The sequence below is a fragment of the Pseudomonas sp. SWRI111 genome, assembly GCF_014268555.1.
GTDB lineage: Bacteria > Pseudomonadota > Gammaproteobacteria > Pseudomonadales > Pseudomonadaceae > Aquipseudomonas > Aquipseudomonas hamedanensis.
Genome location: NZ_JABWQQ010000012.1, coordinates 1 through 113,731, shown reverse-complemented (window position 1 = coordinate 113,731; position 113,731 = coordinate 1). Strand labels below are relative to the sequence as shown.

The following is a 113,731-nucleotide window of genomic DNA, read 5'->3' as shown; positions in this document are numbered from 1 at the left end:
CCGTCGCAGTGTGGTCGGGCTGATTGTGGGTTGTGTGTCGTGCATCGCCTTGTTGTCCAGTGACATGCGCTCGAAGGTGCTCACCTGGCTGGGCGGTTATTCTTATGCGATTTTTCTATTTCACGTGCTGTTCGCCGCGACGTCGCGGTTTGTGCTCGGGCGCCTGGGCGTGAAGGATGAAAGCCTGTTGGTGCTGGGCGGCTGGAGTTGTGGCTTGCTCGGGCCGGTGGTGTTGGCGATGGCGTTCAGTCGGTTCAATTTCACCTCCGTGTTGTTCCTCGGAGAGCGCGCGGCGAAGCAGAAACCGCCAACAATCGTGACACCTGTTGTGCAGACGCAAAACAGCTGAACACTGTTCCATGCTGTACACAGACCCCCTGTAGGAGTGAGCCTGCTCGCGATAGCGGTGGATCAGTCAATAAATTTTTATCTGACAGACCGCTATCGCGAGCAGGCTCACTCCTACAGTTGATTTGTGTACGACAGTCCCGACAGAGGCCACCCCAGACAAAGGAAATATCGAATGTTGCCAGTAGACGCCCCTCAACCAGTCGCTGCCTCGGTCATCGAGGTGGGCGATGCCCGCGAGCGGTTTGCGCAGTGGCGCGAGGGCAATGCCGGCAAGGTCTTGTCGGTCTCGGTGATCGGCGACAGCTACACCGCCGGGCAGGATTTCTACCTGAACAAACTGGTGCAGCGAGTGGCCGGCGAAGTGGGGTTCGCGGGCCCCGGTTATGTCGGTTTCAACCACGGCGCAGCGCTGGGCGGCACGCACTTCAAATACACCCGCAGCAGCGACAAATACTTCGGTGGTGGCTGGAAAGTTTCCGACCTCGGCCAGGCCAGTCCTGACAGTCGCACGGTGACGGGTAAGCCCGGTGCATGGCTGCAGATTGATGCCAGTCCGACCCCCGCCATCGATACCTCAGTCACCCAGGCGAAATTGCTCTATCTGGGCAACGGCCAAAGCAACGAAGTCTGTTATCGCTGGACGCCCGCGCAAGATTGGCGGCCGCTGAAGCTCGAAGGTTCGGGCGTTCAGGAAGTCGCGCTGCCCGACGCACCGTCGGCGGCAGACTGGTCGTTCAAAATGGAAGTGGTGCAGGGCGCACCGACGTTGTTCGGCCTGTGGATGAGTAACGATCAGCAGGGTGTACGGGTGTCGAAACTGGCAGCGTCCGGGGCGGCGTCAGCTGACTTCTATCATCAGGATCCAGCGTGGCAAGCGCAGTGGAAATCCGTCGTGTCGAAGATCCCGGCCGACGTCTATCTGATCATGCTTGGCGGCAATGACCAGGGTTTTGGCGTCAAGCCAGCGCAGTATCTGCAGAACGTTCAGGGGCTGGTCGCGATGCTGCGCGAGATCCAGCCGGCGGCGAGCATTAACCTGATCATGCGTCAGGACACCACGCGCTCCAGCGCCTATCCAATGTCGGCGTATGCGCAGGTACTCGAACCCTGGGCGCGCGAGCAGCATCTGGGTTACGCCAACCTGCAATGTGCGTTTGGTCCCGACGTCAAACGCTACGCAGCCGCGATGATCGGCCCGGACAAGATTCATCCGCTGCCGGCCACGGGCGGCAAGGTGATTGCCGATTATTTTTATGGCTGGATCATGGGTCACGATCCTGAGTGCGGTGCTGCCGTGAAGATCTGAATGTGGGAGCCACACCACAAATCCTTGGTATGACCTGAATCCCTGTGGGAGCGGGCTTGCTCGCGAAGGCATTGGCATCTCCAACATCTCCATTGCCTGACCCACCACTTTCGCGAGCAGGCTCGCTCCCACAATGGATTGGCGTGAAGCCAAAGTGATCAGGCGTCGTGCTTGAAGGCGTCGATAACACCCAGCAACTCCGCGAGCTTCTGCGGCATTAACCGCGTATCGCAACGGGTTTCCACGTTGATGATAATCGCCGGGTCGTTGCAGCACAGGCGCACGCGGAAGCGCCAGTCGCTGAAAATCACTTTCAGCCCATCGAGGTCATCCATTTCCAGCGCCTGCTCGCCATACAGTTGCTTCAAGTGAGCGAGCAGGGGATAGGGATCGCGCATCGGCCGGCGGATATCGCCGGACGCGGGAAACACGCCGATGCGCTCGACCAGCAGAATCGTGCCCAGCCAGGATTCATTGGCGCTGGGCAACGGTTGATGGCGGGACAACCAGCTCATCACCCCGAGGTTGTCTACCTCACGTTCAATCTCTGTCGAATGTTGTGCAATGTTCATGGTTGTCCGCCTGTTGTGAGTGAAAGCCGTCTCAGCGGCCCTTGAGGTACACGTTCTCGTAGCAGAAATTGGTCGCTTGCAGATAACCCTCGGCGTCGCCGCAGTCGAAGCGCAGGCCCTTGAATTTGTAGGCCAGCACGCAACCGTTCTGCGCCTGTTTCATCAGCGCGTCGGTGATCTGGATCTCGCCGCCCTTGCCCGGTTGGGTGTCGGCGATCAGGTCGAAAATGTCTGGCGTCAGGATGTAGCGACCGATGATCGCCAGGTTCGACGGGGCGTCTTGCGGCGCCGGTTTTTCCACCATGTTGTTGACCCGGTAAATACCCTCGGAAATCAGCTCGCCGGCGATCACCCCGTACTTGTGGGTCTGGTCCGCCGGGACTTCCTGGATGGCAACGATCGAGCAGCGGAATTTCTTGTACAGCTGGATCATCTGGGTCAGCACGCCATCGCCTTCCAGGTTCAGGCACAGGTCATCGGCCAGCACCACGGCGAAGGGTTCGTCACCGATCAACGGGCGACCGCTGAGAATGGCGTGGCCCAGGCCCTTCATTTCCACTTGGCGGGTATACGAAAAGGTGCAGGTATCGATCAACTCACGGGTGCCGGCGAGAAATTTCTCTTTTTCGGTGCCGCGGATCTGGTGTTCGAGTTCGTAGCTGATGTCGAAATGGTCTTCCAGCGCACGCTTGCCGCGACCGGTGACGATGGCCATGTGTTGCAGGCCGGCGTCCCGCGCTTCTTCAACGGCGTATTCGATCAATGGCTTATTGACGATCGGCAGCATCTCTTTCGGCATGGCTTTGGTGGCCGGCAGAAAACGCGTGCCATAACCGGCAGCGGGGAACAAACATTTACGAATCATAAAAACATCCTGGACAGTCATGGAACACAGGCGACGGTTGCAAGCCGAAAGAACCGGCTGCAAGTTATCAATGATGATTGAAGGGCTACTTTAATACAGTAGCCAGGTTGTTAATGGCAATGCGCAGTCGCGGTTAAATACTGCAATGTTATGCGATGTCGGTCAGAGCATTATTAGTTATTTTTAGTCGGCATCTGCTAATAGTGGTAAGTGCGCAGGGAATGCTAATAAGTATCCGCCAACAGAGTTTGACCCGGAAAAATATTTATTACCAGTGGTTGAACTAATTTTGTTAAAGGTTGTTGTCGCCTTGTTTATGTGGACTGCCACACACATTCACTGCATGAGGCTTGACACGCTACCGGGTACTTACCAATGACGGACCGCGCTATGAAAATTCTGGTCACCGGGGGCGCCGGCTATATCGGCTCGCACACCACACTTGCACTGCTCGAAGCAGGTTATGAAGTTGTTGTTCTGGATAATCTTTGCAACAGCAGCGATGCGGCATTGCACGCCATCGAAGCCATCTGCGGCAAGAGCGCGTGGATGATCCGCGGCGATGTCTGCGACCGTGCGCTGCTTGACCGGATTTTTCGCGAGCACCGGATTGACGCGGTGCTGCATTTCGCCGGGCTCAAGGCGGTCGGCGAGAGCGTGCGCAAGCCGCTCGACTACTACGAAACCAACGTCGGCGGCAGTATCACGCTGTGCCAGGCGATGGCGGCGGCGGGGGTGTTTCGCCTGGTCTTCAGTTCATCGGCGACGGTATACGGTGAGCCTGCGCAAATGCCGATCCGCGAGGATTTCCCCACGGGCAATCCGACCAATCCCTACGGTCAGTCCAAGCTGATCGTCGAGAACGTGCTGCGCGACCTGAGCCTGGCCGAGCCGCGCTGGAGCATTGCGCTGCTGCGCTACTTCAATCCGATTGGCGCCCACGCCAGCGGACACATGGGTGAAGACCCCAACGGCATTCCGAATAACCTCGTGCCGTATATCAGCCAGGTCGCGGTCGGCAGCCTGCGCGAACTGTCGATCTTCGGCAACGACTACCCGACGGTCGATGGCACCGGCGTGCGCGATTACATCCACGTCGTCGATTTGGCCGACGGGCATTTGAAAGCCCTGCAATCGATCAGCGAGCGCAGCGGTATCCACACCTGGAATCTCGGCACGGGCGATGGCTATAGCGTGTTGCAAGTGCTGCATGCCTTCGAACAGGCCTGCGGCCGGCCGGTGCCGTATCGCATGATGCCGCGCCGTGCCGGTGACATTGCCGAGAGCTTTGCCGACGCCTCGAAAGCGGCGAAAGAACTTGGCTGGAAAGCCACGCGCAGTTTGCAGGACATGGTCACTGATACCTGGCGATGGCAGTCGAACCATCCCAACGGTTACGCGCAATGATGGCCAATTAGCCCAATGTTATTTTCAGTCAGGTTGTTAGATAACGTCGGGAAATTACACTGGCAATGCCTTTTACAAGTCCGTAGATATAAACCTGCCGTTCGACTTTTATCAGTTGGGTAAGACTGTGAGAGAACAACGGATCTTGTTCGCGCTTGTGGCGGACTTGAACGCTACCAACTCTAACTCAGGCCGGTTTTTTAACAGGTCGAATGTTAGAAAGGAGTTGTTATGAAAAAAGTGATGGCAGTTGCCCTGTTGACGATGTTGAGCAACTGGGCTGCCGCCGCTGAAGCGCCGCTGACAGCGGTAACCAATGTAGGTGGCAGTGTGGCGGCTTCTCAAGCGCCCGCTGCCAGTACTGCAATGGTTGCCAGTGCTGTAGCGGCGTCCAACAGCGGTGGCAGTGCCAATGGCGGTACCACCGGTACGACGGGTACCACCGGTACAACCGGCACGCATAACTAACAGGAATATTTGTTAGTGCAGTACAGGGTCGCCCGACGCAAGTCGGGTGACTTTGTTTTTGGATTCGCCCTTGAATAGCGTAGTGCCATTATGACTCGTAGTGTTTATCTTTTAATGTTGGCAAGTCTCGCTTTGCAAGGTTGCATGTTTTCCCCCGGTCAATACCTGAGCACTGGCAGCATCACCCGCCAGGGCGCCAGTGAAAGCAGCCGGGTCGAGCTGATTCCGATCACGCCCAAGCTGATTTCCATGAACCGCGCCACGCAAAAGCGTGAGACGTTGCCGCCGGAATTGCTGGCGACCCCGGCCGAATACCGCATCGGCAACAACGATGTGTTGTACATCACGGTCTGGGACCACCCCGAGCTGACCGCCCCGTCCGGCGCGCAGCAACAGATCGATGCCAACGGCCGCCTGGTGCGCTCCGATGGCACGCTCTACTACCCGTTCATCAAGGAAGTCCAGGCCGCTGGCCGGACCATCCAGCAACTGCGTTCGGACATCGAGCAACGGCTGTCGGCGTTCATCGCCGAGCCGCAGGTGGATGTCGCGGTGTTGCGTTTTGCCAGCCAGAAAGTCGTGGTCACCGGAGCGGTCACCAAGGCCGGACCGCAGGCGATCTCGACCAACCCGCTGAGCGTGGTCGAGGCGCTTGGTTCCGCCGGAATCGACACCAACAATGCCGACTTGTCCGGGTTGCTGCTGACGCGTAACGGGCGTGTCTATCCGCTGAATCTGGACTCGCTCAACCAGCAGGATTCCGAGTTGCAGAACGTCTTCCTCAAGGGCGGCGATCAGCTGTATCTGCCGTACAACGACAACAAACGCATCTACGTCATGGGCGAGGTCAACCAGCCACGTGCCCTGAGTTTCAAGACGGCGACGATGAACCTTTCCGATGTGCTCGGTTCGGTCGGCGGTTTGAGCCAGACCACCTCCAACGGCAACGCGGTGTACGTCATTCGCGGGGTGGAAAACCTTGATGTTGAACCGGCGAAGATCTACCAGCTCGAAGCCGAATCGCCGACCGCCATGGCACTCGCCTCGCACTTCCAGGTTCGCCCGCAGGACGTTGTATATGTCGGCCCGGCCAACGTGACGCGCTGGAACCGCTTCATCAGCCAGTTGGTGCCGTCGGCGTCGATTGTCGGTACCGGGGCTTCCGCTGCGAAGAACTGGAGCGAATACAGTAACAACAGCAAATAAGGCCGCCCGACTGTGAAGACTTTGAAAGCGGGCGTCTGCCTGATGGCGGCCTTATTGCTGTGCGGCTGTAATCCGTTGATGAGCGCGTCCTTGAACAACCTCAAGGCAGCGGCCGTCGGTCCCGACGAAGTAGAGGTGAGCCCCGCCGAAGTGGCCGGGGTCAACTATCCGCAATTGAAACTGACCACGCCGTCCGGCTCCGGGGTACTGGCGCTGGTACGCGAACGTGAGGACCTGCAGTTCTGGGTCGCGTCCGGCAAACAGGTGTTGCTACTGCGTAACGGCCTCGCCGTACGCAGTATCGGCCTGGGCCTGGAAGGCGATCTGGACGGCACGCGGCTGGCCGATGACGCGCCGTTCAAACACGGCCTGCACCACGTCGCCGATGGTTTTGCCACACGGCGCTGGATCGATCTGTACAAGGGCCAGGAAGTCGGCGTCATCGTCAACAGCCGCTTCTCCCGCCGCGCCAGCGAAACCCTGGAGATCCTCGACAAGGCCTATACCGTGCTGCGTATCGACGAGCAGATTGACGCCCCGGCCATCGGCCTGCGCGCGACCAATCGTTACTGGGTCGATCCGCGTGACGGTTTCATCGTGCAGAGCGAGCAGCAACTGACCTCGCAACTGCGCGTGAAAATCGTACAGCTGACGCCTGATCGCAGGCACCTGCCGTGAAGCGCCTCGGTTATTTAGCGTTGTGCCTGATGCTGCTGAGCGGCACGGGTCACGCAGCCGTCACCGTTTCCGGCGATGTCGCCAACCCCGGGGCGATCGAGTTGCCACCCGGCGGGCGCTTGCTCGATGTGATCAGCGAGGCTGTGCCCAATGCCGAAGGGTACTGGCTGGCAGGCGTGTTGCTGCGCAAATCGCTGGTGGAACAGCAGACGCGGCTCAAGGTCGGCGTGTTGTTTGATCTCGACGTGTTGCAGCGCATGGCCACGCTGTTCGACCGGCCGAGCAGGGCGGCGCTGGCGCAGCGGATGGCCGAGCAAGTGCGGCAAATGCCGGTCACCGGGCGGCAGATCGCCGACCTTGACCCGGTGGCGCTGGAAGTCGGTTTCGCCCGCAACATTCGTCTCGACGACGGCGATCGCCTGATCTACCCCAAACGCGTTGACGAAGTTCAAGTGCTGGGCGCGGTCGCCGAGCCGTGCCACTTGCCCTACCAGCCGTTGCTGGAGGCCCGTGAATACCTGCAAGGCTGCACGATTCTGGCCGACGCCGAAGCCGACTACCTGTGGTTGATTCAGCCCAACGGTGTTTCACGGCGCGTAGGCATTGCGCACTGGAATCGCGAGAGTGGGCAGTTTCCGGTGGCCGGCAGCAAGATTCTTGTACCGCTTAAAAATGATGATCTAGATCCGCCTCTTCCTGAACTGAATCAGCAGTTGGCCGAATTCATTGCCACGCAGCTGGCCGAGGTGGTTCGTTGAAGTTACGTTTTGCAGCTGTGTTGTTATTGCCTTGCGGTCTGGCTCATGCCGAGCCGCGCATTACCCAGAATGACTTCGGTGGCGCCGGTCTGCTGCAGACGCCGACCGCACGCATGGCCCCGGCCGGCGAGTTGAGCGTCAATGCCAACCGCACCGACCCCTACAGTCGCTACAGCGTGTCGTTGCAGCCGCTGGACTGGCTCGAAGGCTCGTTTCGCTACACCGCGATCACCAACCGGCCCTACGGCTCGGAGGCCCTGAGCGGCAGCCAAAGCTATAAGGACAAGGCGGTCGATGCCAAAGTCCGGCTGTGGGAAGAAAGTCACTGGGCGCCGGAAGTGGCGCTGGGCTTCCGAGATATCGGTGGTACCGGTTTGTTCTCCAGTGAGTTTTTCGTCGCCAACAAGCGCTACGACAATTTCGATTTCAGCGCGGGCATCGCCTGGGGCTACATCGGCAACCGTGGCGACTTCGATAACCCGTTGGGCTTTGCCAGCGAGCGCTTCAAGACCCGCCCGGAAACCGAAGGCACCGGTGACGTCAATGCCGGTTCGTATTTTCGTGGCCGGCCGTCGTTCTTCGGCGGCGTGAGTTACCAGACGCCCTGGGATCGCCTGAGCCTGAAGCTGGAATTCGACGGCAACGATTACAAAAACGAACCGAAGGACAACGAGATCAAGCAGGACTCGCCGATCAACCTCGGCGCGGTGTTCAAGGTGACCGATTCGATCGATCTCAGTGCGGCGTGGGAACGTGGCAACACCGCGATGTTCGGTGTGACTTTCCACACCAACTTCGTCAGCCGCAAGGCGCCCGCCAAAACCTACGACCCCACGCCGGAACCGTTGCCGGCAAAAGCGCCGACGAAGACAATGGAGCAGGTCGACTGGGCTGACGTGTCCAAACGCTTGCAGCAGAATGCCGGTTACAAGGTCGAGCGCATCAGCCAGCGCGATTCCGAGCTGATCGTCTATGGCGAGCAGCAGCGTTATTTCCATTCGCCCAAGGCCGTCGGGCGGGCGAGCCGGATTCTTGATAACAGCGTCAACGACGACATCGACTGGTTCACCGTGGTCAACAAGCGCTACGACCTGCCGCTGGAAGAAACCAGCGTGCCGCGCCAGACCTTTCGCGAGGTGATCAACAACGAAGAGCCGTTGCTGTCGCTGCACCGCACCACCGAGATCAACCCGGCGATGCCGCACAACGAAAAAACCCTCTACACCGAAGCGCCGCAGCATTTCAGCTATGGCGTGGGGCTGGGCTTCAAACAGAACGTCGGCGGCCCGGACGGCTTGCTCTATCAATTCAGTGCCGATGCCGATGCCGAGTATCGCTTCAATCGCAACACCTGGTGGAGCGGCTTGCTCAGCGCGAACCTGGCGAACAACTTCGACAAATTCAGCTATGACGCGCCGAGCGGTTTGCCCCGTGTGCGCACGGACTTGCGTCAGTACCTGACCACCTCCAATACCACCATGCCGTTATTTCAGGTCAGCCACGCCGAGCAGTTGGATAAAGACCTGTACGGCATGGTCTACGGCGGTTACCTGGAGTCGATGTTTGCCGGTGTCGGCGGTGAAGTGTTGTTCCGTCCGACCGGCGAACGCTGGTCGCTGGGGGCGGACATCAACTGGGTGCGTCAGCGCGATTTCGATCAGGGATTCGCCTTGCGCGACTACTCGGTGGTGACCGGGCACATCACTGGCTACACCGACCTGCCGTTCGACACGCTGGCCGCGGTCAGCGTTGGCCGCTACCTGGCCGGCGACTGGGGCACGACCGTGGACATTTCGCGGGAGTTCTTCAACGGCGTGCGTGTGGGGGCGTGGGCGACGATCACCACGGCCAGCAGCGCTGAGTACGGTGAAGGTAGCTTCGACAAAGGTCTCTACCTGTCGATCCCGTTCGACGAGATGATGAGCATGTCGACCATGCGCCGCGCCAACCTGGTCTGGGCCCCGCTGACCCGTGACGGCGGCGCGAGGCTCAATCGCAGCTATCAACTGCACTCGATGACCGATAGCCGGGAAGGGGACATGTTCTATCGCAACTTCGAGAAAATCACTGAGTAAGCGCTGGCCTCCCAAGCCCGACACAAAACCATTGCAGGAGTGAGCCTGCTAGCGATAGCGTCCGGTCAGTTGACATCTTGATGCCCTGACACACCGCTTTCGCTGGCAAGCCAGCTCCCACAGGGTCTGCGTCACGCCGCAACTCTGGATCCAGCCCCAAAACCTGTGGGAGTGGGCTTGCTCACGAAGGCGCCGGCACATCCAACATCTCCATCGCCTGACCCACCGCTTTCGTGAGCAAGCTCACTCCCACATTGGCTATCTGCCTCAGCGAAAATCCCTGCTCAACCCCAAACCTGTGGGAGCGGGCTTGCTCGCGAAGGCATTGGCACATCCAACATCTCCATTGCCTGACCCACCGCTTTCGTGAGCAAGCTCACTCCCACATTGGCTATCTGTCTCAGCGAAAATTACTGCTCAACCCCAAAACCCTGTGGGAGCGGGCTTGCTCGCGAAGGCATTGGCACATCCAACATCGCCATTGCCTGGCCCACCGCTTTCGCTGGCAAGCCAGCTCCCACAGGGTCTTGCGTCACGCCGCAGATCCTGGCTATGACCTGAATCCCTGTGGGAGCGGGCTTGCCCGCGAAGGCATTGGCACATTTAACACCTCCATCGCCTGACCTACCGCTTCCGTGAGCAGGGTTCGTACCTGTACTCGGTACCGGTTTACCCAAATCCCGCCCACAAAAAAGGGGACTTTCGTCCCCTTGCGACCCGAAGCACTGTGCCTCAGTAAATATCCTTCGACAGCAAGGTAAATGGCGTCTTCACCAGAATCTTCAGATCCAGCCACAACGACCAGCTGTTGATGTACTGCAGGTCAATCTCGACGCGCTTCTGCATCTTGTCCAGCGTGTCAGTCTCACCACGGCAACCGCTGATTTGCGCAAGCCCGGTGATGCCCGGTTTAATCCGGTGACGCGCCATGTACGCGAGGATTTTCCCCGAGTAGTAGTTGTTGTGCGCAACCGCGTGAGGGCGTGGGCCGACCAAAGCCATGTGCCCTTGCAGCACGTTGAACAGTTGCGGCAACTCGTCCAGCGACGTGCGGCGGATGAAGCGGCCGACAGCGGTGATACGCGAGTCATTACGGCTGGCCTGTTTCACTTCGCGGTCATCGTGAACACGCATCGAGCGAAACTTCCAGACCTTGATCACCTTGCCATTCCAGCCATGCCGATCCTGCTTGAAGAACACCGGGCCGGGGGAATTGATCTTCACCGCCAGGGCAATCAGCAGCAGTATCGGACTCAGCGCGATGATCGCCAGGAACGCCACGGTCTTTTCCACGAGGCTTTTGCTCAACGCCGCGGTCGGACGGCTGGTCAGCGGACTTTCATTGAGGTAGATCGCCGGCAGACCATCCACTACTTTCACCGAGTGATTGAGCAGGGTCAGGCTGTTCAAGTCCGGGACCCACACCACATCGACGTTAGCACCCAGCAAATCGACATACATCGCTTCGATTTTCGCCGCTTCGCACAGCGGCAGGGTGATGTACAAACGACGGATGTCGTGCGCTTCGATCAGTTCCAGCAACTCGTCCTGCGCACCCACGACACGCGGTGCATCCGATGCGAGAACCGGTGTGTCACCGTTGCTGACCAAACCGATCAGCGGCAGGTTTTCCAACTGGCTGAGTTTCCTCGCCAAGCCCAGTGCCAGTTCGCCGGTACCGACGATCAGGGTCCTGTGCTCGCTTTTCCGCGAACGCTGGTAGTACTTGGAAAACGCATGCAGCGGAGCGTACAGAAACGCCTGACCGAGGAAGCCGTAGACCGCCCAGCTCAGGATCACCTGGCGGGAAAACAACTCATCGGCCTGGCAGACAAAGGCGATGCACGCGAGTGCCGCCATGGTCATCGACCACCCCATGAACAGCCGACCCAGCCCGGTCAGGTAATTATCACGTTTACGATAAACGCCGCTAAACGTGTAAGCCGGCACCGATGCCAGAACGGCCAGCGTTGCGCACATACGGTAGTAGAACGCGACCGTCCCGGTGTGCTGCTCGGCGAGTATGAACAACAGCGTTACCACAAAGCCCTGTGCCAGCGCCCATTGGCCCCAAAAGGTCAGTCCCTTGAGGCCCGTGCTTCGATTGATACTGAGAGAAAGATCCATACGATATCCCCAAAAGACGTCCATTCAGGTTTCAACAGTTGAAAACCGACTTGTTATGCAGACTTATTGTTTTTGTTCTAGCGAGTGTCCTGAGGTAACAACGTCGATATGTCGAACTGTCGTCAGTCAATAGACTAAGTTATTGACGGGAAGGGTGTCTGACGAGTTCTAACAAGATGGCACAGTGCCAACTTTTTAATAGTTAAATAGCTGAGCTGTTAGAAAAGGTCGTGGAGCGGGGGGTGAATAAAGGCAGTTGTATTTGTTACTGTTGGAGGGGTGGAGGCAGGTGGCTGGGTAATCAGGGGAGGTGAAGCCAACAGAGTGCTCTTCTTGTTGTTGTAGTCGCACTTTATATCTGTTTGCTTTATTCGGAGTGTCGAAGGTGATTACGCGACGATATCCTGGATGAGGCAATACCCGCGGTTTCTTACAGCACGAAACAGCCGTTCGCCGTTACTGGCGCTCTTAAACTTGTCCTGCAATCGGCTCAAGCACATCTCAAGCCCGCGGTATTGCTCTGGTTCGCGACCGATACTCAGAATCAGGTCGTCGCGACTGACAACGCGATCTTCGTGAGTCAGCATCTTTCTGACCAGTGCTGTCTCCAGGCCAGTCAGGCTGATCTCGACACTGTCTTTGACCAATGCACCCTGAGCGTTGTCGAGATGCCAGGTTTCGCTGCCGGATACATCACTTTCAATGGCGGTTGGCATTGGATTGTTATGTCCAGTCAATGCCGGGATGTTGTGAAAGGGATTGCCTGTTTGCGCGGCTCGCCATTCGGATTCAAGCGTGGCCAGTATGCGCTGGGTATCATGTTCGATGCTGCGTGCAACATTTTTTCGACTGAGGCTTGGGTAACTGAACTCCATGACCGTTGGGGCGGAAGAGGGCGAAGCAACACCTTCAACAAACATTTGTGCCTGCGATGTGCCAAACGAGTTGAAACGTTCACTGGACAAGATGCTCTCCAGTTCACGCTGCGACGTTGAGCTGTGCGCCACGACAACAAAATATTTTCTTGGGAGGGTTGTACTCGTTTCCATGTCTCTCTCCTAAATACATACCAAAATTGGCTAAAAGATAAATCGGCAGGCGAGCAATGACTTCCTCGGAAGTAATCGATAGGCAGGGTTGGGCCGAATGATGGCCCTCGATAAATTCCACTCGAACTGCTGCTATGTTATGGATTTATTGTTATGGGTCGTGTAGTCGCGCTCATTCAAAAGCATGATTTCTGACAGGCGTGGAGCAGAACTGGAGCTATAGAGTTGCATCAGACGATCCTTCGTTCGTATGCAAAAGGGATTGGCTGCCCGTGAATCAGGCAGTCGATATCAGGCCCCGCATCAGGCGATAGCCGTAGCCGCGGATGCTCTGAATCGCGTTTGTACCATACATCTCCTTGATTTTTCCACGCAAGCGACTGATTGATTTTTCCAGCGCTCGAGGATCGTAGAAATTGGTGTTGAGGCCCATGATGCCGGCGATTTCATCGTGGCTCAGTATGTGATTACCCGTTTGCGCAAAGGCTTCGAGGATCTTCATTTCGGCAAACGAGATGTCAAGTTTCTTGCTGGTGCTCATCAGGCAGATACGCGTCGGGTCGAGCGTCAAGTTGATGTCACGTTGCCATTCTTCACTATTGAAGAACTCTGCCAGCAAGTCGGCAGTGTCGTCTGAAAGGGTATTGAGCTTGATACAGGCATCCGCGCCGGCCAGATAATATTTGATCTTGTTGAAGGCGCCACGGCCCGTTATGACGGCGCAGATCAGCGGTTTCAAGTTGTCGCTACGCAGGCTTTCGACCAGGGCGAGATTGTCTTCAAGGGCCTGCGGGCTATCGATGACAAGGAAGATGGCGCGATACGAACCCAGGTATTCATTCTGGTTGAAGTTGCCTGTGTATTCGCTGGCTTCAAGCGGTATATCGATTCGCACGTGCGGGGCGACCAGCGCTCTAAAATGTTCAGCCACGCCACGGGTACGACCCAAAGTGAGAACACCAGGTTCGTCATTTGTCGGGCGCGGGCTTCTAGTCGCTAAGTTCCCTGAGAGCATCATGCTTTGACTCGAATTAGTGCTGACATCGGGATGTTAAAGCACCGGTTCTCATCTGTGACTGACAATTGGTAACATTTACGCGGAAATTAGACGTGGCTCGCGAGTTTTCTAACAATAATTAAGCTTTTCAAGCTTTTAGTTGATTTCCGCGAAGCTGTGAACTACTGCCTAGATGATGGCGATATGCAATGGTGCCACTATTCTGAGTCTATTGCGATGGCTTTGTTTATGTCCTTTTGCCACTGAATGGCCATCCAGGAAGAATGTGAGCCAAGTCACACTTTATATCTTTGCTGAAATATTTTTACTACATAGACATAAATTTTTTCTGAGTAGTTCGTCGGCCGACGATTATTAACATGGCTTGAGTGTGGCATTTCATAAGACCTATCCTTCCGGGCCAAAAGAACTACTTGCATGACTTTAGATACTCAACCCCTGAGTGTTATTGCCCGGTCGCTCGCCCTGAGCGCTCTGACGGAGGATTAATGGATTTCTGGACCCTTTTCCAGGTGTTGATATTAGGTGCGGTAGAAGGCCTGACCGAGTTCTTGCCCATCTCAAGCACCGGTCACCAGATTATTGTCGCTGACTTGCTTGAGTTCGGCGGCGAACGCGCCATGGCGTTCAACATCATTATTCAGTTGGGGGCCATTCTTGCGGTTGTCTGGGAGTTTCGTCCGAAGATCTTCGAGATCGTCAAAGGCTTGCCGACGGAGCGCAACGCACAACGGTTCACGATTAACTTGCTGATCGCCTTTTTTCCGGCGGTTATCCTGGGCGTGTTGTTCGCTGACACGATCCACGAATACCTGTTCAACCCGATCACCGTTGCCGTGGCATTGGTCGTGGGCGGCATCGTCATGCTGTGGGCCGAGCAGCGCAACCATGTCGTAAGCGTTGAGCACGTCGACGACATGCGTTGGTCCGACGCGCTGAAGATCGGTTTCGTACAATGCCTGGCGATGATTCCCGGCACATCGCGCTCCGGCTCAACCATTATTGGCGGCCTGCTTTTCGGTCTGTCGCGCAAAGCCGCTACCGAGTTCTCGTTCTTCCTCGCCATGCCAACCATGGTCGGCGCCGCCGTGTACTCCGGCTACAAATACCGCGACCTGTTCCAGCCCAACGACCTCCCGGTTTTCGCTCTGGGCTTCGTCACCGCGTTTATCTTCGCGATGATTGCCGTGCGCGGCCTGCTCAAGTTCATTGCCAACCACAGCTACGCCGCGTTCGCGTGGTATCGCATCGGGTTTGGCTTGCTGATATTGGCAACGTGGCTGTTTGGCTGGGTGAACTGGACCGCGGCTGCGGCGGCTTGAGGTGCAAGCCAGGCGGCCCAAGCCGCCTGACTGAATGACAGGAGGGCATCAACGCCCTTCGAGCAACGCCGCCGCCTGATCCAGCAGCGCCAGCGGATCCTTGGCCTTGTGAATGTCCACCGACAACAACTGGCGGAATTTACGCGCGCCCGGGAATCCGGTGCCCAGGCCCAGCACATGCCGGGTGATGTGATGCATCGCACCACCCGCCAGCAAATGCTCGGCTATATAAGGACGCAGCTGCGCCAACGCCTCGGCGCGGCTGATCACCGGCGCCGGACTGCCGAACAACTGCTGATCGACCTCCGCCAGCAAATACGGATTGTGATAAGCCTCACGCCCCAGCATCACACCGTCGAACGTCTGTAAATGCTCATGGCAGGCTTCCAGCGTCTTGATCCCACCATTCAACACAATCTCCAGCTGCGGAAAATCAGCCTTCAATTGCGCCGCCACGTCATAGCGCAATGGCGGAATGTCGCGGTTCTCCTTCGGCGACAAGCCCTCCAGAATCGCGATCCGCGCATGCACGGTAAAACTTGTACACCCGGCATCCTGCACCGTACCGACGAAATCGCACAGCTCGGCATAACTGTCGCGCCCATTGATACCGATCCGATGCTTCACCGTCACCGGAATCGACACCGCATCGCGCATCGCCTTCACACAATCAGCCACCAACTCCGGATGCCCCATCAGACACGCGCCGATCATGTTGTTCTGCACGCGATCGCTTGGGCAGCCGACGTTCAGGTTGACCTCGTCGTAGCCGTGCTCTTGCGCCATGCGGGCGCAGGCAGCGAGATCCAGCGGGACGCTACCGCCCAGTTGCAAAGCGAGCGGGTGCTCGGCGTCGTTGTGGCGAAGGAAGCGTTCGTGATCGCCGTTAAGGAGCGCGCCGGTGGTGACCATTTCGGTGTAGAGCAGAGCATTTTTCGACAGGAGACGCAGGAAGTACCGGCAATGGCGGTCGGTCCAATCCATCATCGGAGCAACAGAAAAACGGCGGGACAGTGGCGCGGGTGTGGCGGGAATAGGGGACATTGGGGGAACTACATCGGTGTGGCTGGGAGGTGGGGAGTTTATCAGGAATGGGAGGAGTGGGCTTGGGGCGGGAATGGCAGAGTGGGTTTACAGCGTCCGATTTCTGGATCTGCTGACCTTGCTCAACGTGCATTGGATTGAGCGAGACAAAACCGCGAGAGGATTGATAGCATGTGGCTATCAATATCCACATCCTTGTAGGAACGGAATCCATGTCGAAAAAAATCCATGCGTTAGTGCTTTGCCTGGGCGGTCTCGTGGGCGCTATGCAGAGTGCCGTTGCAGCTGACAACCTGTTCAAGAGCTACGGCTACGACACGCCAATCGCGAAATACACAGAGGCTGGCGGTTACTATGATTGCTCGTCAGAGGTGGGCGGGCCCGCCCGGTGTATTGATGACGTGGATTTCATTGATCAGAAATTCACCGCTGCCTTGGTATTCAGCGATGACAAGCTGATTATGGTTTCCCTATTCGCGCCCTATGAGCGTGAACTGTTCGGGCGTGCCATCGGTGCGCTGGCCAAGTCGTTCGGCCTGGTCGCACTGGCTGACGGCAAGTCCCTGCTGGATCTCGTCGATCTGGCGGCAAAAGCTAAAAACAAGGATGAGTACACCGCTAAACTCACCAACTACGAAAGTGTCGCTCTAAACGCCAATAATCTAACCTACTCGTTCATTGAGGGTGCCGCCTCGATCAAAGGGACACCTAGCGTTTCTGGTTTGATGGCAGCCGCGCCTGCGAATGTCAGGGGGGCTGATCTGATTGTCACGGGTGAGGGCGAGGAATCGGTCATCATGATCAAGTTTTCTTTCCCGAAACTTGACGAAAACAAGCTTGTTGAGCAGACCAAAAAACCGGTCGAGTCTTTCTAAGCTCGGTGCGCTGGCGTTTAACACGCTTCGCCAGCAATAGAAAGGGACAGATTTGTTGCTCATATTAGGAGATAAATGAATCTGTCCCCATTGCTTTCTCAATCAGGTAGTTACTGCAACGAATCACTTGGCCACCGTGGACCCTGGGCCTAATAGGGCACCGCTGTTTATCCTGCGCTGGACCTGAAACTCATCGATCAACTTCTGAACGCTCTCATGTCTGGGTACCCGTATTCCTTTACTACCTGACCCGGTTTTCTGAAGGTATCGGTCCGACAAATCATCGAGGCTTGAGCCTAAGGTGTAATCCTCAGCTTCTATCATGTCCTGGAGGCAGTATTCGATCGACCTCATCGCTTGGGAGAAAAGAATAATCCGAGTTTCAGCCAGGCCGGCTTTATACGGTTCCATCAACTGTCCTATCTCGGTACCTTTGTGATCACGACCTCCCCAATTTGAAATTTGAGCCGTGCCTTTGTCGACGTAACTTTCAATGCTTTCTTGCGAGAAGAACGCTCCTCCGCTTTTTTGAAAATACTCGTAGTGCTCGCGCTGAAGCCTATCCATAATCTTCTCAGGACCAAGGTTTATTTCCTTTGGGAGAATGCTAGTGCCCGCGCACAACGCGATACAAACTTCATTAAGCTTCTTCAGAACCTTGCGGTCAGGGTGTTCACCTAAAATTTCTTGCATGATGCTCACGAACTTAGGGCTGAGACCAAGATTATTATAATGAGCCGCAACAGTATCGATCTGACCAGTAGATTGCCTATTCAAAATATCGATAGCTTTTGCATCAAACCTCCTATTGGATGATCCGGTGTCACTCCCATCATCCCCTTTATAATACTTTGCATCATAGGATCCCTTGCCAACCTGATGTGTTGCCGTTTTTTGAATTGCATTATCCAACGTCAGAGAGCTGGCCTTAGTTTTGTCAATTTCAGATAGGTAGTCGCAAGTGATCTGAACATATTTGGTGAATAAAAAGTAGTGCCTGGCCTTTTCTTTCACATGATGCTTGCAATACATCTCGCAAGAGGCCGCTGAAAATGGCATTGCTGCTGGTTCCAATCTTTATGCGGCTAAATTTTTTTGCCTCTCGGGCAGTTGTGGATAATATTTTTTGTCCTTTAACATAAAATCCGCTCATAGCGCTCCCATCGATCAGATTTAGTAAAGTTAGCATGATTAAATATCAAGTAATGTAATCCATGCCACCTGATGTTCTACATTAAAGATTTAGGATTATAGACTTGGCTCGAAGTTATTCCAGTTTGTAGTCAAATTTAGCCTTTCACTTGGCATGGTTTCGACTCCTTTCGAGAAAAAACACAAGCAAAGTACCGGTAATTCCTCTGTCAGGCAGTCATTACGGCTTGCTGGAAATCGCTAAAAAACGAAGAAGTTACCGTGAATCAGGCCATCCGGCTGGGACGCTATTTCTGCGTTCGGTATGGCGCTGTCGCCCTCAGCTCAGAAGATGCTGAACCGGTGCTGTCGACCAAGCAAATTTCATGTTGGCGCGCCCGGTACGGGCGCAGGATGCTCGGACAAGACCGTCGCTTTTCATCCAGAGGGGAATCGTGCGATGAACGTTCATGTCGTCAGGGTGCTGTTGATTGCTGCAGCGGTATCGGTGCTGAGTGCTTGTTCAGGCGGGGCAGGCCTGACCACGACCAGTTGCTTCTCCGGCGACTGCCTGTCGCCGCAGAGCCGTAATGCCAATACGTTGAACTTCGGCGGCAACAATATCGGCAGCAGCCTGAATCAATACAGCTCCGGCATGCTGCACGACGATTAGCCTTTACTGCGCCGCAGGCACGGCGATCCACTCACTCAAAGCCTTCTGGTACTTACCGGTGACTTTGCTCAAATGCAGCCACTGATCGACATACAGTTTCCAGCTGATGTCATCGCGCGGCAGCAAGTAAGCCTTTTCGCCGTATTGCATGTACTGATGCGGATTGACCGCGCACAAGCCGGGTTTTAGCTTCTGCTGATACAGCGCTTCCGAGGCGTCGGTGATCATGACGTCGGCCTTGTTGTCGAGCAGTTGCTGGAAGATCGTTACGTTGTCGTGCAGGGCCAGTTGTGCCTTGGGCAGGAAGGCGTGGACGAAGGCTTCGTTGGTGCCGCCGGCGGGTTCGACCAGGCGTACGTCCGGCTGGTTGATCTGGTCGATGGTCTGGTACTTGGATTGGTCGGCGCAGCGCACCAGCGGGATTTTGCCGTCGGTGTCGAGGGTGTTGCTGAAGTAGGCTTTTTTCTGCCGTTCCAGCGTGACCGAGATGCCGCCCATGCCGATGTCGCATTTGCCGGCCTGCATGTCGGGCATCAGGGTTTTCCAGGTGGTTTGCACCCATTGGACTTTGACGCCGAGGCTGTCGGCCAATGAGCGGGCCATGCTGATGTCGATGCCTTCGAAATCACCGTCGGTGCGCTTGAAGGTGTAGGGCTTGTAGTCGCCCGTGGTGCAGACGCGCAGTTGGCCTTGTTGCTGGATGCGGTCGAGGTGGCTGGCGCTTGGCTCGGCGTGGACGCCGGTGGCCAGGGTCAGCAGAGCGCAGGCGATCATCGTGCTTTTTGGTGTTGTCATGGAGATCGGACTTCTGAGAGGGAAGGTGGCCCAGTGTAGTGAAAGCCCTTCCCGGGTGTCATCCCGGCTCCGGACTCAATGTACCCAGCCACGCCACCAATGCCACGACCAGCAGGGCCGTGACCAGCTCCACCACCAGACTGCGCCTCAACGCGGTCGCTGCGATGAGGTGTTGACCGTCGCGTAACGAGCGCTCCAGCAACGGTCCAAGGTGAAAGCGATTCAACGCGGCGAGCATCAGCATTGCCATAAACAGCAGAACCTTGATCGCCAGCAGCAGCCCATAACTGCCAGGCAACAGCCGCGGGCCGACGATGAACAAGTAGTTCACCACGCCGCTGATCGTCAGGGTCAGCACGATCACTGCGCCCATCCATTCGAAGCGCTTGACCGCCTCGGCCAGCCGCCGAATATGGGTGTCACCGACCCGCCGCGCCATCAGCAGCAACGCCAGCATCGCGCCCAGCCACGCTCCGGCCGCGAGCAGGTGCAGAATGTCGCTGAGGAAATGCCAGAATCGCACCGCCCCTTCATCCATCGCGCCGTGTCCGCTCCAGGCCAGAGAGGCGAGGGCGACTGCACTGGCGATCGAGGCACTCCACCCACGCGGCCGGAACAGCACGATGATCAGCGCCGTCATCCGCAGCGCCCACGCCAGCCCGACATCCGTCTCCAGGAGCATCATTTGCAGATGCGGCCAGAGCGCCGCGAGCTGCGTTTCGCCGCTCATGGTGCGGGTCATCATCACCAGCCCTGCGACTGACAGCAGTGCCCCGATCAACGCCATCCTGCGCAACAGCGGTTGAAACCGCAGCGCCGCATTAACGTTGTACAGCCCGAACAAGGGCAGGCCGAACAACAGCAGCAAATCTACATACAGCGCGAACCGCAGGACGATGTTGGCCAGTTCATCCATCGCTCACTTCACTTTGAACGTGACGTTGCCGGTGATTGGGTGCGTGTCGGATGACACCGCGCGCCACTGCACCTGGTAGGTCCCAGCAGGCAATGGCGCGAGCGGGGTGATCAGCATGGTTTTCGGGTCGCTGCCGGCACTGACTTTGGCTTTCATCGGCATCGGCGGGTGGGCCATGCCGGGCATCTCGGTCATGACCAGTTTGGCGCCGGAAAACTGTGTGACGAGGTTTTCCGAGAAGCGCAGCTCGATCTTGCCGGGGGCGGCGCCATCCGCGCCTTCGGCAGGGGTCGATGACAGCAGTTTCGGGTGGGCCTGGGCGAGGCTGCTCAGGAGCAATCCGCTGGCAAGCAGGAGGTGGGTGATCAAGGTGCGCATGCAAGTCTCCGGTTTGTTTTTAGAGGGAAATCAGAACCACATCCGCACGCCCAGGACGAGGCGCGCTTCACTGCGATCCTCGCCTTCGTCGCGGGCGTAGTCGGCGGTGTTGCCGTAGGTGCGGTTCCACGTCACGCCGATATAAGGCGCAAATTCGCGGCGGATTTCATAGCGCAAACGCAGGCCCGCCTCGGTGTTGGACAGCCCGGAGCCAATGCCTCGCTGCGGATCGTTTTTGCCGTAGACGTTGAGTTCGGCGGTCGGTTGCAGGATCAGCCGGTTGGTCAGCAAGATGTCGTAATCGCCTTCCAGGCGCACCGCACTCTGGCCGCCCTCACCGAGAAATGCCGTGGCTTCGGCCTCGAAGTTGTACAACGCCATGCCCTGCACGCCGAACGCGGCCCAGGTTTGCGGGGCTCCGGGTTTGAAGTCCTGACGCACGCCGCTGACCACGTCCCACCACGGCGAGATCGCATGGCCCCAGAGCGCCTGAATTTCCGCGTCTTCGGTCTTGCCGTTGCTGCGCTCGCCTTCGGAACGCAGCCACAGCCGGTCGATGTCACCGCCGATCCAGCCGGACAGATCCCAGGCCAGAGCACTGCCGTCGTCGGCGTCCTGCCATTCGAGTTTGTCGGCGAGGAAATAGCTGTTGATGACGCGGTCATGTACCTGATGGCCGCCGGGACTGGTGAACACGGCAGCGCGGTCGGCGTCGGTCAGTGGCGGGATCGGCGTGCGGCTTTCGGCGGGCGCGGCGGGCTGCATCATGCCGTCGTCCATGCTTTGCATGGCCGAATGGTCCATGCCGGGCATCTGGCTGTGGTCCACGCCATGCATGTCGCTGGCGGCCAGGGCTGGGGCGCCGATGAGCAGCAGGGAAAACGCGCTGAATCGAGTCATGGTCGGTCCCCTCATTCTTCCACCCGCACTTCGCGAAACATGCCCGTTTCCATGTGATACAGCAGATGGCAGTGATAGGCCCAGCGGCCGAGGGCATCGGCGGTGACGCGGTAGCTGCGGCGGCTGCCGGGCGGCATGTCGATAGTGTGTTTGCGCACCTGGAAATTACCGTTTTCGTCTTCCAGGTCGCTCCACATGCCATGCAAGTGAATGGGATGGGTCATCATTGTGTCGTTGACCAGCACCAGACGGATACGCTCGCCGTACTTGAGCAGCAACGGTTCGGCGTCGGAGAACTTGATGCCGTTGAACGACCAGGCGAATTTCTCCATGTGCCCGGTCAGGTGCAACTCGAGGGTGCGGCCCGGGTCGCGGCCGTCCGGGTCTTCGAAGGTGCTGCGCAGGTCGGCGTACGTCAGCACGCGACGGCCGTTGTTGCGCAGGCCAAGGCCGGGATCGTCGAGTTTTGGCGCGGTGGTCATGGCCTGCATGTCCACCAGCGGATTGTCTGTCTCGCTGGCCGGATGCGATTGCATCGGCCCCATGGCCGAGTGGTCCATGGCGCTCATGTCCATGCCGCTGTGGTCCATGCCGGCCATGCCCATGTCGTCCATGCTGACCAGGGGACGCGGGTCGAGCGCGGGCACCGGCGCGGATAATCCGCCGCGTGTGGCGAGGGTGCCGCGCGCATAACCGCTGCGGTCCATGGCTTGGGCGAACACGGTGTGGGCGTCACCATCAGGCTCGACGATCACGTCGTAAGTTTCGGCTACCGCGATGCGCAATTCGTCGACGCTGACCGGTTTGACGTGCAAGCCATCGGCGGCCACCACAGTCATTTTCAGCCCCGGAATGCGCACGTCGAAGTAGGTCATCGCCGAGCCGTTGATCAGGCGCAGGCGCAGTTTTTCGCCAGGGCGGAACAGGCAGGTAAAGTTGTCATCGGGCGCCTGGCCGTTCATCAGAAAGGTGTACGTGGCGCCACTGACGTCGGCGATGTCGGTGGGGTTCATGTTCATTTGCGCCCACATTTTGCGATCGGCGACGGTGGCGCCCCAGCCTTTTTCCCCGACATCATTGATGAAGTCGCCGACGGTGCGTTTGTGGAAGTTGTAGTAGTCGGACTGTTTTTTCAGGGTCTTCATCAGGCTGGCCGGGTCTTCGTCGGTCCAGTCACTGAGCATCACCACGCAGTCGCGGTCGTACTGGAAGGGCTCCGGCTCCTTGGCCTCGATCACCAGCGGTCCGTAGACACCGGCCTGTTCCTGAAGCCCGGAATGGCTGTGGTACCAGTAGGTGCCGTGTTGCCGAACCTTGAATTGATAGACGTACACGCCGCCCGGTTCGATGCCATGGAAACTCAGGCCCGGCACACCGTCCATGTTTGCCGGCAACAAAATGCCGTGCCAGTGAATCGAGGTGCTGGCCGAGAGCCGATTGCGCACCCGCAGCGTGACGGTGTCACCTTCGCGCCAGCGCAGCAGCGGGCCGGGCAGGCTACCGTTGATGGTCATGGCGGTACGCGGGGAACCGCTGAAGTTGACCGCGGTTTCGCCGATAAACAGCTCGAACTGATTACCGCTCAGCTCGTTGAGCGGCCCGGCGCCGTTCAGCGCCCAGACTGGCGTGCGCCACAGGCCGAGGCCGCCGAGCAGGCTGCCGGCAGCAAGGCCTTTGACGAAGGTGCGGCGAGACGTGGTGGAAGACATGCGCTGGAAGTCCTTGTTTGACCCATGACGGGGAGGCTAACCAGTGCCAGCTTTCAGTTGGCTGAGGGGGGGATTACAGTTTTGTCAGTTTCGCGATGGCCTTTACAGACCCAGACCTTGCTGTACTACCTGCAGCAAGTTGTTTTCCGTCAGGGCAATCGCATCCAGCTCCTGCCCGGTTTCAACGGTCTGCAACCACCAGTGACTTTCGCCATGTTCATCCACCGTGCGCAGCAACGACTGATCGCGCTCTGGCACCTTGATCTGCACGCGGCCGCAGCCGTCCTCGGTAAACCGCGCGATCGGATCAAAGGTCAGGCTATGGTGGTTGGCTTCGATCACCAACTGATCGATGGCGTAATCATGGGATTCGCCATCCGGTGAAGTCTCGCAAACGTGCGTAGGAATTCGCCGAATCTTCAGTCCTACCTCGGTGACTGGCTGTAGCCAGGCCTCGATGCGGTGGTACAAGGCGTACACCTGAGCAGGCCAGCAATCTACCTCAAGCGCAGCGCAGGTACGGTCGTCGGCCTGGGTGTGCCGGGTTTGTTTGAGTTTGGCGGCGAGTTCGTCTGCTTTACTCATTTCGGTTCCCTTGTTGGATGTCTGCCTGTTCAGCGTAGACCTTTGCACGGCGCAGAGCCTTGCCTTGCGTCATGCGCTTGCAATACAAGCGTGTCGAAATCAGCACTGGCCAAGTCTGGCCGGCAACGACAACCACGGACGCTGGCGTCCCAAGGAACGGGTACATGAAAAAGCTGTTTACAATTTTGACAGTGATCGCACTGACGATCGGTAGCATCGGCATCAGTTCGGCGCGTCAATCGCAATCCAGAGTGCAGGCGGAATCGGTGGCGGGGGTGTTCGACTACTACCTGTTGGCGCTGTCCTGGTCGCCGACTTTCTGCCTCACTCACAAAGACGATGCGCAGTGCACCGGCAAAGGCTACGGCTTCGTCCTGCACGGCCTGTGGCCACAATATGCCGGCGGCGGCTGGCCGCAATCCTGCCCGCCGCTGACCCGATTGTCGGCCGCCGAGACCAACAAGGGGCTGACGCTGTTTCCAACGAAAAAACTCCTTGATCACGAGTGGTCCAAGCACGGCACCTGCAGTGGCCTCGGCGCGATGGGCTATCTGGACAAATCCGACCAGGCCGTTGCGGCGGTGAACGTGCCGGCAGAACTGCAACCGTTCAGTTCTTCGTACTACTTCGAGGCGCAAGAAATTGCCGAGCTGTTCCGCAAGGCCAACCCGGGCATCCCGGCAGACGGCATTGCGGTGATTTGCAGCGGCCCGCAGCTGTCGGAAGTGCGGGTGTGCATGGACAAGGATTTGCAGTTCGGCGCGTGCGGCAAAGGCGTGAAGAATCAGTGCCGGGCGGGGGACATCCGGGTGCCCCCGGCGCGGTGAGCCATGGGTAACGGCCAATCAAAACAGGCGCTCATCTGAGCGCCTGTTTTTTTGCGTGCGCCAGGCATGGCGCGTTGCGCGTAAGCGCAACCAGCTTGGCTGTGGTGGCCTCGCTGGTGACTTGGAGGTGCAAGTCCTCTACACACCCGGCAAGGGGAAGTGTTAGCCAGAGGCAAGGGTGTCGCGGGTGACCGCGAATCTGAAGGAAGCCCGAGGCAAAATGCTGGCCTGACGAACAGGAAGCGGATTAGGCGGCGTAGCGGGGTAAGACGGCGCATATCGTCAAAGCCCAATACTTGCACGGAACGCTACGACGTAGATCCGACAGGCATAAGCAGGAAGGTCGCGCGAATTACCCTGGGAGATCTGTACGTTTGCCATTGTGCTACCGGGCGTCGAGAGGCGACGGGATGAGCGTGCAGAAGTCAGCCGAAGCCGTAGTAAGTGACGAATAACCCCGTCACCAAGGGCCGAACAGGTTATGCCGCCAGTAGGCGTCAGAGTCTCGTTGAATACCGAAATGCAGAAATTTCTCCCAGAGAAGACTGTTACTCCGAGTCCCGGACAGAATCCGAGGATGACGGCTGACAGCGCACAGGTATCGGCGGCGTCTGTGACGTGGACGAACGCGGAGCCGGACACGTTGATGGCGCGGGTGCTTGCACCCGCCAACCTCAGGCGTGCGTATCAACGCGTAGTCAGCAACAAGGGCGCGCCGGGTGCCGACGGCATGACGGTCGACCAGTTGGCAGGCTACGTGAAACAGTATTGGCCGACTCTCAAGACTCGGTTGCTGGCCGGCGAGTATCACCCACAAGGTGTACGTGCCGTTGACATCCCCAAGCCCAAAGGCGGGACAAGACGGCTGGGTATCCCCGGCGTCGTGGATCGTCTGATCCAACAGGCTCTGCTGCAACAGCTCACGCCGATCTTCGACCCTCTGTTCTCGGATTACAGTTACGGCTTTCGTCCGGGTAAAAGCGCTCATCAAGCCATCGAAACCGCTCGTACCCATGTGGCGGCAGGTTACCGTTGGTGCGTGGAGCTCGATCTGGAGAAATTCTTTGATCGGGTCAATCACGACATATTGATGGCCTACATCGAGCGTCAAATCGAAGACAAGCGTGTGCTCACGCTGATCCGTCGTTACCTCGAAGCGGGAACGATGTTGGGCGGACTCGTCAGCCGACGGCAGGAGGGGACGCCGCAAGGCGGCCCACTCTCGCCGTTGCTGTCGAACATCCTGCTCAACGAACTCGACCGCGAACTGGAACGGCGGGGCCATCGTTTCGTGCGCTATGCCGATGATGCGAACATTTACGTGCGTAGTCGTCGTGCTGGCGAACGAGTGTTGGCAGGCGTTGAGCGTTTCCTGAGTCAGCGCCTGAAACTGGTGCTGAATCGGGAAAAGAGCCGCGTGGCAAGGCCTTGGTTCTGCGATTTTCTGGGCTATGGGATGAGCTTGCATCGGCAGCCGAGGTTAAGAGTGGCGACGATGAGTCTGGGTCGCTTGCGAGACCGACTCAGAGATTTGCTGCGTGGAGCGCGGGGTCGAAAGTTGTCGGATGTCATCGAGCAACTAAACCCTGTACTGCGCGGCTGGGCCGGTTACTTCAGGCTCAGTCAAAGCAAAGGCGCCCTTGAAAACCTTGATGGATGGATACGTCGAAAACTTCGTTGTGTCGTGTGGCGCCACTGGAAGCTGCCCTCTACGAGGGCTCGCAACTTGATGCGTCTTGGGCTCAACGAAGCCCGGGCCTGTCACTCGGCCTCCAATGGCCGAGGCCCTTGGTGGAACTCGGGAGCATCCCATATGAATCGGGCGCTGCCCAAGAAACAATGGGATGCGCTGGGCCTTATCTCAATACTGGATACGATCAATCGGCTTAGCCGCATAACCTGAACCGCCGTATACGGAACCGTACGTACGGTGGTGTGAGAGGACGGCGGATGTAAATCCGCCTCCTACTCGATCTGAAGGTTTGAAGCGCCTGCAAATTCACGCATGCTGCGCGCCCTAAAGGATCTTCACGTCACACCGCAAGGAGCTGTTCATGAGCGGAAAACCCGCTGCCCGCGTCACCGACCCCACCGTCTGCCCGTTGCCGGGACACGGCACCAACCCGATCGTCAGCGGCTCGCCAAATGTCAATTTCGATGGTCTGGCGGCCGCGCGAATAGGAAGGCATGATTTCAGGGATGCTCAAGTGCGCTTTGGCTGAAGACCAAGATTTCTCGGTCGGCAAAGGCATTCGATTCTCTGCATTCGGCTTGATCAGATCCGACAAAACTGAAGCCAATAGCGCGAAATTCTCCTACTTCACCCGGGCGTTCATTAGCGAAACTTCCAGCGACCGAAGTTCAGAAAGAAACCTGACAAATGTGGAGATGAACAACCTTCTCTCCAACAAAACCCAAGTCCCCTGCAAAGTCGTCATCACCGCCTACGGCTACAAACCCTACTACTCAAACACCATGAACATCCCCACCGCCGACCTGCTGCGGGAAATCAACAAACCCGAATAACCCACCGGGGGATCTCAGGCAAATCCCCCCGCATCCACCCCCAACTCCCCGCGCAAAAACTCCACCAGCCCACGCTGCAACGCACTCAACACTCCCTCGCGGCTGACCAACGCCAGTTCCGTCGGCGCCAACTCAGGCAAGTCCGTACACAGCTGATGCTCCGGCAGCACCGCCGAGACCGGCAGCACTGAAATCCCCAATCCCGATGCCACCGCCGCTTGAATCCCGGTCAGGCTATGGCTGCCGAACGCTACCCGCCAGGGTCGCTGGGCTATATCCAGCAGGCGAATCGCTCGCTGCCGATACAGGCAGCCTTGGGGAAACAGCGCCAACGGCAGTACACCGCTCGACGTATCGAACTCGGCGCCTTTGACCCACACCAGCCGTTCCGGCCAGGTCGCCCACGCCGGGCCGCTGTCGGGTTCGCGTTTGATCAGGGCGATGTCGATATCGCCGGCATCGAGGCGTTGGCGCAAGTCGAGGCTCATGCCGCTGAGGGTTTCCAGGCGTGCCTGCGGATGGCTGCGGGTGAAACCGGCGAGGATCAGCGCCATGCGCCGGGCGTCGAAGTCCTCCGGCATGCCAATGCGCAGCACCTCCAGGTCGACCTCGCTGGCCAGCGCTTGCGTGGCTTCGGCGGACAGCGCGAGCAAGCGGCGGGCGTAGTGGATTAGCAGTTCGCCATGTTCGGTGACGGCGACGTTCAGCCCGGTGCGGTCGCGCAGCAGCAAAGCATGGCCGACCAGATCCTCCAGTTTTCGCACCTGCTGGCTGACCGTCGATTGGGTGCGGTGTACCCGTTCGGCGGCTCGGGTGAAGCTGCCTTCGTCGACCACGCAAACGAAGGTTTTCAGCAATTCCAGATCCAGCATGGCGGTGTTCTCGATATTGGTTTTGCAACTGACAGTCGTCTGTTTATTTAATTTCACGCTATCACCGGTCGCTCATAAGCTGAAACCCTCACCACCGAGGAACCGACCAATGACCCTGACCAACACGCCACGCCCCGAATGGCTGACCTTCGATTGTTACGGCACGCTGATCCAGTGGGATGAGGGCCTGAAGGCCGTCGTCGGGGAAATCCTCAGCGAGAAGGGCGAGCACCACGTCGACGCGAACCAATTGATTGAAGTGTACGACCGTCACGAACACCGTCTCGAACAAACCCCGCCGCATCGTTCGTTTCGCGAGCTGAGCAGTCTCGGTCTGCAATTGGCCCTGGAAGAACTGGGTTTGCCGAGCCTGGCCGAAGACAGTCAGCGTCTGGCCGCCGCAATCCCGAAGATGCCGCCGTTTGCCGAAGTGATCGAGACTCTCGCGCAGCTCAAAGCCATGGGCTTCAAACTGTGTATCGTCTCCAACACGGATGACGCGATTATTGCCGGTAACGTCGCGCAACTCGGCGGCCATATCGACCGTGTGATCACTGCGCAACAGGCCGGCGCCTACAAGCCCGCGGCCCGGCTGTTCGACTACGCTCATGAGCAATTGGGCGTGACGCGCGATGAAACAGTGCACATCTGCGCCAGTCCCATGCTCGATCACACGGCAGCGCGGGACATGGGCTTTCGCTGCGTCTGGATCGATCGCGGCACCGGTCGTCAGTTGTTGCCGGACTATCGCCCCGACGCAACGCTGAGCGCGCTTGATCACGTACTGCCCCTGTTCAAATCCCTCGGCTGGATGTAAGGAGAATTGCCATGGCGCACACCTTGAGCGACAGCGTTCGGCCCCGGTCGACATCGACACTCAACCTTGAGACCGAGGCAATCGTCACCGCCCGTCACGAACTCGCCGCGTGCTTTCAATTGGCGGCGTTGCATGGACTGGAGGAGGGCATTTGCAATCATTTTTCGGCGATGCTGCCGGGGCATGACGAGCTGTTTCTGATCAACCCGTACGGCTACGCATTTGCCGAAGTGACCGCACAGAATCTGCTGGTCTGCGACTTCGATGGCCACGTGGTCGACGGCGCGGGCGAACCCGAGGCGACAGCGTTCTATATCCATGCGCGTCTGCATAAACAGCTGCCTCGGGTGAAAGTCGCCTTCCACACGCACATGCCGCACGCCACCGCGTTGTGCCTGCTGCAAGGACCGCCGCTGTTGTGGTTGGGGCAAACCGCGCTGAAGTTTTATGGGCGCACAGCGGTGGATGAAGATTACAACGGCCTGGCGCTGGATGAGTCCGAGGGCGACCGCATCGCCGGGGTCATGGGCGATGCCGATATCCTGTTCCTGAAAAACCACGGTGTGATCGTCGCCGCGCCCACTATCGCCCAGGCTTGGGATGATCTCTATTACCTGGAACGCGCCGCGCAGGTGCAACTGCTGGCCATGGCCACGCAGCGCGAATTGAAACCGGTGCCCCACACGATCGCGCAACGTGCCTGCGAGCAAATGCGCGCGAGCGATGCGCAGAGTGCCCAGGCACATCTACGCAGCGCGATGCGTCGACTGTGGCACAACTGACTGGCGTTGAAGCAGCCACAAATAAATTGGCAAACAGCGATCATCCAAACGGACAACGCGCCGATATAACTGGGCGGGAGGCGGGCGTTTGCCCCGTACACCCCGGTGGGCTACGCTCACAAACATAAGGGTTTCGGGCTCGCGCCCCTGTCGTACCTGCCCAGGACATGCTTTTGCCTATCTCCCCTCAAGATCCGCATCAGGCCCCCGGCGCGCTCAAGCGCCTGCCCCTGCGCAAAGCGGCGGTGCTGTTTATCGTTGCCGTGAGCCTGTGCCTGTGCGGTCTGTTGTATCTGCAACTGGAGCAGTCGCGGCGTCAGGACCTGGCGGTGGCGCAAGTGGCATCGAGCAACCTGACGCGGGCGATGGCGCAGCAGGCCGAGGACACGATCATGGCGGCGGACCTGGTGCTGACCAGTCTGGTCGACTGGATTCAGGACGATGGTTACGGCGCCGCGCAGAGACCGCGTCTGCAGAGGGTTTTCGCCCGCCGCGCGCAGCAGCTGGAGCAACTGCACGGCCTGTTTCTTTTCGATCGCGAGGGGCAATGGGTCCTTACGTCCTTCGCCGATCTGCCCCGTGGCAACGGCGTGGCCGATCGCGAATATTTCAAGTTCCATCAGCAGAATGTCTCGACCGTGGCCCACATCGGTCCAGCGATTCGCAGTCGCGAGAACGGCGAGTGGATCATCCCGGTGTCCAGGCGCATCAACGACCGCGTCGGCAATTTTCAGGGCGTGCTGCTGGCCGGTATCCGGATGTCCTACTTCGACCGGTTTTTCAAAAGTTTCAGCCTGGACGACAGCGGCATCATGTTTCTCGCCTTGACCGACGGCACTTTGCTTGCCCGAAGGCCTTTCGACGAATCACTGATCGGCACCTCGGTGGCCCACGGCGAGATCTATCAGAGCCTGCTACCGAACGCGACGGCGGGCACGGCAATGCTCGAGTCGGTGGTCGACGGCGTTACCCGGTTGTATGGCTATCGGCAACTGGCTTCGTATCCGCTGGTGGTGTCCGCGGCGACTTCGCGCGAGACGATTCTGCAGGGCTGGTCGGAGCGCGCGTTTCAGTCCAGCGTGATCGTTGCGTTGGTGATCCTTGGGGTGGGGCTGTTCGGTTGGGTGTTCATCCATCAAGTGCGCAACGGTGAGCGCATTGAAAAAAACCTGCGCAAGGCGCAACGGGCGCTGGAGCAGATCGCGACCCATGACAGCCTCACTGGCCTGGCCAATCGGCGCTTGTTCGAGCGCTCGCTGGAAATCGAATTTGCCCGCTGTGCACGGCAGGTCAGTCCGGTCAGCCTGATCATGCTCGATATCGATTTTTTCAAGCGCTACAACGATGCCTACGGGCATGTCGCCGGCGATCAATGCCTGGCGCAAGTGGCGCAGGTGGTCAAGACGTGTTGCCAGCGCAAGTCGGACCTGGCGGTGCGTTACGGCGGTGAAGAGTTTGCCGTGCTGTTACCGGACACCGACATCAACGGCGCGCTGGCGATTGCCGGGCAGATTCGGCGCAGTGTGATCGACAAACACATCGTCCACAGTGGTTCGCCCACCGGATATCTCACCGTGAGCCTGGGCTGTTATTCATTTATCCCGAACGGTAACGACAGCCTGGAGATGTTTATCCGGCGCGCGGATGCGGCGTTGTATGAGGCAAAAAATGCCGGCCGCAACAGGGCGGCGGTGTTCTCGCCGGAGGAAGGTTTTGCCGCGCTGATGCGCTCGGATCGCTGATCTTTGAAACAACACATTCCAACTGTGGGAGCGGGCCTGCTCGCGAATGCGGTGTGTCAGCTTGCATCATTATTGACTGACAAATCGCTTTCGCGAGCAGGCTCGCTCCCACAGTAGATTTTCTTCGTTTACAGGCTACTTGGGATGGCTCTTGTTCGTTCAGCCGCCCGTGCCGCCACCCGCACCGCCTGTGCCACCGCCGGCCGAACCGGTGCCGCCGCCCGCGCCCGAGCCGGAACTGCTGGCGCCGCCATTGGTGCCTGTCCCGGTGCCCATCCCAGTGCCTGAGCCGGTACCCGATTTGCTGCCGTTGTTCGAGCCGCCAGACCCGCTGCCACCGGAAGGCGAGCCCGGCGTATTGTCCGGCGGCATGGTCGAGCCGCTGGTGGCGCCGGACTTGGTGCCGGTGGCGTCGGTGCTGTCATTGGCGGCGAAGGTTGCTGCCGAACCCGCAGCGAGCAGACCGGCGAGCAATACCGAAGTGAGTGTGCGCATAGTCATGGTGCATCTCCTGATAAAGGGATTACCTGATGTTGGTCTGGCGTGCTGAACCCTTGGTGCCGGGTGAGTGACGAGTGGTCGATGGCGATGCCGGTGGCCTACTGTTCTTGCGCACAATTGGCTATTTGCCGAACCACGGCCCGGGGCTAACGTAGCCGCACATTCATTCGCAACCCCGGAGCCACAGATGCAGCCTCGTACCGATTTCTACACCGCGTCCCCTGATGCCCTGAAAGCGATGATGGCGCTGGAAACCGCTGTCTCGAAATTGCCATTGGAAAAAAGCCTGATCGAGCTGGTCAAGCTGCGCGCCTCGCAAGTCAACGGCTGCGCATTCTGCATCGACATGCACACCAGCGATGCGATCAAGGACGGCGAAACCCCGCGTCGCCTGTTCGCAGTGACGGCATGGCGCGAAGCGCCGTTCTTCAGCGATCGCGAACGCGCGGCGTTGCTGTGGACCGAATCGCTGACGCAACTGAGCCTGACCCATGCCCCGGACGAAGATTACGACATCGTCGCCGCGCAATTCACGCCCAGGGAAATGGTCGATCTGACCGTTGCGATCAACACCATCAATGGCTGGAATCGTCTGGCGGTGGGCTTCCGAAAACTGCCCCAGGCCTGAAGCCGGAACGCTGGTGTCCCTTGTGGGAGCGGGGTTGCTCCCACAAAACGGGGCAACTGCTCATCCTTGTAATCGGTGCTGGACGAGGGCGACCCAATAGGCCACGCCCATGGGCATGATCTCGTCGTTGAAGTCATAGCGCGGATTGTGCAATGAGCAGCCGCGTTCGGCCGAGCCGTTGCCGATCCAGATGTAGGCGCCGGGTTTGCGTTCGAGCATGAAGGCAAAGTCTTCCCCGGTCATGCTCGGTGCCACTGCGGTGCCGACGTTTTCCCGACCGGCCACGGCACTGGCGGCGACCACACAGTGTTCTGCATGCTCGGTGTTGTTGATCACCGGTGGCGATCCGAACTGGAAAAATTCCAGCGATGCACGCACACCCATTGCGGCCGCCAGTTGTTCGACCAGCTCGGCCATTCGACGCGACGCAATGTCGCCAGCGGCAGGGCGGAAGTAACGCAGGGTGCCGGTAAGGCGGGCCGTGTCGGGAATGATGTTGTGGGTATGCCCGGCGTGAAACTGGGTGATGCTGAGGACCAGTGCGTCGGCCGGGTCGATATTGCGCGAAACGATGCTTTGCAATGCCGTGACCAAGTGTGCCGCCGCCAGCAACGGGTCAGCACCTTGATGGGGAATCGCCGCATGGCAGCCGCAGCCGCTGACGACAATTTCGAAGGGCTTGGCACCGGCCATTGCCGCACCGTGATGCACCACGAAGCGGCCGGTTTCCAGACCTGGCCAGTTATGCAGGCCGTACACGCATTCGGTGCGGAATCTGTCGAACAGGCCAGCGTTCATCATTGCCTTGGCCCCTGTACCGATTTCCTCCGCCGGTTGAAACACCAAGTGGACTTTGCCTGCGAAGCGGCGATCTGCCGACAAGCGGCTGGCGGCGCCCAACAGCATCGTGATGTGGCCGTCATGACCACAGGCATGCATCCAGCCGTCATGGCGTGAGCGGTGGGCAAACGTGTTTTCCTCCTGGATGGGCAGTGCATCCATGTCGGCGCGCAGGGCGATCTCGATGCCGGGCTGCTCGCCTTCGATAGTCGCGACTACACCGGTCCCGCCAATGCCCATATGAGGCTGAAGGCCGAAACTGCGTAGTGTTTCGGCGATGAAAGCGCTGGTCTTGTTCTCGGCGAAACCCGCCTCTGGATGCTGATGCAACCAGCGACGCCAGCCGACCATACGTTCTTGCAGCGCTGAATCCGTTGCGATTGCCATGTTGCTGTTCCTGTCCGCAGTGATCTGAATCGGTAGCGCATCCGCCAGATCGCCGGTGGACGCAGTTGTGCACGCTTGACCTGGCGCGGACCTAATGGCCCGTCAGCCCCGCCTTGAGGCGCAGCAGGGCATCACGCATGACAGATGGCTGATGCACCAGGGCAAGGCGTACGAAGCCATTTCCGGGGTTGCTGACGTTGCTGTCGGCGTGACACAAATAGCGTCCGGGCATTACCTGCAAACCCTGCTCGGTCCATAATCGGCGCGCTGTCGCCTCACCATCGGCGACGGCCAGCCAGAGGAAAAAACCGGCGGCGGCGCGCTGATAACCAGGCACCTGGGCGAGGCAATCATCGGCCATGTCCCAGTTGCGTTGCAGCGCTTGCTGTTGCTGCTGCACGTGGACGTCGTCCTGCCACAGAGCGGCCGAGGCCGCACACGTCGGCCAAGCCAGCGACACCCCACAGGCGCGATTGAAACCGGCGTAGGCGGCAACACTCTGTGGGTCGCCGGCAATGAAACCACTACGCAAACCTGGCGCGGCGGAGCGCTTCGACAGACTGTGCAGCACCACGTACGGACAAGGCGCGACCGTGCCGGCCTCGACCAGACTCAGATAGCCGGGCGGCGCGCAATGCCAGGCCAGATCCGTGTAGCACTCATCGACCAGTAAACTGGCCTGGGCCTGGTGGGCCCGTCGGCTGATTGCCGCCAGCGTATCGGCGGCGAGGATGTTGCCCAGCGGATTGCCGGGATTGCACAACACCAGAGCGGCGGCGCTGTCGCCGGCCAATGCCAGTTGGGCAGCAAGATTCGCCTCCAGTTGCCCATCGCTCAGATCGTAGAACAGGGCCTGCGCGCCTGCGGCTTCGGTGGCCGCGACATACGTGGGATAGAACGGATTGGGCAACACCACTACCGGCGCCGCGACGCCCCGTGCCCGCGCACGGCTGACCGCGAGGGCGATGCACGTGGCGATCGCCTGCTTGGTTCCCGGGGTGGGTTCGATGGCAATCGAGCTGCCGAGGCTGGCGGCGATGCCAAAGCGGCGCTGCAACCAGTGACTGTAGGCCTCGCGCAGTTGCGTCGTCGCGGCCAGCGGCGGATAACGGGTCCACTCCTTGAGTTCAGACAACGGTGCCAGCAGTGGTGTCGGGTCGCCCAATCTGCTTTCGCCCAGGTGCAGGGCGATGACCGGCAAGCCAGGCGCTGGCGGCAGGCCATCCAGCAGGCCGTGCAGCCTGGCGAAAGCATTGCCTGCGGCGTTCATCGGCTGAGCTCTCGGACCAGGTCGTTGAGCGCAGTTTTCGAGCGCGTGCGCTCGTCGACGTATTTCACGATTACCGCACAGGCCAGCGATACGCCGGGCAGTTTCGGGTCGGCGCGATTACCGGCAATCACTACCGCGTTGGCCGGCACCTCGCCGAAGCGCACTTCGCCACTCGCGCGGTCGACGATTGGCGTCGAAGCACCAAGGTAGACGCCCATGCCGATCACCGCTCCGCTGCGCACGATGACACCTTCGGCGACCTCGCTGCGGGCACCGATGAAAACGTTGTCTTCAATGACCACGGGGTTATCGCCGATGGGTTCAAGCACGCCGCCCAGGCCCACGCCACCTGAGATATGGCAGCGTGCGCCGACCTGGGCGCAGGAACCGACCGTCGACCAGGTATCGATCATCGTGCCTTCGCCGACGTATGCGCCAATGTTGATGAAGCACGGCATTAGCACGGCGCCCGGGGCAATGTACGCCCCGGCCCGGACGACCGCTCCGGGGACCACGCGGATGCGTGCGTCACGAAACGCTGCGTCGTCCCACTGTTCGAATTTGAGCGGCAGTTTGTCGTAGCTTTTCGGCCGTCCGGGGTTGGTTTCGCCCACGGCATTTTCGCGGGTCAGGAAGGACAGCAGAATCAGCTTCTTGACAAAGGTATCGCAGATCCACTGGCCGTCCTGCGCACGTGCTGCGCGCAGTTCGCCACGCTCCAGCGCGGCAAGGCCGGCTTCGATGGTCGGCACCAGCGCCGAGAGTTCTTCCGGCGTCAGCTGCGTACGCCGCTCGAACGCTTCTTCAATCAATACACGGTTACTCATTTAACGCACCTTGTGGGAGTTGAAGACGTTAACGGGATGCCATTGAACCGGGCCGGTGTGGTCCTCAAAAGTCTCGGCCCGACGTATTTCGACGACATCGCCAGCGTCGGTCAGCATCAGTTCTGCCGGACGCAACCGACCGTTGTAGGTAAAGCCCATGGCATGACCATGAGCGCCGGTGTCATGGATCAGTGCGAGGTCGCCGATGCGCGGTGTCGGCAGCGGGCGATCCTCGGCGAACTTGTCGAAGTTCTCGCACAGTGCGCCGACCACATCGAACACGCCTTCGGCGCGTTGACCGGCGAAGGGCAGCGTCAGGTGGTGGTAGGCGCCATACAGCCCAGGGCGCATCAGCGCCGACATCGAGGCATCAAGGCCGACAATCTCCCGCCCTTTGCTGCAGCGGTTGATGACCCGAGACACCAGCACCCCGTGGGGACCGCTGATGTAACGGCCCAACTCCATCAGCAGCTTGGGTGTGTGGCGCGGGAATGCCTGTTTCAAACTGCGTTTCAGCGCCTCGGCATAGGCGGTGAGGTCGAGGGCCTGGTCGTCGATCCGGTAGGGAATGCCCAGGCCACCGCCGATATTGATGTATTCGAGTTCGATGCCTGCCTCGCGGGCCACGCGCGCGCCGACCTCGATGACCTGCACGCCGGCCTGCACGGCGGCCTCAAGCGACAGCTCGTTGGCACACATCATGCCGTGGATACCAAAACGTCGGGCACCGCGATCGCGTGCCTGGCGATAGCTCTGAATCAGTTCGGCCTCGGGAACGCCGAATTTCGATTGCCGGGCATTGCCCATTTGTGACGACCGGGCGATGACGCCATGGGGCGACACGCGAAAGGCAACGATATCCGGCAAGGTTGCCACTCGCTCGAGCATGCTGCGGTCGTCAAAGGTAATCAGGGCGCCGGCCTGCAGCGCCATCTGGTATTCGCTGAGTGAAGTGTTGTTGGAGGTGAACACAACGTCGTCACCCCGCGCGCCCAGTCGTTCGGCCAGCATCAGTTCGACCGGTGACGAGCAGTCCAGCCCGCTGCCCTCCTTGAGCAGCAAAGACAGGATGGCCGGAGTGGGAAGCGCCTTGACCGCGAAGTACTGACGAAACGCGCTGTCGGCGAAGGCTTGCGCCACGTTTCGATGAGTCTGGACGATGGCGCGCTCGTCATAGAGATGAAAGGGCGTCGGGTAGGTCTTCGTCAGCTCATCGAGTAGCGGTAACAAACGTCGGGCGAAGCTTTCGGATATTGGCACGGCGGTTTCTCCTCGCGGCGCAGGCGTGATCGACTCAGGGCACCAGTGCGACGCACAGGGTGCGATTGCGCAGGCCGCTGATCGGGCGCGTATAGGGGAAGTAATAGGATTCCTCGATCTTGAACCCTGCCTCGATCAGCGCATCGCGCAGGTAATCCCTGGAGATGAACCAGAAACCGTCGACCTTATCGTGGGCCGCGAACAACGCATCGGGATCGCGGGGCGAGTCGTTGGAAAACACCAGGGTCGTGCCGGATTCCAGGTTCAGTTCCTTGAGCTTGTCGAAGGTCGGCTTGAGCTTCAGCTCGGGGTGGAACAAATGGCCGAGCAAGCCGTCGGCATAGACCGATTTGACGCCGGCGAGGGCGCCGGGCTCCAGCTTGAAGAAGTCGGCGGTGTAGGCATCGACGCCTTTTTTCCGGCTCAGGGCCACCGCTTCATCGTTGAAGTCGATAGCCAGTACGCGGCGTTTGGCTTCCACCAGATCACCCTCGACAAAACCATTACCGCAGCCAATGGAGAAAATCGTCGCGCCTTCCTGGGTGAGGGACTTGAGCTTGAGTCCAAGATGCGAACGATATTCCGGGCTGTAGGTGGACGGCGTGATGGAATCGTTGAACGCGCCACCCTGTTCCCAGATCTCGTAGATGGTGGCATTGCTGTCGCCAAACTGGCGGGAGGTGCCGTAGTAATCTTCAACCTGTTTGAGGTCCTGCATCGGCTTCGTCATCTCTGTCTCTCCTTGTCTAGAGGCGGGCTTGCGCGCAGGTTGCGTCGCAGTCCGTGGGTACACGCACAGGCTCTTGCACGTATTCGATGGACTGCGCGGGCGCGTTGGCCAGCGCAGTGAGCAGTGGCTGCAACGGCTGCAGCCGTGCCGGTCCGTAAAACTGGTAGAAGGCAACAGCCGCCTGCGGATCGCCCGCAAGCAGGGCGTCGGCGAGCACTCGGGCCAGCGAACGCAAGCCGGCGAGCAAGGCGCCGTGATCGACCCGCAATTGCACGGGTTGCTCTCCCCCATGCTGCAGCGTCAGGGCGCCCAGCTGGACGAAATAAGACAGTTGCAGGTACATCCCGTCGCAGTCGGGGAAAAGCCCGAGCCCGCGGTTCAGGTAACGCAGGCACTCACCCAGGTAATATTCGAGCACCTGCTCGAGCGGGATCTGCAGCGCGGGCGCCCACACCTGGGCAAGGATCAGGATGCCGAAGACATCCGCCGCGACTTCCTGCAGCACCACCGAGGCCCAGCGATTGGCGCTGTTCAGGGGCGCGTAGGCGGTTTCCTGACGATGGACGAAATGGCCGAGTTCATGACTGAGCACGCCCAGAGTCGGGATGCGGCGCAGAGGTTCGGCCGTCACGTCATAGTGCGCGCCGGTCGAGAGGAACTGTCGGGCCAGCGGCGCCGCCAGGTACTCGACCATCGCTGCGTGGGTGTTGGCAAAGTAATAGGTTTTCTTGAATGGCGAGCGTTTGACGCCTTCGTCTTCCGGGAGGAAGTAGGCGACGTGCTTGGGATGAAGGTTGCCCTCGCCGGCCATGAAGAACAGATCGGTGGCGGCGAAGGCGGGCAGCTCACCCAGCCGCAAGTGGGTGTGCAGACTCTTGAGATACGCCGGCACTTGATCCACCAGCGCCATGGCCAGCTCCACGTCCCGCTGCCGGGCCTGGTTGAGCTGGCACCCAAAGGCGCTTGGCAAGCCTCCCGTTTGCTTGCCATACCAGGTTGCCAACTGCCCGGCGACCAGCGCGACCTCTTCTTGCAGGCCGGCCAGGGTCTTGAGTATTTCGTCGTCATAGCCGTGCTCAATGGCCTTGGCCCTGAGCAGCAGGGCTTGGCGATCCTGTGGCCGCTGCAGATTGTCACCCAGTGCGCGCAAAGCCTGAGCCACGGCCCGCGGATCGCTGAAACGGGTCCGTTCTGGCACTCCGTGCAGCTTGGCGTCGCGCCATTGTTCATCAATCGCGGTCTTGAGCGCGTCCAGACGTTCTTGCCAGGCATCGCCCAGGCAAGGATTGGCCGGCGTCAGGTCGAGCAGCGTCAGGTTATAACTGTCAGCCGGGGGCCAGAAGGCGTGGCGATAACCACGGTAAGTAGTGGCCTTGGCAAGGTTTGCCGAATAATCAAACCGATTCACGCTCATAATTCCCTCTACGTGCTGAAGTACGGCAGCGCACACTTCGCCAACAGCCAGGCGCGGGTATGCACGGATATTTAAATAGGCAGAATTACGGACCTGCGATTAATACTGGCGACGACGCCATTGATGGCGATCGAAATACGCAGATTAAGTCGGCAGGGCCTTGGCTGATTGGCTGACGGCAGCCACGCTGGCACTAACGCCCAAACACAATCAAGTCGGGGCGGCGCAGCATTAATGACGGATAGATGATGTGCAGATGAATATCCATATACATTCCTTTACTCACATTCCATGTGAAGGTGTGGCACACAGGGCACCACGCTGCTTGCCGTGGAGCATAACAGCGATTTTTTTTTGACGACAAGTAGGGCAACTAAAAAAATTCAACGGATCGCACAAGGTTTTGCAATGTTTGACCTAAAACTCTTTGAAGATTATCGAGTTACACGCCTGATAATATTTTCTTCGGTATGTTTTGATATCCCGGTCTGCACTGTGTTACGCGCATCCGTTGTATAAGCCGACATTGTTTGTACAAGTTAGCGCCCTGTTTTAGTGCGTTTCGAAGGTGGCGTATTTCGGTGTGTGCCATGTTGGTGCGCGACAGGAAAATTGTTTTTTTGCGCAAATGCCTTTAAGTAATAACTTCCTTTGATTTGGTTATTTAGACTTTCCAAAAAGACACTTGTCATGAACGTATGGCTTGAAGTAGTTTGTGCCCGACTGAACAAATAGATTAAAAAAGAGACGATCTATTTCGGTCTGTATGCCACCAGCATTGATCTACATGGAAACGGTCGCGCCAATAAAGGCGTTGCCGGTAGGTAATTCGACAAGGAGCGTTATATGAGCGGCATGGCCGGTTGGGTCGACCTGCGTCACGGTGTTGGGCAACAAGTGAACCTGCCTCGTTCAAAGGTCGCCAGGATTGTCTCGCAAATGATCGCGGCAATGGCCGGGCGCGGTCCTGACGGGCAAGCGGTATGGCTCGGTCCGGAGCTTGCACTGGGACATTGCCGCACAGTGACTTCACGCTACGACTTCGATGAGCAGCCGTGGATCGGCGAGATTCGCGGCGCCACCGTCGCCATCATGTACACCGGGCAGATCTACAACGCCGGACAATTGCAGCAGCAACTCGCCGGCCTCGGCCCGGAACCGGACCGCTGGTCCTACGCCGAGATCATTCGCCGCGCCTATGCGCAATGGGGCCCCGGCTTCGTCGAGCGCCTCGAAGGCATGTTCGCCATTGCCCTTTGGGACAGCCAGAAACGCGAACTGTTGCTGGCCCGTGACCGTCTCGGCCTGCAACCGCTTTATTACACCGTGACCGACGGCGGAATCCTTTTCGCCAGCGTGCCCGCGGCCATTGCGGCTCATCCTCAATTTACCGCCCGACTGGACACAAGTGCGTTGGCAATTGTGCTGCAGCCGCGCATGGCACTGCCCGGCGAAACCCCGTTGCAAGGTTTGCACGAATTGCCACCGGCCAGTGTGTTGAGCTTCAGCGAACGCGGCCAGGCACTCGTGCGCTATTGGCAGCTCGAAAGTACCGCGCATACGGACGACTTCGAACAAACCGCAGGCCGTGTCCGCGAGCTGTTGGAGGGAGTAGTGGCGCGTCAGTACGAGCCGTCAGTGCCCTGCGCGGCGATGCTGTCCGGCGGCATCGACTCCACGTCGGTCGCCGCGTTGGTGATGAAGCAATTGGCGACTCGAGGCACAGGCTCGGCACTCGATACCTTTTGCCTGAAATTCGACTCCGACGAAGATGCCTTCACCTCAACCGAGCTGCGGCCGGACATCGACGCACCCTTCGCTGCGCTGGCCGCTGAGTACATGGGCACCCGCCATACCACGCTCAGCGCGACCATGCAGGATTTGCTCAATGTCATTCCGGCGACGCGCACGGCCCGTGGATTACCCGGCTGGGGCCAGTTCGATGCCTCGATGTACCTGCTGTTCGAACGCATGCGTGGCAATTGCTCGGTGGCCTTGACCGGTGAGGCCGCCGACGAGATCTTCGGCGGCTACCCCTACTATTTCAAACCGCAGTTACTGGCCCGTGCGCAGTTCCCCTGGCTGGGTGATGGGCCAAAGCTGGCCGACTATCTGTCGCCTGCCCTGATCACCGCGCAACGGGTTGCAGAGGACGAGCGTGCCCGCTACGACTACTGGCTGAGCCAGGTGCCGCGTCTTGCCGGCGAAACCGGAGAAGCGGCGCGCATGCGCGAAGTGTTGTTCCTCGGCATGTCCGGGCCGTTGTCGGTGATCCTTGATCGCAAGGAGCGCATGAGCATGTCCCAGGGCCTGGAAGTGCGGGTGCCATTCTGCGACCCGCAATTGATCCAGTATGTGTGGAACGTGCCGTGGGAAATGAAATCCCGGGGGGGCGTCAAGGGGCTGCTCAAGGCCGCGATGCACGACATCCTGCCGCCGACGACCTTGTCTCGCAAGAAAAGCGCCTACCCGCACATTCAGGATACCGAGTACGACCGGGTGCTGATCAGCGAAGCGCGCTGGATCGCGACGGATCCGAAATCACCGATTGCGTGGATGTTCGACACCCCGCGCCTGAGCGCACTGATCGAACAGATTGCCGCCAATCAGCTCAACGCGTCGATGCTGCCGGGCGGGGCCAGCCCGGCGCACCTGTTGATCCAGTTGGTGGAGATGCACCGCTGGATCGTCGACAACCGGGTCGCGGTGTAAGACACAGTCAGCACGGAAGTCTGACCTTATGCAAATCAAGGAGGCGGCATGCTTGAACTCGTTCCCATTACCGATTCGATCGGCACCGAAGTGCGCGGCATCGATGTCAATGCCAGGCTCAGTGACGACACCATCGAAGCGCTCTATAACGCCTGGATCAGCAGCACCATCCTGTTGTTTCGCGGGCAGTCGATGAGCCCTGACCAGCAGCTGGAATTCAGTCGCAATTTCGGCGAGCTGGTGAGCTATACCCGCTCGCAGTTCAGCGAAAAGACCCAGCCGGAAATCCTCATCCTGTCGAACATTACCAAGGACGGAAAGCTGATCGGTTCGCCCGTCAGCGGTCGGGTCTGGCACACCGACGGTCACTATCTGGAGGTGCCGCCGGCGGGGTCGATGCTGCACGCGCTGGAAATCCCGCCGGAGGGTGGCGACACCTGGTTCGCCAATATGTTTGCCGCGTACGAGGCATTGCCCGAGGCGGTCAAGCAGCGCATCGAACATCTCAAGGTGGTCATCAGTCGGACCCAGTCGCGGCCCTACAATTATCCCGACCGCCCGGCGCCGTCGGCGCAGGAACTGGCCGAATGGGTCGATGTGGCGCAACCGCTGGTGCGTCGCCATGAGGTCAGTGGGCGCAAGGCGCTGTACGCCGGCGGCAATGTGCCGTGGCGTATCGAAGGCCTGCCGCTTGAGGAAAGTGCGCCACTGGTCACGTTCCTCCAGGAGTTTTCGGTGCAGCCGCAATTTACCTACCGGCACCGCTGGACGCCGGGCGACATCATCCTATGGGACAACCGCAGCGCCATGCACAAAGCCACGGTGTACGACGACAAATACCGTCGTCTGCTGCATCGCACCACCATCGGCGCGCGTACCGCCGAGTCTCGGGACAGGAATCGCCAGGCATGAGCGAGTATGACTACATCATTGTCGGCGCGGGTGCCGCTGGCTGCGTGCTGGCGGCGCGCCTGAGCGAGAATCCGAATGTCCAGGTGCTGCTGCTCGAAGCCGGCGCCGAACGCCGCAGCCCTTTGTTATCGATACCCGTCGGCGAAGTCCTGCTGATGGGCAATCCCAAGTATGACTGGTGCTTCGAGACGCGGCCGGACCCGACGCTGGGCGGGCGCACCCTGCAGATTCCGCGTGGGCGTCTGCTGGGCGGCTCGAACCTGATCAACGGCATGATTTTCGTCCGCGGCCAGCGTGAGGATTATGACGAGTGGGCCAGCCAGGGGAATGCCGGCTGGACCTGGGACGAGGTGTTGCCGTATTTCAAACGCCTGGAGACCAGTGTCGACGTGCCCGGCGCGGCACGCGGCCAGGACGGACCGATCCACGTGGCGCTGCCCCGCGAGCGCGACGAACTGTGCGACGCCTTTCTTGCCGCCGCCGGCCAGGCCGGCCATCCGCGTAATCCCGACTATAACAGCGGCGAGCAGGAAGGCTTCGGCTATTACCAGGTCAACCATGACCAGGGGCGACGCTCCTCGGCTTATGGTCGCTATCTGTTGCCGGCGCGCCAGCGTGCAAACCTGACAATCATCACCGAGGCACCTGTGCAGAAACTGCGCCTGGAAGGCAAACGTTGCGTTGGCGTCGATTACCTCGCCGGCACGCTGCAGTCCGCAAGGGCGCGGCGTGAAGTGATCCTCAGTGCCGGAGTGGTCCAGTCGCCACAACTGCTGGAATTGTCAGGAATTGGCGCACCCGCCGTGCTTGAAAAAGCCGGCGTCGCCGTGCAGCACGTGTTGCCCGGCGTCGGTGAGAATTTCCGCGATCACTTCGCCTCCCGGTTGAAGTGGCGCATTCGCCAGAAGATCACTTTCAACGAACGCACGCGTGGCTTCGCCTTGTTCAAGGAAGTCCTGCATTACCTGACCCGCCGTCGCGGCGTGCTGAGCCTGCCGATTGCTCTCGGACATGGCTTCGTCAAATCCCGCGAGCAAGAGCCGCGGCCTGATTTGCAGTTCCATTTTGCCCCGGCCAGTTATGGCCCTGGCTCCAGTCGTCGACTCGATACCTTGCCCGGAATGACGGTGGGGTTGTACCCGTTGCGCCCCGAATCCACCGGCAGCATCCACATCCATTGCAGCGACCCGGCGGTGGCGCCGGTCATCGAGTCGCGCTTCCTTGAACATCCAGAGGATCAGCGACGGATGATTGCCGGCATGCGCATCATCCGCGAGATTGCTGCGCAACCGGCATTGCAGGTTTACTGCGACCACGAGTTGTCGCCGGGAATCGAGGTCGAGTCAGACGAAGAGCTGCTGGCGTATGCCCGCACCCTGGGCGACACCTCCTACCATCCGGTCGGCACCTGCCGCATGGGCAATGATGAACTGGCCGTGGTCGATCACCGCCTGCGCGTGCGTGGCCTCGACGGTCTGCGGGTGATCGACGCATCGATCATGCCGACAATGGTCTCGGGCAACACCAACGCCGCGTCGCTGATGATCGCCGAGAAAGGCGCGGACATGGTGTTGCAGGATTACGCGTCGTCGGCAACCTCCGGGCAGGCGCTGTTCAGCATCGACGAAGGCGATCCCGAGGAGCAGCAGGTCGCCGCGCTGCTACAACGTTCGGAAGATTACGCGCGCTCGCTGTACCCGGCCGAAAGTGTGCACATGCTCGACGTGGCGCAGCTCAAGGCGCCGGGCGTCAGCTTCGTCGTCGCCCGCGAGTTGCACAGCGGCCAGGTGCTCGGCTGCGGCGCGGTGGTGAGCATCGGTGACGGCGAGGCCGAGCTCAAGCGCATGTTCGTTGCCGACAATGCCCGTCGTCGTGGCGTCGGTGTGCGCTTGCTCAAGCGCCTGGAGCAGTTGGCCCGGCGCAACGGTGCCAGAACGCTGCTGCTGGAAACCGGCGTCAGTCAGCCTGAAGCCATTTCGCTGTACCGCCGTGCGGGGTTTCGCGACCGTGGCCCTTTCGCCGATTACCGCGAAGATCCGCTCAGTGTATTCATGGAGAAAGCCGTCAATGAACAAGCCTGAAGCAAGCCTGGCCGGCATCGCCACACCGGTCAGCCGCTGGGTCGGGCGGGCGGGCATTCTCTACGTGGCAGCGTTTCTGGTGCTGGCCAACGCGAACGCGGTGTTCTCCGGCAACCTGTTGCAGCAGTTGCATCCGTTCACGTTCCTGTTCTGGAGCTTCGTCATCACCAGCGGCTTTTTCCTGACGCGGCTGTTGCTCAGCTCCGGTACGCGTGGGCTGGCAATCGATGCCAACTCCGCCGGCCCGCTGACCGTGCTGAACTTCACCAGTGCCTTGAACTGGATCGGCTATTTCTATGCCTTGCGCTATATCGAGCCGGCCATCGTCAGCGCAATCATGGGCGGGCTCGGCCCGGTGAGCACAATCCTGCTGGAGCGGGTGGTGCGGCGACGGCAGCTGCCGCTGTACACCTACGCGGTGGCGGCGGGCATCCTGTCCGGTACGGCACTGTTGGCCTGGGCATCACTGGTGGGGCTGGCGGGGATTCGCCCGATCAACGTCAGTGACACCCTGATCGGCCTCGCCGCGGCGGCGGCAGGTGGTGCATCCCAGGCGCTCAACACCATCGCCACCAAGCAACTGGGCGAACGCAGCTGGACCGCCACACGAATCATGGCCCACCGTTTCTATCTGCTGATCTTCGTTGCGGCGGTACTGGCCTACAGCGGTCCGGGCTTTGCGATTGCCTCCAGCACGCAAATCGGCGGTCTGGCGATTGCGACCCTGCTCGGGGTGATCATTCCGTTGTGGTTGCTGCAGCGCGGCATCCTGCTTTCAGAACCCTTTACCGTGGCAGCACTGCTCGCGTGGGCGCCACTGCTGACTTACGTCTTTCAGGTATTCGATGCGCGAATCCAGTGGTCGATGACCTCTGCGTTGGGCTGTTCCGTGATCGCGCTGGTCACGGTGTTCGGCACATGGATGAAATTCAAGGGAGACAGAAAATGACACAAGCCAAGGAAAAGATTCTTGTGGTGGTCGATGGTTATTCGTCAGGTTCACAACTGCCGACGCTGATGGCCGAGTCCGGCTGGAAATGCGTGCACGTGAGCAGTTCGGCCAATCCGCCGGAGTACTACCTGCGCACTTACCACAAAGATGAATACCTCGCGCACTTCGAGTATCAGGGGGACATCCAGGCGCTGGCCCGCGCCGTTGAAGCCTGGCAGCCGGCGGCGGTATTGCCCGGGACCGAAAGCGGGGTGATTGTCGCCGACCTGCTGGCCGCTGCGCTGCAACTGCCGGGCAACGATCCGTCGACCAGCCTGGCCCGCCGTGACAAATACACCATGCACGAGCGCCTCAAGGCTGTCGGCCTGCGCAGCATGGATCATTTGCGCGCCGTTGACCGCGATGCCATGAGCGCCTGGGCCGAGCGCGGCACCTGGCCAGTGGTGATCAAGCCACTGGCCAGCGCGGGCACCGACTCGGTGACGTTCTGTGGCGATCAACGAGAACTGCTCGAGAGCTTCGACAAGCTGTTCGGCACCGTCAATCAACTGGGTGAACGCAACGATGCTGTTCTGGCACAGCGCCTGTTGGTCGGCCCGGAGTATTTCATCAATGGCGTCAGCGGCCATGGCAAGCATCTGATCACTGAGATCTGGCGCGCTGACAAGCTGCCGGCACCGGACGGCGGTTGGATCTATGACCGCGCCGTGCTGTTCGATCCGACATCGCCCGAAATGCGCGAAATCGTCGAGTATGTCCATGGTGTGCTGGACGCCTTGGGCATCCGCTACGGCGCCAACCACACCGAGCTGATCGTGACCGCCGAGGGCCCTACGCTGATCGAGTGCGCCTCGCGTTTGTCCGGCGGGCTGAATCGTCCGGCGGCCAACTACGCGGTCGGCGCCAGCCAGCTCGATCTGGTGGGCAAGCTTGTCAGGGAAGGGGAGTCGGCCATCGACGAAATTCTCAAGACCTGGCAACCCCATCGTTCTCCACTGTGGCAGGTGCAGTTCATCTCCAATCAGGAAGGCGTAGTCGCACGCTCTTTTTACGATGAGTTGCTCAAGACGCTCAAGAGCAAGGCCTGGCTTCAGCGTGCGCCGAAAGAAGGCGACACGGTGGTAAAGACGATCGACCTGTTTTCCAGTCCCGGCATCGTGTTCATGAGTCATGCCGACAGCAATGTGCTGCATGACGACTACAGGACCGTCCGGGAATGGGAGCGCACCTCGCGCCTGTTCACCGTCCAGTAGCCTGGCAAAGGTGACCGCGCACCGGGCCCGCTGACAGGCCCGGTACGCAATGCATCCAAGCCCCTCCGCGCGCGCAGGGTCGCGCGTCTACGTCTGGAACTCATCGCATGAAGCCAACGGATTCACCGCGGCAGCAGCGCAGGATGCTGCTGGCCGTAGGGATAGGCACGACCCTGGAATGGTTTGACTTCACCTTGTTCGCGATCTTCTCTCTGCACATCGCCAAGACGTTCTTTCCGGCCCAGGATCAACTGATGTCGCTGCTGGCCACGTTTGTCACGCTCGCGGTGGGCTTCGTGGCGCGACCGCTGGGGGCGTTTCTCATCGGTCGCTATGCCGATCGTCACGGGCGCAAGAAAGCGCTGATTCTGACGATGAACATGATGGCCGCCGGGACCGTGCTGATTGCCCTGTGTCCCGGCTACAGCGTGCTGGGCTATGGCGCCACGGTGCTGCTGGTGGTGGCGCGGGTCGTTCAGGGCTTGGCGGCGGGGGGCGAAATCGGTAGTGCGCTGGCCTACCTGTGCGAATCTGCGCCGGTTTCGCGTCGGGGCTTTTTTACCTCCTTCCAGCAAGTCGCGCAGGCCGGTTCGTTTTTGCTCTGCGGCTTGTTCGCGAGCATCCTGGCGACGCTGCTGACCGCTGAACAGCTCGGCAGTTGGGGCTGGCGTATTCCGTTTGTCCTCGGTGTGCTCATCTATTTTGTCGGTGTCTATGTGCGCCGGACCATCGACGAGAGCCATGCGTTCCAGGCCCATGCCCGCGAGGGTGTCGAGGTGCCTGCCCGGGAGATCCTGCGGCACTGGCGCAGCCTGGTCCTGGGCATCGGCTTTGTCGCCTTGTGGACGGTGTGCACCCAACTGATCAACTTCATGCCGGCCTACGCCCAGGCCATGCTCAACCTGGATGCCGGGAAAGCCTATTACGGCATCACGCTGGTCGGTTTCATTACCTTGCTCAGCCCGTTGGGCGGCTGGCTATCGGATCGCTGGGGGCGCTACAACGTCATGCTGCTCGGCGCGTTGGGCGTATTGGTGTTGGCGTACCCGGCATTCCTCGCACTCAAGCACAATCCGCAGGACAGTGGCTTGATGCTGCTGCAAGCCGGGCTGGCCGTGTTGATGGTGTTGTACGCCGGGCCGGCGTCGGCAGCGCTGGCCGAATTATTCCCGGTGGCGGTGCGCTCGACGGGGATCAGCGTGGCCTACGCCAGTTCCGTGGTGCTGTTCGGCAGTTTCACGCCAACCCTGGTGACGTTGCTCTACCGCTATACCGGTGACCCGATGATGGCGGCGTACTACTTGCTGGCAGCAGCACTGGTGAGTTTTCTGGCTTTGATGACGGCGCGCCAGTTACAGGTGTCGGCGGCTCGCCAACGCGTAACGGGCTCGCGGCTGGAGCTTGGGGAATAGGTTCTGCCCGCGCATCGATGAATCCATTGCTTCGCCTGAATAAGAGCGATTACTATTCACGCCCCTTCCCTCAGCTTGCCGCTCATACCCCATGCGCTCCCGCAGATCCGGCTTTTTCGAGCATTACGAAGAGTTGATCGGCACCTGGACTCGCCGCCTGCGCAATCGCGCGCAGGCCGAGGACCTGGCGCACGACACCTTTGTGCGGGTGCTTGAGTCGGATTCGGCGGCGGTGCAACAACCTCGGGCGTATCTGCACCAGACCGCGCGCAATATTGCGGTTGACGGTTATCGGCGGGAGGATCGACGTGGCGCCATGGCATCGGGCGTGGTGGATGAAAATGCGTCGTCAGCGGGCGACCCGGAGCATTACATGCACGCGATCCAGCTGGCCGATTCCATTGAGCGCGCGCTCAGCGAGCTGCCGCTCAACTGCCGGAAGATTTTTGTCTGGCAGAAGATCGAGGGCCTGACGCAGGCGGAAATCGCCGAACGCCTGGGGCTGTCCAAGAACATGGTCGAAAAGTATATGATCCGCACCCTGCGGCATCTGCGCGAGCGTCTCGACGGGTTGCAGTCATGAACGCTCGGACCTTTTCATCTTCAGCCGGACAGGACATTCCATGATGGAGACGGGTGATTGCGCCTGTGGGCAAACGAAGGTACGCGACGAGGCAGCGAGCTGGTTCGTGCGATTGCAGGAGCCGGCGGTCAGCGCCGAAGAACAGCAACGCTTCGACGCCTGGCTGAATGAGCACCCGCAACACCGCGAAGAATTCCAGTTGTTACAGGGCCTGTGGACGGCGGCGGATCTGCTGCCGGCCTCACGCCTCAACGCGCTTGCCGAAACCCCGCCACCCCGCCGCCAGCGGCGACCGCTGCTGCGTTATGCCGTCGCTGCGAGTGTGGTGGCCGTTGCGCTGGGGCTTGGCCTGTTCAGTGGTTTGCATGATCCGGGCGGTTACCGCGCCGAGTTCGCCACGGCACTGGGCGAGCGCAAACACGTGGCATTGCCGGATGGCTCGGTGATCGACTTGAACAGCCGCAGCCGGGTGCAGGTGCGTTACGAGCACAATCGTCGGCTTATCGAGTTGAGCGAAGGCGAGGCGATGTTCAGCGTCGAGCATGACAGCGCCCGTCCGTTTGTCGTCGAGGCCGGCAGTGGCAAGGTCACGGTCACCGGCACGCGCTTCGATGTGCGCCGCGATCCTGCGCAAACCCGCGTGGCGGTGGAGCAGGGCACGGTGAAAGTGCAGGGGCGCAATGCCCCGGACGGAGCGTTCATCAGTCTGACCGCCGGCTTGGGCACCTACGTCGACGGCCAAGGCAAAGTCGCTGCAGCCTATGCGGTCAACCCGGCAGAACTGACGGCATGGCGCAACGGCAAACTGGTGTTCAACAACGCCAGCCTCAGCGAAGTGGCCGCCGAAGTGTCGCGTTATCGCGAAAAGCCGCTGACGGTCGCCAACCCGAACGTGGCCAGCCTGCGCCTGACCAGTGTGTTCAGATCCGACGACACCGACGCCTTGCTCAAAGCCTTGCCGAGCATCCTGCCAGTGGCCGTTCGGACTCTCGCTGATGGCAGCCAGGAAATAATTTCAAAATAGCATTCAGGTTTTTTTCGAGTTCATCGTCTTCCTGTTCAACTGCAACTGGTTTGCATTAACAGCCGCACACTCTTGCGATCCACAGGACTCCGTACGACGTGAAAAACACCACAAACCACAATAAAAAATCTCCCTGGTTGCCGCTCGCCCTCGCGCTGGCGGTCAATGCTGCGATGCCGCTGGCCGTTGGCGCCGAGGCCATCCATATCCGCGCCCAGCCGCTGGGCCAGGCGCTCAGCGAACTCGGTCAGCAGACGTCGCTGCAAGTGTTTTTCAGCCCGGAGCTGGTGGCCGGCAAGCAGGCCCCGGCGGTCGAGGGAAATATCTCGCCGGAGCAGGCGCTGCGGCAGTTGTTGCAGGGCAGCGGCCTCGATTATCAGATCAACGAAGGCTCGGTGACGCTCGCCCCTGCAGCGCCGTCCGCCGCCAGCAATGGCCCGCTGGAACTGGGCGTGACCGACATCAAGGTCGTCGGTGACTGGCTCGGTGACGCCAACGCCGCCGTGGTGCAGAACCACCCTGGCGCCCGTACCGTGATTCGCCGCGAAGCGATGGTCGAACAAGGCGCGATGAACGTCAGTGACGTGCTCAAGCGTGTACCCGGCGTGCAGGTGCAGGATTCCAACGGCACCGGTGGCAGTGATATTTCCCTCAACGTCGGCGTGCGCGGCCTGACCTCGCGACTGTCGCCGCGCTCCACCGTGCTGATCGACGGCGTACCGGCCGCGTTTGCCCCGTACGGCCAGCCGCAGCTGTCGATGGCGCCGATTTCCTCGGGCAACCTCGACAGCATCGATGTCGTGCGCGGCGCCGGCTCGGTGCGTTACGGGCCGCAAAACGTCGGGGGCGTGATCAACTTCGTGACCCGCGCGATTCCGGAAAAAACCACCGGTGAAATCGGCACGACTCTGGAGACCACCCAGTACGGCGGCTGGAAGCACATCGACACCGCGTTCCTCGGCGGCACGGCCGACAACGGCATGGGCGTGGCGTTGCTGTATTCGGGCGTCAACGGTCACGGCTATCGCGAGCGCAATAACGGCAACGACATCGACGACGTGCTGCTCAAGACCCACTGGGCACCGACCGATCAGGACGACTTCAGCCTCAACTTTCACTACTACGACGCCAGCGCCGACATGCCCGGCGGTCTGACGCAGAAGCAGTACGACGACAAACCGTATGAATCGGTACGCGACTATGACCAGTTCACGGGTCGGCGCAAAGACGTGTCGTTCAAGTGGATTCGGCAGATCGACGAGCGCACCCAGGCAGAGATCCTCACCTATTACACCGACAGCTTCCGTGGCAGCACCATCGCTGCGCGCGATCAGAAAACCCTCAGCTCGTACCCGCGTTCGTATTACACCCTGGGCATCGAACCTCGGGTATCGCGGGTGTTCGATGTCGGCCCGACCACTCAAGAAGTCAGCGTTGGTTATCGTTATCTGAAAGAGGCGATGCACGAAGAATCGAGCCGTCTGGCGCTGGTCAACAATCAGCCGGTGGTCAGGCCGACGTCCGACGGTCATGTGTTCCAGGACCGCACCGGCGGCACCGAGGCCAACTCGGTGTATGTCGACAACAAGATCGACGTCGGCCAGTGGACGATCACCCCGGGTATCCGCTTCGAACACATCAGCACCGACTGGCATGACCGCGCCGTACTCGACACCGCCGGGCGGCCGGTGCCGGAGAAAAACCGCAGCATCGAAAGCAACGAACCGCTGCCGGCACTGAGCGTGATGTACCACCTGTCCGATGCCTGGAAACTGTTCGCCAACTACGAAACTTCGTTTGGCAGCCTGCAGTATTTCCAGCTCGGCCAGGGCGGTTCGGGCGACAGCACCGCCAACGGTCTGCAGCCGGAGAAGGCCAAGACCTACGAAATCGGTACGCGCTATAACGATGACGTCTGGGGCGGGGAAGTGACGCTGTTCTACATCGACTTCGATGACGAGCTGCAATACATCAGTAACGATGTCGGCTGGACCAACCTCGGCGCGACCAAGCACCAGGGCCTCGAAGCATCGGTGCATTACGACATGGCCGCGCTCGATCCGCGCCTCGATGGCCTGACCGCCAACGCCGGATTCACCTACACCCGCGCCACCTATGAAGGCGAGATTCCCGGCTTCAAGGGCCGCGATCTGCCGTTCTACTCGCGGCAGGTGGCGACCGTGGGCCTGCGTTACGACATCAACCGCTGGACCTACAACATTGATGGTTTTGCCCAATCGAAACAGCGCTCACCCGGCACTGGCGTGAACGCCGACGGCAGCTTCAACGGCAATTACATCACCGAAGGCACGGCGGACGGGCAGTACGGTGACATTCCAGGCTACGTGACCTGGAACGTGCGCGGCGGCTATGACTTCGGCGCGCAGCTGTCGAATCTCAAGCTCGGCGCGGGAGTAAAGAACATCTTCGACAAGCAGTACTTCACCCGCTCCAGTGACAACAACTCGGGGATGTATGTCGGTGCGCCGCGCACGTTCTTTGTGCAGGCCAGCGTCGGTTTCTGATAAACCACGGCGCCTTCTTCGCGAGCAGGCTCGCTCCCACATGGATCACTGAGACCCTGTGGGAGCGAGCCTGCTCGCGAAGCTTTTTAGACTTTAAGGACTTTGCCGCCAATCGCGACAGCCACCAGCAACACCGCCATCAGCCCAAAGGCAAAACTCAGGCTGCTGGCATGGGCGACAAACCCGATCACCGCCGGCCCCGCCAGAATCCCTGCATACCCCAGTGTGGTAATCGCCGGCACTGCGATGCTTTCCGGCATCACCGTCTGCTTGCCCACCGCCGTGTACAGCACCGGCACGATGTTCGAACAGCCGGCACCGACCAGCGCGTAGCCGACCAGCGCCGCTTGCCAGCTCGGCGCGAACGTCGCCAGAAACAATCCCGCCGCTGCCAGCAGGCCGCCAAACAGAATGATCCGCGTAGCACCGAGCTTGCGCACGATGCGATCACCGAGCAGACGCCCGACCGTCATGGTCAAGGCAAACGCTGCGTAACCCAATCCCGCATACGCCGTGTCGATCCCGCGCTCCTGTGCCAGAAACACCGCGCTCCAGTCCAGCGCCGCGCCTTCGGTGAGGAAAACGATAAAGCACATGCCGCCGATAAACAGCACGATGCCGTGGGGAATGGCGAAGGCCGGGCCGGAGCTTTCGCTGCCGTAGGGCAACATGTGCGGCACGCACTTGAGCAGGGCGCCGATCAGCAATACGACCACCACCAGCATCGCCGCAAGCGGTGTCAGGCCGAGGCCGAGCAGGGCGCTGACGCCGGCCGCGCCGACGATTCCACCCAGGCTGAACAGCCCATGAAAACCCGACATCATGTGCTTGCCACTGGCGCGCTCGACGATGACCGCTTGCAGGTTCACCGTCGAATCCACCGTGCCCAGGCCTGCGCCAAACATGAACAGCGTGGCGATCAGCGCCGGAATCGACGACACCGTCGCCAGCAAGGGCAGCGCGGCGCAGATCAGCAACGTGCCGCCGGTGGCCACGCGCCGGCAACCGAAGCGCGTGGCAAGAATCCCCGCCAGCGGCATCGCCAGAATCGAACCGACGCCCAGGCACAGCAGCAATAACCCCAGCGTGCCTTCATCCAGCCCGGCGCGTGCCTTGGCGTACGGCACCAGCGGCGCCCACGCGGCGATGCCGAGACCGGCGATGAAGAAGGCGATGCGCGTGGACATCTGTTGCAGGCGTCCGGGGACAAAAGTGTCTTGGGGGTTGAGGCTGGTCATATCGATCCTTGGCAAAAAAACAACGGCATCCCGAGTGACATTCTGACCGCGTCGAGGTTCGATCGCAGTCTGTTCGAGGGCGTGCAGCCGACATCGTAACCTGTAGGAGTGAGCCTGCTCGCGATGGCGGTATTCCAGTCGATATTTTATAAACCTGACACGCAGCCATCGCGAGCAGGCTCACTCCTACAGGAGATTGCGGTTTACAGTGGGATTTTCGCCAGCATGAAAGACGGGAATAGGGCATGACGAGGTTCTACGACGCACGCGGCAATATCTACGCAGTGGTTTCTCCCGAAGCCTTGCGCCAGGCCGGCATTGATCTGCCGGCCAGCGCTGCCCAGTGCGCCTCGTCTCGGCAGAAATGGAGCGCAGCAGCAATCGCCCTGTGCTGCCGCTGGCCCGCTGGCCAACGCCCGACGAACAGCAAACCTCACCGCAGCGATGGCCTGCTGATCGGCCCGTTCCAGACATCGGCGCCATTCGATGTGCTGATCGTCAACACCGACGGCTCCCTCGCCGAGCGCAGTGGCAACGGCTTGACGATTTTCTCTCAGGCGTTGGCCGAGCAGGGGGTGATGCCGGGGGAAGGCGCAGTATTGCGCGTTCACCATGACAAAGGCACAGCAGTGGAAACCTCGGTGAGACCGGCTGAGGTCGAACGCGTGCGCGGATTTTGGCTTGATCTCGGCCAGCCCGGATTCGGGCCGGAGGCGGCGGGTGCGCAGGCGGTCGAGAGCATTCAGTTCAATAGTCGGAACGTCAGCCATGTCCAGCCCTTGGCACAACTCGATCCCGACTGGACGCACAGTCAATTCGTACGCATCGGCAATCCTCACTGCGTAACGCTGCTCAGCGATGTGGGCGCTTTGCCGAGCAACGAGCAGATGCTTGCATCACCTCTGAACGACAGGCTGACCGAGATTGCCTATGCCGTGCCCACCGGTGCCGGTAATCCCTGCCTGGCGGGTGTCAATCTGCAATGGGCCGCGCTGGCGTCGCCGCAGAAAATCCTCGCCCGGGTATTCGAGCGCGGCGAAGGACCGACCGCGTCATCCGGCACCAGCGCCAGTGCGGTGGCGTGTGCGGCGTGGCGGGTTGGCTGGGTCGAGACGGGGGAAGTGCAAGTGATCATGCCCGGTGGCACCGCACCGATTTTGCTGGAGGTTTCGGAAGGGGAGTTGCTGCGCGTCAGATTGTTCGGCACGGCGCGGCTGATGGGTTGAATCGTCCACCATCGATCCAAATGTAGGAGTGAGCCTGCTCGCGATGGCGGTGTGTCAGCCACATTACTGTTGACTGATAGAACGCTATCGCGAGCAGGCTCACTCCTACACGGGGCTTTGTGGTGTACGCAATATTGCGTTCGACTCAGCTCAAGCCGCCACTGAACTCCACCACCGGCATCTGCCGCTTCATCAGCACCTTGCCGTGACGAATCGAATACAGCGGCAAGCCCTGGCTGCGGATCACTTCGTAATCGCTGTCCGCCGAGAGAATCAGCAGATTTGCCGGGCGGCCCTGTTCCAGTCCATAACGTTCGCCCAGGTGCATGGCCTTGGCGCTGTTGTCGGTGACCAGATCGAGCGCACTTTGCAGGTTGCGATAACCGAGCATGTGGCAAATGTGCAGGCCGGCTTCGAGTACGCGCAGGATGTTGCCGTTGCCCAGCGGATACCATGGGTCAACGATTGAATCCTGGCCGAAACACACGTTCATGCCGGCCTCCAGCAACTCGTTGACGCGGGTGACGCCCCGGCGTTTCGGGAAGTTGTCAAAGCGCCCCTGCAAGTGAATGCTCTCGGTCGGGCAGGAGACAAAACTGATTCCGGAGTGGCCGAGCAGGCGGAACAGTTTGGCGCAGTAGGCGTTGTCGTAAGAGCCCATTGCCGTGGTGTGGCTGGCGGTGACGCGCGCGCCCATGTCGCGGCTGCGCGCTTCTTCGGCGAGCACTTCGAGAAAGCGCGAATGCGGGTCGTCGGTCTCGTCGCAGTGCACGTCGACCAGGCATCCGGTGCGCTCGGCCAGGTCCATGAGAAACTTCACCGAGCTGACGCCCTGATCGCGGGTGTACTCGAAATGCGGAATGCCGCCGACCACGTCGGCGCCCATGCGGATCGCTTCCTCCATCAGCTCGCGACCGTTGCGGAACGACTCGATGCCTTCCTGCGGGAACGCGACGATTTGCAGGTCGATCAGGTGACGGCTTTCCTCGCGCACTTCGAGCATGGCCTTGAGTGCGGTCAGCTGCGGGTCGGTGACGTCGACGTGAGTGCGCACATGCTGAATGCCGTGGGCAGCCAGCGCCTGAATGGTCTTCTTGGCGCGCGTCTTGGTGTCTTCCTCGGTGATGGTGACCTTGCGTTCACCCCAGCACTCGATGCCTTCGAACAGCGTGCCGCTCATGTTCCAGCGCGGCTCGCCGGCAGTCAGGGTGGCGTCGAGGTGGATGTGCGGTTCGACGAAGGGTGGCACCACCAGGTTGCCGCCGGCGTCGAGGTCATTCGGGCCGAGGGTGGGCGCTTCGGTCTGGCGGGCGATGCTGTGAATCAGGCCGTCTTGCAGGTGCAATTCGTGCAGGCCTTCCTGGTTGCGCAGTCGGGCGTTGATGATGTGCATCAGGCGAATCCTTTTTATAAGTCTTGTAGTGGTGCGCTGACGCGACGGGCGCCGAGCATACCGGTGACGATGACATACGTTAGCGCGGCAGCGGCAATCCCTACCAGCGGCGCGACCCACGGCGAACTGAACGCAGCGACAGTGCCCACGCCGTAGGCCGCCAGCCCCGGCCAGTTGAACGCGGGCAACCGTGCGTCGGCCAGACGCGGATAGTGCCCGCGCCAGCGATAGAAGAAGTCGGCCATGATCACCCCGCCAATCGGCGGAATCACCGTGCCGAGCAGAATCAGATACGGCACCAGCATGTCGTACATGCCCAGCAGCGCGAGCAGGGTGCCGATCACCGCGCCGCCGAGGGTCACGGTCTTGCGCCGACCGGTACGCAGCAGGTTGCAGCCGGCGACGGCGAAGTTGTAGATGGTGTTGTCCTGAGTGCTCCAGATGTTCAGCAACAGCATAGCCATTGCCGCCATGGCGAAACCCTGCAACAGCAGCACTTCAACCACGTCCGGTTGCTGATAAACGACCGCGCCGTACGCGCCGATCAGCACCATCAAGCCGTTGCCGATGAAAAAGCCGATCAGGCTGGCCAGCACCGCCACCCGCGCCGAACGCGAGAAGCGTGTCCAGTTGGTCGCTTGCGTCGCACCGCTGACGAAGGTGCCGAACACCAGGGTGATCGCGGTCGACCAATCCAGCGAACCCGTTGGCACCACGCTGAGCAAGCCTTCGAAGCCGCCGACTTTTACCGTCGCCACCCACATCGACAGCATCAGCAGCAACATCATCGCGGGCACCGCGATGTACGACAGAATCTCCAGCCCGCGATAACCGATGTAGGCGGTGGCACAGAAGCCCAGACCGAACAGGACCATCAGGCCCAGCACCGTGGCTTCATTCAAATCAAAGTATTTGCCGATGACCACGGCAGCCGTTGCCGTGCCCCAGGCGTACCAGCCGATCTGGGTGAAACCGAGGATCAGGTCGCTGAGCTTGCTGCCGACTTCGCCAAAGCAAAAGCGCCCCATCAGCACCGAGTTGAGGCCACTCTTGAACGCGATGTAACCCAGGCCCGCGGCGTACAGGCCGAGCAGCAGGTTGCCGACGATGATCACCGCCATCATCTCGGCAAAACCGAAGGCGACCCCGAGCTTGCCGCCGGCAAACATGGTCGCGGTGAAAAACGTGAAGCCCAGTAACACCATCGCCGTCGAGGCCAGGCCTTTGCGTGCGTGCATCGGGACTTCGCTGAGGGGGTAATCGTTGCCGGGGGCGTTCTGCGTCATGGGGAGTCCTTGCTGGAAGGGAGAAGACGCGGGAGGGTTGCAGCGGTCGTGCCAAACAACGGCAATGCGCGGTATGGATAGAAAAGGCTGTGATCCTCGGCGCGAAATGGTGCACCTGACTTCACCGAAGCCCAATGTGGGAGCGGGCTTGCTCGCGAAAGCAGTGTGTCAGTCAACAGATGTACTGTTTGAAAGAATGCCTTCGCGAGCAAGCCCGCTCCCACAGGGGGTTGTGTTGGTTTAAAGAAAGCGCAGCAATGCGGCGACGATCGCTTCGGGGGCGTCCTCCTGGACGAGGTGGCCGGCATTCGGGATGGCGTGGAATTGTTGTAAGACGAAAACGGCGTGCCATGCACGAACACCAGCGGCGGGCCGTCGCCGCGCACGGCATAGCGCACCTGATGTCCGTTGAAGTCAAAGACCTGATCCAGCAGCCAGTCCGTCATGGGCCTGTCCTCTTGGCGGGTTTGAGCCAAAAAGCATAGGCGTAAAAAAACAGCCGTGAAGGCTGTTTGTTCGTTGGCTGACACGCCGCCTGTCCCTGTGGGAGCGGGCTTGCTCGCGAAGGCGGTGTGTCAGGAAAAAAATGTCGACTGATGCATTGCCTTCGCGAGCAAGCCCGCTCCCACAAGGTTTTGTATGGGGCTGCGGATCGGCTTATTCCCCGCGATAAATGCAGCCGCTGGTGCAGGTCTCATGAATGCGGATCGCGCTGAGTTCCGGCAGCAGCGGCTTCAGTTCTTTCCAGATGAATTTGGCCAGCACTTCACTGGTCGGGTTTTCCAGACCGGGAATGTCATTGAGGTAGTTGTGGTCGAGACGCTCGTACAGCGGCTTGAAAATCGCCTTGATCTCGGAGAAGTCACGAATCCAGCCAGTGTGCGGATCAAGGTCGCCGCTCAGGTGGATGGCCACCTTGAACGAGTGACCGTGCAGGCGCCCGCACTTGTGGCCGTCCGGGACGTGCGGCAGGCGGTGGGCGGATTCGAAAGTAAATTCCTTGAAGATTTCCACAGTATTTTTAGCTCTGTTCAGATGGCGTTCGCCGCAGCGATTCGGGCAGGCGGCGAGTTTATCAGCTTGTATCTGGCCGTGCTGACTAAAGGGTCAGCAACCGGTCGGCGAGGCGACCGTTGGCTGCCAGTTCGAGAAACTCGTCACCCAGTCGGCGGCTTTCGTCCATTGCCGTATGCCAGTATTTCTGCCGGCTCGGGGCATCGCCCATGAAACGTTTGAAGTCGTTGCGATCCGGCAGTTTGCCGTAGGGCAGGCGCGCCAGATATTCCTTCGACGGCGCGAGCAGCAGCACGTCCTGCAAGCGCTGCACCGAAGCGCGGCGCCACGGCAGGGTCTTGTCGAACCAGCCAGGAATCACCCGGTCGGTGAAGTGCGGATAGAGCACGATGCCGTCGCCGCTGTAGGGCAGGTCGAGGTGATAGTCGAGCAGGCCGCCGTCACGGAACGTGCCCGCGCCAGCGCCGGGCAAGTCACGCACACCTTCCATGACCATCGGAATCGACCCCGACGCCAGCAGGGCCTGACGCAGGTTGCCGGCATTGAGGGTAACGAAGCGCGACGGAAAATCGGTCAACGCATCAAGCGGTGGCGCCAGGCGCGGATCGTGGATGATCAGCCGTTCGAAGTGGCGCGACAGGCGGGCGCGCCCACGCAGGTTGTCGGCGATCACCGAACCCAGGGCCAGACCGAGCCGGCCGCGATGATCCTCGGCCAGCCGCCCCTGGCTTTTCACCACCATGATGTTCAAGCGGTAATGGATGTTTTCGAGGATGCTCGCATCGCGGCCGTCGAGCAGATCGTTGAGCATGCGCTGCGAGCTCTGGCTGATCTCGGCCATGGTCACGCCCTTGTTGAAATGCTGCTCGGCGTAAAGATGACCGAGCCGGCGCAGACCTTCGGCGGCGTCCGGCAGGCAGGCACTGGCGAAGCGCCAGGAGCCGACCGACGCACCAATCAGCGACCGCTCGCGCGGCGCGCTCGGCAGCCATTCGCCGAACAGCGCCAGGTCCAGCCCCTGAATCCCCAACGCCTTCGGCCCGCCGGCGGCGCCGGGCAGGGTGCCGACATCGGCGGCGTTCAAACCTTGGGCACGAATCCGCGCCATGGCCCGCGGGCCGGCCTTGAGGGTGAGGGCTGGGAACTTGATATGGATGGCGGTCATACCGGTCTCGATCGTTAGCAAGCTGGCGATTATAAGCTGATGTTGCAAACCCTTTGTAGGAGTGAGCCTGCTCGCGATAGCGGTGTATCAGCGCCATATGTGTTGGCTGACACTCCGCTATCGCGAGCAGGCTCACTCCTACAGGGTTTTGCTTCAGGCTGTGGATTGGTGGTGTAGAGGGCACAATGATGGCCATTCAGTTTCAGTTAAGTTGCTCCCGCTAAGGTGCTTACCGTAAGCAACATATAAGAATTCGGAGACACCCATGAACACCCTGACTGCCCTGACCACTGCCTCGATCATCGGCTTCACCGCCAATACCGCTCACGCGCGCGATCTCGGACCTGACGAAGCGCTTCGGTTGCGCGACGCTGGTACTATCTTCTCTTTCGAGAAGCTCAACTCCATCGCGCTGGAAAAACACCCCGGTTCGGAAATCACCGAAACCGAGCTGGAGGAGGAGTACGGCAAGTTCATTTACCAGATCGAACTGCGCGACCCGAAAGGGTTGAAGTGGGATCTGGAACTGAACGCCGTCGATGGTGAAGTACTCAGGGACCATCAGGATACGTAATGAAGCTTAATATGCGCGCCACCCGCCTGACGGCGTTGGCGCTGGTGCTGTTTTGTACCACAGCCATGGCCCGCGACCTCGATCAGGACGAGGCGCTGGACCTTCGCCGTCAGGGCGTGATTCTGCCGCTGGAGCAAGTGCTGCAACAGGCCATGGACCGCTACCCCGGCGCCAAACTGCTGGAAGTCGAGCTGGAAGAAAAACACGACGTGTACATTTACGAAGTCGAATTGCTGACGCTCGAAGGCGTGGCCCGCGAACTGCACCTGAAGGCCGATACCGGCGAATTAGTCAAAGACAAGGAAGATTGATCGATGCGTTTGCTTCTGGTGGAAGACCACGTACCACTGGCCGACGAATTGCTCGCCGGCCTGCAACGCCAAGGCTACGCAGTGGACTGGCTGGCGGACGGCCGTGACGCGGTGTATCAGGGCAGCACTGAACCCTATGACCTGATCATCCTCGACCTCGGTCTGCCCGGGGTGCCGGGTCTCGACGTGCTCGGGCAATGGCGTGCGGGCGGTCTGGCGATTCCGGTGCTGATCCTCACCGCACGCGATTCCTGGGCCGAGCGCATCGAGGGACTGAAGGCCGGCGCCGACGATTACCTGACCAAACCGTTTCACCCCGAAGAGTTGTACCTGCGCATCCAGTCCTTGCTGCGCCGCTCTAAAGGACAGTCCAACCAGTCGACGTTGCAAGCAGCCGGTCTGCATCTGGACGAGGGCCGTCAGTGCGTGGTCCGCGACGGCGCCGACATTCAGCTGACCGCTGCCGAATTCCGCCTGCTGCGCTATTTCATGTTGCACCCGGAGCAGATCCTTTCGAAAAGCCACCTCGCCGAACACCTCTACGACGGTGAAACAGAGCGCGATTCCAACGTCCTTGAGGTGCACGTCAATCACCTGCGGCGCAAATTGGGCAAAAGCGTGATCGAAACCCGTCGCGGCCAGGGTTACCTGTTCGGCGGGCAAGCTTCGTGAGATCAATCCAGCGCCGTTTGAGCCTGGGGTTGATCAGCGTCATGGTGATCGTCGGTCTGGTGCTGGCGCAGACCAGCCTGTGGTTGTTCGAAGTCGGTTTGCAGCGCTATCTCGAAGCCGGTCTGCGCAACGACAGCGAAAGCCTGCTGGTAGCGCTGGTGCGCGGCCCGCAAGGCTTGCAACTGGATGAGCGGCACTTGTCGCCGGCCTATCAACGGCCCTTTTCCGGGCACTACTTTCGCATCGATTTTTCCGACAGCCATTGGCGCTCACGCTCGCTGTGGGATCAGGACTTGCCACTGCTTGAACAGCCGGGCCTGCACAGCAATCTGCAACTGGGCCCGGGCGGTCAGCGCCTGCTGGTGTTGCGTTCGGACTATCGCCGGCTGGGCCAGTCGATCTCGATCAGCGTTGCCCAGGATTACACGCCGGTCAGCGACAGTTTTCTGCGCATGCGCCAGATTGGCCTGGGCTTGGGGCTGGCGGCGCTGCTGCTGATTCTGTTTTTGCAACGCCTGACCGTGCGCCGTGCGTTGAAACCGCTGGAACGCGCCCGTGAGCAGATCGCCCAGTTGCAACAGGGCCAGCGTTCGCAGCTCGATGATCAGGTGCCGGTGGAACTGGAACCGCTGGTGGCGCAGATCAACCATTTGCTCGCACACACCGAAGACAGCCTCAAGCGGTCGCGCAACGCTTTGGGCAACCTCGGCCATGCGCTGAAAACCCCGTTGGCGGTGCTGCTGAGCCTGGCCTCCAGCGAAAAACTCGATGACCATCCCGAGCTGCGCAAGGTGCTCAAGGAACAACTGGAGCAGGTGCAGCAACGCCTCAACCGCGAACTCAATCGCGCACGCCTGTCCGGTGATGCGCTGCCCGGGGCGTTGTTTGATTGCGACGCCGAACTGCCGGGCCTGCTGGCAACGCTGAACATGATTCACGGCGAGCATCTGGCCTTGAGTTATGTCGCGCCGCCCGGGCTGCAATTGCCGTGGGACCGCGAAGATTTGCTGGAACTGCTTGGCAACCTGCTCGACAACGCCTGCAAGTGGGCGGATGCCGAGGTGCGTCTGAGCGTGATCGAACGCACCGATGGCTTTGCCCTGAGTGTGGAAGATGACGGGCCGGGAATTCCCGAAGAGCAACGCGCTCAGGTCTTCAGTCGTGGCACGCGGCTGGATGAGCAGACTGACGGGCACGGTTTGGGCCTGGGTATCGTGCGGGATATAGTCGATACGTGGGGCGGCTTGCTGGTGTTGGGCGAGAGCGAATGGGGCGGGTTGAAAGTGGTGGTTGAACTGCCTAAACGCTGATTTCTGAAACTGCCAAAAATCTACCTGTGGGAGCGGGCTTGCTCGCGAAAGCGGCGTGTCAGTCGATAATTGTCTCGCCTGACACACCGCCTTCGCGAGCAAGCCCGCTCCCACATTCGATAGGCGCTGGCTTTCAGACCCGAAACTGATCCATCAGGCTCTGCTGCTGATTCGCCAGGCTATTGAGCGACTGGCTGACCCGCGCCGACTCATTCGCCTGTCCGGACAACGACTCGGTCACATCGCGAATCGTCGCCACGTTGTTGTTAATCTCCTCAGCCACCGCGCTCTGTTCTTCGGCGGCGCTGGCGATCTGCAGGTTCATGTCGCTGATCACCGTCACCGCATCGCCAATCTGCCGCAGCGCCGTCACCGCTTGCCCGACCTGTTCAACGCTGCCCTGGGCCTGCCGGTGGCTGTTGCCCATCGAACCGACCACTTCCTGCGTGCCGTTCTGCAACTGTTCGATGACTTGACGGGTTTCTTCCACCGACTCCTGCGTGCGGCGGGCGAGGTTGCGCACTTCGTCGGCGACCACGGCAAAACCGCGTCCGGCTTCACCGGCGCGTGCCGCTTCGATAGCGGCATTGAGGGCCAGCAGGTTGGTTTGCTCGGCGATGGCGCGGATGGTTTCCAGCACCGTGCCGATCTTCTCGCTGTTGGCGGCCAGGCCTTCGACCTGGACCATCGCCGCGCTCATGTCGGCGGCGAGGGTGTCGATGCTCGCGGTGGTGCGGTCAATCACGGTCAGGCCCTGACGGGTGGCGCGGTCGGCGTCCTTGGCGGCTTCGGCGGCCTGTGCGGCACTGCGTGCGACGTCTTGCGCAGTGGCGCTCATCTCATGGGAGGCCGTGGCAACCTGATCGACCTGACGGTATTGCTGTTCCATACCGGCACTGGTCTGGGTGGCGATGGCCGAGGACTGGTCGGCGGTGTTGCGTGCGTCCTGTACCGAGCGTTTGACCTCGGCGATGATCGGCTGCAGTTTGTCGAGGAAGCGGTTGAACCAGCCGGCCAGTTGCCCGAGTTCATCCTGCTTGTCGTAGGCCAGACGCCGGGTCAGGTCGCCTTCACCGCTGGCGATGTCTTCGAGCATGTGCGCCACGCCGAGGATCGGTCGGGTCACGCTGCGCGCCATCAGCCACACCAGCAGCAGGCCGATCAGCGCGGCCAGTGCGCCCAGGCTCAGTTCGATCAGGGTACCGGAGGTGTTGCTCGCGTCCAGTTGCTGCTTGAGCGCCTCGGCGCGGCTGACCAGAACCTTTTCCGGCACATCGAGCAGCACACCCCAGGCCGGGCCATCGGGAATTGGCTGGAACGGCGACAGCACTTTCAACTGACCGTTGCTGTGCAGGCTGCTGACACTGCGGCTGGCACTGAGCAGGCGCAGCAGTTCGCTGCCGCTGGTTTTGTCCACGGCATCGAGGCGCTGAACGAGCTTGCTGGCGTCCGGGCTGTAACCGGCCAGCAGGCCGGTCGGGCTGATGATGCTCACCGCGGTCTGGCCGTCATAGAGCTTTTGGCTCGCCGTCTGGCTGATGGCTTGCAGGCTGTTGAGGTTGATGTCCACCGACAGCGAGGCGATGACTTTGCCGTTGACCATCAGCGGAAAAACGATGCTGGTCATCAGCACGTTGTGGCCGTCGATCACATAGAAGTACGGCTCGATCACGCAGGGCTTGAGCGTGGTGCGCGGACAGGTGAACCAGGCGTTGGCGGCCTGACCGCCGGGGCCGGTCCTGGTGTCGCTCATGTCGCTTTCCGGCAGCGCCATCGAGGTCACTTTGCCCGGAGTCGGTTGCGACCAGTACAGGGCGAATCGGCCCTTGTCGTTGCTGCCCAGTTCGGCCTGATCGGCAAACAGCTCGTCCTTGCCATCCAGCGCGTTGGCTTCGAATACCAGCGACAGGCCGAGCAGATCCGGGTTGGCTTGCAGCGCGGATTTGACTTGACGGGTCATGTCTTCACGCAGGTCGAAGGCATCGAGAAAACGCTTCTCGGCCTGTTCGCGCAGAAACAGCACTTGCCGCGAGAAACCGTGGCCGTACTGATAGGCGTCCATGAACTGCTGGCGAATACCGGCGGCCTGCACTTCACCTTGCGACTCGATACGCGCCTGCGCCGACTCGGTGAGCATTTCCATGCTCGAGGCTTTTACCAGTGCAGAACTGTGCTCCATGCGATACAGCGAAAGACCCACCAACAGGGTCACGATACCGGCCAGGCACAGGCCGGCGAGCAGGGTGATTTTCCATTGGATGGAAAGTGGTCTGAGCGACATGGGAACATCCTTATTCGATAAATATCTGAGACTTTGCACTGTAGCGGCCGTGGTTCGGCTTTCTTTATGCCGTGAACGCAATATGACCGATTGCCGCATGCTGGTCCTGTGGTCCTGTGGTCCTGTGGTCCTGTGGTCCTGTGGCGAGGGGATTTATCCCCGTTCGGCTGCGAAGCAGTCGTGACACCCGCGTATAGGGTTATTTTGCAGATCGCTGGGGGCGGCTTCGCCACCCAACGGGGATAAATCCCCTCGCCACAGGGCTTTGACACCGCCGCCACTCTGCGGCACAGTGCGCGCCCTCTAATAAGACCCTCTTTGCCAATCCGCCGGCCAACCCCGCGCGGACTCATCCTGTCTGGCGGTGTGTTTTCACCCGCAGTGTTTTTTGAGGTAGTGAAATGAATGCAGTCATAGCAGCCGTCGGCGTCATGCTGATCCTCAGCCTGTCGCGCGTGCATGTGGTGATCGCTTTGATCGTCGGCGCGCTGGTCGGTGGCCTCACCGGTGGCCTGGGCATCGAAGCGACGCTCAAGGCGTTCAACAGCGGCCTGGGCGGCGGGGCGACGGTGGCGTTGTCCTACGCTTTGCTCGGCGCTTTCGCGGTGGCGATTGCCAAGTCCGGACTGGCCCACGCCCTGGCCGACAAGGCGTTGGCGATGGTAGACCGGCAACACGCAACCGGTGGCGGCAACGTCAAGTGGCTGCTGATCGGCCTGTTGTGGGTGGTGGCGATTGCCTCGCAGAACATCCTGCCGATCCACATCGCTTTCATTCCGCTGCTGGTGCCGCCGCTGCTCTATGTGCTGACCAAGCTGCAACTCGACCGCCGGCTGATCGCCTGTGTGATGACCTTCGGTCTGATTACCCCGTACATGTTCCTGCCGGTGGGCTTTGGCAACATCTTCCTCAATGAGATCCTGCTGGCCAACGTCGCGCGCAGTGGCGTCGACATCAGCGGCATCAATGTCACCCACGCCATGGGCATTCCGGCGCTGGGCATGTTGGTCGGCCTCGGTATCGCGTTCATCAGCTACCGCAAGAAACGCGTGTACGACCTGGCCAAGATCGAACAGGTCGAGCAAACGGCGGTGCAGTACAACCCGCTGAGTCTGGTGATCGCCGGCGTGGCGATTGCCGCGGCGTTCATCATTCAACTGTTGCTGGACTCGATGATTATCGGTGCGCTGGCCGGTTTTCTGATCTTCTCGGCGTCGGGCATCGTCAAGTGGCGCGAGACCGATGACCTGTTCACCGAAGGCATGAAGATGATGGCGATGATCGGTTTCATCATGATCGCCTCGTCCGGTTTCGGCGAAGTGATCAAGGCCACCGGGGAAGTGCAGACGCTGGTACAGACGTCGGCAGCGTGGATCGATCACAGCAAGGCGGTCGGTGCGCTGATGATGCTGCTGGTGGGCTTGCTGGTGACCATGGGCATCGGTTCGTCGTTTTCCACCGTGCCAATCCTCGCAGTGATTTTCGTGCCGCTGTGCGTGCAACTGGGTTTCAGCCCGATCGCCATTGTCTGCATCGTCGGCACCGCCGGCGCGCTCGGTGACGCCGGCTCGCCAGCCTCGGACTCGACCCTCGGTCCGACCTCCGGCCTGAACATCGACGGCCAGCATCACCACATCTGGGACACCGTGGTCCCGACCTTTCTGCATTACAACCTGCCGCTGCTGGTGTTTGGCTGGGTGGCGGCGATGGTCCTCTAAACGCCCCCCTGACTGATCGTTCCCACGCTCCGCGTGGGAATGCCTCCTGTGACGCTCTGCGTCACGCCGTGGGACGCGGAGCGTCCGGGGCTGCATTCCCACGCAGAGCGTGGGAACGATCATGGCGGGAGCACCCGACTCAACTTTTGCTGCGGCGTGCCGTTAAAGCCTTTAACCACGCCAACAAAATCAAAAGAGTGAGTCCCCATGCGCCTGAGTCTCAAGGCTAAAGTCCTGTCCCTTGCCGTCCTGCCGGTGCTGCTCTTTGCACTGGTCATCAGCGTGACCACGCTGTTCATCCTCCAGGAACAGGCGCGCAAGGAAGTCGAACAGACCCGCGAGCGCCTGCTCGGCGACGCCAAGGCCACCCTGCAAAGTTACGTCGCCGTGGCCATGACCACGATCAAACCGTTGTACGACGCGGCGGCGCCGGGCGATGACGCGGCGCGGGCGCAAGCGATCAAGCTGCTCTCGAACATCCGCTACGGCAAGGACGGCTACTTCTTCGGCTACGACTCCGCGATCGTGCGCCTGTTCAAGGCCAACGATCCTGATGGCGTGGGCAAAAGCTTCAAGGACAACCGCGACCCTAATGGCGTCTACGTCAACCTCGGTCTGGTGAACGTGGCGAAGGACGGCACCCACTATCTGCAATACAGTTCGCCACTGCCAGGCAACGCCAAGGTGCTGGTGCCGAAACTCGGTTACACCGAATACCTGGCGAAATGGGACATGGCGGTCGGTACGTCGGTCAACCTCGACGGCATTGAAGCCCAGGTGGCGCAGGTCGAAGCCCAGGTGCAGGAACGAGTGCGAGGCGTGGTGCTGAGCATTGCCGGTGTCGCCGTGTTGGTGTTGCTGCTGATCGCGGCGGCGGGGCTGCTGCTGGCCAATACCATCCTGCGGCCGCTGACCCTGATGAAGGCCAACCTCGACGACATCGCGGCGGGCGAGGGCGACTTGACTCGTCGCCTGAACATCACCAGCCAGGACGAACTTGGCGAACTGGCCGGTTCGTTCAACCGCTTCGTCGACAAGATCCACGGCCTGGTGCGGCAGATCACCGAGATGACCACGCAACTGACCGGGCTGGTGACGCAGGTGTCCGATCAGGCGCAGCGTTCCGATCAGGCGATGGAGCGTCAGCGCCATGAAACCGATCAGGTCGCCACGGCGATCAACGAAATGTCCGCCGCGGCCCAGGAAGTGGCGAAGAGCGCACAAAACGCCGCCGTCGCTGCGCAGCAGACCGACGCAGAAGGCCAGAGCGCCAAGCGCGTGGTGGCCGGCAGCATCAAGCAGATTCATGCGCTGGTCGATGACATCCGCAGCAGCGGCGTGTCGCTGGACAGCCTGCAACAGGACGTGAGTTCGATTGTCGGCGTGCTTGGGGTGATCCGTTCGATTGCCGAGCAGACCAACCTGCTGGCCCTCAACGCCGCCATCGAAGCGGCGCGGGCCGGTGAGGCCGGGCGCGGGTTTGCGGTGGTCGCGGATGAAGTGCGCGCGTTGGCCAGTCGTACGCAGATCAGCACCCAGGAAATCCAGGGCATGATCGACCGCTTGCAGGCGGGCACGCAGCAGGCGGTCGAGGCGATGCGCCGCTCCAGCGAGGCCGGCGATGGCACCTCACAGCAGGCCAATCAGGCCGGGGCGTCGCTGGATGCGATGGCGGCGCTGATCGCCACGATCAACTCGATGAACGCGCAGATCGCCAGCGCGGCGGAAGAGCAGACGGCGGTGGCCGAAGAGATCAACCGCAGCGTGCATCAGATTGCGGTGGCGGTGGACAGCGTGGCGGATGAAACGCAGTTGGGCGCGCAAACCTCGCGCAGCCTGGCAGAGCTGGGGCAGCGGTTGGGCAAACTGGTCGGCCAGTTCCGTATCTGAAGAACGCGGCGAAACCTGTAGGAGTGAGCCTGCTCGCGATAGCGGTGGGTCAGACACATTGATGTTGGATGTGCCGACGCCATCGCGAGCAGGCTCACTCCTACATGGGATTTGTACGCAATTCAGCTCCTGTCCCAATACGGGATTTCGCCGAAGCACTCGACAAAAAAATCAATCACCGTCCGCACCTTCACCGACAAGCGCCGACTCCCCGGCCACAGCACCGCAATCTGCTGCGGCTCCAGACTGTTCGACACCTGGTAGTCCCCGAGCACCGGCACCAGCGTGCCTTCGCTCACCGCTTCACCAATCAGCCACGACGGAAACATCACCAGGCCCAGCCCCTGCTCGGCGGCTTGGGTGAGGGTGTCGGCGTGGTTGCCGGTGATCGGGCCTTTTATCGAGTAGGGCGTCCAGTCCTCGCCATCGCGGCGAAAAAACCAGCGTTGTTGACCCGTCGCGCCTTTGTACGCCAGGCACTGGTGCTGCGCGAGCTGGTCGGGGTGTTGCGGGGTGCCGTGGCGCTTGAGGTACGCCGGGCTGGCCGCGACCTGAAAGCGGTGCGGGGCGATGATCCGCGCCTGCATGCTCGAATCGTGCAGCGCGCCGATGCGAAACAGCAGGTCGGCGCCTTCTTGCAAGGGGTCGACGTAATGGTCGGTCTGCTGGATATCCAGTTGCAGCTTCGGATAGCGCGCACACAGCTGGCCGAGCCACGGCGTCAGGTGGCGTTGGCCGAATACCACCGGGGCGTTGATGCGCACCAGTCCCGTGGGTTCGCTTTGTTGCTCCTGCAGGGCCTGTTCGGCTTCCTCCAGTTGCACCAGGACCCGCCGCGCGTGGTGGCCGAGCATGCGCCCGGCTTCGGTCGGGGTGACGGCGCGAGTGTGGCGGTAGAGCAATTGCTGGTTCAGTGCTTGCTCCATCAACTGGATTTGCCGAGAGATCGACGACGGTGCCACGCCTTCACGGCGGGCCACTTCGGAAAAGCTGCCGTGGTCGAGTACCGCGACAAATAACCTGAGTGCCTTGAATCCCAGTTCGTTGAGCCCGTGCATGAGGTGTCTCGCTGTGCGTGATGCGCAAAAGTGTTGTCCGGATGCTCCCATTTATCGCACAGCTGCGCCAGCCGATAATCCGCGCCATCGTTTATGAGTGTGGAAGGTTGTTTATGCAGACGTTGAATGAAGGGGCGGTCGCGGCGCCGGTGAGGCAGTCGGTGTTGCGCCTGTTGTTGCTGCCGCTGGTGATTCTTGCCGGCATGGGCTTGTCGGTCGAGGCGGGACTGCTCGGACCGTTGGGCACGCAGGTCGGGCATCTATGGGCGACCTTGAGCATCTTCGGTGTGGGCTCGGCGATTCTGTTTTTGCTGCTGCTGTTCGCTGGCCCGCAAAAAGGTCCGGCGCTGACCGAGCTGCCGCGCTGGCAGTTGATCGGTGGGTTCCTCGGGCCGATGTACGTGGTGGTGCTGACCCTGGCGACGCCGCACATCGGCATTGCCATGACGATGATTGCGATTTTGTCCGGGCAGGTCGGCAAGAGTGTGTTGATCGACCACTTCGGCTGGTTCGGCGCAACGCGCAAGAAGGTCAACGGCGAGCGCTGGCTGGCGTTGGGTTTGATTGTGGTGGCTTTGGTTCTGATTGCGCGGGGGTGAGTGATGGGTCTGGTGATTTTGTTGGCGGTGGTGGTATTGGCCGGTGCGGTATTGAGTGTGCAGGCCGCTATTAATGGGCGTCTGGGTGAAACCGTTGGCGTGCTGCGCAGCAGTTTGCTGACGTTTGTGGTCGGCGCTGTGGTGACCGGGTTGTTGATTCTGTTTTTCGAGCCGGCACAGGCAGTGAGTCTGCTTGAGGTGCCGAAGTGGCAACTGACCGGGGCGCTGTTTGGTGTGGTGTACATGATGGTGATGGTCGGCGCGGTGCCGGTGGTCGGCACGGCAGTGGCGACGGTGGCGGTGATTGTCGGGCAGTTGGGGATGGGGATGTTGATCGATAATTTTGGCTGGCTGGGTAATCCGGCGATCGAGTTGTCTTCGAGCCGGATGCTGGCGATGGTGTGTTTGGCGGTGGCTCTTGTATTTATGTATCGGAGTTCGCGTCGGGCGCAGTGATCGGGTATCTGGATTTGGGGGTATATCCGTTTTTTCGGGGGCTGCGGCTGGCGGTTCCGCCCTTACGGCGGGTGACTTTGGGGGCCCAAAGTAACCAAAGGCCTTTTGCCCTGACGTGCGGCCCCTCGCCTAGGCTCGGGGTGCCTTCGCTGCGGGATCGATCCGGGCGCAGCGTCTCCGGTTTGCTTCGCTGCACCTCCTTCCGCTGTGTACGACTGCGTCGTACGGTCGCTGCGCTCCCACGCCCGGATCAATCCCTCCACTCAGCCTTCCGACGGGCGCCGTGCATCAAGATCAAGAGCCTTACTCGAGCTAACGCTCATTGTGTTGAGTGGTGAGAAGCAAAAGCGGTACTCGAGCTAACGCTCATTGTGTTGAGTGGTTAGGAGCCAACGCGGCACTTGAGCTAACGCTCATTGTGTTGAGTGGTTGGGAGCCAACGCGGTTTGCTTTGCTTTTGTTTTTGCTTTTCTGTGGGAGCTGGCTTGCCAGCGAAGGCGGCCTGGCAGCCGACCCATATCCGTCGGATTCCCCCAATCCCATTGTAGGAGTGAGCCTGCTCGCGATGAGGGCCGGGCCGCCAACCATTTCTATCAGATTTCCCAATCCCCCTGTGGGAGCGAGCCTGCTCGCGAAAGCAATCCGTCCGTAACTCAGTCCCTCGATACCTGCACACTCTGCAACCACCTCCTACACTGTCCCTCACGGTTTGCATTCAAGCCTCAGACAACCACTACTCAAGGAGTCTGTCCCATGCCTGATAAAAAATGCGACTGCCCCAACTGTAATTGCATGATCAAGGAGGGCGAGCATTCGTACGCTGTGCACGGCCAACACTATTGCTGTGAAGCCTGCGCGCATCACCATAAACACGGTGAAGAATGTGCAATGAAGGGGTGCGGTTGCGCCCATCCGAAATAACGACGGCCATAAAAAAAGTGGAGCCTAATCAGGCTCCACTTCCAGTTTCAGACTGTCGTCATCGCGCCGTTCCACATGCCGCACAGTGCCTTGCAGTGTTCGCCCTTCGACCTTGATCACGATGATTTTCGCCTGATCCAGGTCATCCGGCACCGGTGCCTTGACGCACAAGGTGAAGCGGTAAGGGTCGTCCGCGACTGTTTCCAGCCCGACTTCGCAGTTTACCGTTTTGGTGATTTGGCCAAAGAACGTGGTCAGGCCGTAGTCCAGCCGGGCCGGGTGGCAGGTGTCGTTCATCGGGCGATTCCCCCTTATCCGGTCAGGCCGATGTGTTCATTTGGTCTGGCGCCAGGTGACGTTTTCCAGGCCGAATTTTTCTGCCATCGGTTTGCTGGTCTTCTGCACCTGTTCACGGCCAAAGCGCGGGATTCGACCGACGCCCGCGTCGCAGCTTGCCCAATGCCAGGCTTCGGCGTTGTCCATTTTGTCCGAGCGGATAATGAACGACTTGGCTGTGCCATGAAGGGTGTAGTCGATGACGTAGAGTTTTGCGTTGTTCATAAAGCCCGTATTCCTCCCTGTAGTATTAAAAGGAACGCAGTGGGCCGGGAAAATTCCTTTGGATTGTCCGACGGTCTCTATCGTTGGCGACGGGTGGGCTCGCTGGTTACCATGGCGGCTTCGTCAATCCTGCGTGAATGCCCGCCATGGCCCTTGCCGCGCCGCCTGATCTGAGTGATACCGATGTGCCCGTGCAACCGCTGGCGCGAACCTATCCGCGTGGCTTGTTTATCGAGCCGCACGAGCATGCATGGGGCCAGTTGCTGTATGCGATGAGCGGGGTGATGTGGGTCGAGACGCCGCACGAAGCGCTGGTGGTGCCACCGCAGCGCGCAGTGTGGCTGCCGCCTGGGGTGCCGCACGGGATTCGTGTGGTGTCGGACTTGCAGATGCGCAACATCTATTTGCGTCCGGCCCTGGCGGCGACGCTGGATGCGACGGTGCAGGTGATCGAGGTCGGCGGTTTGCTGCGGGAGTTGATCATCGGGCTGGTGGAGCAGGGCGACAACGGTCAGCCGGCGTATTACGAAGCGTTGGTCGGGCTGGCGCTGCTGGAGCTGCAACGTGCCAGGCGTTCGCAGTTGAAAATTCCCATGCCGGACCAATCCGACCGGCGTTTGATGAGCTTGTGTCAGGCGGTCATGGCCGCGCCGTCGCTGGACATTCCGTTCGAGCAACACGCGCAGAACGCCGGGGCCAGCGTGCGTACGCTGGCGCGGTTGTTCAAGGACAGTCTGGGCATGGGCTTCGCCGAATGGCGGCGTCAGGTGCAACTGGCGACGGCCGTGGCCGCGTTGATTCAGGGCGTGGCGGTGAGTGTCATCGCCCGCGAGCTGGGCTATTCGCCGAGCAGCTTCAGCGACATGTTTCGCCGGGAGCTGGGGGTGGCGCCTTCGCAATTCTCCGCAGCCTGAGAACATTCTTGTGGGAGCGAGCCTGCTCGCGAAAGCGCTGGGTCAGGCAATGATGGGCTGGCTGAAAGACCGCATTCGCGAGCAGGCTCGCTCCCACAGGATTTTGTGGCGACAGCAGGCGGTTTGTCCGAAATTCAGAAGTCCTTGGCCGATGCCGTTGCGCCCCTTTCCCTAGACTCTGCCTATTCCTTCACGCGGCGGAGTTCCCCCATGAACTACCTCATTTCTCTGGCCATCGGCCTGGGCGTCGGCCTGCTCTACGGCGCGCTCGATTTTCGTTCTCCTGCGCCGCCGGCCATTGCGCTGGTCGGTCTGCTCGGCATGTTGGCCGGCGAGCAGTTGTGGCCGATGGGCCGGCAATTGGTCGCTGGCTGGTTGTCCTGAATTTGCCTTTTCCTATTCGGTGGATGTGCCCATGAAAGCGTTGCAATTCGATCAAACCGGCGACCTGTCTTCCCTGCGTTTCGTCGACGTCCCGACCCCGGCCCCCGGCGTCGATGAGGTGCTGGTGCAGATCAAGGCCGCCGGCCTCAATCCCAGCGATGTGAAGAACGTGCTCGGCCGTTTTCCCTACACCACGTTACCTCGCATTCCGGGTCGAGATTTTGCCGGTGTGGTGGTTGGGGGGCCGCAAGCATTGATCGGTCAGGAAGTCTGGGGCACCGGCCGTGAACTGGGGTTTTTCGCCGACGGCGCCCATGCACAATTCGTCAAGCTGCCGGCCAGCGGCGTGGCGCACAAACCGGCGCATCTGAGTTTCGCCCAGGCAGCCAGCCTAGGCGTGCCGTACACCACGGCGTGGGATGCGCTGGAACGCAGCCAGGTCAGCGCCGACACGCGCTTGCTGGTGATCGGCGGCGGGGCTGTGGCGACGGCGGCCTTGGCTTTGGCGAAAGTGCGTGGCGCGCAGGTGCTGGCGGCGGCGCGCAGGCCTGAGCAGGTAGCGGATCTGCAGGCGCAGGGCTACCAAACGATTCAACTCGGCCGTCCTGAAGAACTCGGCGCACAGGTCAACGCGGTGTATCGCGGCGGCGCCGACGTGATCTTCGACACCACCGGTTTCTGGCTGCCGGCCTCGGTGGCGGCACTGGCGACTTTCGGGCGCATCGCAATCATCGCCGCACCGGTGGACGGCCACGTGCAATTGCCGGCGCTGGCGCTGTATCGCAAGGGCGGCTCGGTGGTCGGGATCAATTCGTTGTTGTACGGCGTGGAAGCGTGCGCGGTGATGCTTGAGCAATTTGGCCGGCTCTTCGATGAGGATCGGTTGCCATTGCCGCAAGGGTTGGTAGAAGTACCGCTGGCAGAGGGGCCGGTGCGCTATGCCGAGGTCAATCAGGGCGGCGGGGACAAGATCATTTTGATCCCCTGACGTACATTCCCCAGACACATCGAACCCGTGTAGGAGTGAGCCTGCTCGCGATGGCGGTGTGTCAGTTAGATATACGGCGACTGACACACCGCTTTCGCGAGCAGGCTAACTCCCACAGGGAATTGCGTTCAAATGTGGGAGCGAGCCTGCTCGCGAAGGGGCCGCTCAGTCAGCATAAAAATCTGCTGTCTCGCGCTCTGCTAGAATCCGCCCCATTCATAGCCAGAGACTCTCCCATGAGCGAGCCGATTCGCCTGACCCAATACAGCCATGGCGCTGGTTGTGGCTGCAAGATTTCCCCGCAGGTGCTGGAAGTGATCCTCGCCGGCAGCGGCGCACAAAACCTCGATCCAAAGCTCTGGGTCGGCAATGCGTCGCGCGATGACGCGGCGGTGTATGAGATCGATGCCGAGCGTGGCGTGGTGTCGACCACCGATTTTTTCATGCCGATTGTCGATGACCCGTTCGACTTCGGCCGCATCGCCGCGACCAATGCGATCAGCGATATCTACGCGATGGGCGGTGATCCGTTGATGGCGATTGCGATCCTCGGCTGGCCGGTGAATGTGCTGGCGCCGGAAGTGGCGCGCGAAGTGATTCGGGGTGGCCGTGCGGTGTGCGATGCGGCGGGGATTACCTTGGCCGGCGGGCATTCGATCGATGCGCCGGAGCCGATCTTCGGCCTTGCGGTTACCGGTCTGGTAGAGAAGCGCCACATGAAGCGCAACGACACGGCGACCGCCGGTTGCCTGTTGTACCTGACCAAGCCGCTGGGCATCGGCATCCTCACCACCGCCGAGAAAAAGGGCAAATTGCGCGCCGCCGATGTCGGCGTGGCCCGTGACTGGATGTGCACCCTGAACAAGCCCGGCAGCCGTTTCGGCAAGCTTGCCGGCGTCACCGCGATGACTGACGTCACCGGTTTTGGCCTGCTCGGACATCTGGTGGAAATGGCTGATGGCAGTCAATTGACCGCGCGCATCGCCTACGACCGCGTGCCGCGTCTGGACAGCGTCGAGTACTACCTCGATCAGGGTTGTGTGCCGGGCGGTACGTTGCGCAATTTTGATAGCTATGCGAGCAAGGTCGGCCGTGTGCAGGAGCTGCACAAGCGAGTGCTGTGCGACCCGCAAACCAGCGGTGGCTTGTTGATCGCCGTCAGCCCTGAAGGCAACGACGAGTTCCTTTGCGTGGCTGCCGAACTGGGCCTGGACCTGGCGCCGATCGGCGAGTTGGTTGAGCGACAGACGAACGCGGTCGAGGTGATTTGATGCTCCGCGCCAGCACCGACTACCGCGACATTTTTCTCAACGACAGACCGATGATGGACGCCCGTGCCCCGGTCGAGTTTCACAAAGGCGCGTTTCCCGGCGTGGTCAATCTGCCGCTGATGAACGATCTGGAACGGCAGAAGATCGGCACCTGCTACAAGCAGCAAGGGCAGCAGGCGGCGATCGAGCTCGGCCATCAACTGGTGTCCGGCGCGGTCAAGGCCGAGCGCATTCAGGCCTGGGCCGAGTTCGCCCGGGCCCATCCCGATGGTTTTCTGTATTGTTTTCGCGGTGGCTTGCGCTCGCAGATCACCCAACAATGGCTGCGCGACGAGGCCGGCATCGACTATCCGCGCGTTGGTGGCGGTTACAAGGCGATGCGCAATTTCCTCATCGATACCCTCGATCAGGCTATCGCGCAGTGTGATTTTGTTTTGCTGGGCGGCATGACCGGCACCGGCAAGACCGAGGTGCTGGTGCAGTTGCGCAATGGCTTGGACCTGGAAGGTCACGCCAACCATCGCGGCTCCAGCTTCGGCAAACGCGCCACCGGGCAGCCGTCGAACATCGATTTCGAGAATCGCCTGGCCGTCGACATCCTGAAGAAACGTGACGCCGGTATCGAGCAGTTTGTGCTGGAGGATGAGAGCCGGGTGGTTGGCAGTTGCGCCTTGCCGCTGCCGTTATACCAAGGCATGCAGGCGTACCCGATGGTCTGGCTGGAAGACCGTTTCGAGGATCGTGTCGAGCGGATCCTGCGCGATTACGTGGTTGATCTTTCGGCGGAGTTTGCCCAGGTCCATGGCGACAACGGCTTTGCATTGTTCGCCGAGCGTTTGCTGGAAAGTCTCAATAACGTGCAGAAGCGTCTCGGTGGCGAGCGCCATTCGCGGATGCTGGTATTGATGGAGCAGGCGCTGGCGGAGCAGGGGCGTAGCGGCGCGGTGGATTTGCATCGCGGCTGGATCGAGGGTTTGCTGCGCGAGTATTACGACCCGATGTATGTGTTCCAGCGCGAGAAGAAGGGCGGGCGGATCGAGTTCGCCGGGGAGCGTGGGGCGGTGATCGAGTATTTGCGGGGGCGGGTGAATCAAAGGGTTTGAGGTGGAAGCGACTGGCCTCTTCGCGAGCAGGCTCACTCCTACAGGTGGAACGCATTTCAAATGTAGGAGTGAGCCTGCTCGCGATGAGGCCCGATCAAGCAACACAAAACTCAGGTCGGGCAAGTGTCCTTGCCATTATCCAGCCCCTGCTTGTAGCTATGGCTCTGCAAGCTGGCCTTGCCGTTGTGCCACTTCAGCGTCAGCACGTACAGCGAGTCGAAGTCGCTGCCTGCCCAGTCTTCGGTGATGCTCTGTTTTTTGCCGACCGCGTTGCCCGCCACCTTGTTGATCAGCTCCGGCAGATAGCCATGGGACCACGCGGTGTAGATCGTCGAGTTGTGGTATTTCTCATCCAGCAGTTCGCGGGCCAGATCGCTGGTGTCGTTGGCGGAAAACTCGATGTTCACCGGCAGGCCGAGCTTGATCGCGGCCGGGCTGATGGTCATCAGCGGGCGGATGTAGCTGTAGGAATTGTCCAGCTCACCTTCCTCGACATTGCGCGTCGGGTTGGCGGCGAACACGTAGTCGGCCTTGCCGAATTTTTCCGGCAGCAGCGTCGACAAGTCGATCGCACGGTTCAGGCCCTGACAGTTGAGCTGGCCGAGGCCGCCTTCGGGTTTTTCCGCATGGCGCAGGAACACCAGCGTCTGCGTGCCGTCCGCCGGTTGCGCGCGGCTTTCACTTGATTCGAGTGACAAAAACAGCGCACTGACTGCCAGCAGGGAGGGCAGGGCCACGTACGCGCGATGTTTGAAGCGATTGGCGAAACGCATAAGGTTCGTCATGAAATAAAGGGTTCTTCAGCAAATCGGTTAAGGCTGACAAACCTTGGCACCGCGGGCTCCCAGCACCGGGTGTTTCCCTGTCGTGAACAGCTTCCTCTGCGAAAAAGGCATAGCTCAGAGTCTCCTGAGGGCCATTTGGTTCGATCGTGCAAGTGCGCAGCACTCTAACGGCAACCTTCAACGGCTTGGGGGTAAGTTAGCGACTGGATGTTACGGTTCGTGTAGGCGCTGCAGCAGGCCTACATTATGATCGGCTTTCAATTTGTGACTGGATGCTTCCAATGACCGATCTGTCTGCATTCCCGATTACCCAGAAATGGCCGGCGCAGTACCCGGACTGGATTCAGCTCTACTCCCTGCCGACGCCCAACGGCGTCAAAGTGTCGATCATGCTCGAAGAAATCGGCTTGCCGTACGAGCCGCACCGCATCGGCTTTGACACCCACGACCAGACGTCGCCGGAGTTTCTTTCGCTGAACCCGAACAACAAGATCCCGGCAATCCTTGATCCGCACGGCCCGGAAGACCAGCCGCTGCCGTTGTTCGAATCCGGCGCGATCCTGATCTATCTGGCCGACAAGAGTGGCCAGTTGCTCGCTCAGGAAGGTGCGTTGCGCTACGAGACCATTCAATGGCTGATGTGGCAGATGGGTGGCGTTGGCCCGATGTTCGGCCAGCTGGGTTTCTTCAACAAATTCGCTGGCAAGGATTACGAAGACAAGCGTCCGCGTGACCGCTATGTCGAGGAGAGCAAGCGCCTGCTCAACGTGCTCAACACGCGCCTCGATGGCCGCGACTGGATCATGGGCGAGCGTTACACCATCGCCGATATCGCCACGTTCCCGTGGGTGCGCAACCTGATCGGGTTCTATGAGGCCGGCGATCTGGTCGGCATTCAGAACTTCCCCAATGTCACGCGGGTGCTGGAGCGCTTTCTCGCTCGGCCCGCAGTTATTCGCGGCCTGACCATCCCGTCCTGACTCAACACATTCCCCTTGTAGGAGTGAGCCTACTCGCGATAACGGTGTGTCAGATGTGAATTTATCAACTGACACACCGTTAGCGCGAGCAGGCTCACTCCTACAGGAGATTTATGATGGTCCGCAGATTATTGCAGGCTCAGTAACGCTCTGTTGATTGATCCAGGTTTGTCCCTCGCCCGCCGCAAGGCATAAGCTTCACCCCCTACGACTTTCGTCTCATCCGCTGTTTTCAGGAAAGGCCCCATGTCCAGTCAGTTCCCCGAAGCACGTCCCCGCCGTCTGCGCCGCAATGCGAGCCTGCGCACTTTGTTCCAGGAAACCGAATTCAGTCTGAACGATCTGGTACTGCCGATCTTCGTTGAGGAAGACATCGACGATTTTGTGCCGATCACCAGCATGCCCGGCGTGCAGCGCATTCCCGAGCGCAAACTGGCCAGCGAGATCGAGCGCTATGCCCGCGCCGGTATCAAATCGGTGATGACCTTCGGCGTGTCCCATCACCTGGATAGCAATGGCAGCGATACCTGGCGCGAAGACGGCCTGGTCTCGCGCATGTCGCGCATCGCCAAGGACGCCGTGCCGGAGATGATCGTGATGTCCGACACCTGCTTCTGCGAGTACACCGATCACGGCCACTGTGGTGTGATGCACAACCACGAAGTCGACAACGACCAGACCCTGATCAACCTCGGCAAACAAGCCGTCGCTGCGGCCAGCGCCGGCGCTGACGTGATTGCACCGTCGGCGGCGATGGACGGTCAGGTGCGGGCGATCCGCCAGGCGCTGGACGCCGCCGGGTTCACGCAGATTCCGATCATGGCCTACTCGACCAAATTCGCCTCGGCACTGTATGGGCCGTTCCGCGAGGCTGGTGGCAGTGCGTTGAAGGGCGACCGCAAAAGTTACCAGATGAACCCGATGAACCGCCGCGAAGCCCTGCGCGAATCGCTGCTGGATGAGCAGGAAGGCGCCGATGCGCTGATGGTCAAGCCGGCCGGTGCGTACCTGGACATCATCCGCGACATCCGTGAAGCGTCGAACCTGCCGCTGGCGGCGTATCAGGTCAGCGGCGAATACGCGATGATCAAGTTCGGTGCCCAGGCCGGGGCGATCGATGAGGATCGCGTGGTGCGCGAGAGCCTGGGCGCGATCAAGCGGGCGGGCGCGGATTTGATTTTTACCTACTTTGCGATGGACCTGGCGCTGGCGGGGATCTAAACCTCAACACAAATCCAAACTGTAGGAGTGAGCCTGCTCGCGATAGCGGTGTGTCAGTCGACAAATTCATGTCGGGTAAACCGCCATCGCGAGCAGGCTCACTCCTACATTTGGGGTTGTGGAGTGTCAGTTGAAGTAGGGCCGGATCCCGTGATCGCGCAAGTAGCGCTCTATCACTTTCGGGTCGGCGCTGTTCTCGGCAATCGCCACATAAGTGTCCGGGCGCAGCAAGTAAAAGCCGTTGCGCCCCAGACCCGCCGTTTCAAACGCCGGGCGCCAGTCGAACACATGCAGCGGCAGATGGTGTTCATGGCACCAGGCAATCATCTCGTCACTGGTATCGCCGTACACGTGCACTTGCCAGCACGGCTGTCTTAGCGGTTCATAGTTATCGCCTTCACCATCATGTGCCCACGGCAAGCGGTCGCCGCCGTGCACATGGCCGGCTTCGCCCTGGCTGAGCGGCATGCCGCGGTAGTTGAGGGTGACTTGCGAAACCGTACGGAAAAGGAACTCGCGGCTGGCCTCGAACGCGGCCATTTTCGGGATCAGAAACGGCGCCACGCGCATGCGCAACATATCTGCCATGCGGCCCTCGGCGGTGACAAAACTGAAGACTTTGTCGGTGGTCGACACCAGTCGGCGGGCGAAGGCGATGCGTTCGGTTTCGTAGCTGTCGAGTAGCTTGGGCTCAGCGCCACCGCCGAGCACGGCGGCGAGTTTCCAGGCCAGATTGATCGCATCGCCGATGCCGGTGTTCATGCCCTGGCCGCCGGCAGGGCTGTGCACATGGGCGGCATCACCGAGCAGAAAGGCGCGGCCGCTGCGAAAATGCTCGGCCACGCGGTGATGCACGCGATAGGTGGAAAACCAGTGAACGTCTTCGATGTGTAGCTTCAGGTGCTCGATGGCGCGACGGCTGACATCGGAAAACGCCAGGGTGTCGGCGCGCTCGGCACGTTCGTCACGCACGGTGCCGATCAGCCGTGCGCGGCCTCCACCGGACAGCGGAAACACTGCCAGGAAATCCGCTTCGTCGAGATCCAGATGCAGCTCGCCGTTCATCGCCGGGCCGCTGGCGCGTACATCCGCGACATAGAAGACTTGCTGATACGTGCCGCCGGGAAAACCGCTATCAAGGGTTTTGCGCACCACCGAACGGGCGCCGTCGCAACCGGCCAGATAACAGGCCTGACAGACTTGCTGCTCGCCATCGGGCAGACGCAGATGTGCGGTGAGACCGTCGGCGTTCTCTACGAAGCTTTCCAGCGAAGTATTGCGTTCGACGTTGACGCCATAGTCTTCCAGACGATCGAGCAACAGCCGTTCGTGCTCGTCCTGCGGGAAGATTTCGACGAAGGCGTAGGGCGTCAGGCCTTCGCCGATGCGCTTGAGCGGCAATTGCGCGACGGGTTTGCCGTTGACCCAGAAATTCGCCGCCGCGATTTGATGGCCGCGACGCACGATGGTGTCGGCCAGGTCCAGTTGGCGATACAGCTCCAGCGTGCGCGCCTGCACGGCCAGGGCGCGGGAGGTGGTGCCAGGCGCCGAGGTCTTGTCGATGATGCGCACGCGCACGCCCAGTTTGCTCAGCCACAGGGCCAGCACCAGCCCGGTCGGGCCGGCGCCGATGATCAGGACGTCGCTGCGGTTCATGGGGCTGCCCTCCTGTTGCTGTGCAACAAGTATGGATCAGATGTAGAGGGTAGTCAGTTCCGGCCCCTTCGCGAGCAGGCTCGCTCCCACATTGGCACGCATTCCAATGTGGGAGCGGGCTTGCTCGCGAAGAGGCCCGATCCAGCACCGCAAAAACAAAAAGGCTCCGCAGCCATCACGCTGCGGAGCCTTTTTCACAGGATACGGTCGCTTAGAAGTCAATAGTCCCCGACAACTTCGCCACCCGCGGTTCACCCTGGGTCAAATACCCACCCTGAGCCGACTCCCAGTAGCGCTTGTTCGCCAGGTTTTCCACGCCCAGACGCACGGTAACGTCCTTCTGCGACACCTTGAACGCGTACCGCGCGCCCGCATCGAAACGGTTCCAGGTCGGCAAGCTGAGGTTGTTCGCCGCGTCGGCATATTGCCCGCCGGTGCGCAGCATCCGCGCGTTCAGCGCTACGCCTTGCAGGCCGGGCACGTCCCAATCGGCACCGGCATTGAACTGGAAGGTCGGCACACCAATGGCGCGGTTGCCGTCGTTGGCGCCGTTGAGGGTATTTTTCAGTTCGGTGTCCATCAGGGTCAGGCCGCTGATCAGGCGCAGGCCTTCGAGCGGCTCGCCGAACACGTTCATTTCTACGCCTTTGTTGATCTGTTCGCCTTCACGCACATAGGTGCAAGTGGCCGGGCCGTTGATCTCGCAGTAGCCATCGCTTGGCTGCTCGATGCGGTACACGCCCAGGCTGGCCCCGTAAGTGCCCATGTCGACTTTCACGCCCAGTTCGGTCTGCTTGGAGCGCGCCGGTGCGTAGACTTCGTTGCCATTGGTGACGCGAAAGCCGCCGGAGCTGGTCGGCGAGGTCGGACCCTGCGCCAGGCCTTCGATGTGGTTGGCATAGAGCGAAACATGCTCCCACGGCTTGAACACGATGCCGTACACCGGCGTGGTGATCGCTTCGTCGTAGCTCGACTTGCGCCCGCCGCTGCCCCAACTGGCGTAGTTGTAGCCTTGCACGACCATCTGCTGACGACGCAGGCCGGCGGTAACCAGCAGGCGATCATCGAAGAAACCAAGGGTGTCGGAGATCGCCACGCTGCGGTTGAAGGTTTTGCCGACGATGCCCGGGTCATTGAGATCGCCCCCGGCAAAATTGCCGACCGGCGCCGGGGTTTGTACCGGGTGATCGATGTTGTTCGGGTAGCGGGTCAGGTCGAAATCATAGGCGCTGCGCTGCTCGGCCCAGATCCCGGTGAGGCCGACATTGAGCTTGTGGCTGACAGGACCGGTGTTGAATTTGCCATTGAACCCGGCCATGACGCTGGTGTTGTCCTCGTCATGGGGCACAAACGAGCCGGTGGTGAACGACGCACCGCTGTTGCCGACCAGCGTGGTCGAGTTGTAGCGGCCGACTTCGCGGGTGTGCTTGGCGCCACCGGCCGCGTAGGCCGTCCAGTTGTCGTTCAGATCGTATTCGGCGCGAAGCATGCCGAAGGTGTCTTCGATATCGGTGTAGCCCCACTTCGGCGCGTAGTTGGTGTCGGCCGACGGCGCGTCCGGCAGGTGCGTGGCGGTGCCGAGGTTGACCGAACTGCGGCCGCCGTTGACGCGTTCTTTCTGGTAAGCGAAGTCGCCGGAAAGGCGCAGCGCATCGCCGCGGTAATCGAGGCCGATGGCGAAGAGCTTCGAGCGCTGGTTTTCGTGGTCGATGGCGGTATCGCCTTCGCGTTGGGACAGGTTGATGCGCGCGCCAAACCGGTTGTCCTCACCGAAACGCTGGCCGATGTCCAGGTGCTGGCCGACGCGGCCTTCACTGCTGATGTCGGTGGTGAAGCGGCGCAGCGGTTCGTCGCCGGCACGTTTGGGTTGCAGGTTGACGCCGCCACCGATGCCCGAACCGGTCGGGGTCACGCCGTTGATAAAGGCGTTGGGGCCTTTGAACACTTCCACGCGCTCCAGGGCGTCGGTGGAAATGATCTGCCGTGGCAGCACGCCGTACAGGCCGTTATAGGAAATATCATCGCCATTGAGCGGCAGGCCGCGAATCATGAAGACCTGCGCCTGGTTGGAGAACCCCGAGGCCTGACGCACCGATGCATCGTTGAGCAGCACGTCAGCGACGTCTTCGGCCTGTTGATCCTGGATCAATTGCTCGGTATACGACGCAGCGCTGAAGGGCACGTCCATCATGTCCTGATTGCCCAGCACGCCCAACTGGCCGCCGCGGGCGACCTGACCGCCAGCGTAGACCGGGGGCAGGGCGTTGGGTGTCGGGGCCTGGGCGTTGATGTTGACGTCGTCCAGCACCAGCTCTTTGCGGTTTTCTTCAGCGGCGTGAGCGGTGAAGGGCAGGGAGCACAGCAGGGCAAGCAATGTCGGGCGCAAGGGGGCGCCGAGTCGAGCTGAAGCGGGCATGTCGATTACCTGGAGGCGCGCGGCCGGTTGGAAAAATAAGGACAGCGCGCAACTCCTTGCGCAAATACGACTCCAGGCGCGAATGATAGGTTTTCGCAGTAACGTTTTGCAATCAGATTGTGACCAGCCTGGAAGGCTCTATGGCGGGTTCTGTGGCAAGGGAGCTTGCTCCCGCTCGGGCTGTGAAGCGGAGCGAATCCTGTCATCGCGGTGCAGCAGATAACCGGGGGGCCGGGTTTGCGACGGCTGCGCCGCCGAGCGGGAGCAAGCTCCCTCGCCACAGGGATTGGAGCGGGAGCAAGCCCTCGCCACAGGGGGGCGCGCAAGCCGAGGGAACAGGCGTTCGACATCGCAGTCCTAGCCTGCGCCATCCGCTGAACGTATGGTGAGCGCGGCACAACGGACTGGAAGGAACAACATGCACACCCCAAGATTGATCATTGCCCTCGGCGCCTTGCTGCTGCTCGCCGGTTGCGCCAGCCAGCGCAGCCACGAACCGGCGCCGCGCCCACCGGCTGAAGTGAAGGCTGAAATCGTTCGTCTGCTGCCGGCGAAAACCGCCGACCGCCAGGGCTGGGCCACGGATATCTACGCCGCGTTTGCCGCGCAGGGCATCAGCACCACCACGCAGAATATTTGCTCGGTACTGGCCGTGGCAGAACAGGAATCCACCTTCCAGGCCGATCCGGCGGTGCCCGGTCTGGGCAAGATCGCCCGCGACGAAATCAACCGTCGCGCGGCCAAGGTGCACATCCCCAGCCTGTTGGTCAGCGGCGCTTTGCAAGTGCGCTCGCCCAATGGCAAGACTTACAGCGAACGCCTGAACTCAGCACGTAGCGAAAAGGAGTTGAGCGCCATTTTCGACGACTTCATCGGCATGGTGCCGATGGGCCGTACGTTGTTCGGTGGCTTCAACCCGGTGCACACCGGCGGACCGATGCAGGTCAGCATTGAATTTGCCGAAGAACACGCCAAGGACTACCCGTACCCGGTGGACGGCACGATTCGCCGCGAAGTGTTCAGCCGTCGCGGTGGCATGTACTTCGGCATCGCCCATTTGCTCGGTTACCCGGTGAATTACCGCGAGCCGCTGTATCGCTTCGCCGATTTCAACGCCGGCTGGTACGCCAGCCGCAACGCCGCGTTTCAGAACGCGGTCAGCCGCGCTTCCGGCATTCCGTTGACCCTGGACGGCGATTTGATTCGTTACGATTCAATCATGCCCGGCAGCACCGAACTGGCAGTGCGCACCCTCGGCAAGTCACTGGGCATGCGCAACCCGACGATTCGCGATCAACTGGAGAAGGGCAAAACGCTGGAGTTCGAAGAGACCAAGCTCTATCAGCGCGTATTCGAACTGGCGGAGCGAGCCGAAGGCAAGCCGTTACCGCGCGCGGTATTGCCGGGAATCGTGCTGCAGAGCCCGAAAATCACCCGAAAACTCACGACAGCGTGGTTCGCCAAACGCGTGGACGAGCGCTACAAGCGGTGCATGGCCAAGGCCGGCTGATCCTGCGGACATAAAAAACCCGGCTGCGGGAGCCGGGTTTCTCTGGGGTGTTGCGCTTGCAATCATGCATCAGACTACGCGGCGTTCGATCAGACGATCCGAACCGCCTTCAGCCACGCGGCGTTCGATCAGACGATCCGAACCACCTTCGGCCACGCGACGTTCGATCAGACGATCCGAACCGCCTTCAGCTACGCGGCGCTCGATCAGACGATCCGAGCCACCTTCAGCCACGCGGCGTTCAATCAGACGATCCGAGCCACCCTCGGCCACGCGGCGTTCGATCAGACGATCCGAACCACCTTCAGCCAGACGGCTTTCGATCAGCTTGTCCGAGCCGCCTTCGGCGACCAGCGTGTGCGCCGGGGTGGCGGCAAAAGCGTTAACTGCGAAAACCGAAAAAGCGATGCTGAGAAGGGTTTGGCGTTTCATGATCGTGTGCTCCAGGGGGTGTTGTTGGTTTGTCTGGAGCCGATGTTACGCCGCGCAATTTTTATGAGAACTTCATTGCCATGATGGTGAACATCGACGGCGATGATGGTTGCTGGCAACCGTGTGTTAGAGCCTCAGAGGACTTTTACTGCGCGCCCGATCGCCTGAATCGGTCCGGTCGGTTTGCCGATTGGCGAGCCATTGGCGCCTTCCAGCGTCAGCTCAAACAATTGATTCGGTTGCAACGGCGGTAACTTGTCCAGCGGCACCGACAAGGCCTGCCCCGGTTTGACCAGCCCCAATGACACCGGTCCCGACCAGCCGTCAGCCTTGGTCCAGAATTCCAGCGCCTTGTCCGCCGGCACCTCGACCACCCCCAGCGGAATCAACTGGATCTCGCGCGTATTGCTCGCCTGAATCACCCAACCCGGCGCCTTGTCCTGCGGCGCGACCAACACCACCAGATAACTCGGTTTCGGCGTGGTCTGGGTCAGCAGGATCGTGCCGAGAATCAAGGTCGCGGTCAGACCGGCAGCACTCAAGCCGCGCCACAGCGGCAGCAGGTTCCACCACGAAGTCAGCGGTTCTTTAACCGTCAGCCGTTCGAGACTGCGCTCGATGCGCGGCCACAGCTGCGCCGACGGTTGCTGAGGTTCGGCCAGATCGGTCAACTCCAGCAGGCGCCGTTCCCAGGCATCCACTGCCGCACGCAGTTCGGGCTCATTGGGCAAACGGCGTTGCACCTCGACCCGCTGCTCGAACGACAACGTGCCGAGCACATATTCGCCAGCCAGTTCATCCCGTTCCTGCGCTGATTCGCTGGTCATCCCATGCACTCCCGCAAGGCGTTGAGGCTGCGCTTGATCCACGCTTTGACGGTGCCCAGCGGCGTGTCGAGGCGTGCGGAAATCTGCGCGTGGCTGTAACCGTCGACGTAAGCGTGAAGGATGCAAGTGCGTCGTTGCGGTTCCAGTTGCTCCAGACAGCGATGAATGCGCGCCGAATGGGCGTCGAAGGCCTCGTCAGGCGCCGCTGCTTCATGTTCTTCGCGCAGCGGCATTTCCCGAGCCTGATTGCGCAGCTGGTTCAAGGCCAGGTGCCGGGTCACGCTGAACATCCAGCCCCGCGCCGAACCGCGCGCGGGGTCGAACCCGGCGGCACCGTTCCAGATCTTGATGAAGGCTTCCTGCACGATGTCCTCCGCCAGCGCCGTATCGCGCACCAGCCGCCTGGCCACACCGAGCAGCCGCGCACCTTCCTGCACATACAAATCGCGCAGGGCCGCACGCTCGCCCCGGGCACAGGCTTTGAGGCGGGCTTCGTAATCGAACGTGGAATCGGGTAAGGGCATGGCGTGCAATTTAGCTCACATTCTTCAAAACCACACAGTTCCCCTTGTAGGAGTGAGCCTGCTCGCGATAGCGGTGTGTCAGCCGACATATTGTTCACTGACACACCGCCATCGCGAGCAGGCTCACTCCTACAGGGGATTTGCCGTGTGCCCGAAGGTCAGTTCGCCGCCCAGAAAATATAATCGGCCTGATACTTCACCACTTCCTGCTTGCCCTTGTTCGCCACCGTGCATTCGCTGGCCGGGGCCACGCCGCCCTTGAGCGCGACGCGCTGGATGTAACTCACCCCGCTCATCGCACCTTTGCCCTCGGCCGGGTTGGCCTTGACCAACTGGTAGGGCAGGTTGCCGGGCGTCGACGGTGCCACGGCCAATTGCGTGCCGGTGACTTTCGAACCGTCTTTGGCCTGCCAGGTGGCGGGCGGGCCGAAGTAGGTGCCGATCTGCTTGCCGCTGCGATCATTGAGCACCGCTTTGGGGCCGACAAACGTCCACTCGGTCTGCCCGGCGGCATTGGGCTTGTCGCGGCATTCGTACGTGATCTCGCCGACCCCGGTGGTTTCCAGCGCAACCTTGTGCCCGTCCGGCACCTTGATCGCGTCGGGATAACTGCTTTGCGCAAACGTCGTCGAGGTCATGGCGAGCAAACCGGTGAGGCCAATCAGCTGGGTGATGTTCATCCGATGTTTCTCCAAAAAAGGCTAGATCACTGACAGCCCGGGAGTGGGCTGTTACAGGGACTACCCGTGGCGGAGGCGATTGGATGCAGGGCCGGAAAAATATTTCTCGACCACCCCGATCACCCTGTAGGAGTGAGCCTGCTCGCGATAGCGTCGTGTCAGCCAGCATTTATGTCACAGGCATACCGCTATCGCGAGCAGGCTCACTCCTACAAGGGGTTGTGTGTGGCTTGAGGCCCGAGGCGTTGAGCAGTTCCTGGGTGTAGGGATGTTGTGGCGCAGCAAAAATTTCCCGCGACGAACCCTGCTCAACCACCTTGCCATCCTTGATCACCAGCAAGTCATGCGCCAGCGCATGCACCACCGCCAAGTCATGGCTGATGAACAAATAGGTCAGCCCATGCTTGATCTGCAATTGCCGCAGCAACTCCACCACCTGTTTCTGCACCGTGCGATCCAGCGCCGAAGTCGGTTCGTCGAGCAGGATCAGCGAAGGTTCCAGCACCAGCGCGCGGGCGATGGAAATGCGCTGGCGCTGGCCGCCGGAAAACTCGTGGGGATAACGATGGCGGCTCTGCGGATCGAGACCGACTTCGCCGAGCACGCGAATCACCGCCGCCTCACGCTCGGCCTCGCTGCCGATGCCATGGGTCAGCAAACCTTCGGCGATGATCTGCTGCACCGACATGCGCGGGCTGAGGCTGCCGAACGGGTCCTGAAACACCACTTGAATCTGCCGCCGCAACGGGCGCATCAGACGCTGATTAAGCAGGCTCAACTGCTTGTTGCCGAAGCGGATATTGCCCTGCGATTCGACCAGTCGCAGGATCGCCTGACCCAGCGTCGACTTGCCCGAGCCGGACTCGCCAACGATGCCCAGCGTCTTGCCGCGTTGCAGGGTGAAACTGACACCGTCCACGGCTTTGATGTAATCCTGTTGGCGGCTGAACAGATTTTTCGGCAATGGAAACCATACCTTCAAATCATCGACTTCCAGCAGGTTGTGATCGTACTCACTGGGTACCGGCGCGCCGCTCGGTTCAGCCTCGATCAACAAGCGGCTGTAGGGGTGTTGCGGCGCTCGGAACAGCGTCTCGCAATCGGCCTGTTCAACGATTTCGCCTTGACGCATCACGCACACGCGCTGAGCGATTCGCCGCACCAGATTAAGGTCGTGGCTGATCAGCAACAGCGACATCCCAAGGCGTTGCTGCAGCTCGATCAGCAGTTCGAGAATTTTCTGCTGCACCGTCACGTCCAGCGCCGTGGTCGGCTCATCGGCAATCAACAGTTCCGGCTCGTTGGCCAACGCCATGGCGATCATCACCCGTTGTCGCTGGCCGCCGGAGAGTTGATGGGGATAGGCTTTGAGTCGCTGCAACGGCTGGCGAATACCAACCAGTTCCAGCAGCTCCAGCGTCCGCGCGCGGGCAGCGCGGCCCTTCAGGCCCTTGTGAATCTCCAGCACTTCGCTGACTTGTTTTTCCACCGTGTGCAGCGGATTCAGCGAGGTCATCGGCTCCTGGAAAATCATCGCAATGCGGTTGCCACGCAAGCCGCGCATTTGCTGTTCGCTGGCGTGCAGCAAGTCGACCCCGTTGTAGCGGATTGCGCCGCTGCTGCTAACGCTGTTGCCTGGCAGCAGACGCAGGATCGAGTGCGCCGTCACCGACTTGCCCGAACCGGACTCGCCGACCAGCGCCAGGCACTCGCCACGGCGAATGTCGAGGTTCAAACCGTGGACCACTGCCTGCCCGGCGAAGGCCACACGCAGGTCGCGAATTTCGATCAGATTGTCGTTCATCTCAGCTCCGGGGTCAGGATCGGGGATCGAATGCATCGCGGCAGGCCTCACCCATAAAAACCAGCAAGGACAAAATCAGCGCCAGGGCAAAAAACGCTGTCAGCCCCAGCCACGGCGCTTGCAGGTTGCGCTTGGCCTGGCCGATCAGCTCGCCCAGCGACGCGGTGCCGGCGGGCATGCCGAAGCCGAGAAAATCCAGCGCGGTCAGCGTGGCGATGGCGCCGGTGAGAATGAACGGCAGGTAGGTGAGGGTAGAGGTCATCGCGTTGGGCAGAATGTGCCGACGCATCAGTTCGCTGTCGCTCAGGCCCAGCGCCCGCGCGGCTTTTACGTACTCCAGATTGCGCCCACGGAGAAACTCGGCGCGCACCACATCGACCAGCGCCAGCCACGAGAACAGCGCCATGATCCCCAACAACCACCAAAAACTCGGCGAGACGAATCCGGACAAAATGATCAGCAGGTACAGCACCGGCAGCCCCGACCAGATTTCCAGTACGCGTTGCCCGATCAAGTCGACCCAGCCACCGTAGTAACCCTGCAACGCGCCGGCAACGACGCCAATCAATGCGCTGATGGCGGTGAGGATCAGCGCAAACAGAATCGAAATCCGTGTGCCGAAAATTACCCGCGCCAACACGTCCCGGGCCTGATCATCGGTGCCCAGCCAATTGCTCGATGACGGCGGACTCGGCGCCGGTTCAGTGAGGTCATAGTTGACCGTGTCGTAGCTGAACGGGATCGGCGGAAACAGCATCCAGCCACCCTGATCCTCGATCAGCTTGTGCACGTAACTGCTGGCGTAGTCAGGCTGGAACGGCAGCTCGCCGCCGAAATCGGTTTCCAGGTAATCGCTGAGGATCGGAAAGTAAAAGGCATCGTGGTAGCGGATCACCAGCGGCTTGTCGTTGGCGATCAGCTCACCACCCAGGCAGATCAGGCACAGACCGATAAACAGCCGCAACGACCAGCGCCCACGGCGGTTGGCCTTGAATTGCGCCACGCGGCGCTGACCCAGAGGAGACAGTGTGAACATCAGGCAGTCCTCGCCGAGAAATCGATGCGCGGGTCGAGCAGGGTGTAGCAGAGGTCGCCAATCAGCTTGATCAGCAGGCCGAACAGGGTGAACAGAAACAGCGCGCCGAACACCACCGGGTAATCGCGCGACACTGCTGCTTCGTAGCTCATGCGCCCGAGGCCATCGAGATTGAAGACGGTTTCAATCAGCAGGGAGCCGGCGAAAAATACTTCGATCAGCGCTGACGGCACCCCGGCCACCACCAACAGCATCGCGTTGCGGAATACATGGCCGTAAAGCACGCGGCGTTCGGTCAGGCCCTTGGCCCGCGCCGTGATCACGTACTGGCGGCTGATCTCGTTGAGAAAGCTGTTCTTGGTCAGGATCGTCAGCGTGGCAAAACCGCCGATCACCAGCGCTGTGACCGGCAACACCAAGTGCCAGAGGTAGTCGCCGACCTTACCCAATGTGCTCAATGTGGCGAAATCGTCCGAGACCAGCCCCTGCACCGGAAACCAGTTGACGTAGCTGCCGCCGGCGAACACCACGATCAACAGAATCGCAAAGAGAAACGCTGGCAGGGCGTAGCCGATGATGATCGCCGTGCTGCTCCAGACGTCGAAGGCGCTGCCGTTCCTGATTGCTTTGCGAATGCCCAGCGGGATCGAAATCAGGTAGGTGATCAGCGTCGCCCACAAGCCCAGTGACAGCGACACCGGCAGCTTCTGCACGATCAGGTCAGTGACCTTGGCGCCGCGAAAGAAGCTGCTGCCCAGATCCAGCTGCGCGTAGTTTTTCAGCATCAGCCACAGGCGTTCGTGCAGCGGTTTGTCGAAGCCGTAATGGTGTTTTATTTCCTCAATCAGCGCCGGGTCCAGACCACGGCTGCTGCGCCCGGCGCCGCCAGTCGCGGCGACCTCGCCACCGCCGCCCATGCTGTGCCCGCCGAAGCCTTGCAGGCGCGCGATGGCTTGTTCCACCGGCCCGCCGGGCGCGGCTTGTACGATCAGAAAATTCACCACCAGAATGCACAACAGCGTCGGGATGATCAGCAGTAAACGGCGGCTCAGATAACCCAGCATGTCATTGGCCTCCCGCGAGTTGAGTGTTCATCTGCTGAGTCGTCAGCGGCTTGGCCGAGACTTCCCACCACGTGTTGAGGCCTTCGTCATAGGCCGGCTGCACGGCGGGCATGCCGAAGCGGTTCTGATACACCGTCGGCGTGCCTTTGGAGTAGTAGTTGGGAATCATGTAGTAACCCCATTGCAGCACCCGATCGAGCGCACGGGCGTAATGCACCATGGCCTCGCGGCTGTTGGCCTGGACCAGCCCGTCGATCAGTTGATCGACCGCCGGATCGGCCAGCACCATCGCGTTCGAACTGCCGACTTGCGTGGCACTTTGCGAGGCGTACAGGCTGTACAACTCGCGGCCCGGGGAAACGATCGGATCGCCGCTGCGCGGGAAAGCGCAGACGATCATGTCGTAGTCGCGAGCATTGAGGCGGTTGATGTACTGCGCCGAGTCGATGCGACGCAAATTGAGCGTGATGCCGATCTGCGCGAGGGTGCGTTTGAACGGCAGCAGCATGCGATCGAAGCCACCCTGGCCGTCGAGAAAAGTGAACTCCAGCGGCTCGCCGGCGGCGTTGACCAGGTGATTGTTTTTCGCCGTCCAGCCAGCCTCGGCGAGCAGCTTCAGCGCTTGCAGTTGCTTGTCGCGGATGTAGCCGCTGCCATCGGTTTTCGGCGCCTCATACACCGTGGTGAACACTTCGTCGGGCACTTTGCCGCGCAGCGGTTCGAGGATCTTCAGTTCTTCGGCGTCGGGCAGGGCGCTGGCGGCCATTTCGCTCTTGGGCCAGAAGCTGTTCTGGCGCACGTAAAAGCCGCGCATCATCTGCTTGTTGGTCCACTCGAAATCCCACAGCAGGCTGATCGCCTGGCGCACCCGGCGATCCTGGAAGATCGGGTTTTGCAGGTTGAATACAAAGCCTTGGGCAGCGGTAGGTTTTTCCGGTGCCAGAATCGCTTTTTGCAAGCGCCCGTCGCGCAGGGCCGGGCTGTCGTAGCCAACGACGTAACCCGATGAGGAAAACTCACGGTTGTAATCGAACGCGCCAGCCTGCAACAACTGGCGGGCGACGTCGGTGTCGCCGTAGAAATTCACCGTCAGGCTGTCGAAGTTGTACAGGCCGCGACTGACCGGCAAGTCCTTGCCCCACCAGTCCGGGTCGCGCTGAAAACTGATGCTGCGCCCGGCGTCGACCTTGCTCACCCGATACGGGCCGCTGCCCAGCGGTGGCTCGAAACCGCCGCCATTGGCGAAGTCACGGGTTTTCCACCAGTGCTCGGGCAGCACGCGCATCGTCGCCAGATCCAGCGCCAGGGTGCGATTGAGGTTGTTCTTGAAGGTGAAGCGCACCTGGCGCGGACCTTCGATCAAGACGTCTTGCACGTCGGCGTATTGCTGGCGATAACTCAAGCTGCCCTTGGTCATCAGCAGGTTGAAGGTGTAGCGCACGTCTTCGGCGGTGATCGGCGTGCCGTCGGCGAAGCGTGCCTTGGGGTTAAGGGTGAAACGCACCCACATTCCTTCGGGGTCGCGCTCGATCTGCTGCGCGACGAAGGCGTAAACCGTGTAGGGCTCATCCAGCGAACGGAACGCCAGCGGCGCGTACACCCATTCGTTGACCTGCACCACGGAAATGCCTTGATCGGCATACGGGGTGATGTAGTTGTACTGGCCGATTTCCATCGACGCACGGCTGAGCGAACCGCCTTTGGGGGCGTCGGGGTTAACGAAATCGAAATGCTTGAAACCGGCCGGATACTTCGGCGCCTCGCCATACACCGTCAGCGCATGACTGCCAGCGGCCAGCGCTGGGGTGCCGGCGCAGAGCAGCGCACTGCCAAATAGCAAAGCGGCCATGTTGCGCAAAACACTCATGAAGTCACTCCTTAATTCCTGAATGCACACAGGTCAAAACTGTAGGAGTGAGCCTGCTCGCGATGAGGCCAAGTCAGACCCTGCAAGGCTGACTGAAAAAACGCTATCGCGAGCAGGCTCACTCCTACAGGAGTTGCGGTGCTCTCGGTTAGAAGTGATACGTCATGCGCGCAAACAAGGTCCGGCCCAGCGGGTCGGTGTAGCGCGGGTCATAGCCGCTCTGGAAGTTGTAGGCCTGGTTGGAAAACGGCGGGTTGCGGTCGAACACGTTTTTCATCCCGGCGTCGACATCCAGCACCTTGTTGAAGGTGTAGCCGGCCGACAGGTCCCACACCGAATACGACGCCACCCGCGCGTGAGTTTCGCGGTCGTAGTCGTTGTAGCCGGTGGTGAAACGGTTGGTCAGCGCTGCCCGCGCCGCGCCAAAGCTCCAGCTGCCGGTGAGGTTGTGCTTCCAGCGCGCAATCACGCCGTCACCCTGGAAATCGCCGACCTTGTCAGTGAACGGCCCCTTGATGGTGCTCTGGAAGTCGTACTTGTCGACATAGGTGCCCTGCAAGCCGAGGCCGAACTGACCGTACGGCGTGTTCGGGAAGCGATAGTCGAGCGACACGTCGACACCGTTGGTTTCGACGATGCCGAGGTTGGCGTTGCCGGTGACGATGTAGTTGAGCGTGCCGTCGGCGTTGCGCACGAAGCGATCCTGATACGAGCCGGCCTGATCGAACACGGTGGATTCCGGGAACGGCTGAATCTGGTTGGAGATGTGAATCCACCAGAAATCCAGACCTACCGAGAGGTTGCTGATCGGTTGATAGACGAAGCCCAGGGTCACGTTGCGCGCTTTCTCCGGGGCCAGATCCTCGTTGCCGCCAATCTGGTTGAGGAACTGCTGACCGCAATCGCGGCCACCGTTGCCGCCCGGTTGCACCGCGCCGCCGGTACACAGCACCGGGTCGTTGTAGTAGCCCTGGGTGTAAGTGATGCTGCGCGGCGAATACAGCTCGTACAGCGATGGCGCACGGAAGCCTTCGCTGTAGGCGCCGCGCACCACCAGCTCTTTGAGCGGCTGATAACGGAACGAGTATTTCGGGTTGGTGGTGCTGCCGAAATCGCTGTATTTGTCGTGGCGCACGGCGGCGGACAACTCGAGGCTGTCGAGCACCGGCACGTTGATTTCGGCATAGGCGGCTTTGACGCTACGGTCGCCTTCGACGCTGCCGGCCGGGTCGATGCCCAGGCTCTGGATGTCGCCGGCAAACGCCTCGAAGTCCTGATGGAATTTCTCTTTGCGGTACTCGCCACCCAAGGCCAGACCGGCGGGGCCTGCGCCGAACCAGTCACCGATTTCACGGCTGACCCGGCCATCGAAACCGGCGACGCGGCCCACGGCGGTGGAGTAGGCGCCGTGGTACGCGGCGGCGTCGATGTACTGCTGACCCGCGGCAGTTTGCGGGCCGAACGGGTTGAGCAAACCACTGGCCAGACCGTCGATCATCGCCTGATCGCTGACATAACCGCTGGTGACGCTGGAGACGATTTTATTCTGGTTATACGAGGCGCCGAGGTTGTAATCCCAGCCGCCGACCAGACCGTCGAAGCTCAACAGAAAACGCTGGCTGGTGTTCTGGTCTTTGGATTCGCGCGGACCTGCGGCAGTCTCGCGCCAGTTGACGTCGACTGGTTGCGTTGGGTCGAGGGCGAAATCGGTCGGCGCCGGGGTGATGCCGTTGCCGGGGTAGTAGGGCGATGAGGAATCCAGGCTCAGACCGGTCAGTGGCGCCGGGCCGACGGCGGTGGCGTTGTTGTTGCGCGACCAGAAATATTCGAGGTTGACGTTGTGGTCGTCGCCCAGCTTGCCGGTGGTCTTGCCGAAGAACGAGGTCTTTTCGGTCTGCGGCACCAGGTCGATGTATTCACGGGTGCTGAAGCGGCACAAACCGTCGCGGCCGATCAGGTTGGGGCCGTTGCAATTGCTGTTGGCCAACGGGTTGGTGGCGTTGCCGTTCTGGCTGTAGTTGCCGGGGAACGCGGTGCCGGAGGTCTGATCGAGACCACGACCGGGCGAGTAGTCATTGGCGAACGAGCGGTCGTTGGCGTCGAGGTTCTGCTGCTTGTTGTAGTTGAACACGCCGAGGACGTTGAAGCGGTCTTCTTCCAGGTCGCCGTAGCCCCAACTCGCGCTCATGTCCTTGGTCGCACCGCCGCCGCTGTGGGTCGGGGTTTCGCCGCCGAGGGTCAACGCGCCATCGGTCAGGGATTTTTTGGTGATGAAGTTGATCACGCCGCCGATGGCGTCGGTGCCGTACAGGGCCGAGGCGCCGTCGCGCAGCACTTCGACACGCTCGATGGCGGCAAACGGGATCATGTTCAGATCCACCGCGCCGCCCGCCGAGTTGGTGCCCGACAGAGCGTTGTTGGCCAGGCGCCGACCGTTGAGCAGGACCAGCGTCTTGTTCGCGCCGATGCCGCGCATGTCGGCAAACGATGCACCGCCCGTGGCCGCACCGACCGAGCCGGCGCTGTTATTGATCGACTGGCTGCCGGTGATGCGCTGGACCAGCTCGGCGGTGGTGGTCACGCCCTGTTTGCGCAGCTCGTCAGCCTTGAGAATGGTGATTGGCACCGCCGTTTCCGCATCGACCCGGCGAATCGCCGAACCGGTCACTTCGACCCGTTGCAGTTGCGTGGTCGGCGCCGCCACGACAGCGGCTGCCGGCACGCTGCTGTTGTCGTCCTCGGCCGCTTGCACGGTCCCGGCGCCCATCCCCATGGCCACCAGATACAGCGGAACAAAACGGTGGCGAGACATCGTTGCCACCAAAGGTTTGAGCGTGAAGCGTGGAGTGTTCATCAGCATGGTTATTTCCGATTATCAGACGTTATCGAATTGGCCTTGTGAGCCGCTCATTGCTCCGCTTCCGGTGATACCGCGTGCGGAAAACCACTTTCTTCAAGCGAGCCGATCCCCTCCGAAGACGCGTGGCGTTTTTTCGGTCGGCCGGGTGCGACGGGATTCTTTTCAGCGGTGCCGGGTGGCTGCTTTCAACAGCCGCCCGGCACCGCACTCAGTGGGTGGTCATCACCGAAATCTTGCTGATGCCCGAGCGTTCGATAGACGCCATGGCCTTGGCTACCTGGCCGTAATTGACGGCGGCGTCGGCCTGCAATTGCACGCGCACCTCGGCGTCTTTGGCCTTGACCTCCCTGAGGCTGGCCTCGAGGGATTCCGGGGCCAGTTCGGTCTTGGCCAGATAGAACTTGCCGTCCTGATCGACGCTGACCACCACCGGGTCTTTCTTCTCGGCGGGGGCGACAGCATCGGTTTTCGGCAGGTTGACCTTGATTGCGTTGGTCATCAGCGGCGCGGTGACGATGAACACCACCAGCAGCACGAGCATCACATCGACCAGCGGCGTGACGTTCATTTCGCTGAGCACTTCATCGCTGTCTTGAGTGGAGAACGACATCAGCTGGCCTCCCGCACGGCGTTGGTGTTTTTGCTGGCGATGGCCTGGCGGCTGATGGAAAACGCACTGCGCGAGGCGAGGGCGTCGAAGTCGTGGGCGAAGTCATCCATGTCGGCCGAGGCGAGCTTCAGCCGGCGCAGGAAGAAGTTGTAGATCAGCACCGCCGGTACCGCGACGGCAATGCCCACGCCTGTGGCGATCAGCGCGTGGCCGATGGGGCCGGCGACTGCTTCCAGGCTGGCCGAGCCAGTTTCGCCGATGCTTTGCAGGGCTTCCATGATTCCCCACACGGTGCCGAACAGACCAATGAACGGCGCGGTGCTGCCGATACTGGCGAGGATCGCCTGGCCGTTTTCCAGCGAACGGCGCTCCTTCTGGATCTGCTGGCGCAGGTTGCGTTCCAGCCTGTCGGAGCGGTTGATGGTGTGCGCCAGTTGCTGGGTGGTGCGCGGCGAGTCTTCGACCAGCAAGGCTTCGAAACCGCTGCTGGCGATGCGCGCCAGCGAGCCGGGATACTGGCTCGCGTGTTCGGCAGCGGTGAGCAGGTCGGGGGCACTCCAGAAGGCTTTGGTGAACTGCTTGTTCTGCGCTTTCTGGCGCAGGTACTGGGCCGACTTGACCAACAGAATCGCCCAACTGACCACAGAAAACAGCACCAGGCCCCAGAGCACACCGGGGACAATCATCGAAGACAGTGAATCGTTCATGGCTACACCTCGCTTGCTTTAATCAGTAATGAGTCGGTTGCGCCGTCATTGCGGCAATTTGAAATCGATGGTCTGGGTGGCGAAGCCGTCGATTGGCGTGTCGCCGCGCTTGGCCGGAATGAACTTCCAGTTCTTCACCGCCGCGACGGCCGCCTCATCCAGTTGCGGCTTGCCGCTGGACTTGGTCACCGTCACCGCACCGGCACGCCCGTTCGCCAGCACTTGAATGCGCAGCACCACGCTGCCTTCCCAGTTACGTCGCAGCGCCAGCGACGGGTATTCCGGCGGCGGGTTGCCGAGGCTGGCGAGGCCGGAAATCGCTGCCGATTCCTTGACCGGACCGGGCGCAGCAGCCGGCGCCGGCGGTGCACTCGGTGTGCTCGGCGCAGCAGGGGCGGCCGGTTGTGGCGGGGCGGGTGGCGCTTTCGGCGGCTCGACTTTTTTCACTGGTTTTGGCTTCTCGACCGGTTTCGGTTTCTCGATCGGCTTGGGTTTTTCCACCGGTTTGGGCGGGGGCTTGACCGCGTCCTCGTCTTCCACCGGCTGCTCGGGTTCCGGCGGCGGTGGAGGCGGGGGCGGCGGTGGTGGTTCCGGTGTCGGAGGGGCCGGAGGCGTCGGGCTGGTCAGCTCGACGGTCATTTCCGGAATCTCGGGCGGCGTGGGCAGCGGCTCCGGCCGCGCCTGATGAAAGAACCACCACGCGCCGCCGTGTATCAGCGCCGACACGGCAATCAGCAGCACCATCTGTGGTTTGTTCAACCCGCCGGGTCGTGAAGTGTTGGCTGTAAACGCCGGCCTGCCCGTTGGCGGCGGGACCGGCGCTTCCCGCAACGGTCCCGGCAGGGTTTTGTGCTTTACCGCATCGTTCATTAAAGCTCCCTCGGGTCAGATGAAGGGCAATAAAGTGCCGTCCGAACATTTGGCGAATGTTCGAGTGTTTGGGTGCAACTTTCTTCAAGGTGTGCGCGAGCCGATAGTTTGACTATCTGTTTATGCAGGCTCGGACAAACTTACTGGCTCAGCGCCAGCTATTCTGATTGTTCATTACCCTTTCCCTGGCTGTTGTTATGTGGGTAGAGACGTTCTGTATGTCTCTTGCCTGTTACACTTAGCAACGGATGTGCCAAAACTTGCAGAGCTGCGTAAGGCTAATTATCTTCGGGTTATCGATGTCGCATTTATGTAAGTTCGGCGCCGAGTCTGGTTTTCCTGTAGCGCGCACGGGGCCTTCAGTCCTCGCAAGAGGGCTTTTTCGAGTGCGAGACAGGGTGAGCGCTGTATCGCGCCAATCAGCGGGATAGAGCGTCTGCTCTGCGATCAGGCTTAGCGCGCGATGGTGCGCGGCGGATCGATTTGGTGCGGGTCAATGTATTAGTGGCTCACAGGGCATGTTCCTTGTTTTTGTTTGAGCGAGTTGAATGCCAACAGCGAACTGCGTCACAGGGGCGGGTTCATTTTTGGTGCAACTTTTAAACTTCGAAACTTATTGTTCGACAATCCGCTTTCAGGTCGTTAATGCAAAGTCATATTTAAAAACTAAATAGCACGCTGCGCTCGGCGAATAGTGATCGCCAAGCACATTCGGTGTGCGTATGGGTTCAGGTAATAAAGGAGAAGTGCGCCAGCCCGATGATGTTCAGATGAACTCGAGCCTGGTGATGGATATGAGTTGTGTCGATTGGACGGCGCAGCGTTTGAAGATTCACGCGGTGAACTCCTTGTTGCCAGCTCGGATACACGAACTTTTGGCTCGGTATCGCACCTTACAAGAACGCGGATAGCGTTCGATGAATGCTCTTGGTGCGGGATGGGCACCGCCAGCGCTGTTTTGCGAGGATTGAATTCGCAAGTCGGCAGTGCATGGGAAAAACGTGCCAAACGCGATACATCGGCAGAATTTTCTACATCAGGCCAGCCAGCCATCTACCCTGTTGCCATGGCCTTTTAGGGGGAACGGACATGTACCAGCTCTACGGGCATAAAAATTCCGGCGCAGCTGCCATCGAGGCAGCCTTGGAGTTGTGCCAGATTGCTTATCGCTTCATCGACACCGAAGCCAGCGCGGAGGCCGCCGAGGCGCTGGGCAAACTCAATCCGCTGAAACAGATCCCGACTTTGCAACTGCCCGACGGCAGTGCCCTGACCGAGAGCGCGGCGATCCTGATTCATCTGGGCCTGACGTTTCCCAAGTCCGGCCTGCTGCCGGCCAAGGCGCCTGATCGCGATCAGGCGATTCGCGGACTGGCCTATATCGTCAGCAATTGCTACGCGGCCATCGGCATCATCGACTACCCCGAGCGCTGGCTGATGACGGCGGACGAGAGCGCACGGCAGAACCTGATCGCCGGCACGCGCCAGCGTCTGCACTTCAGTTGGGAGGTGTTTGCCGACCAGTTTTCCGGCGAGCTGTACCTGGACGATGAAACGCCGGGCGCGCTGGATGTGCTGGCGGCAGTGGTGAGCCGTTGGGCTGGCAGCCGTGAACATCTGCGCCAGACCCGGCCGGGGTTTTATGCGTGGTTGCAGAGGATTGACCGCCACCCGGTGCTGGCGCCGGTGTTTGAGCGGCATTGGCCGTCTCAAGGCTGACAAAGCACCCCCTGTAGGAGTGAGCCTGCTCGCGATAGCGGTCTGTCAGCCAACTGTATTTCTAGCTGACAGATCGCTATCGCGAGCAGGCTCACTCCTACAAGGGGGCTGTGGTGTCTGGGCGATTATTCCCCGCGAATGTACTGCTCCAGCTGCTTGATCAGCTCGGCCTGTTCGGCAATGGCTTCCTTGACCAGGTCGCCGATCGACAGCAAGCCGATCAGTTTGCCGTCCTCAACCACCGGCAAGTGGCGCAGGCGGCGGTCGGACATGATGCCTAGGCAGGTGTCGACGGTTTGTTTGGTGTCCACCGTGATCACATCCTTGACCATGATGTCGCGCACGGGTGTCCCGACCGAAGAGCGCCCGTGCAGCACCAGTTTGCGTGCGTAATCGCGCTCGCTGATGATGCCGACCACGTTGTCGTCTTCCACCACCAGCAGGGCGCCGACGTTTTTCTCGGCCATTTTCATCAGCGCTTCGAGCACCATGTGATCGGGTTTGATCTGGTGCACTTCCTGATTTTTCTGGTCTTTGAGCTTGAGCAGTTGGGCGACGGTCTTCATGGCGGTTACTCAGGTGTTGTCGTTGTTAATCAAGCATCGTAGACCCTGATCGGCAGGGCAAGGCCGCAAAGCGGCAGATAGCACGCAAAAAACGCCATTTGCCGGAAAAAACCATCTTTCTATCTGAAAATGAAGTGCCTGTGGCAGGGGGGATCTGTGGCAGGGGATTTATCTGAGGTGAGGGAATCTATTTGTGGCGAGGGGATTTATCTGTGGCGAGGGGATTTATCCCCGCTGGCCGCGAAGCGGCCCCGCTTTTAATGAAAGGGCCTGCTGCGCAGGTCAACGGGGATGAATCCCCTCGCCACAGATAAATCCCCTCACCATAAATGCTGCGTAGAATGCCGGTCTGATTCAGTTCCCGAGGTCGCAGTGGTGGATTTACCGCAGGGCTTCGTCCTGACCCGGCACTGGCGCGATACGCCGGCCGGCACCGAAGTCGAATTCTGGCTGGCGACCGACGCCGGGCCGCGCCGTGTGCGCTTGCCGCACCAGCCTTCGGTGGCGTTCATCCCCGCCGAACAGCGTGAAGCGGCCGAACGTCTGCTGCACGACGAAAAGAACGTCGAATTGCGGCCGTTGGCTTTGCTGGATTTCGAGCATCGTCCGGTGCTCGGTCTGTATTGCCAGCAGCACGGTCAGTTGATGCGCCTGGAAACCGCGCTGAACCGCGTCGGGGTCGATGTCTTCGAGGCCGATGTGCGCCCGCCGGAGCGCTATCTGATGGAGCGCTTCATTACCGCACCCGTGCGGTTCAGCGGTACGCCGGACGCCGACGGCGTGCTGAGCAACGCCCAGCTCAAGCCCGATCCCGATTATCGGCCGAAACTGCGCCTGGTCTCGCTCGATATCGAAACCACCGAGACCGGCGAGCTGTATTCCATCGCCCTGGAAGGGTGTGGCGAACGTCAGGTGTACATGCTTGGGGCGCCGAACGGCGATGACAGCATTGTTGATTTCGATCTCGAATATTGCGATTCGCGCACCATTCTCCTGAAGAAACTCAACGAGTGGTTTGCCCGCCACGACCCCGACGCGATCATCGGCTGGAACGTTGTGCAGTTTGACTTGCGCATCCTCCACGAACACGCGCGGCGCCTCGGCGTGCCGCTGAAGATCGGTCGCGGCGGTGAAGAAATGCAGTGGCGCGAGCACGGCAGCCGCAATCATTATTTCGCTTCCGCCGCGGGTCGGCTGATCATCGACGGTATCGAATCGCTGCGTTCGGCGACCTGGAGTTTCCCCTCCTTCAGCCTGGAAAACGTCGCGCAGACGTTGCTTGGCGAAGGCAAAGCCATAGACAACCCGTATCAGCGCATGGACGAGATCAATCGCATGTTCGCCGAGGACAAACCGGCGCTGGCCAAATACAACCTCAAGGACTGCGAACTGGTCACGCGGATCTTCGCCAAGACCGAGCTGCTGACGTTTCTCCTCGAACGTGCCAGCGTCACCGGTCTGCCGGCGGATCGCAGCGGTGGCTCGGTGGCCGCGTTCACGCATTTGTACATGCCGCTGATGCACCGTCAGGGCTTCGTTGCGCCGAACCTCGGCACCCATCCGCCTCAGGCCAGCCCCGGCGGGTTCGTCATGGATTCGCAACCGGGGCTGTATGAATCGGTGCTGGTGCTCGACTACAAGAGCCTTTATCCGTCGATCATCCGTACGTTCCTGATTGATCCGGTGGGGCTGATCGAAGGCTTGCAGCACCCGGACGATGCCGATTCGGTACCCGGCTTTCGTGGTGCACGCTTTTCGCGCACCCGCCATTGCCTGCCGTCGATTGTGTCGCGAGTGGCTGAGGGGCGCGAGACTGCCAAACGTGAGCACAACGCGCCGTTGTCGCAAGCGCTGAAGATCATCATGAACGCCTTCTACGGCGTGCTTGGCTCCAGCGGTTGCCGGTTTTTCGATACGCGCCTGGCCTCATCGATCACTCTTCGCGGCCACGAAATCATGCTGCGCACCCGCCAGTTGATCGAAGCGCAGGGCCATGCGGTGATCTATGGCGATACCGACTCCACATTCGTCTGGCTACGTCGCGCCCATGGTCAGGAGGAGGCGGCGCAGATCGGTCATGCGCTGGTCAACCAGGTCAACGATTGGTGGCGCGAGCATGTGCGCGAAACCTACGGCCTGGAAAGCGCGCTGGAACTGCAGTTCGAGATCCACTACAAACGCTTTTTGATGCCGACCATTCGCGGCGCGGAGGAGGGCAGCAAGAAGCGTTACGCCGGCCTCGTCACCCGCGCCGATGGCCGCGAGGAAATGATCTACAAAGGTCTGGAAACCGTGCGCACCGACTGGTCGCTGCTGGCCCGGCAATTTCAGCAGGAATTGTACGAGCGGATTTTCCAGCGCAAGCCGTATCAGGATTACGTGCGCGACTATGTGCGCAAGACCCTGGCCGGGGAGTTCGATGATCGATTGATCTACCGCAAGCGCCTGCGCCGCACCCTCGACGATTACGAGCGCAACGTCCCGCCGCATGTGCGCGCAGCGCGGCTGGCCGACGACTACAACGCGCAGCACGGCCGGCCCCGGCAGTACCAGAACGGCGGCTGGATCAGCTACGTCATCACCTTGGCCGGCCCGGAGCCGCTGGAAGCACGCCGCGCCGCCATCGATTACGACCATTACATCACCCGGCAACTGCAACCGGTGGCGGATGCGATTCTGCCGTTTGTCGATGACGACTTTTCAACCCTGATCGGCGGGCAAATGGGCCTGTTTTGAGGCGCGCTTGCCCTCAGACCATCGCCAGGCGCTGCTTGCGTTGCGGCGCGGGGAAAACCTGATCCAGCGCCGCCAGATCGCCAGCCTCCAGCTGCAGCTGCGCCGCTTGCGCATTGAGCTGCACGTGCTCCGGATGGACGGCCTTGGGAATCGCAATCACCCCGTCCTGACGCAGAATCCACGCCAGTGCAACCTGAGCCGGAGTCACCTTGTGGTGCGCTGCGATGTGTTTGAGCACCGGCTCGGCGAGCATCGCGCCGCCCTGGCCGATCGGACAGTAGGCCATCAATGGCATGCGCTGTTGCCGGGACCATGGCAGCAGATCGAACTCAATGCCGCGCGCTTCCAGGTTGTAGAGCACCTGGTTGGTGGCGCAGGCCGGGCTGGAGAGTTCTTCAAGATCATCGACATCGAAGTTCGACACGCCCCAACGGCCGATCTTGCCGTCCTCGCGCAGGCGTTCAAAGGCTTCGACGGTTTCTTCCAGGGGATACTGGCCGCGCCAGTGCAGCAGGTAGAGATCGATGTAATCGGTGTCGAGCCGGCGCAGACTGCGCTCGCAGGCCAGGGGGATGCCTTTGCGGCTGGCGTTGTGCGGGTAGACCTTGCTGACCAGAAACACCTGATCGCGCAGCCCGCTGATGGCTTCGCCGACCACCGTTTCGGCACCGCCCTCGGCGTACATTTCCGCAGTGTCGATCAGGGTCATGCCCAGCTCGATGCCGCTGCGCAGTGCGCTGACTTCACGCTTGTGCGCCGAGCGATCCTCACCCATGCGCCAGGTGCCCTGGCCAATCACGGGCACCTGCACGCCAGCCAATTCAAGGGTACGCATTCAAACCTCCTTTACGAAAATCTCGTTACCTTTGGTGGGCAGCAGGATAGACCAAGGGTTCCCGGAAGGAAGGGGGAGCCAAGGAGGAAACCAGGTCAATTGTGGCGAAGGGATTTTGTGGCGAGGGGATTTATCCCCGTTGGGCTGCAAAGCAGCCCCCGGAACTTGCAATGAATTTCTTCTGATAAAGCGCATTTTGCAGGATGGGGCTGCTTCGCATCCCAGCGGGGATAAATCCCCTCGCCACAAAGGTTATTTTGCGGAGAATTTCAGAATCACGCTGTGGGTGTAGGTCTGCCCCGGATCCAGCCGTGTGCTCGGGAAGCCCGGCTGGTTCGGCGAGTCGGGATAGTGCTGAGTCTCCAGGGTAAACGCGCCCCAGTGCGGATAGACCTTGCCGCCCTTGCCCTTGACCGTACCGTCGAGGAAGTTACTGGTATAGAACTGCACCCCCGGCTCGGTGGTGAACAACTGCAGGGTTCGTCCCGATTGCGGATCGCTGACTTCGGTGGCGACTTTGCTGATATCGCCTTTGGTGTCCAGCGCCCAGTTGAAGTCGAAGCCGCCCTGTTTCGGCTCGGCAAACTTCAACTGCGGATGATCAGCCTTGATGTGCGTGCCGATCGCGGTCGCTTTGGTGAAATCCATCGGCGTGCCCGCGACAGGCGCGAGTTCTCCGGTCGGGATCAGCTTGGCCGTCACCGGGGTGTAATGGCTGGCATTGAGCGTGGCGACCTGCTTGAGAATGTCGCCATTGCCGGCGCCGGCGAGGTTGAAGTAGCTGTGGTTGGTCAGGTTCAGCACCGTGGGCTTATCGGTGCTGGCCTTGTAGTCGATGCGCAGTTCGTTGTTCTCGGTCAGGCGATAGGTCACTTCGGTGCTGAGGTTGCCGGGGAAGCCCATTTCACCGTCCGCCGACAGATAGGTCAGGGTCACGCCGACCGAATCCTTGTCCTTGGTTTCCTTGGCCTTCCAGACCTTTTTGTCGAAACCCTGAGGGCCGCCGTGCAACGCGTTGGACTTGTCATTCTGCGGCACCTGATAGCGCTTGCCGTCGAGTTCGAAGGCGCCGTCGGCCAGGCGGTTGCCGAAGCGTCCGATGGTCGCGCCAAAGTACGCCGTGCCTTTCTGGTAGCCCTGCACATCGTCGAAACCAAGCACTACGTCGTCAAACTTGCCGTGCTTGTCGGCGACTTTCAGCGCTTGCAGGGTCGCGCCGTAAGTAATCACGGTGGCTTGCATGCCGTGGCTGTTGCGCAGGATGTATTGCTCGACGGGCGTGCCGTCATTGGTTTTACCGAAGGCTTTGTGTTCGGCGGTCAGGCCCGCTGCGTTGGCGGAAAGGGAAGCGATCATCAGTGACAGTCCAAGGCCGGAAAGCAGGTGACGGGATTGAAGCATGGTAGACCTTCCTTTTTGTTGTTGTTTTGAGAATTTGCAATTAGTCAGGCTATTGAATCTATAGCAGAAGATTTATAGCCGATTTACTCATCATCGCAAATATAAAGTCGGACTAATTGGTGTCGAGCAAGACGCCAAAGGTCGGCAAACCACGCCAGCACTGCACTTTTTCGCAATCGGCGGCTCTATCCATGGCCAGGATGCGGTGACTCCCGCCGCACAGGAACGTACCTGCCCGAGAATTCATGCCGAGTGCTTTTACCCTGATCACTGCTTGTTTGCGCCGAGCGTGCCTGTTGCTGGCCGGTTTGTTTTTGCTGGTGCTGAGCGGCTGTAGCCATCAGAACGGCAACGGCTTCATCAATCAGATGCGTGACGGCAAGCCGCAGGAGTTTCTGCAGACCAGCGTCGATCGCATGGCAACGCTGGCAATGCGCGACAACCTCAACAGCCTCTATCGTCTGATGGGCAAGCTGTACCTGCGCAACCCGCAAGAGCTGCGCAAGTCCGGGTTCCTCAACATTCATGCCGCAGTGAAACAGGTACGCCTGGCCATCGAACAGCAACAGCCGCTGCCGGTACTGGGCGGCAGGAAGGACCTGGCCGCGCTGAACTACGCGATGAGCCCGGAGTTTCTCGGTGATCGGGTCGGCGCTTTCATCTACGCCATCGGCAGCATGCTGGTCACCGCCCACGGCAACCGCACCGAGTTCTACATGACGGACGCGATTAATCCGACGTTCGTGCACAACGCTGCGCGCAACATCGAGAAAGCGACGTGGATTCTGTCGCAGCGACAGAACCAGGATGGCCAGCCGCTGCTGTTTTCCAATGAAATCTCCGAGGAGGGCAGCAACCTCAGCTTCGCCACCGAGTTCGGCAAGGTGGTGGCGCGCCTGGACCTGCTGACGCAAATGCTCGATGAGCGCTATCGGCGCATCGGTCTGAATTACGCGCAGAGTCTGTTGTTTTTGAATTTTCTGCCGGTGCAGTGAGCTTTCACTGGATTGTGAATTTTGCAGAGATCCATTGTAGGAGTGAGCCTGCTCGCGATAGCGGAGGATCATTTAACTCATCCACATCTGAAAGACCGCTATCGCGAGCAGGCTCACTCCTACAGAGATCGCATCGTGAGTTGAATATTTGTATACAATTCTTCGCTCCAATTGATCCAAAAGGAACTGCCCCCGTCATGACCGACCCCGCAAGCGCCGATTTCAGCCGCGTCGATCACTCCGCCCGCACCGACAGATTGCCCTACGCCGCGCTGCTCGCGTTCGCCATGACCGGTTTCATCGCCATCCTCACCGAAACCCTGCCCGCCGGGCTGCTGCCGCAGATTGGCGCCGGGCTGAACGTCAGCGAAGTGTTCGCCGGGCAACTGGTCACCCTCTATGCGTTGGGTTCGATAGTCGCGGCGATTCCATTGACCGTGGCCACCCGCGCCTGGCCGCGGCGACGGGTGCTGCTGATGACCGTGGGCGGGTTTCTGCTGTTCAACACCATCACCACGTTTTCCAGCCATTACGGACTGACACTGGCTTCACGCTTTCTCGCCGGCATGGCGGCGGGGTTGTCCTGGGGAATCATGGCCGGCTATGCGCGCGGGATCGTCCCAGTGCATCAGCAGGGCCGGGCACTGGCGATTGCCATGCTCGGCACCCCGGTCGCCTTGTCGCTCGGCACCCCGGCGGGGACGTGGCTGGGCCAATGGATCGGCTGGCGCGCTTCGTTCGGGATCATGTCGGCGCTGGCGCTGGTACTGGCGGCATGGATTGTCATCGCAGTGCCGGATCGTCCGGGGCAGGCCAGTGGCGAGCGCTTGCCGTTGCTCGAATCGTTGCGCCTGCCTGGTGTGCGCCCGGTGCTGTTCGTGGTGCTGGCGTGGATGCTTGGGCACAACATTCTCTACACCTACATCGCACCGTTTCTGGCCGAGGCCGGGCTGGCCGACCGGGTGGATCTGGTGCTGCTGGTGTTCGGCCTGTGCTCGCTGGTGGGGATCTGGATCGTCGGCCTGCTGGTGGATCGCTGGTTGCGAGGGCTGACGCTGATCAGCCTCGCCGTGTTTGCGCTGACCGCGCTGGTGCTGGCACTGGCGGTGCCGTCGCCGTGGCTCATTTACGCTTGCATGGCGGTGTGGGGCTTGTCGTTCGGCGGTTCGGCTACGCTGCTGCTGACCTCGGCGGCGGATTCGGCCGGTGAGCATGTCGACGTGGTTCAGGCGATGCTGACCACTTCGTGGAACGTGGCGATTGCCGGCGGCGGGCTGTTTGGCGGTTTGCTGCTGGATCGCGCCGGGGCGATGTCATTTCCGTGGGCACTGTTGATCCTGTCGCTGATTGCGCTGGCCACGGTGTGGGTCAATCGCACTCACAGCTTCAAACCGGGACGGCGGGTACATTAACTCTCGAAACCACCCCTTGATCTCTGTAGGAGTGAGCCTGCTCGCGATAGCGGTGTGTCAGTCACATGGCATTTGTCTGATACACCGCTATCGCGAGCAGGCTCACTCCTACAAAGAGAACGACGGTGATTTTCGATAATGCATAACCATAGACCGCATCGATATATGTGGTTATAAGAAAAATCGCTATGCTGCGGGCCAGATTTTTCCTGTCGTTTTCTGGACGTCTTAATGGATTTGGTCAATTTGGGTCTGGTGGTTGCCGGGCTGGTGGTGGGTTTTATTGTCGGCATGACCGGTGTCGGCGGTGGTTCGTTGATGACGCCGATCCTGCTGTGGTTCGGCATCAACCCGGCAACGGCGGTGGGCACTGACCTGCTGTACGCCGCCATCACCAAATCCAGCGGCGTCCTCGTTCACAGGAAAAACCAGAACATCGATTGGGCCATCACCGGTTGGCTGACCTTGGGCAGCGTGCCCGCGGTGGCGATGACGCTGTGGTTCCTCAGCTCGTTGCACACCGCTCCCGAGGCGATGAACGCGATCATCAAGCAGGCCTTGGGCTTTGTCTTGTTCGCCACGGCGCTGGCGATTTTCTTCAAGAAACGCTTGCTCGAATTCGCCCACAAACGTGCCGGTGGCAACTACAACCCGAGCGGTTCGCGGCTCAACGTGATGACCGTAATCACCGGCTTGATCCTCGGCACGATGGTCGCCCTGACCTCGATCGGTGCCGGCGCACTGGGCACGGTTGCGTTGTTCATCCTCTATCCGCTGCTGCCGACCCGTCGCCTGGTCGGCACTGAAATCGCCCACGCGGTGCCGCTGACCCTGGTCGCTGGCCTGGGCCATGCGAGCATGGGCAATATGGATTGGGGCGTGTTGGGCTACTTGCTGCTGGGCTCGCTGCCGGGCATCTGGCTCGGCAGCCACCTGACCGGGCGCATCTCCGACGAAGTCCTGCGCCCGTGCCTGGCGACGATGCTGGTTTTGATCGGTTACAAGCTGGCGTTCTGAGTCACTTGCCAGTAACGAATTTCATCACCACCACTGGCAGATCTTCGTAAATCAGTTCCTCGACGACTTGCCAACCCAGTCGCGCGTACAGCGACTGCGAAGTGTCGGTGTACAAATACAGCTCAGGCACGCCCAGCGCCGCGGCTTCCTCGACCACTCGATTGACCAGTTGCGAAGCGACCCCGCGCCCACGTTCTTCAGCCTTCACATAAACGCCTGCCAGCCATGGTGTCAGGTTTGGCCGTAGCTTCAGATCGCTTTCGATCAGTAGTGCGCCGCCCAGCAAACTCGAATCTTCAAGCGCCACCACCACGCTGGGCACTGAACCTTTGCCACAGGATTCACGCATGTGCTCGACGCGATCCTCGACTGTTTGACCAGGGCGAAACTCTCCCCACTCCTTGAAGTTGAGGGTGGCCAGTTCTTCGATAAATTCGGGGTGATCGCACAGGTAATCAATGTGCATGCGGGTGAACTCCATTTCGTTAGCAGAGCGGCCACCCTAATGCGCTCATAACCAGTAATCAAATCTGCGTAGCGATCGCTCCCGTCATGTTGCGCAATGTTCGGCCTGACCTAAGCTTCTGACAGGGCGATGCCTTTTTGCCAGACGCACCCGGAACAATCGCCACGATGCGCAATCAGTAGAGCGTGGATATCAAAAGGAGATGCGCATGCTCATCAGGTCCCTGACCCTGACATTCTTGCTGGCGATGGCCGGCCCCTTGTTCGCCGCCGACAGCGATTCACCCTTGGCCGGTGACGTCGGGCGCGCCCGGCCGCTGATCGTGATTGCGCAAAGCACGGTCGATCCGGTGTGGCTGAGCCTGAAGAAATCGCTGGAGGACCCGGCCAATAAAAAGGGCGTCGCCGACCGCAATATCAAGGTCTATACCATCCTCAGCATGTCCGGTCAGCTCGACGGCAAGGACATGGGCCAGCAGGACACCATGGCGCTGCTGCGCTCGCTGAAACTGGGCGCCGGTGCTTATCCGAAAGTGTTCCTGGTGGGCAAGGACGGCGAGACCAAGCTTTCGGCTTCGGGGGACGAAGCCAAGGTCATGGACCTGAAGAAGATCTTCGAGACCATCGACGCCATGCCGATGGCCGAGAAAGAAGCCGCCGCTGCCGCCGCACAAGCACCCGCCGCCACCGAGCCAGAACCGGCCAAGGGTACGAAGCCGAGCAAACCGGCGAAGCCTGCCAAGCCGCCGCAAATGCCGGATGATTGATTGCGCACGGCGTGAATAAAGCACGTCCCTGTATGTGGCAAAGCCCCCACAGGTTTTTGTGAAATGCACAGCTCCAGTGGGGGAGCGAACCTGCTCGCGATAGCGATTTTTCAGGCGCTCGGAAGTGACCGATTCAGCGCATTCGCGAGCAGGCTCGCTCCCACAATTCATCTAACGCCCATTAGTCCACCAGCGCACCGAAAATCGTATGCGCAATCTTCACGCGCTCGGCATTCGGATAATTCTTGTTGGCGAGAATCACGATGCCGATCTTTTGCGACGGCACGAACGCGACATACGCGCCAAACCCCCGGGTGGAGCCGGTTTTGTTGAACAGCACGTTCGCCGGTTCGGGTTGCGGCGGGGTGAGCCAGTCGGTTTTGTGCGCTTGCATCGCCATGGCTGTCGAGTTGCCGTTCAGCAACTTCTCCAGGCTGATCGGGTAGGCGTAGCGCTCCCAGCCCAGGCCCTGAGTCATGTCGCCGACGCGGTAGTAACCGGTGTGGGTGAGGGCGATGGCTTGTTGCAGATCGGGGGCGAGGCTGGCCGGTTGCAACTGTGCCTCGACATAGCGCAACAGGTCGGCGGCGCTGGTTTTCATGCCGTAGGCTTCGGCGTCCAGCGCGCCGGGGCTGACGCGTACCGGCTGGTCGGCGCTGTCATAGCCTTGGGCGTAGAGCTTCGACTGCGCTGGCGGCACGCTGAGGAAGGTGTGCTGCAAACCGAGTTTCGGCAGCAGGGTCTGCGTCATCGCCTGATCGAAAGGTTGGCCCAGGCTTCTCGCCGCCAGATAACCGAACAAGCCCAGGCTCGGGTTGGAATAGAGGCGATGGCTGCCGGCGGGAAACTGCGGTTTCCACTGTTGGTAATAACCGAGCATCTTGTCGGCCGAATCCGCCTCGGCGGGAAATTGCAGCGGTAGTCCGCCGGCGCTGTAGGTGCCCAGTTGCAGCACACTGATGTTGTCGAACGCAGTGCCTTTGAGCGCCGGCCAAAGCGTGCTCGCCTTGCTCGACAGGTCCAGCTTGCCGGTCGCTTGAGCGTAACCGGCGAGGGTCGCGGTGAAGGTCTTGCTCACCGAACCGACTTCGAACAGGGTGTTTTCGCTGACCTTCTGCCCGCTGTCCCTGGCGGCGATACCGTAATTAAAATAATGCGCCTGGCCGTTGACCGTGAGGGCAACGCTCAGTCCGGCAATGTTGTTGTGTTGCATCACTGGGGTAACGGCTTGCGTGACCAGTGCCTGCCACTGCGCCTCGGTCGGTGTGGCCGCCTGGCAGACAACGCTGCTGAAGATCAAGGTGAAAGCGCTGTAGGAAAAGAGCTTGCTCGGCTTGAATGAACACATAAATGAACCACTCTCCATGAGTGTCGATTGTCGTATGCCGCTACACTGCGGCTGATTTTTCATCGGTTGGCTGATCAGTGCCGCCAATGTAGGCAGTGTCGCCACGCTGGACAAACGATGAAATCTCGCATGAGCCATTAGAAAAATTTGGGGCTGGGGCATGATTCGACCGCAATTGCCACTCAACGCACTGCGCGCTTTCGAAGCGTCGGCGCGCCACTTGAGTTTCACCCGCGCTGCCGTGGAACTGTGCGTGACCCAGGCGGCGGTGAGCCATCAGGTCAAAAGCCTCGAGGCGCAACTCAACGTCACCCTGTTCAAACGCCTGCCCCGCGGGCTGATGCTGACCAGCGAGGGGGAAACCTTGCTACCGGTGCTCAGCACCTCATTCGATCACATCGCGCAGATGCTCGAACGACTGGCCGGCGGTCAGTATCGGGAAATGTTGACGGTTGGCGTGGTGGGGACATTTGCCGTGGGCTGGCTGCTGCCGAGGCTGGCGGACTTCCGGGCGAAACATCCGCACATGGATTTACGCCTATCGACCCACAACAACCGCGTGGATGTGGCCGCGGAAGGCCTGGATTATGCGATCCGGTTTGGCGCCGGGGCCTGGCATGGCATCGAGGCAACGCGCTTGCTCGACGCGCCGCTGTCGGTATTGTGCGTGCCGGAAATTGCCCGGCAATTGCAGTCGCCCGGGGATCTGTTGCGTCAGACCTTGCTGCGCTCCTATCGCACCGATGAATGGCCGGAGTGGTTCCACGCCGCCGGCCTCGCCACTCAGGCGCCACCGCCGCAGAGCATCGTCTTCGACTCGTCGCTGGCAATGATGGAGGCTGCATTGCAGGGCAGCGGGGTGGCGCTGGCGCCGCCGCTGATGTTCGCCCGACAACTGGCGGCGGACGCGATCTGCCAGCCGTTCGCGATCGAGATCACGACGGGGAGTTATTGGTTGACGCGGTTGCAGTCGCGACCCGAAACGGCGGCGATGAAAGCGTTCAAGGAGTGGCTGGCGCAAATCTCCGGTTAACACATACCCCATGTAGGAGTGAGCCTGCTCGCGATAGCGGCGTGTCATTCACCACCTTTGTTTACTGACACACCGCTATCGCGAGCAGGCTCACTCCCACAATGACCGGGTCTGCCCACAACATTTGTGTTCGGCCCAAAACCCTGTGGGAGCCGGGCTTGCCCGCGAAA

General features: G+C 60.6%; 102 protein-coding genes and 2 pseudogenes (1 of these 104 cut by a window edge). 53 read left to right on the top strand and 51 right to left on the bottom strand.

Annotated elements, in window-relative coordinates:
- Both HU755_RS15710 and HU755_RS15705 read left to right on the top strand, forming a co-directional pair.
- On the top strand, positions 1-349 hold the end of the coding sequence (locus tag HU755_RS15710) for an acyltransferase family protein (RefSeq protein WP_186634223.1). 698 nt of this gene lie to the left of the window's left edge; 349 of the gene's 1,047 nt are visible here — the last part of the coding sequence; its start codon lies off the left edge, out of view; the stop codon is at positions 347-349.
- A gap of 174 nt (positions 350-523) precedes the next feature.
- Positions 524-1,657, top strand: a complete 1,134-nt coding sequence (locus HU755_RS15705; RefSeq protein ID WP_186634220.1) for a GDSL-type esterase/lipase family protein — start codon at positions 524-526, stop codon at positions 1,655-1,657.
- A gap of 158 nt (positions 1,658-1,815) precedes the next feature.
- Here HU755_RS15705 and HU755_RS15700 read toward each other — a convergent pair whose 3' ends face one another.
- Together HU755_RS15700 and galU are read right to left on the bottom strand one after the other, a co-directional pair.
- A complete protein-coding gene (locus HU755_RS15700; RefSeq protein ID WP_186634217.1) occupies positions 1,816-2,229 on the bottom strand; it encodes a mannose-1-phosphate guanylyltransferase in 414 nt (137 codons plus the stop codon).
- Between the two features lie 31 nt (positions 2,230-2,260).
- On the bottom strand, positions 2,261-3,094 hold the full coding sequence (gene galU / locus HU755_RS15695; protein ID WP_186621835.1) for a UTP--glucose-1-phosphate uridylyltransferase GalU: 834 nt from the start codon (positions 3,092-3,094) through the stop codon (positions 2,261-2,263).
- Positions 3,095-3,484: 390 nt separating this feature from the next.
- Here galU and galE point away from each other — a divergent pair, with 390 nt between their 5' ends.
- From galE to HU755_RS15665, 6 genes are all read left to right on the top strand, one after another.
- Entirely contained in the window at positions 3,485-4,501 is a 1,017-nt protein-coding gene (galE, locus tag HU755_RS15690; protein ID WP_186634215.1) for a UDP-glucose 4-epimerase GalE, read from the top strand.
- Positions 4,502-4,732: 231 nt separating this feature from the next.
- The gene (locus tag HU755_RS15685; protein ID WP_016775457.1) at positions 4,733-4,969 is read left to right on the top strand and encodes a hypothetical protein; all 237 of its coding nucleotides are present in this window, start codon (positions 4,733-4,735) and stop codon (positions 4,967-4,969) included.
- Positions 4,970-5,113: 144 nt separating this feature from the next.
- Entirely contained in the window at positions 5,114-6,175 is a 1,062-nt protein-coding gene (locus HU755_RS15680) for a polysaccharide biosynthesis/export family protein (RefSeq protein ID WP_225922786.1), read from the top strand.
- A 12-nt stretch (positions 6,176-6,187) separates the two neighbouring features.
- A complete protein-coding gene (locus HU755_RS15675) occupies positions 6,188-6,853 on the top strand; it encodes a YjbF family lipoprotein (RefSeq protein WP_186550454.1) in 666 nt (221 codons plus the stop codon).
- Positions 6,854-6,882: 29 nt separating this feature from the next.
- Positions 6,883-7,611, top strand: a complete 729-nt coding sequence (locus tag HU755_RS15670; RefSeq protein WP_186621888.1) for a capsule biosynthesis GfcC family protein — start codon at positions 6,883-6,885, stop codon at positions 7,609-7,611.
- Positions 7,608-9,686 (top strand): YjbH domain-containing protein, encoded by a 2,079-nt coding sequence (locus HU755_RS15665; protein ID WP_186634212.1) that lies wholly within the window; start codon positions 7,608-7,610, stop codon positions 9,684-9,686. Before HU755_RS15670 ends, HU755_RS15665 begins: the two co-directional genes overlap by 4 nt.
- Positions 9,687-10,418: 732 nt before the next feature.
- On the opposite strand, the gene HU755_RS15660 is transcribed toward HU755_RS15665, so the two are convergent.
- The 3 genes from HU755_RS15660 to HU755_RS15650 all read right to left on the bottom strand — a co-directional run bounded on the left by HU755_RS15660 (position 10,419) and on the right by HU755_RS15650 (position 13,880).
- Complete coding sequence (locus HU755_RS15660) at positions 10,419-11,813, bottom strand: undecaprenyl-phosphate glucose phosphotransferase (protein ID WP_186634209.1); 1,395 nt, start codon at positions 11,811-11,813, stop codon at positions 10,419-10,421.
- 389 nt (positions 11,814-12,202) lie between these two features.
- Positions 12,203-12,862, bottom strand: coding sequence for a helix-turn-helix domain-containing protein (locus tag HU755_RS15655; protein ID WP_186634206.1), 660 nt, complete (start codon positions 12,860-12,862; stop codon positions 12,203-12,205).
- A gap of 277 nt (positions 12,863-13,139) precedes the next feature.
- Positions 13,140-13,880 carry a winged helix-turn-helix domain-containing protein gene (locus tag HU755_RS15650; protein ID WP_186634203.1) on the bottom strand — a complete coding sequence of 247 codons (741 nt, stop codon included), beginning with the start codon at positions 13,878-13,880 and terminating at the stop codon, positions 13,140-13,142.
- Positions 13,881-14,368: 488 nt separating this feature from the next.
- Between HU755_RS15650 and HU755_RS15645 the strand changes: the two genes are divergently transcribed.
- Complete coding sequence (locus HU755_RS15645; protein ID WP_186634200.1) at positions 14,369-15,202, top strand: undecaprenyl-diphosphate phosphatase; 834 nt, start codon at positions 14,369-14,371, stop codon at positions 15,200-15,202.
- 48 nt (positions 15,203-15,250) lie between these two features.
- On the opposite strand, the gene dusA is transcribed toward HU755_RS15645, so the two are convergent.
- Positions 15,251-16,246 (bottom strand): tRNA dihydrouridine(20/20a) synthase DusA, encoded by a 996-nt coding sequence (dusA, locus tag HU755_RS15640; protein ID WP_186634197.1) that lies wholly within the window; start codon positions 16,244-16,246, stop codon positions 15,251-15,253.
- Positions 16,247-16,419: 173 nt separating this feature from the next.
- Here dusA and HU755_RS15635 point away from each other — a divergent pair, with 173 nt between their 5' ends.
- On the top strand, positions 16,420-17,121 hold the full coding sequence (locus tag HU755_RS15635; RefSeq protein ID WP_346655436.1) for a hypothetical protein: 702 nt from the start codon (positions 16,420-16,422) through the stop codon (positions 17,119-17,121).
- Positions 17,122-17,244: 123 nt separating this feature from the next.
- Here the strand turns inward: HU755_RS15635 and HU755_RS15630 are convergent, their stop codons facing one another.
- Entirely contained in the window at positions 17,245-18,180 is a 936-nt protein-coding gene (locus tag HU755_RS15630; protein ID WP_186634194.1) for a hypothetical protein, read from the bottom strand.
- 532 nt (positions 18,181-18,712) lie between these two features.
- Between HU755_RS15630 and HU755_RS15625 the strand changes: the two genes are divergently transcribed.
- Positions 18,713-18,925 carry a hypothetical protein gene (locus HU755_RS15625; RefSeq protein WP_186634191.1) on the top strand — a complete coding sequence of 71 codons (213 nt, stop codon included), beginning with the start codon at positions 18,713-18,715 and terminating at the stop codon, positions 18,923-18,925.
- A 3-nt stretch (positions 18,926-18,928) separates the two neighbouring features.
- Here HU755_RS15625 and HU755_RS15620 read toward each other — a convergent pair whose 3' ends face one another.
- The 6 genes from HU755_RS15620 to HU755_RS15595 form a co-directional block, all read right to left on the bottom strand.
- On the bottom strand, positions 18,929-19,720 hold the full coding sequence (locus tag HU755_RS15620; RefSeq protein ID WP_186634188.1) for a transporter substrate-binding domain-containing protein: 792 nt from the start codon (positions 19,718-19,720) through the stop codon (positions 18,929-18,931).
- 58 nt (positions 19,721-19,778) lie between these two features.
- Positions 19,779-20,636: a copper homeostasis membrane protein CopD gene (copD, locus tag HU755_RS15615; RefSeq protein ID WP_186634184.1), complete on the bottom strand. Its 858-nt coding sequence runs from the start codon at positions 20,634-20,636 to the stop codon at positions 19,779-19,781.
- Between the two features lie 3 nt (positions 20,637-20,639).
- The gene (copC, locus tag HU755_RS15610) at positions 20,640-21,014 is read right to left on the bottom strand and encodes a copper homeostasis periplasmic binding protein CopC (protein ID WP_186550474.1); all 375 of its coding nucleotides are present in this window, start codon (positions 21,012-21,014) and stop codon (positions 20,640-20,642) included.
- 30 nt (positions 21,015-21,044) lie between these two features.
- Entirely contained in the window at positions 21,045-21,914 is an 870-nt protein-coding gene (locus tag HU755_RS15605; RefSeq protein ID WP_186634181.1) for a copper resistance protein B, read from the bottom strand.
- 11 nt (positions 21,915-21,925) lie between these two features.
- Positions 21,926-23,623, bottom strand: a complete 1,698-nt coding sequence (locus tag HU755_RS15600; RefSeq protein WP_186634178.1) for a copper resistance system multicopper oxidase — start codon at positions 23,621-23,623, stop codon at positions 21,926-21,928.
- 102 nt (positions 23,624-23,725) lie between these two features.
- Positions 23,726-24,208, bottom strand: coding sequence for a hypothetical protein (locus HU755_RS15595; protein ID WP_186634175.1), 483 nt, complete (start codon positions 24,206-24,208; stop codon positions 23,726-23,728).
- Between the two features lie 164 nt (positions 24,209-24,372).
- Here HU755_RS15595 and HU755_RS15590 point away from each other — a divergent pair, with 164 nt between their 5' ends.
- The 4 genes and pseudogenes from HU755_RS15590 to HU755_RS15575 all read left to right on the top strand — a co-directional run bounded on the left by HU755_RS15590 (position 24,373) and on the right by HU755_RS15575 (position 27,561).
- Complete coding sequence (locus tag HU755_RS15590; RefSeq protein WP_186634172.1) at positions 24,373-25,035, top strand: ribonuclease T2; 663 nt, start codon at positions 24,373-24,375, stop codon at positions 25,033-25,035.
- 481 nt (positions 25,036-25,516) lie between these two features.
- Positions 25,517-26,938 (top strand): group II intron reverse transcriptase/maturase, encoded by a 1,422-nt coding sequence (gene ltrA, locus HU755_RS15585; RefSeq protein WP_186634170.1) that lies wholly within the window; start codon positions 25,517-25,519, stop codon positions 26,936-26,938.
- A 151-nt stretch (positions 26,939-27,089) separates the two neighbouring features.
- A pseudogene (locus HU755_RS15580) lies at positions 27,090-27,218 on the top strand (PAAR domain-containing protein); the annotation flags it as partial.
- A gap of 16 nt (positions 27,219-27,234) precedes the next feature.
- Positions 27,235-27,561 (top strand): hypothetical protein, encoded by a 327-nt coding sequence (locus HU755_RS15575; RefSeq protein ID WP_238350005.1) that lies wholly within the window; start codon positions 27,235-27,237, stop codon positions 27,559-27,561.
- A 14-nt stretch (positions 27,562-27,575) separates the two neighbouring features.
- Here the strand turns inward: HU755_RS15575 and HU755_RS15570 are convergent, their stop codons facing one another.
- Positions 27,576-28,433 (bottom strand): LysR substrate-binding domain-containing protein, encoded by an 858-nt coding sequence (locus tag HU755_RS15570; RefSeq protein WP_186634333.1) that lies wholly within the window; start codon positions 28,431-28,433, stop codon positions 27,576-27,578.
- Positions 28,434-28,542: 109 nt separating this feature from the next.
- Between HU755_RS15570 and HU755_RS15565 the strand changes: the two genes are divergently transcribed.
- The 3 genes from HU755_RS15565 to HU755_RS15555 all read left to right on the top strand — a co-directional run bounded on the left by HU755_RS15565 (position 28,543) and on the right by HU755_RS15555 (position 31,774).
- The gene (locus HU755_RS15565; protein WP_186634164.1) at positions 28,543-29,250 is read left to right on the top strand and encodes a haloacid dehalogenase type II; all 708 of its coding nucleotides are present in this window, start codon (positions 28,543-28,545) and stop codon (positions 29,248-29,250) included.
- 11 nt (positions 29,251-29,261) lie between these two features.
- Positions 29,262-30,032 (top strand): aldolase, encoded by a 771-nt coding sequence (locus tag HU755_RS15560; RefSeq protein WP_186634161.1) that lies wholly within the window; start codon positions 29,262-29,264, stop codon positions 30,030-30,032.
- A 173-nt stretch (positions 30,033-30,205) separates the two neighbouring features.
- On the top strand, positions 30,206-31,774 hold the full coding sequence (locus HU755_RS15555; RefSeq protein WP_186634158.1) for a sensor domain-containing diguanylate cyclase: 1,569 nt from the start codon (positions 30,206-30,208) through the stop codon (positions 31,772-31,774).
- Positions 31,775-31,933: 159 nt separating this feature from the next.
- On the opposite strand, the gene HU755_RS15550 is transcribed toward HU755_RS15555, so the two are convergent.
- The gene (locus HU755_RS15550) at positions 31,934-32,275 is read right to left on the bottom strand and encodes a hypothetical protein (protein WP_186634155.1); all 342 of its coding nucleotides are present in this window, start codon (positions 32,273-32,275) and stop codon (positions 31,934-31,936) included.
- 187 nt (positions 32,276-32,462) lie between these two features.
- On the opposite strand from HU755_RS15550, the gene HU755_RS15545 reads away from it, so the two are divergent.
- Positions 32,463-32,903, top strand: a complete 441-nt coding sequence (locus HU755_RS15545) for a carboxymuconolactone decarboxylase family protein (protein WP_186634152.1) — start codon at positions 32,463-32,465, stop codon at positions 32,901-32,903.
- A 60-nt stretch (positions 32,904-32,963) separates the two neighbouring features.
- Here HU755_RS15545 and HU755_RS15540 read toward each other — a convergent pair whose 3' ends face one another.
- The 6 genes from HU755_RS15540 to HU755_RS15515 all read right to left on the bottom strand — a co-directional run bounded on the left by HU755_RS15540 (position 32,964) and on the right by HU755_RS15515 (position 39,625).
- Positions 32,964-34,130, bottom strand: coding sequence for a M20 aminoacylase family protein (locus HU755_RS15540; RefSeq protein WP_186634150.1), 1,167 nt, complete (start codon positions 34,128-34,130; stop codon positions 32,964-32,966).
- A 91-nt stretch (positions 34,131-34,221) separates the two neighbouring features.
- Complete coding sequence (locus tag HU755_RS15535; RefSeq protein ID WP_186634147.1) at positions 34,222-35,400, bottom strand: aminotransferase class I/II-fold pyridoxal phosphate-dependent enzyme; 1,179 nt, start codon at positions 35,398-35,400, stop codon at positions 34,222-34,224.
- Entirely contained in the window at positions 35,397-36,227 is an 831-nt protein-coding gene (locus HU755_RS15530) for a 2,3,4,5-tetrahydropyridine-2,6-dicarboxylate N-succinyltransferase (protein ID WP_186634144.1), read from the bottom strand. The genes HU755_RS15535 and HU755_RS15530 overlap by 4 nt, the downstream gene beginning before the upstream one ends.
- On the bottom strand, positions 36,228-37,487 hold the full coding sequence (locus HU755_RS15525) for a diaminopimelate decarboxylase (protein WP_186634141.1): 1,260 nt from the start codon (positions 37,485-37,487) through the stop codon (positions 36,228-36,230). It lies immediately after the preceding gene.
- 34 nt (positions 37,488-37,521) lie between these two features.
- On the bottom strand, positions 37,522-38,217 hold the full coding sequence (locus HU755_RS15520) for a bifunctional 2-polyprenyl-6-hydroxyphenol methylase/3-demethylubiquinol 3-O-methyltransferase UbiG (protein WP_186634138.1): 696 nt from the start codon (positions 38,215-38,217) through the stop codon (positions 37,522-37,524).
- Between the two features lie 16 nt (positions 38,218-38,233).
- On the bottom strand, positions 38,234-39,625 hold the full coding sequence (locus HU755_RS15515; RefSeq protein ID WP_186634133.1) for a hypothetical protein: 1,392 nt from the start codon (positions 39,623-39,625) through the stop codon (positions 38,234-38,236).
- A gap of 852 nt (positions 39,626-40,477) precedes the next feature.
- Between HU755_RS15515 and asnB the strand changes: the two genes are divergently transcribed.
- The 9 genes from asnB to HU755_RS15470 all read left to right on the top strand — a co-directional run bounded on the left by asnB (position 40,478) and on the right by HU755_RS15470 (position 53,085).
- Positions 40,478-42,343 (top strand): asparagine synthase (glutamine-hydrolyzing), encoded by a 1,866-nt coding sequence (gene asnB, locus HU755_RS15510; protein ID WP_186634131.1) that lies wholly within the window; start codon positions 40,478-40,480, stop codon positions 42,341-42,343.
- A 48-nt stretch (positions 42,344-42,391) separates the two neighbouring features.
- Complete coding sequence (locus HU755_RS15505; RefSeq protein WP_186634128.1) at positions 42,392-43,255, top strand: TauD/TfdA family dioxygenase; 864 nt, start codon at positions 42,392-42,394, stop codon at positions 43,253-43,255.
- Positions 43,252-45,336 carry a GNAT family N-acetyltransferase gene (locus HU755_RS15500; RefSeq protein ID WP_186634125.1) on the top strand — a complete coding sequence of 695 codons (2,085 nt, stop codon included), beginning with the start codon at positions 43,252-43,254 and terminating at the stop codon, positions 45,334-45,336. The genes HU755_RS15505 and HU755_RS15500 overlap by 4 nt, the downstream gene beginning before the upstream one ends.
- Positions 45,323-46,285, top strand: a complete 963-nt coding sequence (locus HU755_RS15495; RefSeq protein ID WP_186634122.1) for an EamA family transporter — start codon at positions 45,323-45,325, stop codon at positions 46,283-46,285. Before HU755_RS15500 ends, HU755_RS15495 begins: the two co-directional genes overlap by 14 nt.
- Positions 46,282-47,541 (top strand): ATP-grasp domain-containing protein, encoded by a 1,260-nt coding sequence (locus tag HU755_RS15490; protein WP_186634119.1) that lies wholly within the window; start codon positions 46,282-46,284, stop codon positions 47,539-47,541. The genes HU755_RS15495 and HU755_RS15490 overlap by 4 nt, the downstream gene beginning before the upstream one ends.
- Positions 47,542-47,684: 143 nt before the next feature.
- Positions 47,685-48,953, top strand: a complete 1,269-nt coding sequence (locus HU755_RS15485) for an MFS transporter (RefSeq protein ID WP_238350004.1) — start codon at positions 47,685-47,687, stop codon at positions 48,951-48,953.
- Positions 48,954-49,044: 91 nt separating this feature from the next.
- The gene (locus HU755_RS15480) at positions 49,045-49,536 is read left to right on the top strand and encodes a sigma-70 family RNA polymerase sigma factor (protein ID WP_186634114.1); all 492 of its coding nucleotides are present in this window, start codon (positions 49,045-49,047) and stop codon (positions 49,534-49,536) included.
- Positions 49,537-49,576: 40 nt separating this feature from the next.
- Complete coding sequence (locus tag HU755_RS15475; RefSeq protein ID WP_186634111.1) at positions 49,577-50,560, top strand: FecR family protein; 984 nt, start codon at positions 49,577-49,579, stop codon at positions 50,558-50,560.
- 98 nt (positions 50,561-50,658) lie between these two features.
- Positions 50,659-53,085, top strand: a complete 2,427-nt coding sequence (locus HU755_RS15470) for a TonB-dependent siderophore receptor (RefSeq protein ID WP_186634108.1) — start codon at positions 50,659-50,661, stop codon at positions 53,083-53,085.
- A gap of 86 nt (positions 53,086-53,171) precedes the next feature.
- Here HU755_RS15470 and HU755_RS15465 read toward each other — a convergent pair whose 3' ends face one another.
- Complete coding sequence (locus HU755_RS15465; RefSeq protein ID WP_130909827.1) at positions 53,172-54,323, bottom strand: MFS transporter; 1,152 nt, start codon at positions 54,321-54,323, stop codon at positions 53,172-53,174.
- Between the two features lie 245 nt (positions 54,324-54,568).
- On the opposite strand from HU755_RS15465, the gene HU755_RS15460 reads away from it, so the two are divergent.
- Positions 54,569-55,549: a diaminopimelate epimerase gene (locus HU755_RS15460; protein ID WP_186634105.1), complete on the top strand. Its 981-nt coding sequence runs from the start codon at positions 54,569-54,571 to the stop codon at positions 55,547-55,549.
- 145 nt (positions 55,550-55,694) lie between these two features.
- On the opposite strand, the gene codA is transcribed toward HU755_RS15460, so the two are convergent.
- From codA to HU755_RS15435, 5 genes and pseudogenes are all read right to left on the bottom strand, one after another.
- Complete coding sequence (gene codA, locus HU755_RS15455; RefSeq protein ID WP_186634103.1) at positions 55,695-56,942, bottom strand: cytosine deaminase; 1,248 nt, start codon at positions 56,940-56,942, stop codon at positions 55,695-55,697.
- A gap of 14 nt (positions 56,943-56,956) precedes the next feature.
- Positions 56,957-58,228 carry a cytosine permease gene (gene codB, locus HU755_RS15450; protein ID WP_186634100.1) on the bottom strand — a complete coding sequence of 424 codons (1,272 nt, stop codon included), beginning with the start codon at positions 58,226-58,228 and terminating at the stop codon, positions 56,957-56,959.
- Positions 58,229-58,557: 329 nt separating this feature from the next.
- Positions 58,558-58,674: pseudogene (locus tag HU755_RS15445) on the bottom strand (alpha/beta hydrolase); the annotation flags it as partial.
- A 211-nt stretch (positions 58,675-58,885) separates the two neighbouring features.
- Positions 58,886-59,242 carry a 6-carboxytetrahydropterin synthase QueD gene (gene queD / locus HU755_RS15440; protein ID WP_123451058.1) on the bottom strand — a complete coding sequence of 119 codons (357 nt, stop codon included), beginning with the start codon at positions 59,240-59,242 and terminating at the stop codon, positions 58,886-58,888.
- A gap of 85 nt (positions 59,243-59,327) precedes the next feature.
- Positions 59,328-60,407, bottom strand: a complete 1,080-nt coding sequence (locus HU755_RS15435) for a patatin-like phospholipase family protein (RefSeq protein ID WP_186634097.1) — start codon at positions 60,405-60,407, stop codon at positions 59,328-59,330.
- A gap of 265 nt (positions 60,408-60,672) precedes the next feature.
- Here HU755_RS15435 and HU755_RS15430 point away from each other — a divergent pair, with 265 nt between their 5' ends.
- Genes HU755_RS15430 through HU755_RS15415 form a run of 4 tightly spaced genes read left to right on the top strand, consistent with a single transcriptional unit; the run spans position 60,673 to position 63,274 of the window.
- A complete protein-coding gene (locus tag HU755_RS15430) occupies positions 60,673-60,981 on the top strand; it encodes a PepSY domain-containing protein (protein ID WP_186634094.1) in 309 nt (102 codons plus the stop codon).
- Positions 60,981-61,292 carry a PepSY domain-containing protein gene (locus HU755_RS15425; protein WP_186552605.1) on the top strand — a complete coding sequence of 104 codons (312 nt, stop codon included), beginning with the start codon at positions 60,981-60,983 and terminating at the stop codon, positions 61,290-61,292. Before HU755_RS15430 ends, HU755_RS15425 begins: the two co-directional genes overlap by 1 nt.
- A gap of 3 nt (positions 61,293-61,295) precedes the next feature.
- Positions 61,296-61,964 carry a response regulator transcription factor gene (locus HU755_RS15420; protein ID WP_186634091.1) on the top strand — a complete coding sequence of 223 codons (669 nt, stop codon included), beginning with the start codon at positions 61,296-61,298 and terminating at the stop codon, positions 61,962-61,964.
- The gene (locus HU755_RS15415; RefSeq protein WP_186634088.1) at positions 61,961-63,274 is read left to right on the top strand and encodes an ATP-binding protein; all 1,314 of its coding nucleotides are present in this window, start codon (positions 61,961-61,963) and stop codon (positions 63,272-63,274) included. The genes HU755_RS15420 and HU755_RS15415 overlap by 4 nt, the downstream gene beginning before the upstream one ends.
- Positions 63,275-63,407: 133 nt before the next feature.
- On the opposite strand, the gene HU755_RS15410 is transcribed toward HU755_RS15415, so the two are convergent.
- Entirely contained in the window at positions 63,408-65,555 is a 2,148-nt protein-coding gene (locus HU755_RS15410) for a methyl-accepting chemotaxis protein (protein ID WP_186634085.1), read from the bottom strand.
- 401 nt (positions 65,556-65,956) lie between these two features.
- Here HU755_RS15410 and HU755_RS15405 point away from each other — a divergent pair, with 401 nt between their 5' ends.
- The gene (locus tag HU755_RS15405; protein WP_186552625.1) at positions 65,957-67,273 is read left to right on the top strand and encodes a Na+/H+ antiporter family protein; all 1,317 of its coding nucleotides are present in this window, start codon (positions 65,957-65,959) and stop codon (positions 67,271-67,273) included.
- 207 nt (positions 67,274-67,480) lie between these two features.
- A complete protein-coding gene (locus tag HU755_RS15400; protein ID WP_186634082.1) occupies positions 67,481-69,163 on the top strand; it encodes a methyl-accepting chemotaxis protein in 1,683 nt (560 codons plus the stop codon).
- A gap of 122 nt (positions 69,164-69,285) precedes the next feature.
- Here HU755_RS15400 and HU755_RS15395 read toward each other — a convergent pair whose 3' ends face one another.
- Positions 69,286-70,221: a LysR family transcriptional regulator gene (locus HU755_RS15395; RefSeq protein ID WP_186634079.1), complete on the bottom strand. Its 936-nt coding sequence runs from the start codon at positions 70,219-70,221 to the stop codon at positions 69,286-69,288.
- A gap of 113 nt (positions 70,222-70,334) precedes the next feature.
- Between HU755_RS15395 and HU755_RS15390 the strand changes: the two genes are divergently transcribed.
- From HU755_RS15390 to HU755_RS15380, 3 genes are all read left to right on the top strand, one after another.
- Positions 70,335-70,820, top strand: a complete 486-nt coding sequence (locus tag HU755_RS15390; protein WP_186551757.1) for a DMT family transporter — start codon at positions 70,335-70,337, stop codon at positions 70,818-70,820.
- A gap of 3 nt (positions 70,821-70,823) precedes the next feature.
- Complete coding sequence (locus HU755_RS15385) at positions 70,824-71,276, top strand: DMT family transporter (RefSeq protein ID WP_186551758.1); 453 nt, start codon at positions 70,824-70,826, stop codon at positions 71,274-71,276.
- 753 nt (positions 71,277-72,029) lie between these two features.
- Positions 72,030-72,197 carry a metallothionein gene (locus HU755_RS15380; protein WP_186551759.1) on the top strand — a complete coding sequence of 56 codons (168 nt, stop codon included), beginning with the start codon at positions 72,030-72,032 and terminating at the stop codon, positions 72,195-72,197.
- A 24-nt stretch (positions 72,198-72,221) separates the two neighbouring features.
- Here the strand turns inward: HU755_RS15380 and HU755_RS15375 are convergent, their stop codons facing one another.
- On the bottom strand, positions 72,222-72,494 hold the full coding sequence (locus tag HU755_RS15375; RefSeq protein ID WP_186634076.1) for a hypothetical protein: 273 nt from the start codon (positions 72,492-72,494) through the stop codon (positions 72,222-72,224).
- Positions 72,495-72,530: 36 nt separating this feature from the next.
- Positions 72,531-72,758 carry a DUF6555 family protein gene (locus tag HU755_RS15370; protein ID WP_186551761.1) on the bottom strand — a complete coding sequence of 76 codons (228 nt, stop codon included), beginning with the start codon at positions 72,756-72,758 and terminating at the stop codon, positions 72,531-72,533.
- A gap of 137 nt (positions 72,759-72,895) precedes the next feature.
- Between HU755_RS15370 and HU755_RS15365 the strand changes: the two genes are divergently transcribed.
- The 5 genes from HU755_RS15365 to mnmH all read left to right on the top strand — a co-directional run bounded on the left by HU755_RS15365 (position 72,896) and on the right by mnmH (position 77,418).
- Positions 72,896-73,672, top strand: coding sequence for a helix-turn-helix domain-containing protein (locus HU755_RS15365; RefSeq protein WP_186634074.1), 777 nt, complete (start codon positions 72,896-72,898; stop codon positions 73,670-73,672).
- Between the two features lie 210 nt (positions 73,673-73,882).
- Complete coding sequence (locus tag HU755_RS15360; protein ID WP_007969534.1) at positions 73,883-74,056, top strand: DUF1427 family protein; 174 nt, start codon at positions 73,883-73,885, stop codon at positions 74,054-74,056.
- Positions 74,057-74,087: 31 nt separating this feature from the next.
- Complete coding sequence (locus tag HU755_RS15355) at positions 74,088-75,044, top strand: zinc-binding alcohol dehydrogenase family protein (RefSeq protein WP_186634071.1); 957 nt, start codon at positions 74,088-74,090, stop codon at positions 75,042-75,044.
- A 236-nt stretch (positions 75,045-75,280) separates the two neighbouring features.
- A complete protein-coding gene (selD, locus tag HU755_RS15350) occupies positions 75,281-76,315 on the top strand; it encodes a selenide, water dikinase SelD (protein WP_186634068.1) in 1,035 nt (344 codons plus the stop codon).
- On the top strand, positions 76,315-77,418 hold the full coding sequence (mnmH, locus tag HU755_RS15345; protein WP_186634065.1) for a tRNA 2-selenouridine(34) synthase MnmH: 1,104 nt from the start codon (positions 76,315-76,317) through the stop codon (positions 77,416-77,418). Before selD ends, mnmH begins: the two co-directional genes overlap by 1 nt.
- A gap of 110 nt (positions 77,419-77,528) precedes the next feature.
- Here the strand turns inward: mnmH and HU755_RS15340 are convergent, their stop codons facing one another.
- Positions 77,529-78,203: a histidine phosphatase family protein gene (locus HU755_RS15340; protein ID WP_186623145.1), complete on the bottom strand. Its 675-nt coding sequence runs from the start codon at positions 78,201-78,203 to the stop codon at positions 77,529-77,531.
- A 281-nt stretch (positions 78,204-78,484) separates the two neighbouring features.
- On the opposite strand from HU755_RS15340, the gene HU755_RS15335 reads away from it, so the two are divergent.
- Both HU755_RS15335 and hemB read left to right on the top strand, forming a co-directional pair.
- Positions 78,485-79,183, top strand: coding sequence for a glutathione binding-like protein (locus HU755_RS15335; RefSeq protein ID WP_186634062.1), 699 nt, complete (start codon positions 78,485-78,487; stop codon positions 79,181-79,183).
- A 246-nt stretch (positions 79,184-79,429) separates the two neighbouring features.
- Complete coding sequence (hemB, locus tag HU755_RS15330) at positions 79,430-80,404, top strand: porphobilinogen synthase (protein WP_186634059.1); 975 nt, start codon at positions 79,430-79,432, stop codon at positions 80,402-80,404.
- Between the two features lie 126 nt (positions 80,405-80,530).
- On the opposite strand, the gene HU755_RS15325 is transcribed toward hemB, so the two are convergent.
- Complete coding sequence (locus HU755_RS15325) at positions 80,531-82,060, bottom strand: FAD-dependent oxidoreductase (RefSeq protein WP_186634056.1); 1,530 nt, start codon at positions 82,058-82,060, stop codon at positions 80,531-80,533.
- Positions 82,061-82,271: 211 nt separating this feature from the next.
- Positions 82,272-84,476 (bottom strand): TonB-dependent siderophore receptor, encoded by a 2,205-nt coding sequence (locus HU755_RS15320; RefSeq protein ID WP_186634053.1) that lies wholly within the window; start codon positions 84,474-84,476, stop codon positions 82,272-82,274.
- Between the two features lie 418 nt (positions 84,477-84,894).
- Here HU755_RS15320 and HU755_RS15315 point away from each other — a divergent pair, with 418 nt between their 5' ends.
- Positions 84,895-85,986, top strand: coding sequence for a DUF1615 domain-containing protein (locus HU755_RS15315; RefSeq protein WP_186634051.1), 1,092 nt, complete (start codon positions 84,895-84,897; stop codon positions 85,984-85,986).
- A 69-nt stretch (positions 85,987-86,055) separates the two neighbouring features.
- Here the strand turns inward: HU755_RS15315 and HU755_RS15310 are convergent, their stop codons facing one another.
- The 12 genes from HU755_RS15310 to HU755_RS15255 all read right to left on the bottom strand — a co-directional run bounded on the left by HU755_RS15310 (position 86,056) and on the right by HU755_RS15255 (position 99,267).
- Positions 86,056-86,418, bottom strand: a complete 363-nt coding sequence (locus tag HU755_RS15310) for a hypothetical protein (protein WP_186634048.1) — start codon at positions 86,416-86,418, stop codon at positions 86,056-86,058.
- A gap of 134 nt (positions 86,419-86,552) precedes the next feature.
- A complete protein-coding gene (locus HU755_RS15305; protein WP_186634045.1) occupies positions 86,553-87,245 on the bottom strand; it encodes an anti-sigma factor in 693 nt (230 codons plus the stop codon).
- Positions 87,242-87,769, bottom strand: a complete 528-nt coding sequence (locus HU755_RS15300; protein ID WP_186634042.1) for a sigma-70 family RNA polymerase sigma factor — start codon at positions 87,767-87,769, stop codon at positions 87,242-87,244. Before HU755_RS15300 ends, HU755_RS15305 begins: the two co-directional genes overlap by 4 nt.
- 158 nt (positions 87,770-87,927) lie before the next feature.
- Positions 87,928-88,449 carry a DUF3455 domain-containing protein gene (locus tag HU755_RS15295; protein ID WP_186634040.1) on the bottom strand — a complete coding sequence of 174 codons (522 nt, stop codon included), beginning with the start codon at positions 88,447-88,449 and terminating at the stop codon, positions 87,928-87,930.
- A gap of 169 nt (positions 88,450-88,618) precedes the next feature.
- Complete coding sequence (locus HU755_RS15290) at positions 88,619-90,253, bottom strand: ABC transporter ATP-binding protein (RefSeq protein WP_186634037.1); 1,635 nt, start codon at positions 90,251-90,253, stop codon at positions 88,619-88,621.
- Positions 90,254-90,266: 13 nt separating this feature from the next.
- A complete protein-coding gene (locus HU755_RS15285; RefSeq protein WP_186634034.1) occupies positions 90,267-91,289 on the bottom strand; it encodes an ABC transporter permease in 1,023 nt (340 codons plus the stop codon).
- Positions 91,289-92,353: a microcin C ABC transporter permease YejB gene (locus HU755_RS15280; protein ID WP_186634031.1), complete on the bottom strand. Its 1,065-nt coding sequence runs from the start codon at positions 92,351-92,353 to the stop codon at positions 91,289-91,291. Before HU755_RS15280 ends, HU755_RS15285 begins: the two co-directional genes overlap by 1 nt.
- Position 92,354: 1 nt before the next feature.
- On the bottom strand, positions 92,355-94,220 hold the full coding sequence (locus tag HU755_RS15275) for an extracellular solute-binding protein (RefSeq protein ID WP_186634028.1): 1,866 nt from the start codon (positions 94,218-94,220) through the stop codon (positions 92,355-92,357).
- A 148-nt stretch (positions 94,221-94,368) separates the two neighbouring features.
- Positions 94,369-97,080, bottom strand: a complete 2,712-nt coding sequence (locus tag HU755_RS15270) for a TonB-dependent receptor (RefSeq protein WP_186634025.1) — start codon at positions 97,078-97,080, stop codon at positions 94,369-94,371.
- A 208-nt stretch (positions 97,081-97,288) separates the two neighbouring features.
- Positions 97,289-97,690 (bottom strand): biopolymer transporter ExbD, encoded by a 402-nt coding sequence (locus HU755_RS15265; protein ID WP_186551787.1) that lies wholly within the window; start codon positions 97,688-97,690, stop codon positions 97,289-97,291.
- Complete coding sequence (locus HU755_RS15260; RefSeq protein ID WP_159245475.1) at positions 97,690-98,397, bottom strand: MotA/TolQ/ExbB proton channel family protein; 708 nt, start codon at positions 98,395-98,397, stop codon at positions 97,690-97,692. Before HU755_RS15260 ends, HU755_RS15265 begins: the two co-directional genes overlap by 1 nt.
- A gap of 45 nt (positions 98,398-98,442) precedes the next feature.
- Positions 98,443-99,267, bottom strand: a complete 825-nt coding sequence (locus HU755_RS15255; protein ID WP_186634022.1) for an energy transducer TonB — start codon at positions 99,265-99,267, stop codon at positions 98,443-98,445.
- Between the two features lie 1,089 nt (positions 99,268-100,356).
- On the opposite strand from HU755_RS15255, the gene HU755_RS15250 reads away from it, so the two are divergent.
- A complete protein-coding gene (locus tag HU755_RS15250; protein WP_186634019.1) occupies positions 100,357-100,986 on the top strand; it encodes a glutathione S-transferase N-terminal domain-containing protein in 630 nt (209 codons plus the stop codon).
- A gap of 125 nt (positions 100,987-101,111) precedes the next feature.
- Here the strand turns inward: HU755_RS15250 and HU755_RS15245 are convergent, their stop codons facing one another.
- Entirely contained in the window at positions 101,112-101,552 is a 441-nt protein-coding gene (locus tag HU755_RS15245) for a CBS domain-containing protein (RefSeq protein ID WP_186551790.1), read from the bottom strand.
- 375 nt (positions 101,553-101,927) lie between these two features.
- Here HU755_RS15245 and HU755_RS15240 point away from each other — a divergent pair, with 375 nt between their 5' ends.
- Positions 101,928-104,288: a DNA polymerase II gene (locus HU755_RS15240; RefSeq protein WP_186634016.1), complete on the top strand. Its 2,361-nt coding sequence runs from the start codon at positions 101,928-101,930 to the stop codon at positions 104,286-104,288.
- 13 nt (positions 104,289-104,301) lie between these two features.
- Here HU755_RS15240 and HU755_RS15235 read toward each other — a convergent pair whose 3' ends face one another.
- Positions 104,302-105,123: an aldo/keto reductase gene (locus HU755_RS15235; RefSeq protein ID WP_186634013.1), complete on the bottom strand. Its 822-nt coding sequence runs from the start codon at positions 105,121-105,123 to the stop codon at positions 104,302-104,304.
- 252 nt (positions 105,124-105,375) lie between these two features.
- Positions 105,376-106,524: an aldose epimerase family protein gene (locus HU755_RS15230; protein ID WP_186634010.1), complete on the bottom strand. Its 1,149-nt coding sequence runs from the start codon at positions 106,522-106,524 to the stop codon at positions 105,376-105,378.
- A gap of 245 nt (positions 106,525-106,769) precedes the next feature.
- Here HU755_RS15230 and HU755_RS15225 point away from each other — a divergent pair, with 245 nt between their 5' ends.
- The 3 genes from HU755_RS15225 to HU755_RS15215 all read left to right on the top strand — a co-directional run bounded on the left by HU755_RS15225 (position 106,770) and on the right by HU755_RS15215 (position 109,948).
- Positions 106,770-107,519 carry a hypothetical protein gene (locus HU755_RS15225; protein ID WP_186551795.1) on the top strand — a complete coding sequence of 250 codons (750 nt, stop codon included), beginning with the start codon at positions 106,770-106,772 and terminating at the stop codon, positions 107,517-107,519.
- A 197-nt stretch (positions 107,520-107,716) separates the two neighbouring features.
- Entirely contained in the window at positions 107,717-108,931 is a 1,215-nt protein-coding gene (locus HU755_RS15220) for an MFS transporter (RefSeq protein ID WP_186634007.1), read from the top strand.
- Between the two features lie 231 nt (positions 108,932-109,162).
- A complete protein-coding gene (locus tag HU755_RS15215) occupies positions 109,163-109,948 on the top strand; it encodes a sulfite exporter TauE/SafE family protein (protein WP_186634004.1) in 786 nt (261 codons plus the stop codon).
- A 1-nt stretch (position 109,949) separates the two neighbouring features.
- On the opposite strand, the gene HU755_RS15210 is transcribed toward HU755_RS15215, so the two are convergent.
- Entirely contained in the window at positions 109,950-110,414 is a 465-nt protein-coding gene (locus HU755_RS15210; RefSeq protein ID WP_186634001.1) for a GNAT family N-acetyltransferase, read from the bottom strand.
- 208 nt (positions 110,415-110,622) lie between these two features.
- Between HU755_RS15210 and HU755_RS15205 the strand changes: the two genes are divergently transcribed.
- The gene (locus HU755_RS15205) at positions 110,623-111,180 is read left to right on the top strand and encodes a DUF4174 domain-containing protein (RefSeq protein ID WP_186633998.1); all 558 of its coding nucleotides are present in this window, start codon (positions 110,623-110,625) and stop codon (positions 111,178-111,180) included.
- Between the two features lie 181 nt (positions 111,181-111,361).
- On the opposite strand, the gene ampC is transcribed toward HU755_RS15205, so the two are convergent.
- A complete protein-coding gene (ampC, locus tag HU755_RS15200) occupies positions 111,362-112,528 on the bottom strand; it encodes a class C beta-lactamase (RefSeq protein WP_186623945.1) in 1,167 nt (388 codons plus the stop codon).
- A gap of 160 nt (positions 112,529-112,688) precedes the next feature.
- Here ampC and HU755_RS15195 point away from each other — a divergent pair, with 160 nt between their 5' ends.
- Positions 112,689-113,561: a LysR family transcriptional regulator gene (locus tag HU755_RS15195; RefSeq protein ID WP_186633996.1), complete on the top strand. Its 873-nt coding sequence runs from the start codon at positions 112,689-112,691 to the stop codon at positions 113,559-113,561.
- Positions 113,562-113,731: the final 170 nt, after the last annotated feature.

Excerpts from the sequence above, each read along its gene's own strand:
- HU755_RS15705 (WP_186634220.1), top strand. The coding sequence starts at position 524 with ATGTTGCCAGTAGACGCCCCTCAACCAGTCGCTGCCTCGGTCATCGAG.
- HU755_RS15700 (WP_186634217.1), bottom strand. The coding sequence starts at position 2,229 with ATGAACATTGCACAACATTCGACAGAGATTGAACGTGAGGTAGACAAC.
- galU (WP_186621835.1), bottom strand. The coding sequence starts at position 3,094 with ATGATTCGTAAATGTTTGTTCCCCGCTGCCGGTTATGGCACGCGTTTT.
- galE (WP_186634215.1), top strand. The coding sequence starts at position 3,485 with ATGAAAATTCTGGTCACCGGGGGCGCCGGCTATATCGGCTCGCACACC.
- HU755_RS15685 (WP_016775457.1), top strand. The coding sequence starts at position 4,733 with ATGAAAAAAGTGATGGCAGTTGCCCTGTTGACGATGTTGAGCAACTGG.
- HU755_RS15680 (WP_225922786.1), top strand. The coding sequence starts at position 5,114 with ATGTTTTCCCCCGGTCAATACCTGAGCACTGGCAGCATCACCCGCCAG.
- HU755_RS15670 (WP_186621888.1), top strand. The coding sequence starts at position 6,883 with ATGCTGCTGAGCGGCACGGGTCACGCAGCCGTCACCGTTTCCGGCGAT.
- HU755_RS15660 (WP_186634209.1), bottom strand. The coding sequence starts at position 11,813 with ATGGATCTTTCTCTCAGTATCAATCGAAGCACGGGCCTCAAGGGACTG.
- HU755_RS15655 (WP_186634206.1), bottom strand. The coding sequence starts at position 12,862 with ATGGAAACGAGTACAACCCTCCCAAGAAAATATTTTGTTGTCGTGGCG.
- HU755_RS15650 (WP_186634203.1), bottom strand. The coding sequence starts at position 13,880 with ATGATGCTCTCAGGGAACTTAGCGACTAGAAGCCCGCGCCCGACAAAT.
- HU755_RS15645 (WP_186634200.1), top strand. The coding sequence starts at position 14,369 with ATGGATTTCTGGACCCTTTTCCAGGTGTTGATATTAGGTGCGGTAGAA.
- dusA (WP_186634197.1), bottom strand. The coding sequence starts at position 16,246 with ATGTCCCCTATTCCCGCCACACCCGCGCCACTGTCCCGCCGTTTTTCT.
- HU755_RS15630 (WP_186634194.1), bottom strand. The coding sequence starts at position 18,180 with ATGCCATTTTCAGCGGCCTCTTGCGAGATGTATTGCAAGCATCATGTG.
- HU755_RS15625 (WP_186634191.1), top strand. The coding sequence starts at position 18,713 with ATGAACGTTCATGTCGTCAGGGTGCTGTTGATTGCTGCAGCGGTATCG.
- HU755_RS15620 (WP_186634188.1), bottom strand. The coding sequence starts at position 19,720 with ATGACAACACCAAAAAGCACGATGATCGCCTGCGCTCTGCTGACCCTG.
- copD (WP_186634184.1), bottom strand. The coding sequence starts at position 20,636 with ATGGATGAACTGGCCAACATCGTCCTGCGGTTCGCGCTGTATGTAGAT.
- copC (WP_186550474.1), bottom strand. The coding sequence starts at position 21,014 with ATGCGCACCTTGATCACCCACCTCCTGCTTGCCAGCGGATTGCTCCTG.
- HU755_RS15605 (WP_186634181.1), bottom strand. The coding sequence starts at position 21,914 with ATGACTCGATTCAGCGCGTTTTCCCTGCTGCTCATCGGCGCCCCAGCC.
- HU755_RS15600 (WP_186634178.1), bottom strand. The coding sequence starts at position 23,623 with ATGTCTTCCACCACGTCTCGCCGCACCTTCGTCAAAGGCCTTGCTGCC.
- HU755_RS15595 (WP_186634175.1), bottom strand. The coding sequence starts at position 24,208 with ATGAGTAAAGCAGACGAACTCGCCGCCAAACTCAAACAAACCCGGCAC.
- HU755_RS15590 (WP_186634172.1), top strand. The coding sequence starts at position 24,373 with ATGAAAAAGCTGTTTACAATTTTGACAGTGATCGCACTGACGATCGGT.
- ltrA (WP_186634170.1), top strand. The coding sequence starts at position 25,517 with ATGCCGCCAGTAGGCGTCAGAGTCTCGTTGAATACCGAAATGCAGAAA.
- HU755_RS15575 (WP_238350005.1), top strand. The coding sequence starts at position 27,235 with ATGCTCAAGTGCGCTTTGGCTGAAGACCAAGATTTCTCGGTCGGCAAA.
- HU755_RS15570 (WP_186634333.1), bottom strand. The coding sequence starts at position 28,433 with ATGCTGGATCTGGAATTGCTGAAAACCTTCGTTTGCGTGGTCGACGAA.
- HU755_RS15565 (WP_186634164.1), top strand. The coding sequence starts at position 28,543 with ATGACCCTGACCAACACGCCACGCCCCGAATGGCTGACCTTCGATTGT.
- HU755_RS15560 (WP_186634161.1), top strand. The coding sequence starts at position 29,262 with ATGGCGCACACCTTGAGCGACAGCGTTCGGCCCCGGTCGACATCGACA.
- HU755_RS15550 (WP_186634155.1), bottom strand. The coding sequence starts at position 32,275 with ATGACTATGCGCACACTCACTTCGGTATTGCTCGCCGGTCTGCTCGCT.
- HU755_RS15545 (WP_186634152.1), top strand. The coding sequence starts at position 32,463 with ATGCAGCCTCGTACCGATTTCTACACCGCGTCCCCTGATGCCCTGAAA.
- HU755_RS15540 (WP_186634150.1), bottom strand. The coding sequence starts at position 34,130 with ATGGCAATCGCAACGGATTCAGCGCTGCAAGAACGTATGGTCGGCTGG.
- HU755_RS15535 (WP_186634147.1), bottom strand. The coding sequence starts at position 35,400 with ATGAACGCCGCAGGCAATGCTTTCGCCAGGCTGCACGGCCTGCTGGAT.
- HU755_RS15530 (WP_186634144.1), bottom strand. The coding sequence starts at position 36,227 with ATGAGTAACCGTGTATTGATTGAAGAAGCGTTCGAGCGGCGTACGCAG.
- HU755_RS15520 (WP_186634138.1), bottom strand. The coding sequence starts at position 38,217 with ATGACGAAGCCGATGCAGGACCTCAAACAGGTTGAAGATTACTACGGC.
- asnB (WP_186634131.1), top strand. The coding sequence starts at position 40,478 with ATGAGCGGCATGGCCGGTTGGGTCGACCTGCGTCACGGTGTTGGGCAA.
- HU755_RS15505 (WP_186634128.1), top strand. The coding sequence starts at position 42,392 with ATGCTTGAACTCGTTCCCATTACCGATTCGATCGGCACCGAAGTGCGC.
- HU755_RS15500 (WP_186634125.1), top strand. The coding sequence starts at position 43,252 with ATGAGCGAGTATGACTACATCATTGTCGGCGCGGGTGCCGCTGGCTGC.
- HU755_RS15495 (WP_186634122.1), top strand. The coding sequence starts at position 45,323 with ATGAACAAGCCTGAAGCAAGCCTGGCCGGCATCGCCACACCGGTCAGC.
- HU755_RS15490 (WP_186634119.1), top strand. The coding sequence starts at position 46,282 with ATGACACAAGCCAAGGAAAAGATTCTTGTGGTGGTCGATGGTTATTCG.
- HU755_RS15485 (WP_238350004.1), top strand. The coding sequence starts at position 47,685 with ATGCTGCTGGCCGTAGGGATAGGCACGACCCTGGAATGGTTTGACTTC.
- HU755_RS15480 (WP_186634114.1), top strand. The coding sequence starts at position 49,045 with ATGCGCTCCCGCAGATCCGGCTTTTTCGAGCATTACGAAGAGTTGATC.
- HU755_RS15475 (WP_186634111.1), top strand. The coding sequence starts at position 49,577 with ATGATGGAGACGGGTGATTGCGCCTGTGGGCAAACGAAGGTACGCGAC.
- HU755_RS15465 (WP_130909827.1), bottom strand. The coding sequence starts at position 54,323 with ATGACCAGCCTCAACCCCCAAGACACTTTTGTCCCCGGACGCCTGCAA.
- HU755_RS15460 (WP_186634105.1), top strand. The coding sequence starts at position 54,569 with ATGACGAGGTTCTACGACGCACGCGGCAATATCTACGCAGTGGTTTCT.
- codA (WP_186634103.1), bottom strand. The coding sequence starts at position 56,942 with ATGCACATCATCAACGCCCGACTGCGCAACCAGGAAGGCCTGCACGAA.
- codB (WP_186634100.1), bottom strand. The coding sequence starts at position 58,228 with ATGACGCAGAACGCCCCCGGCAACGATTACCCCCTCAGCGAAGTCCCG.
- HU755_RS15435 (WP_186634097.1), bottom strand. The coding sequence starts at position 60,407 with ATGACCGCCATCCATATCAAGTTCCCAGCCCTCACCCTCAAGGCCGGC.
- HU755_RS15430 (WP_186634094.1), top strand. The coding sequence starts at position 60,673 with ATGAACACCCTGACTGCCCTGACCACTGCCTCGATCATCGGCTTCACC.
- HU755_RS15425 (WP_186552605.1), top strand. The coding sequence starts at position 60,981 with ATGAAGCTTAATATGCGCGCCACCCGCCTGACGGCGTTGGCGCTGGTG.
- HU755_RS15420 (WP_186634091.1), top strand. The coding sequence starts at position 61,296 with ATGCGTTTGCTTCTGGTGGAAGACCACGTACCACTGGCCGACGAATTG.
- HU755_RS15410 (WP_186634085.1), bottom strand. The coding sequence starts at position 65,555 with ATGTCGCTCAGACCACTTTCCATCCAATGGAAAATCACCCTGCTCGCC.
- HU755_RS15405 (WP_186552625.1), top strand. The coding sequence starts at position 65,957 with ATGAATGCAGTCATAGCAGCCGTCGGCGTCATGCTGATCCTCAGCCTG.
- HU755_RS15400 (WP_186634082.1), top strand. The coding sequence starts at position 67,481 with ATGCGCCTGAGTCTCAAGGCTAAAGTCCTGTCCCTTGCCGTCCTGCCG.
- HU755_RS15395 (WP_186634079.1), bottom strand. The coding sequence starts at position 70,221 with ATGCACGGGCTCAACGAACTGGGATTCAAGGCACTCAGGTTATTTGTC.
- HU755_RS15390 (WP_186551757.1), top strand. The coding sequence starts at position 70,335 with ATGCAGACGTTGAATGAAGGGGCGGTCGCGGCGCCGGTGAGGCAGTCG.
- HU755_RS15385 (WP_186551758.1), top strand. The coding sequence starts at position 70,824 with ATGGGTCTGGTGATTTTGTTGGCGGTGGTGGTATTGGCCGGTGCGGTA.
- HU755_RS15380 (WP_186551759.1), top strand. The coding sequence starts at position 72,030 with ATGCCTGATAAAAAATGCGACTGCCCCAACTGTAATTGCATGATCAAG.
- HU755_RS15375 (WP_186634076.1), bottom strand. The coding sequence starts at position 72,494 with ATGAACGACACCTGCCACCCGGCCCGGCTGGACTACGGCCTGACCACG.
- HU755_RS15370 (WP_186551761.1), bottom strand. The coding sequence starts at position 72,758 with ATGAACAACGCAAAACTCTACGTCATCGACTACACCCTTCATGGCACA.
- HU755_RS15365 (WP_186634074.1), top strand. The coding sequence starts at position 72,896 with ATGCCCGCCATGGCCCTTGCCGCGCCGCCTGATCTGAGTGATACCGAT.
- HU755_RS15360 (WP_007969534.1), top strand. The coding sequence starts at position 73,883 with ATGAACTACCTCATTTCTCTGGCCATCGGCCTGGGCGTCGGCCTGCTC.
- HU755_RS15355 (WP_186634071.1), top strand. The coding sequence starts at position 74,088 with ATGAAAGCGTTGCAATTCGATCAAACCGGCGACCTGTCTTCCCTGCGT.
- selD (WP_186634068.1), top strand. The coding sequence starts at position 75,281 with ATGAGCGAGCCGATTCGCCTGACCCAATACAGCCATGGCGCTGGTTGT.
- mnmH (WP_186634065.1), top strand. The coding sequence starts at position 76,315 with ATGCTCCGCGCCAGCACCGACTACCGCGACATTTTTCTCAACGACAGA.
- HU755_RS15340 (WP_186623145.1), bottom strand. The coding sequence starts at position 78,203 with ATGACGAACCTTATGCGTTTCGCCAATCGCTTCAAACATCGCGCGTAC.
- HU755_RS15335 (WP_186634062.1), top strand. The coding sequence starts at position 78,485 with ATGACCGATCTGTCTGCATTCCCGATTACCCAGAAATGGCCGGCGCAG.
- hemB (WP_186634059.1), top strand. The coding sequence starts at position 79,430 with ATGTCCAGTCAGTTCCCCGAAGCACGTCCCCGCCGTCTGCGCCGCAAT.
- HU755_RS15325 (WP_186634056.1), bottom strand. The coding sequence starts at position 82,060 with ATGAACCGCAGCGACGTCCTGATCATCGGCGCCGGCCCGACCGGGCTG.
- HU755_RS15320 (WP_186634053.1), bottom strand. The coding sequence starts at position 84,476 with ATGCCCGCTTCAGCTCGACTCGGCGCCCCCTTGCGCCCGACATTGCTT.
- HU755_RS15315 (WP_186634051.1), top strand. The coding sequence starts at position 84,895 with ATGCACACCCCAAGATTGATCATTGCCCTCGGCGCCTTGCTGCTGCTC.
- HU755_RS15310 (WP_186634048.1), bottom strand. The coding sequence starts at position 86,418 with ATGAAACGCCAAACCCTTCTCAGCATCGCTTTTTCGGTTTTCGCAGTT.
- HU755_RS15305 (WP_186634045.1), bottom strand. The coding sequence starts at position 87,245 with ATGACCAGCGAATCAGCGCAGGAACGGGATGAACTGGCTGGCGAATAT.
- HU755_RS15300 (WP_186634042.1), bottom strand. The coding sequence starts at position 87,769 with ATGCCCTTACCCGATTCCACGTTCGATTACGAAGCCCGCCTCAAAGCC.
- HU755_RS15295 (WP_186634040.1), bottom strand. The coding sequence starts at position 88,449 with ATGAACATCACCCAGCTGATTGGCCTCACCGGTTTGCTCGCCATGACC.
- HU755_RS15290 (WP_186634037.1), bottom strand. The coding sequence starts at position 90,253 with ATGAACGACAATCTGATCGAAATTCGCGACCTGCGTGTGGCCTTCGCC.
- HU755_RS15285 (WP_186634034.1), bottom strand. The coding sequence starts at position 91,289 with ATGTTCACACTGTCTCCTCTGGGTCAGCGCCGCGTGGCGCAATTCAAG.
- HU755_RS15280 (WP_186634031.1), bottom strand. The coding sequence starts at position 92,353 with ATGCTGGGTTATCTGAGCCGCCGTTTACTGCTGATCATCCCGACGCTG.
- HU755_RS15275 (WP_186634028.1), bottom strand. The coding sequence starts at position 94,220 with ATGAGTGTTTTGCGCAACATGGCCGCTTTGCTATTTGGCAGTGCGCTG.
- HU755_RS15270 (WP_186634025.1), bottom strand. The coding sequence starts at position 97,080 with ATGCTGATGAACACTCCACGCTTCACGCTCAAACCTTTGGTGGCAACG.
- HU755_RS15265 (WP_186551787.1), bottom strand. The coding sequence starts at position 97,690 with ATGTCGTTCTCCACTCAAGACAGCGATGAAGTGCTCAGCGAAATGAAC.
- HU755_RS15260 (WP_159245475.1), bottom strand. The coding sequence starts at position 98,397 with ATGAACGATTCACTGTCTTCGATGATTGTCCCCGGTGTGCTCTGGGGC.
- HU755_RS15255 (WP_186634022.1), bottom strand. The coding sequence starts at position 99,267 with ATGAACGATGCGGTAAAGCACAAAACCCTGCCGGGACCGTTGCGGGAA.
- HU755_RS15250 (WP_186634019.1), top strand. The coding sequence starts at position 100,357 with ATGTACCAGCTCTACGGGCATAAAAATTCCGGCGCAGCTGCCATCGAG.
- HU755_RS15245 (WP_186551790.1), bottom strand. The coding sequence starts at position 101,552 with ATGAAGACCGTCGCCCAACTGCTCAAGCTCAAAGACCAGAAAAATCAG.
- HU755_RS15235 (WP_186634013.1), bottom strand. The coding sequence starts at position 105,123 with ATGCGTACCCTTGAATTGGCTGGCGTGCAGGTGCCCGTGATTGGCCAG.
- HU755_RS15230 (WP_186634010.1), bottom strand. The coding sequence starts at position 106,524 with ATGCTTCAATCCCGTCACCTGCTTTCCGGCCTTGGACTGTCACTGATG.
- HU755_RS15225 (WP_186551795.1), top strand. The coding sequence starts at position 106,770 with ATGCCGAGTGCTTTTACCCTGATCACTGCTTGTTTGCGCCGAGCGTGC.
- HU755_RS15220 (WP_186634007.1), top strand. The coding sequence starts at position 107,717 with ATGACCGACCCCGCAAGCGCCGATTTCAGCCGCGTCGATCACTCCGCC.
- HU755_RS15215 (WP_186634004.1), top strand. The coding sequence starts at position 109,163 with ATGGATTTGGTCAATTTGGGTCTGGTGGTTGCCGGGCTGGTGGTGGGT.
- HU755_RS15210 (WP_186634001.1), bottom strand. The coding sequence starts at position 110,414 with ATGCACATTGATTACCTGTGCGATCACCCCGAATTTATCGAAGAACTG.
- HU755_RS15205 (WP_186633998.1), top strand. The coding sequence starts at position 110,623 with ATGCTCATCAGGTCCCTGACCCTGACATTCTTGCTGGCGATGGCCGGC.
- ampC (WP_186623945.1), bottom strand. The coding sequence starts at position 112,528 with ATGTGTTCATTCAAGCCGAGCAAGCTCTTTTCCTACAGCGCTTTCACC.
- HU755_RS15195 (WP_186633996.1), top strand. The coding sequence starts at position 112,689 with ATGATTCGACCGCAATTGCCACTCAACGCACTGCGCGCTTTCGAAGCG.